This window comes from Acidobacteriota bacterium, assembly GCA_035471785.1.
In the GTDB taxonomy this organism is placed as follows: Bacteria; Acidobacteriota; UBA6911; order RPQK01; family DATIPO01; genus JANQFM01.
This window is the reverse complement of sequence record DATIPQ010000077.1, coordinates 1-92,127: the sequence shown is the minus strand read 5'-3', so window position 1 is coordinate 92,127 and position 92,127 is coordinate 1. Positions and strand designations below refer to the sequence as shown.

The following is a 92,127-nucleotide window of genomic DNA, read 5'->3' as shown; positions in this document are numbered from 1 at the left end:
GGTTCGGCTGTTCGCCGATTAAAGCGGTACGTGAGCTGGGTTTAGAACGTCGTGAGACAGTTCGGTCCCTATCTGCTGTGGGCGTAGGAGATTTGAGGGAGGCTGACCTTAGTACGAGAGGACCGGGTTGGACGCACCTCTAATGTACCAGTTGTTCCGCCAGGAGCACCGCTGGGTAGTTACGTGCGGAAGAGATAAGCGCTGAATGCATCTAAGCGCGAAGCTTGTCCCAAGATAAGATCTCCCCCTGGACTCGTTCCAGCTGAAGGCCCCTCGTAGACCACGAGGTTGATAGGCAGGGTGTGGAAGTGCGGCAACGTACGAAGCTAACCTGTACTAATCGGCCGTGAGGCTTGACCTGGAATTTTTTGCAGATCAAAAAGATTCCCGCGCCAACACCGCTGGGATCTGTGGCCCTGCTCCACTCCAAAGACTTTGAAAATTTGATTTTCCGGTGACTCCAGCGGAGGGGTTCCACCTGTTCCCATTCCGAACACAGAAGTTAAGCTCTCCAGCGCCGATGATACTGCACGGGAGACCGTGTGGGAAAGTAGGTCGTTGCCGGATCTTTCAACTCGGCCCCGTCGCAAGGCGGGGCCTTTTTTTTGCCTCCGCTCCACTCCCGTAGCCTCTCCTCCGAAGGCCGGCCGCACGTTGCTCAAATAGCCGTTTTTCCGTATAATTTAGAGTTTCCGCCCTCGGCGCTCCGAGCCGCCTTAGGGATGATGGCCGGCTCATGGCGCGGGGTTCGCAATGGAGGCTGCACCAGCATGGATCCTGAACGACTGATCGCCAGCAGGCTTCAGAAAGAACTGCAGGACGCCCGCCGGGTGGGACTCGGCCAGGGCGTTCCCCAATCGCTCAAGCCGATGTTGCCCGAGAATGTGGAGGTGGTGGACCTCAACGGACTGGCCTCCGGCGGCGCCCTGGACGTGGTCGTCGTGGAAGCCCGGGAAGTCAGCCCCGAAGGTCACCTGAGCGCCGATCCGTCCCTCAACCTCGACCAGGTCGATGCCCGCCGCTGGATCGCCGCCATGCGCCAGAAGGATCAAAACGGTCAGGCCAAGATCGTGCGCCGCAACCGCCTGCCCGTCAGCCGCCCCTCCTGCATTCAGGAAATCGTCACCGAACTGGCTTTCATCGAGGTTCAACCGCTGGGATTCGTCCTGCGCGAAGTGGCTCCCGGCGTCTCTTCCGACGACGTGCGGCACGCCGTCGACGCCTCCCTTCACGTGGCCGACGACTTGCGAGTGATGGAATGGTGAACTGGAAAGAACGGCTCAAGAAGCACAGATGGTTGGGTTTGGGAGGCCTGGTTGTGGGGGGCGCCGTGGCCCTGTGGGCCAACCGCTCCCGCAAGAAGTCTCAGGAAGCGCCAACCCCCATTCCCGACGATGTGGGCGAGGTCGAAATCATAACCGAAGAACGCCGCATCAGCCACCGCGGCAAAGACTACCGCTCGCGGGCCGTCTACCACTGTACCCCCACCCGCTTCCGCGTCTGGAGCTTCCTGGCCTCGGGCAGTGGCGGGCCGGGAGGGGAAGAGAGCGGCTCAGGCAAGCCCCGCGGACTCCCCATCTACTACGTGTCGCCCCGCGTCTTCGTCCGCCCCCAAGAGGGCAAGGACGAGCCGCCTTCACAGGTCCTCTCAGAAGAAAAGTTCTACGCCACCATCCACGTATACGTCGAAGACCGGCGCGAGCCCCTGGCGGGATGCATCGCAAGGGGCCGCGTGGTTGAATTCCATAAATGCCACGTTGGGGGAAGCCTCAACGGGGTGGAGACCGGCGACCGCATTATTTCCATGGCGCCGGTGCACGAATTTCAATTCAGAAGCCAGCCGTCCGCCGGGCAGATGTGACGCAACGGTTGACCGCTTATGAGGACCGATCCGTGAAAAATCCGCCTCTCCTGCCTTCCTATCCGCTTCACGACTTGCGCGAACTCGTCTTCAAGGCGGCCCAGCGCAAGCCTGACAAGGCCGCCCTCAAGAGCAAGACCAAGGGAGTCTGGACGAGCACGACCTACGCCCAGCTTCGTGAGCAGGTCGAGCACATGGCCACCTTCTATTTCGAGTGCGGATTGAAGGCCGGAGAGCGCATCGGCATCCTCTCCGAGAACCGCACCGAATGGTGCATCGCCTACCTGGCCGCCGTGGCTTCGGGGATGACGGCCTTGCCCATCGACAAAGATCTCAAGCCCCGCGAAGTCCGCCACATCCTCAAGTTCGCCGAGGCCGCCCTCTTGGTCTGCGGAGGCGAGTTCGCCGCCGCTCTGGAGGATGTTCGAGGCGACATCGAAACCCTCGAGAAGGTGGTCTCCATGGAGGAGGAAAAGGGGGTCGCCGACCTCTCCTTTCCCGAGGCCCTGGAAATCGGCTACCAGGCGCTTGAAGAGGGCAGCCAAGCCTTTGCTCAGGCCCAGGTCAGCCCGGATGACGTGGCCGCCATCATCTTCACCTCGGGCACCACCGGCAATCCCAAGGGCGTCATGCTCACTCACGGCAATATCGCCGCCGACATCAAAGCCACGTCCGAGTACGTCTCCATCGCCGGCGAAGAAGACGTGCTGCTCTCGGTTCTGCCCCTCCACCATACCTATGAGTGCACAGGCGGCTTCCTGATGGTGCTTTATCAGGGATCGACGGTCTGCCACGCCGAGAATCTGCGCCGCATCGCCGAGAATATGGCCGAGACCAGGACCACTATCATGCTGGGCGTCCCGCTGCTCTTCGAGATGATCTACCGGCGTATCGAAGAGGGCTTGCGCAAAAAGGGCGAAGGCAAGATCCGCACCGCCAAGAAAGTGGCCTCCTTCACAGAGCGTTTCCTGGGATGGAACATTCGCCGGCGCCTCTTCAAGGAACTGCATCAGCGTTTCGGCGGAAAGCTGCGCCTGCTCATCTCGGGGGGCGCGGCCATCGATCCGGCGGTTTCCAAGGGCTTCCGCGAGTTGGGAATCGACTTCATCCAGGGCTACGGGATGACCGAGGCCGCTCCTATCGTGGCCGTCAACCGGGTCAACTGCTTCCGCGACGCGGCCGCCGGCATTCCGCTTCCCGGCGTCGAGGTCAAGATCGAGAAGGGCGAGATCTGTGTCCGCGGCGACATCGTCATGAAGGGCTACTACCGCAACCCGGAAGCCACGGCAGAAACCATCATCGACGGCTGGCTGCACACCGGAGATCTGGGATATTTGGAGGACGGGTTCGTCTACATCAACGGACGCAAGAAGTCGGTCATCGTCACCCCTAACGGCAAGAACGTCTACCCCGAGGAACTCGAGACGGCCCTCAACCAGAGTCCCTACATTCTGGAATCCCTGGTGTGGGGAGGACCCGAGGAGGATCCCTCTCAGGTCGAGGTGCAGGCCATCGTGGTTCCCGACAGCGAAGGCTTCGACCAGGAGTTCGGAGCTTCTTCCTACGACGACGACAAAGTCCAGCAAGTCATCTCGGCCGAGATTAAGCGCATTTGCATGGACATGGCCAACTACAAGAAAATCAAGAAGTTCACGCTGCGCCAGGAAGAGTTTGAAAAGACCACGACCAAGAAGATCAAGCGCTTCCTCTACACCGGGCGTCCCCAGGCCGTAGCGACGGAAGGCGCGAAGCGTTGAGCTTCCCCTGTCCCCCTCTCCCGAGAAAGACCGAAGATGGCTAAGCTGGAGACCTTCGACAACCCTTATCCGCAGCGCGACTACGAAATCGACATCCGTTGCCCGGAGTTCACCTGCCTTTGTCCCCGCACTGGACAACCCGACTTCGCCACCCTGCACATCCGCTACGTCCCCGATCGGCTCTGTCTGGAGTTAAAGGCCCTCAAGCTCTATCTCTTCTCCTACCGCGATGAAGGAGGATTCCACGAGCAGGTGACCAATCGAATCCTGGATGACCTGGTGCAGGCTTGCGCTCCCCGGCGCATGCTGGTGGAGGGTGATTTCAACGTGCGGGGCGGAATCAAGACCGTGGTGCGGGCGCGCCATCCTCAGGATGTTCCGCCGGTACAGGACTGAAACATGGGAAGGCTCAAGCAGGATCCGGTTGCGCTGACCCGCCAACTCGTCGACATCCCCTCCCTCACAGGCAAGGAAAAAGAACTTGCAGAATGGCTCATGGAGGGGCTGAAGGAAGAGGGCTGGAACTGCTCGCGCCAGATGCTCGACTCTCAGCGCTTCAATCTGCTGGCGCTCGGCGACGATCCAGACGTCCTTTTCTCCACTCACATGGACACCGTGCCGCCCTTTATCGCCTCCGACGAGGACGACGAGGACGTCAAGGGGCGGGGAAGCTGCGATGCCAAGGGGCAGATCGCGGCCATGATCTGCGCTGCTCGCCGCCTCGTGGCGGAGGGGCACCGCGACGTCGGCCTGCTCTTTCTGGTGGGCGAAGAAACCGACAGCGCCGGCGCCCGTCTGGCTGCTCAAAGCGGGCTCTCCTGCTCCTGGATCATCAACGGCGAACCGACTGACAACCACCTGGTCTCAGCCCACAAAGGCGCACTGGGCTTACGCTTGACGGCACGGGGAAAGACGGCCCACTCGGGATATCCGGAACGGGGAATATCGGCCGTTGAAACGCTGCTCGACGTCCTGCAGCGTCTGCGCCAGGCCGAATGGCCCACTCATCCCCTGCTGGGACCCTCTCACCTTAATATCGGAGTTCTCAGGGGAGGAATGGCCCCCAACGTCATCCCCGACCAGGCCCAGGCCGAGGTGTTCTTCCGTTGCGTCGTGCCTTGCCGCCGCTATCTGAGCCGGATTGACCGTTTGACCTCTCCCCTGGAGGTGGAGGTCTTCACCCAAAGCGACCCGCAGCACATGCACCTGGAGGAAGGATTTCCCGTCAAGAGCGTGGGATTTGGAACCGATATCCCATACCTGAAAAAGATCGCCGCCCCCTTGCTCTATGGACCAGGATCGATCTTCGACGCCCACACCGCGCAAGAGAAGCTGAACAAGAAAGAGCTGCTGCGCGGAGTCGACGGACTGGTCGCTTTGGTGCAAGCTTTGAAACGGCGTTCCCAGCCTATAGACTGATGCCGCCGAGACCTGAAATATGCTGCGAAACCTGATGCTCAGAATCGCCGATTCCCCCGCCTTGGTCGGATTCTTGTCACGACAGGGCATGAAGACCGGCTTCGCCCGGCGCTTCGTAGCCGGAGAATCCCTGCAGGAGGCCATACCCGTGGTGGAAGGTCTCAACAGCAAAGGAATCAAGTGCTCGCTCGACCTGTTGGGCGAAGGCGTGGAGGACGAAGAAACGGCCCGAACGGCCACCCAGTCCTACGTCAATCTGCTGCATGTGATCCAAGAGCGGGGAGTGGACTGCAACATCTCCATCAAGCTGACTCAACTGGGACTCGACATCGGACGCCAGGTGGCCGCCCGCAACCTGAAGAAGATCCTCGACGCCGCCCGCGAGTGCGGCAACTTCGTGCGCATCGACATGGAGGGGTCGGACTACACCGCCGATACCGTCGAACTGTTCGTCGAGCACCTCGAGATCTACGGACCCGCCACCGTGGGCATCGTCATTCAGTCCTATTTGCGGCGCAGCGAAGAGGACGTGCGGCGCCTGGCCTCGCTGGGCTGCAACATCCGGCTCTGCAAGGGGGCCTACAAGGAGCCGCCGGAGCTGGCCTTCCCCAAGAAGTCGCAAGTCGACGACAACTTCGTCAAGCTGATGGAGATCATGCTGGCCTCGCCCTGCTATTCGGCCATCGCCACCCACGACGAAAAGATGATCAACCGGGCCCAGGAGCTGATCGAGCGCGATGGCGTGGATTCCTCCCGATACGAATTCCAGATGCTTTACGGCACGCGTTCCGAGTACCAGGAAGAAATCAAGAATCAGGGCTACCGGATGCGCGTTTACGTTCCTTTCGGAACGCAGTGGGCTCCCTATTTCATTCGCCGCCTGGCCGAACGGCCGGCCAATGTCCTTTTCGTGCTGCGCAACCTCTTCAAGAAATAATCCCGCCGGCCGCAGCGTCCAGGGGCGAATAATCGACTTCAAACCAGTGACTCCCCTTCCTGTCGCCGGGAAATAGCATTAGTCCTATACTGGATGCATGCGCCTCATCCTCTTCGACATCGACGGTACTCTGATGACCACGGACGGGGCTGGAACGAGGGCCTTGAACCGGGCTTTGCAGGAGGTATTCGGCCTGACCGAAGCCATGAGGGACATCCGCCCGGACGGCAAGACCGACTCCCAAATCGTACGAGAAGCGCTCAGCCGCAACGGTGGACTGGACATGCCGCAGGCGGAAGCCCTGCGGTCCTTTTTCAGGGTCTATCTCCGCCACTTCGATGACGAACTTGTCGGCCACTGCGGATTGACGGTCTTCTGGCAAGCCTACCACCTCATTCTGCGCCTTCGCGACGGGGGCAGGGTCAGGACCGGAATCGCCACCGGCAACATTCGCCCTTGCGCCGAGTTGAAGCTGCGCAGCGCGGGGCTGCATTCCTTTTTTCCCTTCGGGGGATTCGGGTGCGATGCCGAGGACCGCCATCAGATGGTCAGGGCGGCCGTGCGGCGAGGCGAAGAACTGTACGGGATTCGGGCTCAATCGGTGATCGTCATCGGAGATACTCCCAACGACATCGAGCACGGCCGCAAGGCCGGAGCCCGCACGATCGCCGTGGCCACAGGGAATTACTCGCGAGTCGAGTTGCAGGAGACGGGGGCCGACTTGGCGGTCGACTCGCTGCAACCTACGCCGGACCTGTTATCCTTCATCGAAGCAGCCTGAGCCAAAAGCGCCGGGGAGGGGATCCCGCTTGGGCCTGCGCCTCAAAACCAGACGCTGACCATGTTTGAGGGCTCGCTCTTGCCGGCGTCGTTAAAGGCCCTCACCTTGAACTGAAAGGCGCCCGAGACGTACTTGCCGACCTTGTTTTCGTAACGGGTCGTATTGGCTCCCACCAATCCCACTACCTTGTAGTTCTTGCCGGCGTCGTCGGAACGCAGGATCTCGAATCCCAGTTCGTTGTCGGCGCGGTCGCGCCACCGCAGGACCGCCACAGCCGTACCGCCCTCGTAGCGGGTGCTGGCCTGCAGATCGTAGGGCGCCGCGGGGACGCCATTCTGCTGGGCCGCCCATGCGGCTGAAACCAGGAGTAGGGAGATGACGATAAGACAAGAGGCGATAGTGAACTTCATTTCACCCTTCAAAGATACCGGCGGGGCGGGTTCGTTTCAAAAAATCAAAGCGGGCAGGATTCCTGGGAACGTCCGCGGCGAGCGTAAAGAGCTTCCACCTGGCCTCTGCAGGCCGCCAGTTCATCTTCCGGAACATGGCTTTGCATGAGTTGGAAAAGCTCTCGCTCTTCGCTGCGGATGTGATCCCGCAGCAGTCCAGCCCATTGCTTGAGCGCTGGTCCAAGTCCGCTGGTCTGCTCTTTCATCTCCTCCAGGCCGCGCCGCAGTTGCCGATGCTCTTGTTCGAGGCGGCCCACCAGTTCGGATTCGGCAGCAAGGTGGCGGCGGGCCAGCGGGAAGACGATCTCCTCCTCGGCTGCAAAGTGATGCCTGAGATGGTCACGGTAGAAGTCGAGGACGCGGTCTCGTTGCTCTTGCGGTCGAGAGGGCCAACTCACCTGCGGAGACTTGGAGGCGCCCTGCAGCAGACGCTGCGCGATGACGAGTCCGTCATGGTGATCGTGAGAGAGTGGAATCAGTCCGGCATGGCGCTTCATGGCCATTCTATTGTGACAGGTATTCCCTCGCCAGCTCAACTCTCTTCCCGGCTGGAGAGCCTCTGGCACCGACCCCCTGCGGACGCTGCGCTGCGCCTGACACGGCCGGACGGGTTCTTGCCAGTGCGAGGCCGGGGCGCTAAAGTCGCCCATTGATGGACTACCAGCTCCTAGCGATTCTGCTCTACGTCGCCACCCTGCTCTTCATCGGCGTGCTGGCCTCGCGCCGTACGCGCTCCATGGCCGACTATTTCGCCGGAGGCCGGCGCCAAGGCTTCTGGGCCGCCTCCTTCTCGGCCCGCGCCACCGGCGAGTCCGCCTGGCTCTTGCTGGGTCTGACCGGTCTGGGAGCCGCCGAGGGCATCAAGGGATTCTGGGTTGTGCTGGGCGAAGTGCTGGGAGTGGCCGTCGCCTGGCTGCTGCTCAGCGACCGCTTCAAGAGCCTCACCCTGCGCTTCGATTCCCTCACCGTCCCCGATTACCTGGAATCCCGTTTCGGCGACGATGCCGGCCACACTCTCAGGGCGCTTTCGGCGGGAACCTTGCTCTTTTTCGTTCCCATCTATGTCAGCGCCCAAATCCACTCCACCGGAGAGGCCTTCAATTTCTTCCTCGACTGGAACTATTATGCCGGCGCCCTCTTCGGCTTCGCCGTGGTCCTGCTCTACATCACCAGGGGCGGATTCATCGCCGTGGTGTGGTCGGACGTCTTCCAAGGACTGCTGATGGTCTGCGGACTGGTATTGCTGCCCCTGGTCGGCGTCTGGTACCTGGGAGGCGTGGGCCAGGTCATCGACGCGTTGGGCCAGGCCTATCCCAACCATCTCGATTTTCTCGGGGGAGGAGGCTGGACGCTCATCAACGTGGCTTCCATCATCGGCTTGCTGGGCATCGGTCTGGGGTTCATGGGCTCCCCTCAGGTCTTCGTCCGCTTCATCGCCCTTCGTTCCCGCCGCGACATCCCCAAGGGGGCCTTCGTAGCCATCGTCTGGACCTTGCTGGCCGACTCCGGGGCCGTCCTGGTGGGAGTGGTGGGACGAGCTGTGCTGAGCGGCGACCTGGGGGCCGGAGGCCAGGAGGTGTTGCCGGAACTGGTGGAGTTCTTGATGCACCCCTTTGTGGCCGGAATCTACATCGCCATCGTTCTCTCGGCCATCATGTCCACTATCGACTCCCTGTTGGTGGTGGCTTCCAGCGCCGCCGTGCGCGATTACTACCAGAAGATCTTCAATCCCTCTCTTCCCGACAACAAGCTGGTGGGAATGAGCCGCAACCTCACGGTCGTTCTGGCCTTTGCAGCTCTTGCGGTAGCACTCGCCATCGCTCTCTTGACGGGACGCCAGCCCATATTCTGGTTTGTCATCTTCGGCTGGTCGGGCATCGCGGCCACTTTTTGTCCCACCATCATCCTCTCCCTTTTCTGGAGCGGCCTGACCGCCAGAGGTGCAGCGGCGGCCATGGTGGCGGGATTTCTCTCCATTCCCTTTTTCAAGTTCGTGGCTCCCTTGCTGCCCGTTGTCGGACCCTATTTCAACTTGGCCGAAGAGATGGCGCCCTCCTTCGCGGTTGGCTTTGCGGTGGCCTTCGTCGTGAGCAAGGCGGACCCCGAAGGGCAGGCCAAATTAAAGGGAATATTGTCCGCCAACCTGGCCGACGAACCGTAGCGAGCAGCCTCATGGCGCCGAGAGCAATTGGGCCTTCAGCGCGGTCGCTGAAATTTGATTCGTGTGTGAACTTGTTGGCCACCTAGTGGCCCTGGCAAAGCAAGCGGTTATACTGGCAAGGTGACGTCAAGGCGGTGCCGTTTTCTTCGCCATTTTTCGCTTTGCTGCTGGATGCTGCTGGGCGGACTCCCGGCGGGCAGCGGATTGCAGGTCCATGACCCTGCCGATGCCCGAGGGGCTGTCGAGCGGATGCGTCGTCTGCACCAGCAAGTGCAGAGACTGCATTTTCGCGTCGAGAACGAGTTCAATACGGCTCAGCGGGTCGAGTTGACGCGCCAACTGATCGCTCTGCGCTCTGCCTACGAGTCCGCCCGCCGGCAGGCCGAATTTCTCACCGATCCTTTTGTGCGGCGCAGCAGGCAGATCGTTGAAGAACTCCTCCGCGAGGCCTTCCCCGAACTGTCCGGTAAGCGCTTCGTCATTCATCCGATCACCTCCGAAAACACCTACTTCAGCAGCTTCTTCTCCTTCAAGGAGCCTCTGCTCCGGCGCAACCGCATCTATCGGCTGGGAATCAACTTGCAGGTCTTCCGTCAGGAAACCTTGCCGCCCTGGGAGGGGGTGCGCGGCATTCTCTGCCACGAGCTGGCTCACAGCCTCGACTACCGGCGCCGCAACTTCTTCCAGATTTGGGGGGTCTTGGCCATCTTCCTCAAGCCCACCGCCCACCGGCGCTTTGAGCGTTGGGCTGATCTTCAAGCCATTTCCCGAGGTTGCGGCCCGGGGCTGAAGGCCTACCGCCGATGGGTGTATCAGCAGGTGACGACGCAGGAAGAAGAGCGCCGACGTATGGTCTACTATCCGCCCGAACAGATTGAGAGCATCGAGGACATCCGGGGCCGCTGCCCCTCGGCCATGCCCCAGTGGCTGATTCAGCCGCCCCTCAACCCGGAGGAGATCCAGGCCTCGGAATGCGGCCCTTAAACGGCCTTTCCACTTTTGGCTTGACTTTTTCTACACCCTAGGGACACGATGATCAGCCCATGGACGAACTGCAAGCCCTTCGCCAACGCATCGACGAAGCCGACCGCGACCTGATCGAGGCTCTGGCCCGCCGCATGGAAGTGGTGGACCACATCCTGCGCCAGAAAGAGGCCCAGGGTCTGGAGCTTTTCGATCTGGAGCGGGAGAAATCCCTGCTCAACAAGATGGCCGACCACGGCGGACAGCGCCGTCTCGATCCCAAGTTGGTGGAACGCGTCCTGCGGGCCGTCATCAGCCATTCGCGCGAACTGCAGACCCGCCGCGTACAGGAACGCCACAACCCTGACTTGCGGCGGGTAGCCCGGGTGGCCTTTCAAGGGGCTCCGGGAGCCTATTCCTGGCAAGCGCTGCACAACCACTTCGGCAAAAAGGTGGAAGCCGTGGGCTTCACCGGCTTTCGGGAGACCCTGGAGGCGCTGGAAGAGGGACGCGTCGACCTGGCCCTGCTGCCCATCGAAAACACCCTTTTCGGAAGCATTCACGACGTCTACGAACTGCTGGCCGACAGCCGCTACAGCGTCATCGGCGAAGAGGTGTTGCGCATTGAACACTGTTTGCTGGGCTTGCGCGAGGTGCCGCTGGAAGAGATCGCTCGGGTGCTCTCGCACCCCGTGGCGCTGGAGCAATGCAAGACCTTTCTGCGCGGCCTGCCCAACGCCGCCAACGAGTCCTACATCGACACCGCCGAGGCGGTGCGCAAGGTCAGGGAGGACGAGGATCCTCGCCAAGCCGCCATCGCCAGCCGTCAGGCGGCGCGGCGCTACGGATTGCAGGTGTTGCGCGAGGGGATTTCTGATCATCCCGAGAACTACACGCGCTTTTGGGTCGTTTCGCGGCAGAGTGTCTCGGTGGACAAGCGCATTCCCGCCAAAACTTCCTTGGTGCTGGTCACCGATCACCGGGAAGGGGCTCTGGTGGCCTGTTTGACGGCCCTTCGCGACCACGGCCTCAACATGACCAAGCTGGAATCGCGTCCCCGCCAGGGATCGCCCTGGCAATATCAGTTTTACCTTGACGTGGAGGGCAATATCGACGACGAGGAGACCAGCCGGGCCCTCGACGAAGTGCGCAAGAGGGCCCGCCTGCTGCGCGTTCTGGGCTGTTATCCCAAGGTGGACGCACGCTCCGGCGTGCCTTATCTGTCGGAGTCGCGCGACGCCGATTCGCGCCGAAGGGCCCTGCGGCGAAGTTCCGGCCGGAAGTCGCCCCAGCCATCCTCCCCGCGCGAGGCCGCCGTGGTCGCGGTGGGCGCGGTCGAGATCGGGGGCGGATCCTTCGCTGTCCTGGCGGGGCCGCGCTCTTTCTCCTCCCCCGGGGAACTGCGTCCCGTCGCCGAAGCCGCCGAGGCCGCCGGAGCCCGCGTCCTGCTGGGAGGCGAATACCTGGCGGCCCAAGGCGACCACGGACTCGACCTGGTCACCCAGGGGGCGCAGATCCTTTCCCGCCTGGGACGCGAACTGCGCATGCCGGTGGGCTGCGAGGTCGAAGCGGCCGAGCAGGTCGAGGCTCTGGCCCATTGCTGCGACCTGCTCATCGTGGGCGGACGCAATATGCAGAATTATCCTCTGCTGCGCCTGTTGGGGCGCCTGGCCAAGCCTGTGCTGCTGGAGAGGGGCATCAACTCCACTTTGGACGAGCTGACCGCCTCGGCTCAGGAGATCCTGGCCGAGGGCAACCAGCACGTGCTGCTTTGCGAGCGGGGGATACGCACCTTTGAGGCCTCCAACCGGGAGACCCTCGATCTAGGGGCGGTGCTGGCTCTCAAAGAACGTACCCACCTGCCCGTGATCGTCAATCCCATGGGAGCCGTCTCGACCCCGCAGGACGTCCTGCCGCTGGCCCGCGCCGCCCGCGCCGTGGGAGCCGACGGTGTCGTCCTCAATCTGGGACCGGACTCCCAACAGCGCCCCGTCGTCGAACCCGCCGACTTGGCCGAATTCATCGCTCAAGAAGGCGTTCTCGGCTAAGATGATGGAGTCATGAAGCTGGACCGCTTCGCCAAGTACTGCTGGGGAGTGCTGGCCTACACCATTCTGGTTATTCTGTGGGGCGCCTTCGTGCGGGCTACCGGGTCGGGAGCCGGATGCGGCAGCCACTGGCCTACCTGCAACGGAGAGGTCATACCCCGGGCCCCGGCCCTGGAAACCCTCATCGAATACACCCATCGTCTCAGCAGCGGATTGCTGGGTTTTCTGGTCGTGGGCCTGCTGATCTGGGCCTTTCGGCGTTTTCCTTCCGCCCATCCGCTACGGAAAGGCGCCCTCTGGAGCCTGCTGTTCGTCATCGCCGAGGCCTTGATAGGCGCCGGCATCGTCAAGTTTGAATGGGTGGCGGACAACGATTCCATAGCCCGCGTCATCACCATGGCCTTCCATCTGGTCAACACCTTCTTCTTGCTGGCCGCCATGACGCTTACCGCCTGGTGGGCTTCCGGCGGCGGCCAGGTGCGCCTGCGCGGCCAGGGACGCGTGGGTTTGCTGCTGGCGGTCGCCATGGTCTCGGTGTTGCTGCTGGGAGCCAGCGGAGCCGTCACCGCGCTGGGCGACACGCTGGTGCTCAACTCCAATGTGGACCCGCAGGATTCTCCGGTGGTGGCCTCTCTGGTCCTGCTGCGTTTCGTCCACCCCATGCTGGCGCTGGCGCTGCTGCTGCTCATCATGGTCACGGCCCGAATCTGCGCCTCAACCTCCAGCGATCCTCAGACCCGCTTGTGGGGCCGGTCGATGATGGTCGTCTATCACTTTCAACTGCTGGTGGGAGTCGTAAACGTCTTCCTGCAGGCTCCGGTGTGGATCCAACTCGTCCACCTCCTGTTGGCCGACGTCCTATGGATTCTGCTGGTGCTGACGGCGGCTTCGACTTTGGCGGTTGCGGCCCCGGCCCGGGCCCGTCTCGGACAAGCCTACGCGACCGGATCATAGAGCTTGCTTTTGAGCAACTCCAGGTCCCCGTGGCGGGAGCGGATATCGGAGCGCTGCTTGCCCAAACGCAGGTCGCGCAGCTTTTCCAACATGTTGAGCAGCGCCGGCAAGGGCGGGCCGGAAGCGGTCAGGTCGTCCAACTCTTCTTTGTCCAGGCCCTCTGCGGGACGCTCGATGAACTTCTTGACCAGTTTGTTGTGATGAGCCGCTGCCGCGCGTCCGTGAGCTTGGCAGACTTTCAGAAAAGCCCGGGCGCCCTTTTGAAACCACTCGTCCTGGGACGACTCCAGCCCTGCCTCCAGAAACTCGTCCAGCAGGCTGCGCTGGATCATGCAGCGCCTCAGCGCTTCTTGCTCATGGGGCAGCACGAAAGGTGTTTTCTCCACCAGCAGATTGAGATAGAAGGGATCGTCTGCGCTGCACAGACCCAAGAGCAGGTCGATCTGGTTGATGCCGGCGAAATCTCCGGCGTTGACGCCCCGGTAGCTGCGGTTTCCGACGATCGAAGTCTTGTAGTAAGGCCGGATGCCGTAAAAGAAGGTGTCGACGTCGATGCTCTCATAGAGCTTGTCGTTGATCTCATGAGCCTTGCTCAGCGCCGCCTCGGCTTCGGCGAAAAACTCCAGTGCGATAGGATTGGAGATCCCCAGCGCGCAGATCTTCTCCAGGGCCTCCGAAGCCCGCTCGTATTCGAAGATCCCCTGCGTGTTGTAGTAGATGAAGGTGCGCTCGTCCTCATAGCGGGTAAAACTCTTGAACACGCCCCGGCGGGCCTTGTTATGGGTCGCATAGGGCGCCAGTATGAGCCGGGGTGCCACACCTAGCGAGGCGCCCAACTGCAATGCCAGGCGCGATTCTTCCACCAGCGGGGACTGTCCTTGGGCGGGCTCGTTGAGGCCGTGACGGGTGCAGGAGGCGATCAGCATCCCCACGTTGCCCAGCACCTCCAGGCGCTCTTCAAAAGAAGCCAGCAAGGGCGTCTCGTTGAGGACGTCCAGCACGTGGCGCCGGCCGTCCTTGCGGATGCGCCGGCGGACACGGTCGATGCCTTGCTGATCGGGGGCATCTCCCGGCGGATTGCCGGCTTCCCGGCGCCGCTTCTCCCCTTCCTCGATTTCCGTGTTGAGGGCCGAGAAGGTGGTTCGTATCCAATTGTCGAAGTGTCGGTGGGCAGGCTTATTCACCACCTCAGGATAGCTCATCGACGCCATCCTCAAAAGCCCTCTGCCGGGCTAGTCCTCCACCAGGGGTGTCATCGGCCGCTGCTACCAGACCCTCGACTGCGCTTGAGGCTCTGAAGCGCCGGCCACGCTTGGCCCGGGTGCTTCAGGCGGTCGCCTTCAGCCGCTCGTATTCCTGCTTGATGATGTCGTAGTGTTCCTGCTCTTCGTCCGCGAACTTGACGAAGATGTCCCGTCCCCGGGTATCGTTGAAGCGCTCGGCGTACTGCTTGAAGAAGTTGTGGGCCTCCATCTCCATGTCCATGGCGATCTTCAGCGCCTCTTGGGAGGTCATTTCGCGGTCCAGTTTCTTCTTGGCGTTGTGGCGGGAAGGGAAGATGTCGTCGAGGGCGTCAAAGTCGAAATGGAGAAAGACGGGAGCCTGCAAGACGTCCTTGTGTTGGCGGACCAGCTTGTCCCACTCTTTTTCCAGCCCCCTCAGATGGCTCTTTTCCTCTTCCAGCATCTCCAAAAAAGCGCTGCGTGTGGCCTCATCGCTCACAACCTCGGCGGCCGTGCTGTAAAAGTTGATTCCGCGCTCCTCGGTGGCCATGGCGATGCGCAGGGCGTCGCGGGCGAACACCAAGTCCGAATCATAGACCTGCGGCTTGACCCCTTCCTCTTCCTGGCAGCGCTTGCACACCCCGAAGATCTGCAGCTTGTGGCGTGTCGGCTTGAACTCGTACTGAGAGATGATCTTTTCTTGCAGGCGCTCGAACTCGGGACTGGAGAACTCGATGGCGGTCTGACACTTTTCGCAGATCAGGTGGTGGTGATGGGGCTGTTTGTAATCGTGTTCAAAGCGCGCCCGCCCATCGCCCAAGTCGATCTCCCGGGCCAGCCCGCAATCGGTCAGAGTCTTCAGGGTGCGGAAAACGGTGGCCAAGCCGATCTTGGAGTCCACCTTGCGCACGATGGTGAAGAGCTCGTCGGCGCTGAGATGCCCCTCCTCCTTGAGGAACGCGGTGACGACCACCTCTCTTTGCCGAGTCATCTTGAGCCCGCGGTCCCGCAAGTAGGTGGAAAAGACCCCCAATTGCTCTGAAATGGCTTTTCTGTCGGTCATTTCCTTTGTGGCTGCCCGATAACGGAGAAAAGGCTCGGCGTTCGGCCAAACCATTTCTAAGATCACCTCCTGATTCTAACAAAAACCTCTGCGGCGGTCCTTCCTGGGTAAGTGAAGACAAAAAAAGGGGGCGGCCCTTGCAGCCGCCCCCTCCGACTCGAGCCCGCCTTTTCTAGGCAGCGGGCTGGTTGGAACTGAAGATTCGCTTCCTCAGTTCTGAGGCAAGATGACCGAGTCGATGACGTGGATGACGCCATTGGAAGCCATGATGTCAGTTTTGACGACCTTGGCCTTGTCGACCATGACGGAGCCGTTGGAAACCTGGATGTCGATTTCCCCTCCATTGACGGTCTTGGCGTTGCTCAAGGTAACCACCTGGGAGGCCGTCACCTTTCCGGGCACCACGTGATAGGTGAGGATGGAGATCAGCTTCTCCTTGTTCTCGGGCTTGAGCAGCATTTCCACAGTGCCTTGGGGCAACTTTTCGAAAGCCGCGTTGGTGGGGGCGAAGACCGTGAAAGGACCGTCGCCTTTGAGCGTATCGACCAGTCCGGCGGCCTTGACGGCTGCCACCAGGGTGCTGAAGTCGGAGTTGGAAGCGGCGATATCAACCACGTCCTGCTTGGGGTGGTCGGAAGCCGACACGGCCACGCTCAGGCCCAGGGTCAAAATAGCCATGGAAAGAAGTGTGATCAGTTTCTTGCTAGTCATCTTGTCTCCTCAAAGGGTCAAACCAAAATATCGAGAGCTGAAGGCCTTGGATGCCGGGATGAATGTCGCGCCCGGCGAGAGGGGCGTGGGACCGGCCCTCAGGTTGGGAACTAGCCCGCATCAGACCGACGGTTGTCAGCCTGACACGGGCTAGGGTCCTCAGAGCAAGCGGGCTCGGCATGGATGAGACCCTCTCTTTTCTCATCCAGCCCCACTCGCGAAACCGCTTCCGAGTGGCTTGTGAAAAGCCCGCTGTACCGAACAGTAGGGAGTATAGCGGATCGGATCGGCTGTTGTCAAGTTTTTGTCTAAAAAATGTCTAAATAAAAATCACCGGCTTGGCTTTTCCTTGGCCAGTCCCGCGATATCCTCTGTGCGAGCCGGTGCGCACCATGGCGCCGAGCGCAATCCGCTCTGTGTCTAACAAAATGTTGACGTAAGTTATACACTTGGGCTATTCTCCCCCGATGAAGGGTCAGGCCCACTATCCGATGAAAGTCGTCTCACGCCGCACAGGTCTTACGCCCCACGTCATCCGTGTCTGGGAGCGGCGCTATCAAGCGGTGGTGCCTGAGCGGACGGAATCGAACCGCCGCCTCTACAGCGATCAGGACATCCAGCGTCTGCAGCTTCTCCATCGCGCCACCAGGGCCGGGCACAGCATCGGTCAGATTGCCAACCTCCCCACCTCCCGCCTGATTTCCCTGGTCGAGGCTGAGGCGCGCAGCGGGCCGCCCGTGGTGGCCTCCCTGGCGGCAGACGGCAGCATCGGTCCCGAGGAGTGTCTGGAAACTTGCATCGAGGCGGTCAACGCCATTGACGCCCGCAAGCTGGAGACGGCCTTGCAGCGGGCGGCGGTGGCTCTCAGCCAACCGGTGCTGGTCGACGAGGTGGTGCTCCCGCTCTTGCGCGAGGTGGGACGGCTGTGGCAGGACGGCAGCATCAAGATCGCCCACGAGCACCCGGCCTCGGCCGTGATGCGGACTTTCCTGGGCGGTGTGCTGTCCGAGTTCGATCCTCCTGAGGAGGCCCCGGTAATGGTGGCCTCGACCCCTCAGGGACAGGGTCACGAATTGGGGGCGCTGGTGGCTTCGTTGACAGCCGCTTCACAAGGATGGAAGGTGGTCTACCTGGGTCCTGATTTGCCCGCCGAGGAGATCGCCGCGGCGGCTCAGCGCACGGGAGCCCGCTTGGTGGCTTTGAGCCTGGTCTATCCTCCCGACTCGCCCAAGGTACGCCAGCAACTGAAGAAGTTGCGGCGCAGCCTGCCGGCCTCGGTGCAGATTACCGTCGGAGGGCGGGGTGCCGCCGCCTACGCCCAAGTGCTTGACGCCATCGGAGCCATTACCCTGCAAGACATCCCCTCCTTGCGCATCAAGCTGGAAGAGCTGCGCAACTCCTCCTGAGGCAGCCGATTTTCGGGGCATGGGGCTTCTCAAGCCGCCAAGCGGCTGAGGGGAAAACTGCCGGACAGGCGTTCGGGGTGGATGCCCGCTTCCTTGCTGACCAGGTTTCTGAGCATCTCCCAGGCTTCGCCTTCGCTGAGGCTGGGCCGGCTGCGCGCCAGAATGCGGAAGTTGAGGCGCAGGGCCGTTTGCCCCAGCGAACTCAAAGTCCTGCAGTCCTCCGGCAAATGCAGCGCCAGCGGTCTGGTCAGCCAGTAACCCACGCTCAGAACCAAGGAGAAACCGATGGCCATTCCCAGGGCTCTGCCGGGAGGCAAGACTCCCAGCAGCCAGGCACCCAGGGCGGCCACAACGAGCACAGCGAAGGAACGCAACATACCTCCCAGCCATTGAGGCCGGGTGAGGTTGGGCAAGTGGCCTCCCAGGCGTCGTCCCAGGCGGCTCCAAAGGCGCCGCCGCCCCTCATCCGGGAGCAGCCGTTCCAGGGATGAGGAGGCTTGCAGGTGTCTCCTGGGAATCCCCGCCAGTTCCATCAATCCCTGGCGCAGCCGAAAAAAACAGTGCAGGCGCACGCTTTGAGAAGCCCGGAAGACCACCTGGTGCAGATCGCCCAGGGTGACGGCCTGCCGGGCTTCCGTCTCATCCAGCCAGATTTGAAAAGATTCCTCAATGCTCGCGTGCAAGTCCCGCCAGTCGAATGACATCCTGAATGATTGGATGCAGCCAGGTCAGGGAAGTTCCAATTTTTGAATTGCATTGCAAATGACCCGTCTTGCTAACGAGTATTTTAATTCAATGGGAATCGCGGTTCTTGTGTTCGTTTTCCAACTGAAATAGGCGGGACAGGGAAGCTACTCTACCTGCGCAGACAGGTTTCCTTCCTAAACTCTTTCCCTCAACCTATGAGTGTTAGCAAGCCTGTCTGCACTTCCTTTTGTGGACCCCGAACGCCCTTTCGTGGTCTTCTGGAGGCCATGAAGATTCTCTTGCTCGGTTTGGGGCGGGTAGCCCGCCGCATGCTCGAGATGCTGGCTGAAGGGAGGGCTGACCGGGAGAGCCTGCTCGCACCTCGAGTAGAGATCGCCGGCATCTTCACGGCCAACCATGGATATCGGCTTCCTCAGCATCCGGAGCCCGTCGAGGAGGTGCTGGCCGCCCTGTCACAGGGCCGCCTGCTCGATTCCGGCCGGCGGCAGGACCCATTCCAGGCAATCGCTCATGCCGACTATCAGGTGCTGGTGGAGTTGACCACGCTTTGCATCGAGGAGGAGGGGCGTCCCGCGGCCGATTATGTGCGGGCAGCTCTGTCGGCGGGCCGCCATGCGGTTACCGCCAACAAGGGGCCCATGGCTTTTCAGGGAGCGGACTTGCTGCGCCTGGCCCGGCGTCGGGGACGCTTTTTGCGCTTCGAATCTACGGTCATGGACGGAGCGCCGGTCTTCAGTCTGGCCCGCTGCGGCTTGCGCGGCTGCCGAATCGAAGGTGTGAGCGGAATCCTCAACTCCACCACCAATTTCATTCTCTGCGCCATGGAAGAAGGCGCCTCGCTGGAGGAGGCGCTTGGGGAGGCTCGTCGCTCGGGCTTCGCAGAGGCAGACGCCTCTCACGATCTGCAGGGCTGGGACGCGGCCTGCAAGATGGCCGTGCTGGCCAATGCCTTGATGGGTGTCGACCTGCATCCGCGCTCGGTGAGGCGCGAGGTGTTAGACGCGTCCATGGGCCAGAGGGCGAGGGAAATCCGCCGCCGGGGAGAGCGGCTGCGCCTGGTTTCGCGGCTGCGGCGCCGTCGCGACCGAGTGGCGGGCGAGGTGAGGCTGCGGCGGCTTGAGGCCGACGATCCCATGGCGCGGGTTCCGGGACCGGGCGGACTCCTGCGTCTTGAAACCGACTGCATGGGCCCCATCCTCATCACCCAGCAGGCGCCCACCTTGGACGATACCGCCTACGGCGTCATCAACGACCTGCTGGAAATCGCCGGGGCCCGTTAGGTTGGAGCCCCGGCGGCGTCCCCATCAAGCGTCAGCGCGAGGAAGAATCCGAAGCGGGTTGCTCAGCCACGGCGATCACGTGCTTGAGGGTGCGGAAGACCATGATTCCGTCGGAGACGGCCGGAGTCGACATCAGCGTTCCGCCCACGTCGTTGACGGCCAGTTCCCGGTACTTGCGTCCCGCACGGGCCACCGTCACGGTCCCATCTTCGGCGGAGAAGTAGAGACGGCCGTCGGCGGCGATGGGAGAGGCGCTGAAGCTGCCGCCCACGCTCACCCTGGCCCGGTAAATGCGTTCGCCGCTTTGGGCGTCGTAGCAGGTCAGGCGTCCGTTGTTGGCGGTCAGGTAGAGCAGTCCCCGGTAGTAGAGAGGGGTCGGCATGTAGGTTCCGCCGCGGTCGTAACTCCAGGCCACATCCTTGCTTGAATCGGCGTCCTCGGGCAGCGTCAGGTCGCCCTCGGCGCCGGCCCGTACGGCGTAGATCGGACGCACCGGCGGATAGCCGGCCGTGACATAGACCATCTCCTGGCCAACGACCGGAGTCCCTACGATGATCTCGGAGTTGGGTCCCAGGCTCCACAACAGTTCGCCGTTGTCGGGGTTGTAGGCGCGGATGGTGGTGCCGTTGGTGATCAGTTCGTCGCGCTCGCCCAGGGTGGAGATGGTGGGAGTGCTCCAGGTAGGGATCTCGTCGCGATCGGTGCGCCAAAGCTGCTTGCCGTCGGAGAGTCTGTAGGCGGCCACATAGCTCTGGTCGTGGACGTCCACCTGCACGATGACCCGGTCTTTGTAGATGATCGGCGAGGAGGCGAAGCCCCACTGATAGCTGCGGTCATAGAACCAGCCGCTGTCCATTAGCCCCAGGTCTTTCTTCCACAGCAGTTGACCCTCCATATCGTAGACGTAGAGTCCCTCGGAGGGGAAGACGGCGGCCACGTGCTTGCCATCGGTGGCGGGGCTGGGATTGGCCTGAGAAGACTTGAGGTGGCGCTTGCCTTTGGGAGGCCCCTCAGCGGCGACCCGTTCCCATATCTTGTCGCCCGTCTTGAGATCGAGACAAAGGACTTTCCAGGTGTGAACGGAGAGGTCATCGACCGATTCCACGTCGCCGTAGAGTCCGGTTCGAAAAGTCGCATCGCCCGAGGTGCTGACTGCCGTGGTGACGAAGACCCGGTCGCCCCAGATGACGGGGCTGGAGTTGGCGATTCCATCCACCGGTGTCTTCCAGAGAATGTTCCGGTCGTCTTTAACGCTCCACTGCAAGGGAACTCCCTGGCCGTCGGCGACGCCCGACGCTCCCGGCCCGCGAAAGGAAGGCCAGGGACGCGCCTCGTCGCGGACGACCGGCTGCTGGCCGGAATCATCGTCCTCCATGGGGGCGTCATCCGTTTCTTCCTCTGCCGGGGAACTTTCGGCCGTGTCCTCCTCGGCCAGGTCGCTGCGGCGCAAGGTCATCCGGTTGGAGCCTTGAAGGACATTGACTCCTTCCACCATGCCGGCCCGACCGAAGAAGGTCGCCTCGATCCCTGTCATCTCCACGCCCTGGAAGCGGTCTTCCGCCACCGGACGCAGCGTCAGCGGAGGCTGTCCCGGAGGCCGGGCGATGAGGACGCCGTCGCCGGCCGACACTTCTATCGTGGTGCCGCCGGCTTCCGCCGTGTAGCTTCCCGCGTAGCTGTGCAGCTTTTCGGCGTCGACGGGATAGGATTCCAGCGGGGGCAGTTCTTCGGCCGCGGCGCGCAGCAACTCGATGATTTCGTCGTTCTTTCCTCGTTCGGCGGCGGCCATCCCCCCGCGGATCTCAGAGGGTTTCAGCTTGCCGCTTTTCAAGGCCGCCTCGACCAGCGCCTTGTTGCTGCCGCGAATGCCGAAGGTGAGCGCCATGGCCACGTTCTCGGCTTTGCTGTCGATCAGCAAAAGCGCGACCTCCCGGTGCCCCTTGCTGAGCGCCCAGGTCAGCGGCGTGGTGCTGTAGAAGCTGTCGGTGACGTTGGGATCGGCGCCTCTTTCCAGCAGCAGGCGGACGGCCTCCAAGTGCCCTTTGTCGGCCGCGAAATGCAGAGCCGTCGAGTTGTAGCGCGTGGTGGAGTTCACATCGACGCCCTTGTCCAGGAGGCGGCTGAGTGTTTCGGTATCTCCTTGTCGGGCGGCTTCAAACCATTCCTCAAGGGACGATGTTGCAGGTTGCTGGGCCGACAGGACGGCCGTCCAGAGCAGCACGATGAGCAGGGCGAGTCGTTTCTTCAATGTTCTTCCTCCAAAAGGCTCTTACCAGGTTGCCGAAAAGTCTACCCAAAGATCTCGTATTGTGCCTCGCCGGCGGGGCTGACGGCCAATCAAGTTTCTTGTCATCCGCACCGTTTGCTCGAAGGTGCTGACGGGTGAAGAAACTGTTGCCAAGTCAACATGCCTTTACAATTCGATTGACCGCCTAGTGGTTGTCATATTATGCTTTAGGGTGAGAGCAAAAGCTGCCTGGCCGAATACTCCTTCCCTAAATCCCGTCAGTGCGGGACTTCTCGGTCGGGCAGCTTTGATTTAGACACCTTCAAGGCCTGCTTTCTTCCCGCCCTCGCGGCCGTTATTGACCGTGAGACCCCCCAAAGCTACCATTCTTGAGAATGAATCGGCGGCTGGGACCGTAGAAAGAAGCGCTGTGGCGATTTTACCTCGGGGAATTTCATCGACCGCCTCCCGGGTCTGGGCGGTTTTGCTGTTGGGAGCGCCCTTGGCTTTAGCGGGCGGTATCTGGCTGCAGTATCGAATTGCCGAGGCTCAAGACTTCACCTTCACCGTCGATTACGGAGAATCGATTCGGCTGGCTCAAACGCTGGCGGCCGGGAAAGGACTCGATACCTCCGAATGGACCACCTTCTCAGCGGCGACGGGCGATCAGGATCTGCATCACTACTATCGCCTGGATGACGCCCCTTGGCGGACCGAGTTGCGCCGGATTGCGCCGGAGGCTCGCATCCGGGTGCTGCAACACCGACCCGAGGAAGACGGAGCCGTCGGGATATTCGAGTCCTACTGGAGTCCACGGGGAAATCCCTTGGGCTTTCTTGTGCGGGACGCCAATTCTGCTTCCCCGTCCGATTCCTCTCCGCAAGCCGACCTGCAAGCCGCTCGACAGGCTCTTCAAGAGCGCCAACTGGGGGCGCTGGTGGGTGACTGGGGAGAACCCGAGACGTCGACCGTCCGCCGCGGGGCCCGCAGCCATCGCCGCTATGTGTGGAAGGCATCCCCTCAACCCGCTCCTGAGTTCATCCTGGAAGTGGACATTGAAGTGTGGGAGGGGGAAGTCGTCGGCGACGTGGTGGAGGGGTCGCTGAAGGAAGAGTTCGTGGAGGCCAACCTGCAGGCCTACAGGTGGCATTCGGCCGTCTCTTGGGGACTCTTTTGGATCATGGTCGTCATCATGGCCTTCTACGCCGCCGTCCGCTATGCGCGCAGGGCTCAGCAGAAGGAGCTGTCGCATGCCAGGGCCTTGACGATCGCCGCCATCCTTGCCGTCTGCTATGTGGCCATCGTGCTGCTCAACATCTTCGACACCATCGGCATGGCTGTGGTGGAAGCGCCCTGGTGGCTGATGTGGATCATTGTGCCCGGCACCGTCCTTTCCTATGGCTTGTTCGGTCTGCTGGTGGGTGGCGCCTGGGCGGCGGGCGAAGGAGATGTGCGGGAGCGACACGCCGGCAAATTGACTTCTTGGGACGCTTTGGTGACAGGACGTTTCTTCTCCCGCAACGTGGCGCTGGCCTATCTCTGGGGCTTCGCCTGCGGGGCCTGGCTGCTGCTAGGAGCGACTTTGCTTCAGAGCGCCTTCTGGGGCGCCCCCCAACTGGGCGAATCGATCGAGCACATGGTGACGCTCTTTTTCTCTCGCATGCCCTGGCTCTTCACCTTCGTCTCGCCCTGGGTTTCAACCTTGCCTCTTATGGTCACCACCTTGCTGCTGCCCATTTCCATCAGCTCAAAGTTTCGCTCCGAGCGGCTGCGGCGCATCGCCTTCGGCCTCATGGCCGTAACTGGATCGCTTCTGATGGGATTGCTGGTCCATCCGGTTCCCGCCGGCTGGTTGACGACTCTGCTCTTGGCCGCTGTGCTGGTCTTTTTGTGGCACACCACCGATTTGCTGACGGCGGCCGTAGCCGCAGCGACCTATTCCTTCCTGCGCTCCTTGATCATCGTTGGCAGCGGGACTGACTTCACTTCCGGGATCACCACCGTGTCGGCTGTCCTGATTGCTCTGACACTGCTGATTGAGGGCTATTTCGCTTTTCGGGGGCGCGTCCTCAGCCAGGATGAGGTCCGTCCTCTCTACGCCCGCCACGCCGAACAGAGACAGGCCATGCAGGCAGAAAAGGAAGCCGCCCGCGAAGCCCAGTTGGCCCTGGCCCCCCGCCAGACGCCCTCTTTGCCGGGCGTGGGTGTGGCCGCCGCCTGCCAGCCGGCCAGGACGGTGGGAGGCGACTTCTACGATTTCTTCTTGCGGGCCGGCAACCGCCTGGGCATCCTGTTGGCCGAAGGGGGCGGACGCGGGCTCTCATCAGCTCTTTCCATCGCTTATGCCAAGGGGCTGTTGCTGCCTCTCCGCGACGAGTCGCTCTCTGCCTCCGAAGTGCTGCGGCGGGTGCTTCCCGGACTGCACCCCTATCTGGAAGGTGGCGAGATGGGCATCCTCTACGCCGTGGTCGACTCCAGCGCGGGACGCTTTGATTTCGCCCGCTACGGGGACTATCCGCGCCTCCTGCGCTGCCGCTCCGCCTCCAGCCTCGAGGTTCCCGAAACGGCATCGCGGCTGCGCTTGCCGGGAGAGCACTCGCCGCTCACCATCCGCCATGGGACCTTCGACCTGCGCCCGGGCGAGAAGATCTGCTGCTTCACCGACGGCATCGCGGAAGTCCTTGAGGCTTCTCAAAGCGGGATGGCCGAAGAATGGATTCGCAGCTTTCTCGTCTCGCGCGGCGATGACAGCGCCGAGGAGATTCAGGAGGCCCTGCTGGGCGCTCTCAAGGTCAAGGCCCGAAAGGCCAAGATGAACGGCGTCGAGGACGACCTGTCGTCGGTCATTCTTCACTTCGAGCGACGGGAGCAGGGCAGCGTTCAGCCCTACGCCGAAGAGGAGGTGGCATGAAGCGTCTGGGCTGGATCACGCTGGCGGCGCTGGCCGGAGTCGCCCTTTATGGGCTGCTTTTTGCCCGCTATGAGTCGGCGCTGCAGTGGCAGGTTTCCATCGACCGCCGTCAGGCCATCCAGCGGGCTTACGAGACGGCGGCCCAACTGGGCATCGAGGCCGGTTCCTGGACGGCGTCATCGTCGGTCTTCGACAGCGAGTCGGGCCGGCTCTTCCAGCGCCGCCACGGCAACCACGAGCTGGCCCGCTACATCCATCCCCTGCAGTACGAGGTACGTCTGGACGATCCCGACTCCCAAGACTTCTTTGAGATGAACCTGGCCCCCAACGGTGAGTTGCGCCTCTTCAGGCTGACCCGCCCCACTCCAGAAAAGAGCGACGAAGGCGGTTCCATCGGCATCAGCGCCGATTCGGGTGGCGGCGTCGACGTCGAAGTCGACGGATCCGAAGAATCCCGGCAGGAGGACGAGGAGCCTCCCGCGGTGTCGCCCGAGGTTCGCAGCCTAGCCCGCCAGACCTTGGAGTATCTTCTGGCGGGGCTCAGCAGCGCCGATCTTGAGCTTGAAGAACCTCCCGCCTCGCGCCGCGGGGGTTTTCGCTTCCGCTGGACGGCCCCCGAGCAGGAAGGTGAGCCGGGGCGTCTCGAGGTGGAGGTCACGGTCGGCGCCGAGGAAGCCTTGGAAGGAGGCGTCGGAATCGATTTCTCGGAGGACTTCGAGAGTTTGCGGGATGACTTTGACTCGGGGGTGGAACTTTACACCGCTGCCGTGGGGCTGCTGGCCACCGTGCTCTTCCTGGCGGGGGCGGTCTTTCTTCTTCTCGGGTGCCTCAACCGCGAGATCCACTACCGAACCATCCTCAGCGCCCTTTTGCTTGTCGGCGTCATCCACCTGATTGCCTACTATCCCTCTGGAGCCTTGGACGCCCAATATGTGGATGGAGAGGCCTTGTGGGAAATCGTATTGCAGCAGGGACTGGGCATCATTTTCGTGGCGGGCGGATTTCTCTTCTGCGTGTGGGGACCCACCTACATGTTGGGCATCCGAAAACGGCCCTTGCCCTTGGTGTCGGCCGATCTGTTTCTGCGCGGACGCTGGCTGGCACGACCGCTGGGAGAGGCCCTTTTCGCCGGAGTGGTCCTGGGCCCCGCCTTGGCCGCTTTGCCCTACCTCGCCAAGGCCCTGATGCCCTCGGCGATGCTGACTCCCCCGAATGTCGAAGGCTGGGCCGGGCCCATGCTGTGGACGGGCGCTTTTGACCTGATGGAGGTGCGCGGGCTGGGTTGGGTGGCCTTCCTTTACGGGCTCTGGTATTCGCTGATGGAGGCCTTTGTCAAACATCCCCTCATCAGACGCTCCGCACAGGTTGTGATGGCCATCGCCTGCCTGGCCTCCATGCCCGTCAATGCGCCTCTGACGGCGGCCTTGCTGGCCGGGGGGCTGATCGCAGTGGCGGCTGACCTGATCTATCACCGCCTGGGATTGCTTTCCGTTGTGGCGGTCTTTCTCTCGGCTTACGCTGTGCGCCAGGGAACGGCCTTGCTGGGACAGCCCTCCGCCCATCTGCAAGAGCAGGGAATGTGGACCCTTTCCGCCCTGGGGGCTTTGGCCCTGAGCGGTTTGCTGGTGGCCCGTCTGGGCCGTCCCGTCGACCTCTCCAGCGAAGCCCGCAGGCGTCTGGCGGACTCTCAACGCCTGCAGCGCCAGAGGCGGGCCGAACGCGACAAGCTTTTGGCCGAGTTCTCGGTGGCTCAGCGGGCCCAGCAGATGATGCTTCCCGAGAACCCGCCTCATATCAAGGGCTATCAGTTGGCGGGAATTTGTCAGCCGGCGCGCGAGGTGGGAGGCGACCTCTATGATTTCTTGCCCTTGTCCGGAGGCCGTTGGGTCGTGACGGTGGCCGATGTCGCCGGCAAAGGCGTCGGCGCGGCCCTCTACATGACGCTGACCAAGGGATTGCTGACCTCGGTCAGCGAGCAGAGCAGCGAACCGTTCGAAATCGTCAGGCGCGTCAATCAGCATTATTTCGCAAGCGTCCAGCGCAACCGGTTTGTCACCTTGGCGCTGGCGGCCCTCGACCCGCAAAGCGGCCGCGCCCGCTGCGCCCGGGCCGGGCACAACCCCGTCATCTGGAGGAGGGCCCGCCGCGACGAAACAGTCACTTTGAACACTTCCGGACTGGGGCTGGGACTGGTCGACAGCCACTACTTTGACCGCAGCCTGGCGGTCGAGGAAATCGAGTTGGAACCGGGCGACGCACTCTTCTTCTACTCCGACGGAATTCCTGAGGCCATGAACCGGCGGCGCCAGGAGTACGGCGATGAACGGCTGCGCCAACGCATCGCCGACACCGACGGCATGAGCGCCTCGGCATCCATGCACCACATCCTGGAAGACGTGAAGCGCTTCGTCTCAAGCCATCCGGCCAGCGACGACGTCACTTTGGTGGTGTTGCGCCGTGAGGAGCGCAGGACCGGTTCCGCCCAGGTCGCTTCGCAGGCGGAAATCCTTTACACTGAAGAGCTTTCGGAACAAGCCGGTTAGGGAGCAAGAATGGCCGATTCATTTCACGTCGAGAAAAGCAGCGAGGGAGAAATCGCGGTCCTGCAAGTTGAAGGCTACCTGGATGCCCACACCGCCCCCGACTTCGAGAAAGCCCTGGAGGACGAGATCGCCAAAGGCAAATACAAGATCATCGTCGACTGCCGCAAGCTCGACTACATTTCCTCGGCCGGGCTCGGCGTCTTCATGGGATTCGTGGAGGAGGTCAGGGATCAATCGGGGGACATCAAGATCTGCGGCCTGATTCCGAAGGTCCGCCAAGTCTTCGAACTGCTGGGCTTTCAACAGCTTTACCATATCGAGGACGACCGCCAAGCGGCCTTGAAGAAATTCCAGGAATCGCCAACGTGGGAGGGCTGAAGATGGCCGCGATCCAAAAGAAGTTTCTGCTCCAGTTCCCATCCTCCACCGAGAACCTGGCCATGGTCAGAGCCTTTTTGGAGAACATCGGCAAGCAGGCCGGGATGGCCGAGGATGAGGTGGCCAAGATTCAGTTGGCTGTGGATGAGGCCTGCAGCAATGTGATCGAACATGCCTATGGTCACGACAAAAGCAAAGAGGTTCTGATCGAGGTTTCCTACGACGACGCCCAGTTGAAGATCTCCATCGTAGACCGGGGACGCGGCTTCGATCCCGACAGCGTGGAACCCCAGCAACTGAAGGAGTTGGCGGCCCGCAGACAAACCGGGGGATTGGGCCTGACCCTGATCCGCACCTTGATGGACGAAGTCCACTACGACATCGTGCCCGGTGAGAAGAACCAGATCCGGCTGATCAAGCATTTCGTCAAATAGCTCAACCCAGGACCCGGGCCCATGAAGGCTTCTCTCAGCGCATCCCTACTGGAATCCCTGCTGGAATCGGCGCAGTTGCTGCACGCCTCCCTGGAGCTGGAGCATCTGCTCAAGCATCTGCTGCGAACCATCATGGGGCGCCGGCTGATCAGCAAAGGACTGATAGCCGTCTCTCAGGGCCGCACGCTGCGCTTGGCGCTGGTCCGCGGCGCCGCTTCGCTGCAGAGCGGCGATCCGTTTGATGAAGGAGCGGCCCGAGAAGCCGGAATCGACGAGTTTCATGAAATCGAGGCCGACGGCGAGCAGGTCGGCGTGGTGGGGTTGGCCAGGGGATTGCGGCCTGTCGACGAGTCCGAGCAGGCTTTTCTCGACGCCCTGTTGGGCATCGCCGCTTCCGGCATCCGCAATGCCCGCTCCCATGCCGAGACCCGCCGTCTCAATAAGGACCTGGAGCGCAGAGTGCAGGACTTGCGCACCCTGCTGGAAATGGTGCAGAGCCTGACCTCGACACTCGATCCCGAGCACGTCGCCCGGCTTCTGGCCCTGACCTTAGCCGGACGCTGGGGCGTCAGCCGCTACTTTGTCATGGCCCATAAACAAGGCCACCCTCCCATCCTGCGCAGGCGGGGCATGGACCCTCCTCCCTTCGAACTGCTTGAGGAGGGGTTGCAGGATGTTTCTCGCGCGGTTCGGGCCTCCGATGTGCCCTCCCCGAAGCTGCGCAAAGTTCTCGCCGACCTGCAAGCTGAAGCGGTGTTTCCTTTGCGCACCTCGGAGGAACTGCTGGGAGCCGTGGTGCTGGGGCCGCGTCTGGGGAACCTTCCCTATGACCAGGCCGACCTGGAGTTCGGGTCGGGATTGGTGGGCCAGTCGGTGGTGGCTTTCGAGAACGGATGGCACTTCACCGAGACGGTGGAAAAGCGCAAGATGGAGCAGGAGCTGGGAGTGGCGGCCGGCATTCAGCAAGACCTCTTTCCCCAGTCGTTGCCCGAGTTGAAGGGATTCGAGACGGCCGCCTACAGCCGTCCTGCCCGCCAGGTGGGTGGAGACTACTACGATGCCCTGCCTCTGGGAGACCCCGATCCCGAGTCGCCCTATCTCTTTTGCGTGGCCGACATATCCGGCAAAGGCGTGCCCGCCTCGCTGCTCATGGCCAACATCCAGGCCACCTTGAGGGCCCTGCTCTCAACCGAGTTGGAGCTGGTGGAACTGGTCACCCGCACCAGCGCACTGCTCTATGCCACCACTCCCGGCAACAAGTACGCCACCGCCATTCTGGTGCAGATCGACCCCGCCGATTCTCGCGTCCGCTGCGTCAACGCGGGACACAACGACGGCATCCTTCTCAAGGCTGACGGGTCTTGCGAGCACTGGAAGTCGACGGGTCCGCCGGTGGGGCTGATTCCCAACATCCCCTTTAGCTCCGCCTCCTTCGAGATGGCTCCGGGGGATCTGCTGGCCCTCTACTCGGACGGAGTCGTGGAGGCCCACAACAGCCAGGAGGAGGAATTCGGTGAGGAGCGCTTCGAAGAGGTCCTGCGCGAGCAGGCCCGATCGCCCTGCGAAAGCATTCTTGAACGCGTCTATCAGGCGCTGGACGCCTTCGCCGGCGATCAGCCTCAGCACGACGACATTACCTTGATGCTGATCCGGCGCACCTGAGCGACCCGCGGTCGAACTCCCAACCGCCGGTCTCCAACTCACGAGTACCACGACCCCACCTACACTTGGGATGCGGTTGTCGCTTGGTGCAAACGGCGGTCCCATGCTCGAGCCTGTTAAGATCATGAGTGTGAGGAGCCTTATGAATCTCTCTCTATTGTTGTTGGCCGCCCTTACCTTTGGGTCCTGCGGCGGACCCGCCTTGCAGACCGATTCGATCAGCGAAGGCGAACAAGAGAGGCGGCGCCAGGCCATGGTCGAAGAGCAGTTGGCATCGCGCGACATCACCTCGCGGCCGGTGCTGCGGGCCATGAGCCGCGTGCCGCGCCATCTTTTCCTGCCCGAGCCCTTGCGCGGACAGGCCTATCGCGACGGACCCCTGCCCATTGGGCACGGGCAAACCATCTCTCAGCCCTACATCGTAGCCCTGATGACTCAGCACCTGCAGATCAAGAAGGGACAGAAGGTCCTTGAAATCGGCACGGGCAGCGGTTACCAGGCCGCCGTGCTGGCCGAGATGGGAGCCGAGGTGTTTACCATCGAGATCATCCCCGAACTGGCCCGTCAGGCTGAGCAAATTCTGAGCAGGCTGGAGTACGGAAACGTCCACGTGCGGGCCGGAGACGGCTACGCCGGCTGGCCGCAGGAAGCTCCCTTCGACGCCATCATCGTCACCGCCGCCCCCGAAGAACTGCCCCAGCCCCTGGCCGGGCAACTGGCCGAGGGCGGACGTCTGATCATTCCCGTAGGACCCACCTATGGAGTCCAGTCGCTGCTTCTTTACCGCAAGAAGGAGGGGAAGTTGGTCAAGACCGATCTCGGGGCGGTTCGGTTCGTGCCCTTTACTCGCAAGGACGATTCCCCGCCGCCCTAGTGCCGCCGGTCATACATTCTGAGCCGGGACCCTCCGTTCTTGTCCCTGACAGGGACAGATTCGCTAGCCCAGGGTCAGCCCCGGCCAGCGTAGCGAGACGGCGGCGCCACCCTGGGTTTAAGACGGCAGGGGTCCGAATGCTGAAAGCGTGGAATAACGCGACAGGGTGGCTCAAAACTTCTGACGCACTGCACTAGCCCTGCGCTGTGGCCTGGGGCTGAGCCTGGGGGCGCGGCTGGGTCACGGCATCCCATAGGCGCCGTGCCATTTCTTCTTTGCTCATCAGCTCCCAGCGGGTCAGCGAGCCGTCGGCGCCCAGCAGCAGGGCCCGGTTGTCTGGGGAAGCGAAGCCCGCGTCCTGGGAGAGGATGTCGTTGGCCACGATCCAGTCCAGGTTCTTCTCGCGCAGCTTGCGCCGGGCCTCCTCTTCCAGGTCCTCGGACTCGGCGGCGAAACCCACCATCACCTGGCCCGGTCTCTTGGCGTCGGCCAGGGAAGCCAATATGTCGCTGGTCCGCTTCAGTTGCAGGCTGCTCTGATCTGGCTGCGAGGACTTCTTGATTTTCTGGCGGCTGGGCTGGGCGGGAGTGAAATCGGCCACGGCGGCGGCCATCACCACAAAGTCGCTTTGGCCCGAATGAGCAGCCATGGCATGGGCCATGTCACGGGCCGAACGGACTTCGATACGCTCCACCCCCTCGGGTTGGGGCAAGGAGGTGGGACCTGAAACCAGCGTCACAATAGCCGAGCGGCGGGCGGCCTCGCCAGCCACGGCATAGCCCATGCGTCCCGAAGACCTGTTGGAGATGAAACGCACGGGGTCGATGTCTTCCACCGTAGGGCCGGCGCTGACCAGCACTTTCTTACCCCTCAGCGAGCCGTCGCCGCCCAGGCGCTTCAGCGCCGCTTGCACGATTTCCTCAGGTTCGGCCAGCCGCCCTTCTCCCACTTCGCCGCAGGCCAGATAGCCTGATCCCGGCTCGATGATCTCCACGCCCCGCTCCCGCAGGACGCTCAGGTTGTGCCGGGTGGCCGGGTGCCTCCACATCTCCACGTTCATGGCAGGCGCCAGAATCACAGGCGTCTGGGTCGAAAGGTAGAGGGTGGAAAGAAAGTCGTCGGCGATGCCGTGGGCGAACTTGCCCAGGCTGTTGGCGGTGGCCGGAGCCACCAGCAGCAGGTCGCTGCGGCGGGCCAGGGCGATGTGCTCGATGTGGGCCGAAGAATCGTCCCACAAGCTGCCCGCCACCCGGTGCCCGGAAAGCTTCTCCAGCGTCAGCGGGCCCAGGAACTTCTGGGCAGAGCGGGTCATCACCGGAAAGATCTCCGCGCCCTCTTTCTGCAGAAGGCGCAGGATCAGGGCCGACTTGTAGGCCCCGATGCAGCCGGTGACGCCCAGGATGATCTTCATTCTTTTTCGCCGCTCTCCTCGGCGGCCTCCTCAGCGGCCTCTTCCACCACCGCCTCTTCGACCGCGGCTTCCTCATCGTCCTCCAGAATTTCGAACTCGATCAATTCCTGGGCCACTTCCTTGATGGCGATGGTATGCGGTTTGTGTCCGCGCGACTGGGCGGGCTCCAGTTTGCTGGGGGCGCCGTTGAGCAATTGCTTGGCCCGGGCGGCGGCCACCAATATGAAGCGGAACTTGCTGTCGAAACTTTCGGGCATCCGAATCTGTTGCATGATTCTCCTCAGGGTCTTAACGTGCGGCCGTCTTTTCTTCAAAAGTGCGGCAGATGCGGCCGGCGGCTTCGCGCCGACGCGCCGATCCGCAGCGGACCGCCAAAACTATAGATCTTAACTCATCCTGCGATTTTTCCAAATCGTCGTTGATGATGAGGTACTGGTAGCGGTCGTGATGAACGATCTCCTGGGCCGCAAGGGAAAGGCGGCGTTCGATTTCGTTGCTCCCGTCCAGCCCGCGTCTGCGCAAGCGCTCGCGCAGGACCTCAAAGGAGGGCGGGAAGACGAAAATCAAGACTGCTTCAGGAATTTGCCGCTTGACTTGGAGCGCGCCCTGCACGTCGATGTCGAGCAGGACGTCGCGTCCCCGCTCCAGCTTGGCAAGCACGAACTGGCGGCTGGTGCCGTAGTAGTGGTTCCCGTAGACGCGGGCGAACTCCAGGAAGGCTTGCTCAGCGATCATCCTCTCGAATTCGTCCAGCGAGACGAAAAAGTAGTCAACGCCGTGCTCTTCGCCCTGGCGGGGCTCCCGGGTGGTATGGCTGACCGAGAACTCCAGCCCCGCCACCGAGCCGAGCAATCCTGTGGCCAGAGAGGTCTTGCCGGCGCCCGAAGGCGCCGAGATGACAAAAAGGGTGCCGCGCTGGCTCTCACTCGACATTCTGGACCTGCTCCCTGATGCGCTCCACTTCCGTCTTGGCCTCGAGCGCCAGCTCCGACAGATTGGCTGCCTGCGACTTTGAAAGAATCGTATTGCTTTCCCGGTTCAGCTCCTGGCACAAAAAGTCCAGACTCTTGCCGATGCTGGCGTCTTCCACCTCGATTTGCTCAGCGAAGCGTTCGAGATGGCGGCGCAGGCGGGTGATCTCCTCCGAGATATCCGCCTTCTCACAATAGTATAGGATCTCCTGGGCCAGGCGTGTGGGATCGACGGGCTGGTCCTGGGCCATGCGCTCCACCCTTTCCGTCAGTTTTTGCCGATAGTGCTCCCGTACGGCCTCGCTTTCCTTCTCGATGTCGTCGACCCATCGGCTCATGCGCCGGAGCCTTTCCTGCAGGTCTCGCTTGAGGGTCTCCCCTTCGCTTTGCCTCTCGGCCACCACTTGCTGCAAAGCCTCCTGCACGGCCTCGACGATGCGCTCCTCCTGCTCCCGCTCCTCCAGGTCTTGTTCCCTGGAGATGAGCACGCCGGGCATGCCCAGCAGCGTGCTCAGTTGCAGAGTCCCTTCCACCCCCTGGGCCCCGGCCCGGCGGGCGATGGCCAGGTAGTTCTCTACCAGCGGCTCGTTCAATTGATACTGGTCGAGAGCCTTGGAGGTGACGTTGAGAAAAATCTCCACGCGTCCTCTGCGCAGGTCGGGTTGAACGCTTTTTTTGATGGCGTTTTCCAGACCGGCCAGTTCTTTGGGAAGTCGTGGCGCGATGTCCAGGAAACGTCCGTTGACGGTCTTGATGTCGACCACGATTTCCAGGTCGCCCCCGCTGCGGACGGCGTGTCCATATCCGGTCATGCTGCGCATGCTTGCTTCCTCGCTTCCTAGGTTTCAAACTGCAGTTCGTAAAGACGGCGATAGGCGCCGCTTTCCTGCATGAGCTTGTCGTGAGCGCCCCGCTCCAGGATGCGGCCCCGCTCCATCACGATGATCTCGTCAGCGCTGCGCACGGTTGAGAGGCGGTGGGCGATCACCACCGCCGTGGAAGTGCGCATGAGACGCTCCAGGGCTTTCTGTATCAGCAGTTCCGACTCGCTGTCCAGCGAAGAGGTGGCTTCATCGAGTATCAATATGGGAGCTTTCTTCAAGACCGCACGGGCGATGGCCAAACGCTGACGCTGCCCTCCTGAAAGGCGCTGCCCCTGCTCCCCGATGACCGTGTCGTAGCCTTGGGGGAGCTCTTCGATGAAATCGTGAATGTAGGCGGCGCGGGCCGCTTCCATCACCTCCTGAAGTGGACGCTCGGGGTGTCCGTAAGCGATGTTGCTGCGGATGCTGTCGTTGAAGAGAAAGGTGTCCTGAGTCACCATGGCCACTTGGGTGCGCAGCGATTCCAAGGTGACCTGCCGCAGGTCCTGCCCGTCGATCAGCACCGCTCCCGAGGTGGGATCGTAAAAGCGCCCGATCAGCCCCGCCAAAGAGGTCTTGCCGGCCCCGCTGCTGCCCACCAAGGCCACGCTTCGGCCTTTGGGGATCTCCAGGTCGATGCCGTCCAAAGCCGGACGCTCCGTCTGGCTGTAGCGAAGTGAGACCTGGCGGAAGACGATGGAGCGCTCGATGGGGGGCAGCCGCCGGGCTCCCTCGGACTCCTTGACGTCGATGGGGGTGTCGAGCAGGGCGAAGACGCGCGAAGAAGAGGCGAAAGCCTGTTGGAAGTGGAGGTGCATGCGGGAGAGCTTGCGGATGGGGTCGTAGAGGCGGAAAAGGGCCACGATGAAAGCGGCCAAGGAGCCGATGGTCAGTCCGTCGCGGGCCGAAACGGCGTAGCCCGCATAGAGCAGCAGCGGAGCGAAGGCCAGATAACCGATCAGCTCCATCAGCGGCGAACTGAGAGCGCTGATCTTGGCTACGCCCATGTTGTTGCGGACCAGCTTGCGCAACATGCCGTCGAAGCGCCGCTGCTCATAGTCTTCCATGGCGAACGCTTTGACGATGCGTTGTCCGGCGATGGTCTCCTGAAGAGCTTGGGAAATGTCGGAGAGGTTTTGCTGGCTGCGCTGGGCCACTCCCCGCAGGCGCCGGCCCATCAGCAGCGTGATCCACAGCACCGGCGGAGCCAGAATGAACATGGCCAGCGTCAACACCCAATCGATATAAAGAAGAATGCCCAAAAAGACCAGCAGAAGCATGCTCTGACGGGCGAAGTCGGTCAGGGTGCGGCTGACCGTTTCCTGAATCCGCTCGGTGTCGGTGATGACCCGGGCCATGATCTGTCCGCTGGCCTGACGGACGTAAAAGGCCATCGACTGGCGCAGCAGACGCTGGTGCAGGCGGCTGCGCAGAGTGGCTACGATCTTTTGTCCCACGTAGCTCATCGAGACTTCGGAGGCATAAAGGAAGACACCCTTGAAAAGGGCAAAGAGGATCAAGAGGAGCGGAATGCGGGTGAAGGCGTTGTCCTCGATGCCCAGCCAGCGGTTGATGGACGAGAAGGAACCCTGCGCCATTCCCTGCGGCGCTCCCTGCCAGTAGTTGAAGATGGGCTCCAGCATGGCCACGATCAACCCTTCCAGCAAGGCGCTGATGACCAGCAGCAGAAGCGACAGCAAGAGCAGAGGCAGATAAGGACGAATATAAGGAAAAAGCCTCCGCAGATCCCGCATGGGCCTACAGTCTAACCGCTTTGGCCCGGGAAGGCGACGGCCCGGCAGGAAAGATGAGCCGCCGGCCGGACTTTCCAAGGAGCCGACCCAGTCTATAATGACGGCTGAGTGCGAGACGAACTGCTCATTCTGCCCTTTCTGCTGACGGCGGCGGTACTCACCTACCTGGGACGCGATCTTTGGGTCGGGTCGGCAGTGGCCGGACAAGCTCTCACCTTCGCCGCAGTAACCGGGGGAGCGCTGCTGGTGCTGTTGCTGGCCAGGGTGCGCCGCGATCTGCGCGATTCCCGCCTGCAACTAGCCCGCAAGGAAGCCGAATTGAACTTCGCCCGCGAGGTGCAGAAGGCGCTCTTCCCCAAGACCTATCCCCAGGGGCGGGGACTGGCCTTTCACGGCGTATGCATTCCCGCCCAGTTCATCAGCGGGGACTATTTCGACGTGCTCGAATTGCCCGACGGAAGGCAAGTCTTCGCCTTGGCCGACATCAGCGGCAAGGGAGTATCAGCCGCCATCCTGATGGCCAACCTGCAAGCCCTGCTGCGCCGGGAGGCGCGTAACGGCGAACGGCCCGACGAACTTTGCTGGCGCCTCAACAACCACTTTTGGGAAGTGTCTCCACCGGCCAGTTTCGCCACCTTCTTCTACGCCGAGTGGGATCCGGTCGGGCGCCGTCTCCATTACGTCAACGCCGGACACAACCGCCCCATGCTCTTCAGCGGAGATAAAGTCAAGCGATTGTGTGAGGGAGGGTTGCCGCTGGGGATCTTTCCTGAGAGCCGCTACAACACCGGCAGCGTGGAGCTGCAGCGCGGAGACCTGCTGCTGGTTTACTCCGACGGGGTCAGCGAGGCCGGCTTCAGCCGGGAGGAGTTCGGGACTGCACGCATCCGTCAGGCGGTAGGTCAGGCCGGCTCAAGGGATCCGGTCCAGGTCATTGAGCGGATATTGAGCGAGGTGCGGCGCTTCGCGGAGGACGATCAGCACGACGACATGACTTTGCTGGCGGTTTCGGCCGTGGCGGTCTCACCCACGGAAGAAGAGACGGGTCAGTCCAGGGGGGAGAGGGTGCTTCATGAGAATCAACGCTAAGACTTTCACCCAACACGTGCGCCTGGCCGGCCCCTACCTGGGCATCCTCACCCTGGTCTGGCTGTTGCGCATGCTCGCCTATGCCGCCGGACTGCCCTTGAACTGGGTCGAAGTCATCAGTCTCTCGGTGGCGGTGGAAGTCTGCACCGTGCTGGCGGTGGTTCAGATTCACGTGAGCGAGTGGGGATCCTACAGCAACATCGTAGTCGTGGCTTTTCTGCTCAACGCCTGGTCCCAGCTTCAGATCGCCCTGGCCATAATCTTTACCATGGTAACCGGCGTGGGAACCGTCTACACCCATCCCAGCTACACGATTCCGCCCGGCGGCGGGGAGCATTGGACCCATCTTTACGGCCAGCTCACCTTCGTACTGGGCTTCGGCACGATCTTCGCTTTGGCTTCCGGATGCCTGCTGCTTTTCCTGCTCAGGCTGTTGCTGCCCAACGCTCCTGCCGAGGATTGATTCAGCGCGGAGGAGAGGGACGCGGCGGGCGGGGCGGCAAGTTGCGCACCGGGCGGGTCGGCGGCGCCTGAGATGTAAGAAGCGGAGCCAGAGTCCTCCAGCCCAGCACGATGATGTTGCCGATATCGATGTCGGCAGGGCCGGGGCCGTTTCCGACCATTTCATTGATGAGTGCCTCGGGCAGTCCGTCCCCGTCCATGTCGCCGGCGGCAGCGCTGTAGCAGAGAGTGTCTCCCCGGTCTCCCGCAGCACTTCCGGAGGCGCCCAGGACCTCGGTTACGCGCAGGCCTTCGAGCTGGGCCAGTCCCTCGGGACTGGTGTCGATGAAGGACGGCCAGGCGCCCGCCTGTCCGTAGAAGATGTGGACCTTGCCGGCCGAGTTGCGCTCCTCTCCGTCGATGTGCACCGAGGCGGTGGGAGCCCCGATCAGCAGGTCTTGCCAGCCGTCTCCGTCGAAGTCGCCCAAGGCTGCCGTGTCGGATCCCAGGGCGCCTCCTTCAGGACCGATGATGCGGCTCAAGCGGATGTCCGGGGGCATTGCGTTGAGGGCGATTTGGCGTCCTTTCAGGGAGGCGGCATCAAAGAAGACCCAGCCCTCCCCCGTGAAGCCGATCGCCGCCAGATCGCCCACGTACAGGTCGGGCGCGCCGTCTCCGTCCAGGTCGGCGCCTGCCAGCAGCTCCTCTCCGAAGCTGACGCCGACCCCCTCGCCGTTGAGAACGGAGACAGGTCCAGGAGCCTCCTCCAGGGCGAAAGAATAGTCGTCGGGCCACAAGCCGGCAGGGAAGGACTCGTCCCACACGATGTAGCTAGCACCCCCCAGGACTCCGCCCTGCCCCAGACCGGCCCCGCTCAGGGAGGCTCCAGCCCGGTTGAGGGTGGCCGCCGCCAGCACTTCGGCGCGGCCGTTGCCGTCCAGATCGCCGCTCTGGCAAGTGGCCCCGAAATGGGCTCCGGCGGGCAGTCCGTCGACATGGATGCGGGCCACATGGCCCTGGAGACGCTGGGGAGGCGGAAAGATGTCGAGAACGCCCCCCGAAGACAGGTGGCTCCCCCCCCGCAGCACGTAGACGGCGCCCCGCCGGTCATCTTCCCGGTCGGCGCCCGCAACAAGGTCGTCGATGCCGTCTCCGTCCACGTCTCCATTGCGCATCCAGATCCCCAGCCGGGCTGCCGCTTGGGCGCCCTCGATACGTAACACTTCCACTCCCCCTGGCGGGGCGGCCAGGTCCAGCGTCTGCTGCTCGACGGCCATCTGGCGCAAGAGGGGAGTGCCATGCACAAGTACCAGGGCGCCGGCCTGCTGGCGCTGCCCGGAAGGCGAAAAGTCCTGGCAGCCGATGACCAATTCGCCCCTGGAGTCGCCGTTGAAATCCCCCATCCAGATGGAGTCCCCGCAGTGAGCCATTTGCTGGAGTCCGGCGATCCGGAGGATCCGAGGCGAGGGCATCGCCACCATGTCCTGACCCAGCGATCCGCTGCCGAAGATCAGGTAGACTTCACCGGCTCCGAAACGCTGCAGGGGGCCCGCCGTCATGTAAGCGAGGGCGAGGTCGTTGTGGCCGTCGCCGTCCAGGTCCTCTCCGCCCGCCACCGGGACGCCGAAGATGCCGACTCGGGAGTTTCCTGCCACGCCCGAGATGCGGGTCAGCAAGCCGATCTCGGTGGGGAGCCGGGCCAAGTCGAGTTGATGGACCGGGTTCTGTCCCACCAGCGCAGCCAGGGAGCAGAGGAGAAGCATTAAGGGAAAAAGGAGCCGCCCCCGGGTGAGAATGCGATAGGTCATGGTTAGGTCCTCAAGCCTCGTCTTGCCAGGTTCTGATGGCAGGAATTGTAACCCAGGGCGGCCCTTGCCTGGGGGGGACGGCACGGCTCAGGTTGTCAATATTAAAATTTTTTCCACTCAGCGTTGGTTTTGTGATACCATCCGCACCAGCGGACGGGGATAATCCGTCTGCTGGGCACGAGATCTATGACAATCAGGAATCCAGAAAGCCACTTAATTGCGGCTAATGCATATCGTGTTTGCGGTTGCATTCGCTGGGCGCCTGATGTACAATGGATCTCATGGGCGAGCCGGGAACTCTCCCATGCCAACCTCCCGGCACGTACCTGACAATTTGGGCACACGTTTCGCGAATGATCACCCTCCATGCCGGATCGGAGCGAAGCGCAAAGTTGATTGTAGGCAGAAGATGAACTCTGTGGACTTCTGTTGACATGCTTTGTGCGCTTCACATGGCATGCCTCAGCATTTTCCCCAGTTGGCTTCTCCCTACTTGACGGGCACCGAACTCAGACTCACAGAGTCCGCCAGGACCAGATCTTGATTCCTGGCGGTCGACCCGGAATCTGAGTCGCGTTGCGGTGCAAGGAAAACTGGCACTTCTTCGAAAATTGGAAATTTGGCGGCTATTGCTGACGGTCGTGCTTTGCCAAGAGACCGGTCGTCCCGGCACTCGGCTGATGCTGGGTTGACCGGGAGATAGGCAAGCGACGGCACATCCAAAAACGGCGAGGAGGCGTCAACCGTTGATTGCAGGATTTTGTTGGGCAACAAACTTCACTATGAGGGAGGAAAAACAATGATTAAGAGTACTTTTAGTCACAAGGCCGCCCTGATCGTGTGCGTCGTGGTCGGATTCTATCTGCTGCTCGGCTGAGCGCAGATGAGGATCGGCGGACGCTCGAAAAGCAACGCACGAAGCATTTAAGAAGCGGGACGGGAGACAGGGTGTCGGGACGGCATCTCCTCCACCCCAATGAGGAGGTTCGATTCGTTATGAAGATTAACTGGTTCACCAAAGCATCGATTGCATTTGTCGTTGTGGGGTTCTTTCTGTTCGTACCCCTGCTGGCCTTTCAGGCTTCTGCGGAGCCGCAGAACGCAGGCTCCGACAGCAAGGTTTCACCCCACGTATTCCATCAACTTGACCGCCTCCGCCTTCGCAGCGGCCGTGAGGCCAGCGTGGACGTTATCGTCATGAACAGGCCGGGCATCCGCCTGCGCAGCCTGCCCGCTCGAGCCCGCGCACTCTCCATCATCAACGGCTATCAGGCGCGCCTCACGGAGGGCCAGTTACGGGAGTTGGAACGCTCGGACGATGTCCACTTCGTGGCCTTGAATGCGGAAGTCCGCTCCACCCGCTCGGCCCGAGGCGACGTTCGCGACGAGAACCGCTCCTTCCTCAACCATATGGTTGAAACGGTGGGCGCGGATCGTACGGGACTGACCGGCCGCGGCGTCACGGTGGCCGTCTTCGACTCCGGCATTGCGCGTCATCAGGATCTCGCCGGTCGCATCATCGGCGGCGTCGACTTTACCTCGGGACGAGCCCGCGTCGGGTTGGACGGCTTTGATCCGTACGGCCACGGCACTCACGTTGCCGGCATCGTGGCCGGAAACGGCATGCTATCGGGCGGCTTTTATCGCGGCGTAGCGCCTGAGGCGAATCTGCTCGACGTCCGTATCTTGGATGAAGAAGGGATTGGCCGAATCGACGACCTAGTGGCCGCAATGCAGTGGGTGATCGACCACAAGGACGAGTTCAACGTCCGCGTCGCCAACCTGTCGCTCGGCGCCCCGCCCCTGCAGCCGGCCGATCAAGATCCCCTTTGCCTGGCTGTCAGAGCCATGGTGCGTGCCGGCATCGTGACTGTGGCTTCAGCCGGCAACTACGGCTCCTTTCCTGATTTTCCAGTCGTCTACGGTGCCATCACCAGCCCCGGGCTGGAGCCTTCGGCGATCACCGTCGGCGCCTCGGATACCAACGGCACCCTGACTCATCTCGACGACCGTGCCACCGTGTTCAGTTCCCGTGGGCCGTCTCGGGACGGACTGCTCAAGCCTGATCTGATCGCGCCGGGCCGCCGGGTCGTCTCGACCTTGGCCCCCGGCAGCCACCTGGAGCGAATTCTGCCGGAACGAATTCAGGAGGATGGATACTTGCGCCTGAGCGGATCCAGCATGGCTGTGCCCTTCGTGGCCGGCAGCATTGCTCAGGTGCTGGAAGCCAATCCCCGCCTGAACCCGATTGCCGTCAAAGCGCTTCTCCTTGTGACCGCCGTCAAGATGGACGGGGAAGCCTTCAATCTGCTGGAGATGGGCAATGGCGCTCTTAACACCATGATCGCTGTCCGGGCCGCCCAATCACTGGACCTGCCCGAGGGCGTTTTCCGACAGCCTGTGGCTCCTTTTTGGTACCTCTCCAACGGAGAGCGTGTTTGGGCCGGAGGGGCATTCATTCGGGGTAACCGACTCATGCTGTCCAGCTTGGTCGGGGACCTTTCCCCGCAGCGGCAGTGGGTCGACAGGTTGAGCTGGGATAGCTCCTCTGGCTGGCTTGAGTTCTGGCAGTCCCCTGCAATTGGACCTGACGGTGCCCTCTGGGGTGACGGTGCTCTGTGGGGTGACGGTGCCTTGTGGGGCGACGGCGCTCTGTGGGGCGACGGTGCCTTGTGGGGCGACGGCGCCCTGTGGGGTGACGGTGCCTTGTGGGGCGACGGCGCTCTGTGGGGTGACGGCGCCTTGTGGGGTGACGGCGCCTTGTGGGGTGACGGTGCCCTGTGGGGTGACGGTGCCTTGTGGGGTGACGGTGCCTTGTGGGGCGACGGCGCTCTGTGGGGTGACGGCGCTCTGTGGGGTGACGGCGTCTTGTGGAGTGAGGGTGCCCTGTGGGGTGACGGTGCTCTGTGGGGTGACGGTGCCCTGTGGGGTGACGGTGCCTTGTGGGGTGACGGCGCCCTGTGGGGTGACGGCGCTCTGTGGGCGGATTAATCTTGGGCAGCTTCGGGTGTCAGAAGTCCTGCCGGACTTGACGTCGCCCCAAACCGACTGACAACGCTGCAAAGAATCGAACCTGGCGGCGCAGCCAAGTCTTGGCTGCGCCGCTTCTTTGTTTTTACAGACTCGGGTTAACGTCCAATCAGCCGAATCGACATGGTATCCTAGAAAAGTTCGCAATCTGAGGAAAACGCCTTCCTTTCGAGGCATTATGAGCAGTCCAGGGGTCACCACATCGAGAGCCGGGCGGGTCTATCTCTACCTTCTGATTATGCCAGGACTGGTGGTGATCGCCCTTTCTTTCTACCAGGTGGTGGTCGAGACCGCTTTCGGCCACGGGGATTTGAGCTGGCTTTTGCTAGTCGCCCTGACAGGCTTGGGTGCAGCATTCCCAATAAGTTTCCCCTCCCCCTCGCGTCATCAAGGGATCATCCTCACTTTTGGCGACCTCTTCCTCTACACAGGCATGCTCCTTTATGGGCCGGCCGTGGCTACCATCATCGCCTTCACGGAAGGGACGGTCGGCAACTTAAGGTCTTTGAAGAGGATCAAAGGCTATGAAAAGATTGTCTTTAACATTTGTCAACTCAGCATAGCCACCTACATAGCAGCCCAGGTCCTCTATCTGGTGGCGGGAACAGACTGGCCTTTTGATCCCGACGTCGCCTGGTCTCGACCGGGAGTCTTCGTTATCGCCCTGGTTTCGGCGGCGGCTCTCCACTTCACGCTCAACTTGGGCTCCATAGCGATCGCTATGACCCTCTATTCGGGCCAGCCCTTCTATGTGGCGCTGAAGCGAGGCCTGCTGTGGACTTCCCTGAGCGCCGGCTTGGGCGCCATTGTGGGAGCGTTGGTCTTGCTCAAGTTGAAAGACGCGACTCTGCTGGTTATCCTGCTCGTCCTTCTTATCGGATTCATAAACTACAATATTATTCGATTCTACCAGCAGAGCATCGAGAAGCTGACACGATCGCGCCTGTTTCTTCAAGCGATTGTCGATTCCATTTCCTCCTACATTGCGATCTTGGACCGCAGTTGCAAGATCATGGCCGTCAACCGTGAGTGGAAGGAATTCGCCGAGCAGCACTCTTTGCTTGGACCGTGTGGTCAGGAAGGGGACCGCCTCACCGACTTTCTCGAGGCTCGGGCGGGGACGGCCCATGAAGTGGAGACGAGCCGAACCATTTGTGAAGGTATTGATAAGGTCGCCCGCTTGGAGCTGGACGACTTTGAGCTCGAGTTCTCCTCCGGGAGAGGGCACGAGAAACGTTGGCTGATCTTGCGCATTCATTCCTTCGAAGATAGCGGCGAGTTACGGATCTTGGTTGAGTTCGGAGATCAGACCACCCGCAAAGGACTGGAGGAACAACTCCGCCACGCTCAAAAGATGGAAGCCATCGGACGGCTGGCGGGCGGCGTGGCCCACGACTTCAACAACATCCTGACCATCATTTCGGGATATGGGGCCTTCCTGCTGGAGTCGGTGGACGGAGACCCCAAGATACGCCTGCAGGTGGAGACCATTCTGGACGCCGCCGACCGCGCCAGTGCCGTGACACGTCAACTATTGGCTTTCAGCCGCAAGCAGGTCATGGAACCGCGCATCGTTCCCTTGAACGACTTGGTCGGCGAATCGGAAAAACTGTTGCGCCGCTTGATCGGCGAGGATATCGAGCTGATCTCAACCCTGAGTCCAGATGCCGGTTCGGTCCGGGTCGATCCCGACCAGTTTACCCAGGTTCTGATGAATCTGGTCGTCAATGCCCGCGACGCCATGCCCGACGGCGGAACGGTACGCCTGGAAACATGGTCGGCCTATGTGAACCGTGACAGCGTCCCAGACGCCGAGAAGGAGTTCTCCAGCGGAGAATACGCTTGCCTGCGGGTTAAGGACACAGGCGAAGGCATGGACCGTGAAACCCTGGACCATATTTTCGAGCCCTTCTTCTCCACCAAGGAAAGCGGCAAGGGGACGGGACTGGGCCTTTCAACGGTCTATGGCATCATCAAGCAGAGTGGCGGGCATATCACCGTCAACAGCGAGAAGGGCCGGGGCACGTCCTTTGAAGTCTATCTGCCTCTGATGGTGTCCGGTCAGGTGGAACGCCTGCCCGAGGAACAGGGCATTACCGAAGGTCCCCGCTCCCAGGTCTCAATGCCGCAGAGCGACAGCCCCCGCTGACCCGCACCGAAGCGGCCCCCGCGCTCATCAACGCTGACCGTCCAACACTCCGTTCCAGGGAGCGACGACGATCGTGACGTCTCCCTGGCACTTGGCTTGGCAGGAGAGGCGGATGAGAGGCTGCTGATGGTCTTTGCCGTCGCGGGGAAGGTATCCGAAATAGCGCATGCGGCGCTGCTCGAAGGCCGAGGCCGGGCTGAGATTGTCTTGGCCGTGCAGCACCCCCACCCAGCAATAGCCGCAGGCGGCGCTGCGGCATTGGGCGGGAATGGGTCCCTCGATACGGCGCGGGTCGATGGAGGTGTAGTCGCCTTCAACCTGGGCGGCGGCCCAGGAGATATCCTGCCCCTGCAAGACCTGGAAACTGGCCCCCTCGGCCCGGCTCTCGTCCCATACGACCCGGTAATTGCGGGCGGCTCCTTTGAGGAAGTCGAAGAACCCCCCGCTGGCGCGCTTGCGAGCCGTGAGGACCTGCTGGGGCGAGCGCTTCCCGGTTGCCCCCTGAGCGGCACTTGAACGCTTCTCGTACAGGGCTGCGAATCCAACCTGGCGCAGCATCATCAGTGCCGCCAGGCTGAGTCCGAGGAGCAGCGCGGGGCCGGCCTGGCAGCTCTGAGAAGCCTGCCCGGCCACCTGGCGGGCGTGCTCGGCCAATCCGCTCTGAGAGGCAGAGGCCGATTCGGCCCTGGCAAGGACGGCTTCTTTGATGCGGGGCCAATAGCGGGCCGCATAAAAGAAGGCGATGCTGCTGTCGATCTGCTCTTCCAGCTTCCAGTTCCCGTCCAACTCCAGTTCCTTGGCGGTCTGGTCGGGATCCGGGCTCTTTTCCAGAGCCTCGCACAGGCTCAGAGGCCAGAAGCGAAACCAGATGCGCAGGGCGGACTGATCAACCGGATGCGTCTGTTGGGCAATCTCTTCCACCGCGCCGTTCCAGGTTTCCTGGTCGCACCGGGTCAGTTCCTGAACGAATTCCTCTGCTGGTCGTGAAGCCATCTCTTCTCCCCTTGCCGGTCTATCAAGACGCGTCCAAAGCCGCACATCATACCTGAAAGTCAGGACTGGAAACAACGTGGTTTCCTTGAGGCTTCTTGAGAGGACTTCTTGACTGCGGGCCCCGCCCAAGAGCAAGATGGCCTGCGCCCTTGCCCGCAAGGAGGAGGACGTTTGGTGGCTTTCGGCAAAGAGGAGCGTCGGCGCCTGCTGCGTCTGCTCAGCCAACTCTATCCCACGCAGACCGCTCGGCGGACGCTCTCCCAGCTTCTCTCCCTGGTCGAGCGCTTCCGCGCCCCCGGCGGACTGCCCCCCTGCTGGGAGGAAAAGGACGTGGTGCTGATCAGCTACGGCGGCGGCCTTGCCGACGGCGGCCGCCCAGGTTTGCAGGTATTAGATGACTTTGTGGCCGGCGAGGGGCTCCACGAGCTCTTCTCGACCCTCCACATCCTGCCCTTTTTCCCCTCGTCCTCCGACGACGGCTTTTCAGTTATCGACTACCGGAGCGTGGCCTCCGACTTGGGAGATTGGGATGACATCGCCAGGATTCGCAGTCGACTCCACCTGATGTTCGATTTGGTGCTCAACCACTGCTCGCGCCGCAGTCCCTGGTTTGAACAGTACCTGGAAGGGCGCCTTCCGGGCTTGGACTATTTTATCGAGGCCGATCCCGGGGCGGATTGGTCGCAGGTGGTCCGTCCCCGCAGCAGTCCTCTGCTGACCCCTTTCCAAACCAGCCGGGGACTGCGCCGCCTGTGGACCACTTTCAGCGAAGATCAAGTCGATCTGAATTTCGCTCAGCCGGCCGTGCTGCTTGAAATGCTCTCCGTGCTGCTCGCCTATATCGAGCGCGGAGCCCGCATCATCCGACTGGACGCGGTGGCTTTCCTCTGGAAGCAGGCGGGTACCTCTTGCCTCAACCTTCCTCAAACCCACGCCGTCGTCCAGCTCATGCGCAGGCTGGTGGAGAGGCTGGCTCCGGGCGTACTTCTCATCACCGAAACCAACCTGCCCCACCAGCAGAACATCAGCTATTTCGGTGAGGGAGATGAGGCTCATCTGGTCTATCAGTTCAGTCTGCCTCCTTTGCTTCTGGACGCCTTCCTCAATCAGGACGCCGGTCCTCTGATCGAGTGGACGCGCCACCTGTCGAAGCCGCCTGAAGGAAGCTGCTACCTCAACTTCACCGCCTCTCATGACGGAATCGGGTTGCGCCCGCTGGAGGGATTGGTCAGCCGGCGACGCCTGGACCGGCTGGTGCGGGCGGCGCGGGAGAAGGGCGGACTGGTTAGCCAGGGTCGGCGACCGGACGGCTCGCAGGCTCCCTACGAACTCAACATCACCTATCGGGACGCCCTCTTCGGGGATGGTCTGGAGGAAGCGCTTGAGGTGAGGCGCTTCCTCAGCTCCCAAGCCCTCATGCTGGCCTTCCGGGGCATACCGGCCGTCTATTTCCACAGCCTGGTGGGGACGCCCAATGACCTGCAGGGCTACCGCAGCTCCGGCATCAAGCGCCGCATCAACCGCCACATCTACGGCCTCGAGCGTTTGCGCCGGGTCCTGCTGCGGGCCGGGGCTCAGCGCAGCATCTATCAAGGCTATCGCCGCCTGCTCGAGGTTCGCCGCAGCCAGTCCGCCTTTCATCCCCAGGGAGGGCAGGAATTGTGGCCCGCCTCCAGAGGTCCTCTTTTCGGTCTGCTGCGCAGCGCCCCCGATCACTCGCAACGACTGCTCGTCATCGTCAACTGCTCGGCCCGGCCCCAGACCCTGACCAGGGGCCGCCTGGGGGGCGATTACCGCTGCGACCTTCTCTCGGGGCGCTGCCTGGAAGAGGAAGTACGCTTGGAGCCCTTTCAGGCTCTCTGGCTGGCTGAGCAGGGATGAGGAGGGCGGCCAACCCGTTGACGCTGGTGCATGAGCTATCATGGGAGGATCTTGAAGGAAGAGAAAAAGAAGATCGACTATTCGGCGGCTTGGAAAGAGGCCCGCCGGATTGTCTGGGAGCGACGCCGGCGCATGTTGCTGGGCCTGCTTCTTCTGCTGGTCAACCGTTTGGCCGGATTCGTCCTGCCAAGCTCCTCCAAGTACCTCATTGACGATGTGCTGGGGAAGGGCAACGCCGAGTTGTTGGGGTGGCTGGCCATCGCCGTCATCGTGGCCACGCTTGTGCAGGGAGCGACCACCTTCGGCCTGGCCCAGATTCTCAGTGTTGCCGCCCAGTACACGATCGCCCAGTTTCGCAAGGTCGTCGAGCGCCACGTCGTGCGCCTGCCCGTCAGTTACTTCGATTCCACCAAGAGCGGTGTGCTTATCTCGCGGGTGATGAGCGATGCCGAGGGCATCCGCAATTTGGTGGGAACGGGCATCGTGCAACTGATTGGAGGCATCTTCACCGCCATTCTGGCCTTGGGCGTCCTCTTCTGGCTCAACTGGGCCATGACGGTCGTCCTCATGGTGGTGCTGGCCGGCTTCGGAGCAGGCGTGGGAGTGGTGCTCAAGCGCGTGCGTCCCATCTTCCGCGAGCGCGCCAGGATTCAGGCTGATGTGACGGGACGGTTGGGCGAGACGCTGGGAGCCATCCGCACCGTCAAGGCCTTTCGGTCGGAGAAGCATGAGGACCGCGTTTTCGCCCAGGGGGTACACCGCCTCTTCCGCAACATCGCCAGCACCATAACCGCACTCTCGGGAACCTTGGCCATCAGCAACGTCATCCTGGGAGCCGCCGGGGTCACTATCATGTGGTGGGGCGGACGGGCCGTGCTGGCCGGCCAGATGTCGCTGGGCGACCTCGTCATGTACATCTTCTTCACCGCCATGGTGGCCGGACCGGTGGTCCAGATCGCCTCCATCGGAACCCAGATCAGCGAGGCCCTGGCAGGCTTGGACCGCATCCACGAGGTGCGCAGCATGACCACCGAAGTGGAACGCGACCGCGAACGCCGGCCGTTGCGGAGGATTCGCGGCGATGTGGAGTTCGAGGACGTTTGGTTTGAGTACGATGAAGGCGTGCCGGTGCTCAGAGGCGTCTCGTTGCAGGCTTCAGCCGGGACGACGACCGCCCTGGTAGGTTCCAGCGGATCGGGAAAGAGCACCCTCATCAGTCTTATTCTGGCCTTCAACCGTCCCCTCAAGGGGCGTGTCCTGGTCGACGGCGTCGATCTCAAGACCGTTCGCCTGCGGGACTACCGTTCCTTCCTCGGGGTGGTGCTGCAAGATAATGTCCTCTTCGACGGCACCATCGCCGAGAACATCGGCTACGCCAATCCCCGTGCCCGGCGCCAGGAAATCATCGAAGCGGCCCGCATCGCTCACGTAGATGAATTCGCCGAGAGCTTCGAGAAGGGATATGACACCATTGTGGGTGAGCGGGGCGTCAAGCTTTCCGGAGGCCAGCGTCAACGGGTGGCCATTGCCCGCGCCATCATCGCCGACCCGGTCATTCTCGTTCTTGACGAAGCCACTTCCAACCTCGACAGCGAGAGCGAAGCCCGCATCCAGGAGGGCCTCAGACGGCTGCGCCGGGGCCGCACCACCTTCGTCATCGCCCACCGGCTCTCGACCATCCGCAGCGCCGACCAGATTCTGGTCATCGAGGAGGGCCAGGTGGTGGAGCGCGGGAACCATGCTCAACTCATGGCCCAGCAGGGACGCTACAAAGAACTTCATGACAAGCAGTACCGCCTGGAGTCTGATCTCTTCATCAATCCGGGGGAAGATTTCTCGCCCCAAGACGAGCGTCCCGCGGTCGAGAGAGCACCCCGAGGCGGACATGGACATTGACGGCGCACGAGCGCGGGACGGCAAATGACCAGACGCAAGAAGTCTCGGGAAAACTTTGAGGTAGAGCCGGCGGGGGCCGGCCGCTCGGAGCAAGCCTTGGATGATCTGCCTGCCGAAGAGGAGCTTCTCCACCGCCTTGACCAGCAGGCGGCCGTGGCCGATCTGGGACTGCGGGCCTTGGAAGGTGGAGATCTGCAGGACCTGATGGAGGCCGCCGCACAATCGGTAAGCGAGGCCCTGCGGGTCGAGTTCAGCAAGATACTGCAATTGCGCTCCGACCGTAAGACCCTCTTGCTGCAAGCGGGAGTGGGATGGAAGGACGGGCAGGTGGGTCAGGCCCTGGTCAGTGCCGAGGCCGATTCCCAGGCTGGTTACACTCTCTTGTCGGCATCGCCGGTAATCGTGGAAGATTCCGGCAGCGAGGAGCGCTTCAAGCCCGCCCGCCTGCTGCAAGAGCACGGCGTCCTCAGCGGCGTCAGCGTGCTCATTCGCTGCCGCGAGGATCCCTGGGGCGTGCTGGGGGCTCACAGTCCCGGTCTGCGGCGATTCACCAAGGCCGACGTCCGTTTTCTGCAGTCGGTGGCCAATATCCTCTCTTCGGCTATCGAGCGCCTTGAGGCCGAGAAGTTTCTGGAGGCCAGCGAAGAGCGCAACCGGGCCATCGTCGAGAACGTCATCGACGGCATCATCACCATCGACTCGCAGGGGATCATTCAAGCCGTCAACAACTCGGTGTTGCGCATTTTCGACTACCGCCGCCGAGAACTGCTGGGCCAAAACGTGGCAAAGCTCATGCCTGAAGAGGACGCCGAGCGCCACGACAGTTACATACGTGACTACCTGGAGACCGGAGAGGCCCACATCATCGGCGTTGGACGGGAGGTCGTCGGCCGGCGCAAAGGCGGCGGCGAGTTTCCAATGCACCTGGGAGTCAGCGAACTGGTCCTGCAACAAGACCGCATCTTCGTCGGGGTCATTCGCGACCTGACCCAGGAAAAGGCACTGCAGGAAGAACTCATGCAGGCTCAGAATCTGGCCTCGCTGGGCGAAATGGCGGCCTCGGTGGCTCACGAAATCAAGAATCCGCTGGCGGCCGTGTCGGGGGTCATTCAGATCCTCAAGGACAACAATGCGGTAGCGCCTCCCTACGACGAGATCTTCGGCGAACTTGCCGACCGCATCGGTCTGCTCGACAACACCGTCAAGCGATTGCTCATGTTCGCCAAGCCCTGGCAGCCTCAGCCCCAGCAAATCGACCTGCGGGAATTGCTCGAGCACGTCGTCGAATCGGCCTCCGGGCAAGAGGCCTTCAGCGGCGTCAAGATCGGCCTTAAGGCGCCCCGGCCCGTTCCCGCCTCTGTCGACATCGTGCTTTTCGAGGACGTGCTGTGGAATCTTCTTTACAATGCTTGCGAGGCCATGCCCGAGGGCGGGACCGTCACCGTCGAAGCTGAAGCCGACCCGGAAGGCGGCGCATGGGTGCGGGTCATCGACCGCGGGACGGGCATCCCCAAAGAGCTGTTGGGCAAGCTTTTCAGGCCTTTTTTCACCACCAAGGCCAACGGAACCGGGCTGGGCCTGGCCATTTGCCGCAAGATCATGCGCCTGCATAAAGGGACGATCAGCGCCGCCAGCGAAGAGGGTAAAGGGACCACCTTGCAACTGTTTCTACCCGCCAACTGAGGAGAGCCGATGATGTCAATCGATGTTTTCAGCGACGCTTGGGCCGAGCAATGGAAGGTTCGGATCAATCGAAGCGAGGCCTATGCCAAGGCTGCCCAGGACTGGGTGGGCGCATTGGTCATGGTGCAGGACGGCGGGGAGGGAAGCCAGTCGCCTGCCGTCTATGCCGATTTGCGTCAAGGCCGGTGCATCGAGGCCCGAGCCGCCCGCCCCAGTGACTTGGAGGAGGCCGACTTCGTCATCGCCGCCTCTCAAGAGACTTGGAAAAGCCTCTTCGGCGGCGCCCTTGATCCCATGTTCGCAGTTCTGCAGGGACGGCTGCAACTGCGCAAAGGAAAGACCGCCGAGCTTTTGCCCTACGCCAAGGCAGCTAGGGAAATGGTAATGGCGGCCCGCGATATCGACACCCGTTGAGCTTCTTAGGAGGAGTGCATGGAGGCAGCTACCCGCAGCTACCAGATCGGCCGCGCGACTGGACTCGACCACGACTGTTTTCCCATCCGCTTGTGGCATAAGGCCAAGCGCCTGGGCGTGTGGAATCCTCAGGAAATCGACTTTGAGCGCGATCGGCGCGACTGGACGCAGCTCAACGCAGACGAGCAGGACGTGTTGCTGCGCCTCTCCTCCCTCTTCCTGGCGGGAGAGGAGTCGGTCACGCTCGACCTGCTGCCCCTTCTCCTCACCCTGGCGCGGGAGGGTCGCCTGGAGGAAGAGATCTACCTGACCTCCTTCCTTTTCGAGGAGGCCAAGCACGTCGAGGTCTTCCAGCGCTTTATGGAAGAAGTAGCCCGGCCACGGCAGGATCTTTCAGGCTTCCAGGGAGAGAGCTATCGAGAGCTCTTCCAGCAACGCCTCCCCCAGGCACTCAACCGCCTGCTGGAGGATCCGTCGCCTCAGGCCCAGGCCCGCGCTTCGGTGACCTACAACCTGGTGGTGGAAGGCGTGGTGGCTGAGACGGGATATCATGCCTATCACTCGGCCCTTTCCCGCAGAGGCGTCCTGCCCGCGATGCAGCAAGCCATCCGCTTGGTCAAACGAGACGAGTCGCGTCATCTGGCCTATGGCGTTTTCCTCCTCTCCCGTTTGGTGGCCGAGCACGGCGATCCGGTGTGGGAGATCATCCAAGATGAGATGAGCGAACTGCTCCCTTTCGCGCTGGGCATCGTGGAGGAAGTTTTCGCCGCCTACCGGGAGCCGCCCTTCCAACTGGATCTGGACGAGTTTCTCGACTATGCTTCAGGACAGTTCCAAGCCCGCATCCACCGCATAGACCAGGCCCGCGGGCTCCCTCCGGAGGAAGTCTTCCGGCAAGGCGCAGAGGATTGAGGAGAAGGCCAAGAAAGGTGTTGAGAAGATGTCGAGATCGAAATCCAAATCGAGGTTGCTGCTCCTTGGCCTTGGCCTGGGAGCCCTGGGCGCGCTCGTGTGGGCGGCGGTGCTGACGGCACAGCCGGAGAGTGAAGTCAATACCCTCAGCGAGGAAGAGAGGGCTCAAGGCTGGCGGCTGCTTTTCGATGGCCGCACCTTTGACGGATGGAGAGGGTATGGCGGCGAAAAGGTGCCCGAGGCCTGGGAGATCCAGGACGGCGCCATGGCCTACGTACCCGGAAAGCAGGACCGCGGCGACATCATGACCGAGGACGAATTCAAGAACTTCGAGCTGCGCCTGCAGTGGAAGATCTCGCCGGGGGGCAATTCAGGCATCTTCTTCCATGTCGACGGCGGGCAGGATTGGTCTTGGCAGACGGGCCCGGAAATGCAGGTTCTGGACAATGAAGGCCATGCCGACGGACGCAGTCCCCTCACCTCGGCCGGATCGAACTACGCCCTTCACGCTCCCTCTTCCGACGTCACGCGCCCGGTGGGGGAGTGGAATCAGGTGCGCATCCTGGTCGAGGGTCCTCACGTCGAGCATTGGCTCAACGGCGTGAAGATCGTCGAGTACGAGCTGTGGAGCGAGGACTGGGAGCAACGGGTCGAGGCCAGCAAGTTTAAGGACATGGACGGCTACGGGCGAGCCGGCAGGGGACACATCGTCCTGCAGGATCACGGCAACAAGGTATGGTTCCGCGACATTAAGATCCGTCCCATCCAGTAACCCGGCGGGTCAGGGGATCTTTTCAACCAGGCTCAATATCTTGCGGTCTTGCCGCAGGAAGTACTGGATGTGGATCTTGCTCCCCGCCGGAAGAAACTCCTGCAGCTTCCCTTCCTCCCATTGACCCTCGTTGTCGCGCAAAAGGTCGTCCACCGGGAAGCCGTTGTCGTCGTGGAAGCTGCTGTCTTCGGTCAGGGCGAAAACCTCCTCTTCGCCCCTCCTGTCGAGCACGGTCAGCTCCTCGCCGTTGATCTCCACCACTTCGGCATCGCGCAGAGCCAACGTAATGCGTGCAGATCCTTGCCTGGACTGTCTTTGGGCAGGAGGTGCCTGGCTCCCCGACTCCATCTCCTCGGCTCTTTGCTGAATCGCCTCCACCAGTTCGGCTTGGTGCTCCTGCATGATTTCCTGCACGGCGCGTGAACTGCGGCGGTAGATCTGGGGCAGGATGGTGATGGACTTGCGGCCCGTCGGCGTCTGGTAAAAGGCGATCAGATCTTCAAGCTCCTGCCGGGTGAAGGCCTCGGCGTAGGCTTGGGTCATGGGTTGCTGCAGTTCTTCCCAAGTCAGATGCTTATGGAAGAATTCTTGCAGGATGTCTTCAAAGGCCCTGATCTCTGGAGAGGCGGCCAACTGGTCCTGCAGTTCCATGTCGATCCACTCCTGCATGCTCTCGCCCATTTGGGTGACTTCCATCAGCCTCTCGGCTGCTTTCAGCCTTTGGGCGGATTCGTCGGGGGTGTCCTGAGCCTGGAACGGGCCAGCAAGCAGGAAAAGGGCCACGAGAAGGGAGGGCCAAGGCGACATGGGAAACTCCTTGAAGAACAGGACTGATTGCAGTCGGCATTGTATCCCGTGGCCGGAAGGGAGATCAATTCGATGAATTCCACCCTCGACCGTCAGGGCCGGCCTTCAGCCGCGGGAGCGGGAGGGGCTGCGCTGCCGCCTCACATCCGTTTTCTCGATCTCAGCCATGACGTTCGGGACGGGCTCTCCAACGGTCCAGGACTGCCTCCTGTGCGGGTCGGCGACTACACTTCCCACCGGGAGTCGCATCTCTTCCTCAGCGAAGACACCATGCTGCATCGCGGCCGCATCGACATGGTCACCCGGGGAGCCACCGCCATCGACGTGCCTTTCTGCCGTTTCAAGTACGGGGACGACCTCTCCGAAGTGCCCCTGCAAAAGTTGGCCGACCTTCCCGGAGAGCTGATCGACTGGTCTCAAGCCCCGGGCCAAACCCGCCTCAAGAAGATCGTGGAAGCGCGCGATCTGGAGGGCAAAGCCGTCCTCATCCGCAGCGGCTGGAGCCGCAATTGGGGGAGGCCTGAGTACTTCTACTGTCATCCCTACCTGAATCCCATGGTGGTGGAGGCCTTGCGCAATCAGGGGGCGGCCTTGGTGGGCATCGACTGGCCCGATGTGGACGACGACCGCCATCAGCGGCGTCCCGCCCTGACGGTGCTGATGGGCGCCGGGATTCCGGTGGTGAAGAACTTGAAGGGACTTTCTCAACTGCCCCGGTCAGGGTTCCGCTTTTTCTCGCCGCCCGTCAAGGTCTTCGACCAGGGCTCTTTCCCGGTGCGGGCTTTCGCCATCCGCGACCGGCTCTATTGAGAATCCCCCGAATATCCGTTCAACCTCGGTATCCGATCTGGTCTTCCAGGCGCTTGTAGGCATTCTTGCGGGCCCATTGAGCGTAGTTGTTGTCGTAGCTCTGACGCTGCTGCAGGCGCTTGATTCGGTCCACAATCCGGGCCAGATGGGAAGGGGTCTTGAGGCACTTGCCGGAAAGCTCGTCGGCGATCTTGTCGGCCCTCTGTCCGGCCTTGCCGGCGGCAGACTCCAGCAGTTTGCGGTAGTCGTCTTCGCTCCAAGCCAGGAAATCGTCCATGACATGGTCGGCTACCTGGCGTCCATGAACCAGCGAGGCCCTGATGTTGCCGCGTCCTGTGACGGCGTTGCCCAGGGCGAAGACGTTGTCAAAGCCTTCCAGCTTGCCGGTTTCTTCGTCTTCCACCTGCAGCAGGTTCCACTTCATGGGCAGGCCGGGGATGGGCTCCGGAAGGCTGCCGATAGAAGAGATGACCAACGGCGAGGAAACATCGTACTCGGTGCCTTCGATGGGCCTGGCTTTGCCGTTCTCATCCACCTGGGTGCGCTGAAAGCGCAGGCCCGCCAGGCGGTCTCCCCGCCTCAGCAGGCCAACGGGGACGTGGCAAGGCTCGAAGTCGAAGAGGTACTTGCTCTGGAAGTTGTTCATCAACTTCTCGCGCACCAGCTTCATTCTTTCCTGGCGGTCGGGGGGCAGGTCGGTGGAGATCTCGTTGAGCGGCATGTCGAGGGTGCGGCGCCGGTAATAGAGGGTGGAGCCTTTCAGACCCAACTCGCCCCAGGAAACCCCCAAACTCTCCAGAACCTTGGGGATGCCTTTCTTTTCGAGATCGAAGAGATTGGTCTCCAGTCCCCGTTCCTTCATGGCCCTCAAGGTGGTCTCCAGCATGAGGATCTTGATGACGTCCAGCGAGGCCAGTCCGCCTCCTACCACGATGGCGCCGTCCTCGACTTGCATCTGAGGGCCTTGGTAGTCTGGAGAGTGGTACTGGTTGAACCAGCCCACGAAGGCATTCTGGTAGTAGAAGCCTTTGTTTTCATAGTGGTCCACGCCTTCTACCGGCAGGGGCCGGTCCCGCCAGGCGCCTGTGGCCAGCAAGATGGCCGTAAATCCCATGTCTTGGACGGTCTGGAAATCGATATCGGTGCCCAGCTTGCAGCGGGGCACATAGAAGACGTGTGGGTCGTCGATCTTCTCGTCGATCTGACTTTCTTCCTTGTCGCGCAGCTTGATGTGCCACTTGGGCAGTCCGTGCTCGATTTTGCCGTAGGGCAGAGCATCCTGATCGAACACCGCTGAATAGATGCCCCGCTGGGCCAATCGGTGGGCGGCTTCCGAACCGGCTACGGCTCCGCCGAAAATGCATACGAAGTGTCCGGGATGAAGGTCGTTCATGAAATCGGCTTCCGCTGTCTGAGAGGGTCGTTGCTCGGGCCGCGCCCCAGGATTCATGTCGCTCGGTCGATCATTCGGCGTACAGTGTGAGGGACCCCCGGAGGGAAGTCAAGCAGGCCGGCAACGGCTTTGCGCCGTTTGAGTTGGCGTGAGGCGATTGTGTAAGCTAGGCCGCGCTCAGTGAAGAGGACCATGCTATGACGACCGCTTTGCGGCAGGATCAAATCATCCAACGGGTTCGCCAGGCCCTGGAGGAGCTGTCCATTCCGGCTCCTGCCAACATACCCCTCAACAAGATCCCTTTTTCGGGCATGTGGGGGTTCGCCGCCCCCTGCTTTCCACTGGCCGCAGCCGAGAAAAAGGCCGGCCGCGACGTTCAGGTGGGAGCACGGGCCCAGGAAATCGCCGAGGCCTTGGCCCAAAGCCTTGAATCGAGCGGCGAGTTCGCCAAAGTCGAGGCCGTCAAGGGATACGTGAACATCTTCTTCGATGTGGGCCAGGTAGCGGATCAACTGGTGGATTCGGTGCTGCAAGAGGAAGAGGCCTACGGGCGCGGGGAGGCCAAGGGCGAGAGGGTCATGATCGAATACTCCCAGCCCAACACCCACAAGGCCTTCCACGTGGGTCATCTGCGCAACGTGTGTCTGGGCGATTCGCTGGCCGCCATCCTCGACTTTGCCGGATTCGACACCATCAAGGCCAACTACCTGGGAGACATCGGCCTGCATGTCATCAAGTGCCTGTGGTGCTATTTGCGCTTTCACCAGGGGAATGAGCCGGATAAAGAAAGAGGTCGTTGGCTGGGCGATGTCTACGCCCAGGCCGACACGCTGCTAGGAGACGCCAATGCCTACCGCGACCAGGTCTTGGCCTTCCTGGGACGCGTGTTGCAGGAAGAGCCGGCAGGCGCCGAGGTGCGCCGACAGTTGGCCGGACGCTTTTTCGACCGCCTGGAAGAGGCCTTGGCTCAGGCCGATGCCGCGGCCCGTCACGACCTCATGACGCTGCTGAGGCACTTCTTTCTGCGTCAGAAGATAGAGTTCAACGAGATCGCCCACCGTCCGCTGGCCGACTGGATATGGCGGATTCACCAGGAGTGCGGAGAATGGCTGCAAGAACTGCTGGAGCAGTCCTCGCCTGAGAACGACGAAGCCCGCCACCTCGCTCTCGAGGCCCTGGTCAGGGAGTGGCGCGAGATCGGTCTCGACCGGGAAGCCTGGGGCTATGCCCGCGAGTTGCGCCAGCTCTTTCATCGCTGGGAGCAACGCGACCCGGAGCTGGTGGCGTTATGGAAGAAGACCCGCCAATGGAGCCTGGACGATTTCGAACGCATCTACGGCCAACTGGACGTCCACTTCGAGGAATGGTTCTACGAGAGCGATGTGGAAGAGTCGGGCAAGGAAATCGTGGATGAGATCGTGGCTCGCGGAATCGCCACCGATCAGCGCCCCAACGGACCCGTCCTGGTCGAGATCGACAAGCAACTGGGACTGGATAAGCCGACCTACCGCACGCTGGTCATCCTGCGCTCCGACAACACCTCGCTCTACTCCACCAAGGACCTGGCGCTGGCCAAGCTGAAGTTCGAAAAGCACAAGGTCGACCGCTCGGTCTACGTGGTGGACGTAGGCCAGTCGCTCTACTTCCAGCAGATCTTCAAAGTCCTGGAATTGTGGGGATTCGAGCAGGCCCGGCAGTGCTTTCATCTGGCCTACGAGATCGTGCGTCTGCCCTCGGGCAAAATGTCGAGCCGGGCGGGCGAGGTGGTTTTCTACGACGACTTCTTTCAGGAGGCCTATCTGAAGGCCCGTGAAAATGTCGACAAAAAGCGCAGCGAGGAGCAGTTCGCCGAACTGCCCGACCTAGACCGGCGTCAGCGGGATGAAGTCGCCCTGGCAGTGGCCCTGGGAGCCATGAAATACGGCATGCTCTCGGTCGACAACAACAAGCAGATCAACTTCGACTTCGAATCGGCGCTCAGCTTCGAGGGCCAGACGGCGCCCTACCTGCAATACGCCCATGCGCGTTGCTGCCGCATTTTGGAGAAGGCCGGGTCCGGCCAAATTCCCCGTCCCCGCTATGGCGAAACCTCGGTGGAGGAATCGGAGGTCAACCTGCTGGAGGCCATCTCCAACCTCTCCAGCGAGGTGGAACGGGCGGCCCGCGAGTACAAGCCGCTCTACGTCGCCACCTATCTCTATAAGCTGGCCAAGAGCTTCAACGACTTCTATCGCGACTGTCCCGTGCTCAAAGCCGAGGAGGCCCGCCGCGACTCGCGCCTGGCCCTGGTGGCGGCCACCCGCCAAACCCTCTCCAACGGCCTCAAGCTGCTGGGCATCCCCGCCCCCGACTACATGTAGGTCCAAGTGGCCGACGCCGTGCAGGGAGCCGTCCGCTCGCGAGCGTGGTAAGGTGAGGGCATGTCCAGCGGCCAGGATTTGCCTCTCAGCGGCGTGCGGGTGCTCGATCTGAGCAGGGTCCTGGCGGGTCCCTATTGCACCATGATGCTGGCCGATATGGGCGCCGACGTGATCAAGGTGGAGACTCCCCGCGGGGGAGATGAAACGCGCAGTTGGGGACCGCCCTATGCGGGCCCTCCCGAGGACGGCATGAGCGCCTACTTCCTGGCCGTCAACCGCAACAAGCGCAGCCTGCGCCTCGACTTGAAGAGCCCTGGCGGACTGGAGCATGCCATGCGGCTGGCCCGCCAAAGCGCCGTGGTGGTGGAAAACTTCCGTCCCGGCAAGGCCGCCGAACTGGGCTTGGACTACCAGCGCCTCAGCCGCGACAATCCGGCCCTGGTCTATTGCAGCATCAGCGGATTCGGACAAAGCGGACCCTACCGCGACCGCACGGGATACGACTATGTGATCCAAGCCATGAGCGGGCTGATGTCGATCACGGGACCGGCTGAAGGTCCGCCCTGCAAAGTCGGAGTCGCCATCTCTGACGTGCTGGCGGGATTGCATGCCTGCTCGGCCATTGTGGCCGCCCTCTACCAGGCCAGCCAAAGCGGGCAGGGACGCCATATCGACGTTTCGCTGCTCGACTGCCAGATCGCCTCGCTGGTCAACGTGGCCTCCAACTACCTGATTTCGGGCCAGCCACCCCGCCGTTACGGACGGCAGCATCCCAACATCGTGCCCTATCAGACGTTCCAGGCCCGCCACGGGGCGCTGGTAGTGGCGGTGGGCAACGACCGTCAGTTCGAGAAGCTTTGCCGCCTGCTTGGACAGCCCCAATTGGCGCGGGATGAGCGCTTTGCCGATAACCCGTCCCGCTCCCGCAACCGGGACGCGCTGGTACCGCTCCTGCAGCAATGCCTGGCCGGCAAAGATCGGGACCATTGGCTGCAGGCGCTGGCGGCGGAGGGCATTCCGGCCGGCCCCATCAACGAGTTGAGTGAGGTCTTCGCTGATCCCCAGGTCAGGGAACGCCAATTGGTGGATGAGTCCGGAGAGTTCCCCCTCTTGCGTTCCCCCCTGTGTTTTCAGGGGCGCCGGCTGCCGACAGGGCGCCCTCCGCCCCGCCTGGGGGAACACGACTCCGACTTTGCGTCTGAGCCTTGTGAAGGAGAGGACGGAAAGGGATAGACTGATGCTTATGCACAACCATGTCCGAGCAGCCGGCCCCTGGGCGAGCCGGGCCCTGCTGTCGGCGGGAACGCTGGTGCTGCTGTTGATTCAAACGGGTCTGGCAGCGGCACAGGAGAGACAAGATACGACTTGGCGGATGGTCTTTCCCTCCGACCCTCAGCGCCAGCATGTGCTGGGGACGGTGGTGCAGCGGGACGGTCGCTGGGAGGCCTACACGGTGGCCTTGAGGCTGGACGATTCCAGCCGTCCCATGCGGCGCGGACTCTACCACTTCACCAGCGGAGCCTTCAGCCATCGAGAATGGGTCAGGGTCGGTCAGGAAGTCCGCTTTCGGCCCTACAACGAAGTGTTGGAAATGAGTCTCAAGCTGCTCAACGTCGACCAGGGGCAGGTGGAGGCCGAAGTCACAGTTCCTTTCGACATGCCCGGCCAGTGGCGACTGTTGACGGCGGCCCCTCCTCACCTCCCGCCAGACGTGATCGACTTTAACCAGGCTGGCGGCCAAGACCATTTGCAGGGTCCCCGAGCCTTGAGGAGCCGCATGCCCACCTACCCCAAAGCGGCTCGCGAGGCATCCGTCAACGGCAAGGTGGTGCTGGGCTTCGTGCTGGACGAAAAGGGCCAAGTCTCACCCGACAGCATCAGGGTCGTCCGGGGACTCGGCTACGGCCTGGAGGAAGCCGCCATCGAGACGCTGCTCAACGAGTGGAAACTGGCTCCGGGCCGTCGCGACGGCCAGCCCGTCTCCATGTGGATCAACGTAGAATTCGACTTCAGCATTCACTAAGGTTTCTACGAGATTGGTGGGGTTCAGGGACGGCTCCCGCGGAGGAATTCGGTTGTGCGGGAGCCGTCCCTGCGAGACCTGAGCCGGTAAGTCCAGGACCTACCAGCGCAGGTCCGAAAGTTGTCTCGTCAGGCGCTCGATGGTGTTCTCCAATTGGGCCCGGCCGGAAGCGTCCATTCTTTGCAGCGGCTGCGCCAAGGCGCCTGTGAGCAGCGCTCGGACGGTGTCGGGCGAAGCCTTGAAGGTGAAGCGTCCCTCCTCTTCGTGGAGGCTTCCTTCCTGGAGCAGATCGCTCACAAGGTCGTCCAAGCGCCGTTGCAACTCGTCTGCGTCCCAGCCCAAGCTGTGAGCGCTCAAACCCTGGCGCAGGGTGGACTCGATCTTGCTCCGGCCTTCATCGACCACCATCCTCAAGTGGTCCATTTCACGGTGCAGGCGGTCCATGGACTCCCGCAGAGTCTCCATGTGGCTCTGCATCGTTCCCTGCAGTTGTTCCTGCAACTGACCCTGGACGGCTTCCAGGTGCCTGAGCGAGGTTTCGTGTTCCTCGAGGGCATCGCGAAGCTGGCCGTCCAAATGCTCGCTGAGAGAGTCCAAGCTCTCCATCAACTGGCGATGCTGGTCCGCGAAGTCTCCACCATGCAGTGTGGCCCTTTCCAGGCTCTCGTGAGCCGCGGCCAGTTTCTCGGGCAAATCCCTGCTCAAGTCCTCCAGCCGCTCCTGCAGTCGCGCCAACTGGCCCTGGTGCTGCTCCAGGTCGAGGTTTTCATGAACCCGGCGCATTTGTGCTTCTACGTCTTCCATGACCCGGGCGATGTCTTGGCTGCGGACTTGGTAAGCCGACCGCAGAGACTCGTGCACCCGCTCCAGCCGTTCCTGCATCTCTTCCACTCGCAGTCCGGCTTCCTCCACCCGCTGTGAAGCCATGCGGGTGCTGCCGTCGACTCGGCGAATGCGCTCCAGGCCCCGGCGCAGCAGATCCTCCTCGGCCTCGGCGTCCTCGATGGTTTCTCCGTCCACTTCATAGGTTCGGCGCAAGCCGCCCGAACCGTCAGGCTTGATCGTCAGCATCTGGCTGCGTCCCTGGTGGCGGGCTCGAATGATCAGGAAGCCGCCGGCTTTGATTTCCTTGATGCCGTAGTCTTCTTCCAGCACCAGCCCCTCCATTGAGATCGTCCAGCGGCTGCCGTCTGCTTCCGAGAGGCTGATGTTGCCGGAACGGTCGCCCGGAGAGGCGCTTTGCTGAGTCCGCGAGGATGCGGATGCAGGAGTAGAGACCACGGCGGTCGTCTCCTTGGCTCCTGCGCTCACGGAGGCGGCGGCCCCCGATTGCGCCTGAACGGCCGCAGAAGTTGCGCTTCCGGAGGTGACCGCGGTTTGACTGCTGCTTTGCGCCGACTGGGAAACCGGCTCGGACGCTTCGGCCTCTTGAGGCACAGGTTTGAGCGCGGCCAGAGGAGCCGCCGCGGCCAGCGTCAGTCCCACCAGCAGCAGCAACACCCTGGGAGGGGCGCTGCCGCGGTTCTTTCGGCCGTTGAGGATGGAAAGGAGGCGGCCCTCCAATTCGCTGGGACGCGACATGGCCAGAGAGGCCACCGTCACCAGACGGGCTCCCTTCATACGCTGGGCCAGCGAGAGCAACTGCCGGGCGTAGGTGGAGGCGCGGGTGCCGCAGCGCAGCACCAGGTCGTCGCAAGCCTGTTCCCGTTCCCTCCTGAGGGCTCGGGCGGCCATCCACACCAAGGGGTTGAACCAGTAAACCGCGCAGGCCAAGTGGGCCAGCAACTGGACCAGCAGGTCGTTGCGTTTGATGTGGGCCAGTTCGTGCAGGAGAACGGTGCGGCGCTCGTCCTCATTCCAGGCGTCGGCCTGGGCCGGCAACAAGACCACTGGACGCAGCAGTCCCCACACCAGCGGCATCTGATGCGGCTGTCCCAGACGCAGGCGGACCGGACGCTTCAAGTCGAGCCGGTGACGCGCCTGCTCGAGCAAGGCGCCCCAGGTCTCCCGAGCGGGCGGCGAGGCTTGAGCGAGTTGGCGCCTGAGCAAGGCGCAGGCCAGCAGCAGACGGCCCAGGGTCAACAAGGCTCCCAGCGCCCATATCGCCAGCAGCAGGCGAGACGCATCCAGGGAGAGGGAAGCCGGAAGCTGTCCCGGCAGCAGCGGCATGACAGGCTGCAGCGTCGTGCCCTCTCGGCCCTCGGAAGAACCGGCGGACTCTCCGACAGGCTGGGATGACAGGCTTGTGGTGGTGGCTTGCTGAACCGAGCCGGTGGGGCCCAGGGGCGCCATGGCGAATTGCTGAGAAGCGCTGGAGGGAAGCACCGCCAAAGGCCAGGAGGGCACGGTCAGCGAAAGTAGCGGCAGCAGCAACAGCATCCCCAGCAGCAACGTCCAGGCCAGGTGGCGCAAGGCGGCCGAATTGCGGCGCAAACAGTAAGCTGCGCCGAAGCCCAACGCCAAGAGCAGGGAAGCCTTGAGGGCGAGCAGCAGCAACTGCTGGTCGATGGAAGCCAGGGAATTCCAAAAGTGCATCAGCTCTTGCATGTCAGCGTCCCTCCTCGCGGGCCTCTTCAACCAGGCGCGATATGCGCTCCAGCGCTTCAGGCGTCATTTGTTCGTCTTCGTCGAGCAAGGCCGCCACCAGCTTCTCGGCCGACCCCTCGAAGAAGGTGTTGACCAGATGATGCAGCGCGCCGCGCCGGGCCTGACCGCGTTCCAGCGTGGGCCGGTAGCTGTACGCGTGCCCCGGCTGGCCCTGGTGAGAGACGTGGCCCTTTTCCTCCAACACCCGCAGGGTGGCCCTTACGGCTGAATAGGAAGGAGGATCGGGCAAAGCCTTGTGGATGTCCGATGCGCTAGCGCGGCCGCGACGGTAGAGGATGTCCATCACCTGGCGTTCGCGCCGGCTGAGTTGGTTGAGGGAACTCTTCTTCATCAGCGTCTCCTGTTACCTCCCCGGCCAAAGGGTGCTGGAAAATCAGCATGCTGGAAATTTAGCACCTTCTCCCGCCGCTTGTCAACAGCCCGCTGTTCCCTGAGACGCAGGAGAGGCCGCTACGGTTGGCCATCTTTACCCTATACTGTTGAATTCATGGAGGTTTTCAGCGGCATGAAGCGGGTCCGATGGTTTTTCTTGGCCCTTGGTCTTCTGGCAAGCGCGATTGTCGGCCAGGAGGCAAAGCAGGAAGAGAACGCCGCCTCTCGACCCCAGGCCAACCGCCTCATCGACGAGGGCAGTCCCTATCTTCGCCAGCACGCTTACAATCCGGTGGATTGGTACCCCTGGGGAGATGAAGCCTTCGAGACGGCGCGGCGGGAAGGCAAGCCGGTTTTTCTCTCGGTGGGATACTCGACCTGTCACTGGTGTCACGTTATGCGCCGGGAGAGCTTTTCCAACCCTTCCATAGCCGCTCTCCTCAACCGTCACTTCGTCGCCGTCAAGGTCGACCGCGAGGAGCGTCCTGACGTGGACCGGGTCTACATGACTTTTCTGCAGTCGGCCACAGGCGGCGGCGGCTGGCCCATGTCGGTGTTCTTGACTCCCGAGGCCAAGCCCTTTTTCGGAGGCACCTACTATCCTCCTCAGGACCGGGGCGGCTTGCCGGGATTTGCCCGTGTCTTGGAGAGAGTTGTCGAGGAGTGGCAAAGCAACCGCGACAAGATCCTCAAGTCGGCCGACGCCATCACCCGGAGCCTGCGCCAGGCCACCCGCTTGCAGGCCGATCCCGAGTGGACGCTGCAGGCGGGATTGCTGGACACGGCCTACCAACACTACCGCGCTTCATTCGATGAGCAGCACGGGGGATTCGCCGGACCTCCCAAGTTCCCCCGTCCTTCCGACTTCGGATTCCTGCTGCGCCGTCACCTGGCCGGCTCCGACCAGCAGGAGGCGCTCAACATGGCCCTGACCACCCTTCGCTCCATGGCGCGGGGAGGCATTTACGATCACCTGGGAGGCGGATTCCACCGCTACTCGACCGATGCCCGCTGGTTCCTGCCTCATTTCGAGAAGATGCTCTACGATCAGGCCCAACTGGCACAGGCCTACCTGGATGCCTATCAGGTGAGCAGAGATCCGCTCATGGCCGAGACAGCTCGGGGAACACTTGACTACGTGCTCTCCCGCATGCGCTCGCCGCAAGGGGCTTTCTACTCGGCTGAGGACGCCGACAGTCCTGTGCCCGGGAATCCGGATGAGGAATCTGAAGGGGCCTTCTACCTTTGGAAGCTGTCGGAGATCGAAGAAGTCGTAGGCGAGGAGGGCGCGGCCCTCTTCGCCGCCGCCTACGGCGTCCAGGCGGACGGCAACGTGGAGTCGGATCCCTCGGGCGAATTCGGGAACAGAAATGTCCTTTACCGTGCTCTGGACGACTCGGCCCTGGCCGGCCGCTTCTCGATTTCGCCCGGCCAGGCGGAGCAGCGTTTGGCCCGCTATCGCGCCCGCTTGCTGGGGCGCCGCGCCGAGCGTCCCCGCCCTCATCGCGACGAAAAGATCCTCACCGCCTGGAACGGCCTCATGATCAGCGCCCTCTGCAGGGCTCATCAGGTGCTGGGAGAGGAGCGCTATCTTGAAGCGGCCCGCCGGGCTGCCGACTTCATCGAGCGCGAACTCTATGACTCCTCCTCCAGGAATCTCAAGCGGCGTCATCTGGAAGGCGATTCGGCCATCCCAGGCATGCTGGACGACTACGCCTATCTGGCCCAGGGACTGATCGACCTCTACGAGACCGAGCTCGACGACGGGCGGCTGCTTTGGGCCCTGGAGCTGACGGAAGCGCAGATGGCGCGCTTTCAGGATCCTCAGCAAGGAGGGTTCTTCAACGCTCCCCAAAGCGGCCAACGACTGCTTTTTCGCCTCAAGGAAGAGTATGACGGCGCCGTTCCCTCAGGCAACTCGGTGGCGGCTTCCAATCTGCTGCGCCTGGCCGAGATGAGCGGACGCGAGGACCTGCGCCAGGCAGCCCTGAGCACCATGCGCACCTTCCACCGCATACTCTCGCGCGCTCCCCAGGCCATGCCTCGCATGCTGGCCTCCATCGGCTTTCATCTTCGCCCCGTGCGCCAGGTGATTATCGCCGGCCGGCGTGAGGACCCCAAAGTCAAGGCCATGCTGCGGGCCGTGCATGAGGACTTCCATCCCGACCAGATTCTCTTCCTGGCCGACGGAGGCCGGGCACACCAGGTCTTCTCCAAGACCCAGGAGGGACTTGAGGGTAAGAAGCCGCGCCAGGGACAAGCCACCGCCTACGTCTGCCGCAACTTCGTCTGCAAGTTGCCCACCGACGATATCGAGCAGTTGAAGAAGCTGCTCGAGGAGGACCAGCCGGCGTCCGACGAGGACGACGGTTCCGCCCCTGGAGGGGAGCGCTGAGATGGTGGCGGAGAGAGGCGAGGCAGGGTCCCGAGACCTGACCATCCCGGCAGCGGACGGCTATCCCCTGGCTGCCACGCTCTTTCTCAACGGCCGGCAATGGCTGATCATCAACTCGGCTACCGGCGTCAAGCGCGGCTTCTACAGCAAATTCGCCTCCTACCTGGCTGAGCAGGGCTATTCGGTGGTGACCTACGACTATCGGGGCATCGGAGGGTCGGCGCCGCCTTCGCTCAGGGGCTCGTCGGCTCGAATGAGCGAGTGGGGAGAGCTCGACTTTGCCGGAGTGATGGACTGGGTTGAGAGGCGCAAGCCCTCGCACATGCTGGGCCTCGGTCATAGCGTGGGGGGCCAGATCCTGGGGATGCTTCCGCGAGCCGGACGACTGCATTGCTTCATCGGCGTCGCCTGCCAGAGCGGTTGGTGGGGACACTGGCCGCTGCCCTGGCGATACTTGCTGCCGTTGGGCTGGAAAGTGGCGCTCCCGCTTCTGGTGAGGACTTTCGGCTTTCTGCCTTCCTCCCTGCTTGGATTGGGCGAAGACCTGCCCCCCGGCGTGGCCCGCCAGTGGGCAAATTGGTGCCTTCATCGTCACTACTATCACGGCTCCATAGCTGAACTGCCGGGATTTCGAGACTTCGCCGGCCCGCTGCTGGCCTACAGTTTTTCCGACGACCGCTTCGGTCCCCGGCCCGCGGTTGAAGCCTGGCTGCGCTGGTTTGCGCAGGCCGAAACCCAGCACCGTCATATCAGGCCGGGAGACCTGGGATTGAAGCGGCTGGGGCACTTTGAGTTCTTCCGCCAAGATTCAGTGGATATCTTCTGGGAGCCCTGCCGTCGTTGGCTGGCCGAGCGATGCGGGCGCCCCTCAGAATGAAACGGCTCCCCTTGCCAAGGATGGATTGCATATTGCCCGCCATCGAATGATTGGGGTAGGCTGAGCGCAACTTTGGAGGACGGATGAAGAAGGCGACTGCAAGGATGATGTTGGCGGGAGTCTTGATGCTGATGGCCACTCCCGTGGCGGGACAGGACCAGGGATTGACCGCCGACTACCGCGAGACGGCCGACGCGATTATCGAAGCGGCGCTGAGCGATACGGAGGGATGGGCCAGGCTGAGTCATCTGACCGACCGCATCGGCCATCGTCTGAGCGGGTCGAAGGCCCTGGAAGAGGCGGTGCTGTGGTCCTTCCGGCAAATGCAGCAGGACGGCCTTTCCAACGTGCGCCTGCAGCCGCTGGCGGTGCCTCACTGGGTGAGGGGACGCGAGTGGTTGAAAATCGAGTCCCCGGTCAAGCGCGAGCTGGCCATGCTGGGATTGGGCGGCAGCATCGGGACACCGCCGCAAGGGCTTTCGGCCGAGGTGGTGATGGCCGCTTCCTTCGATCAATTCGAGGCCATGGACCCGGCCCAGGTGGAAGGCAAGATCGTGCTCTGGAACGTGGAATGGAACGGCTATGGACGCACCGTCCGCTACCGCACGCGGGGTGCCGTCGAGGCGGCCCGCAAGGGTGCCGTGGCCTCGCTGGTGCGTTCGGTGGGCCCGGTCAGCTTGCAGACTCCCCACACCGGTGCCATGCGCTACGACGACGAGGTCGAGAAGATCCCGTCAGCAGCGGTCACCATCGAGGGAGCCGAGCTCATTCAGCGTCTGATCAAAGCGGGCGAAAAAGTGCGCCTCCGCCTCTATATGGAGGCTGAGACGCTGCCCGATGCCCTTTCGGCCAACGTAATGGGCGAGATTCCGGGCCGGGAGTTTCCCGACGAGATCGTCGTTCTGGGCGGTCACATCGATTCATGGGACGTGGGTCAAGGGGCTCAGGACGACGGTTCGGGCTGCATCGCCTCGCTGCAGGCGGTGGCCTTGCTCAAGAAGCTGGGCCTGCGGGCCCGGCGCACCATTCGGGTGGTGTTTTGGACCAACGAAGAAAACGGCCTGGCCGGAGCTCGGGCCTACCGCGCCGCCCTGGGCGAGGACGTCGACTCTCACGTCGCCGCCATCGAAATGGACGGCGGCTCAGAGCATCCCGTCGGATTCGGGTTGGCTTCGCTGGCGGTGGCCGGCGTGGCCGGGGGCAGTGAGCGGGTGGTGGCCAAGATGCGCCAAATCGGGGCCTTGATGGATCCTATCGAGGCGGGACGCATCACCTGGGGAGGAGGAGGTGCCGACATCTCGCCCCTCATCCGCGAGGGAGTGCCCGGATTCGGCCTGCGCACCCGGGGCGAGAAATACTTCCACTGGCACCACACCGAGGCCGACACGCTGGACAAGATCGACCCCGAGCACTTCCGCAAGAACGTGGCCGCGCTGGCCATCTTGTCCTATGTCCTGGCCGACATGCCCCAGCGATTTCCCGACTTCCTGCAAGCCGGGGACTAGGGGCCGAAGCCACTCAGTTGTCCGGCTGACCCTCGATGGCGGAAAGAAAGCGTCCTGAGAAGTCTCCGAAGAGGGCGAAGGTAAACACGGGCGACGAAGACTGCACTTCGATGTGTCCGGTGACCAGTTCGAAGCTGGGTCCGAAATAGATGTCCTCGTTGAGCAGGCCCAGGATCCTGCTGCGGCCCTCCAGAGCGAAGATTCTCTCAGCGGCGATTACGCCCTGGGCGTCGTAAGCCCGCACGGTCACGGTGGCCGGCTGGGAATCGGAACTGGCGGTGTTGAGAATGGCCAATCCGGTGAAGATGCCCAGTTCCGCGGATTGGGCCACCTGGAAGAAGCGCGTCAGTTCGTTGCCGAAGGCCTGCATGGGCAGAAGCGAACGCGTCCGCTCTTGGGCCGTACGGAATTCCACCGATCCGATCACCTGTCCCAGGGGACCGAAAAAGCCCACGAAGTCGGCGGGTTGAAGCGAGAATCTGAGGTAGCCGGTGCGCAGTCCCGAGGGGCCGGCGTCGATACTGAAGAGCTCGGTGATTTCGGATACGAACATCTCGCCGGGTGCGACCTCGAAGTCGCGGAGCTCCAATGCCAGTCCATTCTCGTCGAAGATCGTTGCGCGCACTTGCAGAGGACCCTGGGAGGCGTTGAAGAGGCGCACCAGCGTGTCGCCCCCCTGGTTGTCGATCAGGTAGTGAGGCGCCAGCAGTTGGAAAGCCGGCTCGGGCTCCTGGGCCGCGGCCGCGATCATGGAATCGGTCGAGGCCACGAAGGTGAATCCCTTCATGGGGAGCGGCGAATGGAGGGTGATGTAGCCATCTTTAACTTGCTCGAAATCGAAGAGTTCGGAGACCGGCGCCAGCAGCGAACCGCTGTTGGGAAACTCCATTTCTTGCTGGTCCAAGAGCTCTCCGGAAGCATTGAAGAGCTTGAGGTCGATGCCGGGGATCCGGCCGGCGCTATCGTTGAAGAGAAAGAGCTGGGTGCTGTGGCGAAGGTCGTCCTGGACCACGGGGAAGATCAGGTCGCGGCTTCTCGGCAGTTGCCTTCCGATGCCGTCCAGGCGTTGCAGGGAGAGGTCGCCGGCCATGAAGAAGCCTTCCAGATCATCCTGTCCGCGGGCCGCGATGGCCCGTGTCTCAGCCGTCAGCGGCCCGGCTTGTTCGGTGGTCAGGGCCGACTGTCCGCGGGGCTCCAGCAGAGCGGCGGGATCGGTGACGAAGAGCGAGTCGCCGGCGCCGTCCAGACCCTGCAGGATGAGGTTCTGTTGTTGCGAGGTGATGTTGACGACGGCCATTCCCACGAAGGTATTGTCGAAAAGGGTGGGCAGCGGGTGCTGCAAGCGGGCGGGGAACACCAGGAAGGGCCTCACCGATGAGGCCAGACTGATGCTGAGGTTTTCCTGACCGGCCGGTGCCTGATCCCAGTCCAGCGAAGCCGTAAGGTCGATTTCTCCTCCTGTGCGGGGGACGCTCTCCGCCACCGCCTGCACTTCCTGGCCGGGCTCAAGCTGGTTCCAGGTGCAGGTGAAGAGTTGCCCGTCGAGGGCATCGGGGGCGCATTGGCCGCTGGGCGAAGTGAGTTCGACCGGCAATCCCGTTTCCGAAACGACGACTTGCAGGATCACGTTGCTGACGGGCAGGCCGGTGGTATTGGCCACGACCGCCGCCAGCAGAAGCGGTTCGCGGGCCGTGGTGGTCCTTTCGTTCAAGCGGGCCAGCGTCAGTTGCAGGTCGCCCTCCAGCATCGGATTCAGCCATTGGGCCGAAAAGACCGCCTCGTTTCGCTGTTGAGTCCCGAAGGCCGCCGACTTGATCCAGATCGTCTCGCCGGGCTGAACCGTGGCGGTCAGCCGGCCGTTGAAACCGGCGCCGCTGAGGACGTCGCATTGCAGCGGCAGGAAGGCCGAGCACACTCCCCGGTAGGTCTGCAGGACGCTGTTGGCATCGCCTCCTTCGGCAGAGAGCAGGACCTGCGCGGGAAGGGAAGTGTCGTTGCTGAGGCGGTACCATACGCTGGCGGACTGCTCTGCCGGATCCTCCGATCCGCAAGTGGTATCCGGTTCGTTGGGCTCATTGCCGGCATTCAGGGTCGTAACCTGGTCCTGAAAGGGAAGCTGGCTGACCGTGACGGGGACGGCCTGCACGCAGTCATCGTTGGGGGGAGGTCCGGGGGCGGGCTCCAGCGTGAGCTGCAGGTTGCCGGCCGAGCCGCTGAAGGCGGCTATCTTGATGAAGTACCGCACCCCGGGGATAGCGGTAAAACTGACCATCGAGGTCAGGCCCGGTCCGTCGTCGTCGTCGCAGACTTCGTCGGAGACCATGAGCGAGTCGCAGGACCCCTCGTAGACCTGAATGACGGTGTCGTAGTCGCTGCCCGCGGTGGAAAGCAACAGTTGCCTCCGACCGGGCTGATCATGCAGGTAGCTGTACCAGACGGTGCTGTCGCCGGCGCCGAAGATGCAGTCAATGTTGGGCTCCGAGGTCTCGGTGAGGGCGCCTGAGACGTCCCGGCTGTCAAAGAAGGGCAGGGAATCGATGACGACGGCCTGTGGGCAGGCGTCGTTGGCGGGCGGGGGCGCCAACTCCACCTCCCGCACCGAGAAGACCAGGTCGCCGCCCGTCCCCACGAAACTGTCGGCGACCCTCAGCAGGCGGGAAGTCCCTGGCGCGACGGTAAACCGGACCAGGGAGCCGGCTATGGAGAACCCCCCGAAACCGCAAGCCTCAAGATCGATTTGGGGGTTTGAGCAACTGCCGTCGAAAACCTGCAGCACGGTAAAGAAATCGCTCAGGGCCGTATCAGCGTCCACCAAGAGATCGTCGGCGGTGTCGTTTTCCAAACGGTACCAGACGCTTCTCGTATCGGCGTCGAAGCCACATTCAGCATTCTCCTCTCCCATTTCCAGAGTAGCGGCGCGAGTCTTGCGGACGTCCCGGAAAGGAAGCTGAGAGAGCGGCACCGGGACGGCCTGGGAGCAATCGTCGTTGGCCGGAACGGTGAACTCGTTGAGCCGAATATCGGCCTCGGCCGCCTGGGCCGGACCGCCGGCTTGAACGTCGATCAGAAAGGGTGCGGCCTGCGGATCATCGGGCGGAGAAGCCACGTCTTCGTCGGGCCCGCTGTAGAACTCTTCGGGGCCGTTGGAACGTTCGGAGGAGTCGAATGCGAAGTCGGGCGCCCGCAGCACCTGGGTGGAAAAGCCGCCCGCCCGCGTGTCGCGCAGTTCCAGGCTGTAGCGCCCGCCCGGAGTGAGCATGTTGAGGGTATAGGTCCCCGCGAAGGGGGTGACGGGCCCGATCACCTGCACGAAGTCTCCGCTGATGGCCGAGACGGCGTCCACCAGCGGATCGCCGTCCTGATTGCGGGCGATCACCTGGTAGCCGGTGCGGGGCGTACCCAGGCCTGACAAAACCCGGCCGCTGATGGTGGCGGCCTGCTCGATGGAAGCCCCCGGCTGGGGATAGAGTGTGGAGAGGATGGCGATGTCGTCCAGGCTGGGCTGGGCCTGAAAGACTCCCGTTCCGCCCGGGAAGGGCGCCAGAAAGGGATACATGGTCTCCACATGCTCGACGCCCGCGCCCAGCGGCGTTCCGTCGGGATAAAGCGATTCCGTCCCCCCGAAGAACACGGCTTGGCCGTTGACGACCGAGTGGGCCAAATTGAGCAGGTGCCCCAGCTCATGCACCAGGACTCCCCTGAAGTGAGAGCCGTCGCTGTCGGAGTCGAACATGGTAGGCCCGTTGATGAGCACCAGCCCCTCCCGGATGACGCCCTCGGACAGGTATTCGGGTGATGCTACGCCCAGCACGCCGGTAAAGCCGAGGGCATCGAAAATGTCTCCGCTGCCGTTGCCGTTGACGTCTTCGTTGTCGATGACCAGCGGAGTCAGTCCGCCGTTGTTGACTCCCATCACCGAGAGGATATTGTCGATGGCGAAGTCTCCCGCACCCTCGGGACCGAAGATCGACTCGGCCACGCCGCCGTCCACGATCGTCATGGAGGAAGAGGGGATGTCGGTCCAGGCTTGGGCCGCGGCCTGCTGGTGCGCCAGCGACTCGGCTGCCGTGAGGTGTCCCAGGGCGCCGGTATCGAAACGGATGACCACGGTGGGCGGACTGCCGCCCCACAGCAGCGGCTGGCCGGGCTGCTGCAAGATGAGCGGTCCGCCGGCGTGCAGGCCCGAACTCAAGGCGGGCAACGCCAGCAAGGCGGCCGCGGTCAACAGTGCCAGAAGAAGGCGTGAGTCCGGGTATTTCATTGGCGGCCTCCCCGACGCAGCGCCCGCGCCATCTCGCTGATCGGCATCCGTTGGCCCGAAGACAGGCGCAGCACCACCTGACGCAGGGAGGAGTAGGTCACCGGACCTTGGCTGACCGTCCGGGCCTGCGAGCGGCGTTCCTGAAGCCGTTGTTGGGGGGTCTGGGAGGTGTCCAGAGTCAGATTGAGGTTGCCTACGCCGTTAACGGCGATCTGGCTCTCGCCTTTGCCCAATACCCGAAAAGCGCCCTGCAGCAGGCCCACCGGAGAGGCGAATCCCCAGCGGCTGTCCTCGGGCAGGAAGAGGAGGTAGCTCTGGCCCGGCTGGTAATGGGGCATGGCCGCGATGCGGATCTGGTTGCGTCCGGCTTGGACCGGGGCCTGACCGCTCAGTCCGAACTGGCGGATGGTGATTGTGGGCCCATCGACTTGGCCCGCCAGAACCTCCTCCACGCGGAAGGTGTAAGCCGTGTAAGGCAGTCCGCGCTGGTCAACCCCTTGCACCTGGGAAAGGCAGTTTCCGCGGAACACTCGCGAGGAATGGTCGACGAGGTCCTGCAGGTTGAGGGGCCGCAGAGTAGTGGCGGGAGAGAGGTTGACAAGGCAGCAGAAAATGGCGAATGCCAGAATCCATACCCTGGGGGAGGTTAGAGACAAAGGCACGGTAGATCTCCTGGTTTTGGTAGTCACGTCACGAACATCCAAAAAGGTTTTACCACACTCGGCTTTGAATTCGTGACGAATAGAGAGAAGGGTAAGGGAAAAAGGTTCAGGGCCCAAATAGTAAGGGGAGCGGCGACCGTCGCCGCTCCCCTTTCGCCAGGGAGGTTCTTTAGGTAGGTTCGCAGTCTTATACGGCGCTTGCGGGCCAATTGTTCACAGAGAGTCGAAAAAAGACGAGAATAAGAAGTCGGCTTTCTCCGTAGCAAGAGCGCAACCGTCAAGGAGGAAGCCCGTGATAGAGGTCCAGAGACTTACGAAGACGTTCCAGCTTTCCCGCCGCCAGCGGCGGGAGCTGGGGAAGGACCAATCCACCAAGACCCTGACGGCGGTGGACGACGTCAGCTTTGAGTGCCGCCCCGGCCGCATCTTCACCTTGTTGGGTCCTAACGGCGCCGGAAAGACCACGGCCCTGCGCATCATGGCCACGCTCATGAAACCCTCTTCAGGAACCGTGACCGTCAACGGGAACGACGTCCGCAAGTCCCCGAGCCAGGTGCGGGCTTCGATGGGATTCCTGACCGGCAGCACGGGCCTTTACGCTCGTTTGACGCCGCTCGAGATCCTCAAGTATTACGCTGACCTGTACGAACTCCCCTCGGCCGAATTCGAAAAGCGGCGCGATGAGTTGATCGACCGTCTGGGCATCGAATCCTTCACTCATCAGCGCATCGGCAAGCTCTCCACCGGGCAAAAGCAGCGGGTCTCCATCGCCCGCACCATGATTCACGATCCCGAGGTGGTAGTCTTCGATGAACCCACGGCAGGACTCGACGTCATCTCGGCGCGCAACATCGTACAGTTGATCAAAGACTGCCGGGGACGGGGCAAGACCGTCATTTTCTCCACCCACATCATGGGAGAAGTAAGCCTTCTGGCCGACGACCTGGCCATCATCCACAAGGGCCGCCTGCTCTTCAACGGTCCCTTCAAGTCCTTCCGCGAGCGCATGGAATCGCGCTCCTTGGAAGACGAATTCATCCGCATCGTGGAGGCAGCCTGAGCCATGAATCTATCCACCGTTTGGACGATCTTCAAGAAGGAATGCCTCGACACCATCCGTGACCGGCGCACCATCATCGGAATGGTGATACTACCCCTCATCATGTTTCCTCTCATTTTCATGGTGATGGACCGCGTGATCTCTTCGACCGATCAGCAAGCCCGCGAGGCCCTGCTGAAGGTTGCCGTCTTCGACCGGGGGAACGCTTCCGAGTTCGAGTCCTACCTGGCAAAGCAGGAAAGGATCGAGCTGGTTGAGGAGGCTGACCGTGACCAGGTGGAAGCGCTTATTCGCGGCGAGGAACTGGATGGGGCCTACGTGTTCGCGTCCGACTTCGACAGCGCCGTGGCCGACCGGCGTTCGGGCAGGGTGACGGTCTATTTCAAAGCCACCGACACCAAGATCGGCCGCAATCGCATGCTGGAGCCGATCAGGCAGTACAGCAGCGATCTGCTGCGAGCCCGTCTCGAGGAGTTGCAGGTCAGTGAGGAGTTCGTGACGGCCGTGGATATCGAGGAGCGAAACGTTGCCAGCCAAAAAGAGCGCCTAGCCCAGATGGTGGGCGGATTCCTGCCCTACATGTTCATCCTCTTCTGCTTCACCGGCGCCATGTATCCTGCCATCGACTTGGGCGCCGGAGAAAAAGAGCGGGGCACTTTGGAAACCCTGCTGGTCTCGCCCGCCGGACGGCTGGAAATCCTGCTGGGAAAATTCGGGGTAGTGGTCCTGACGGGAGTCTTTGCGGCCTGCATGTCGATCGTCGGGCTCTATATCGGAAGCTCGCAGATCAGGATGGGGGAAGAGCGGATGGGAGACGTCATGGCCCTTCTGGAGGGCCGTTCCATCGTGCTGGTGCTGTCGCTGTTGATTCCGCTGACGGTATTCTTTGCCGGGATCATGCTCTCTTTCAGCGTCTTCGCCAAGAGTTTCAAGGAGGCTCAAAGCATCATCTCTCCCATGATCATCCTGGTGATTTTGCCCGCCGCCATCGGCATGGCCCCGGGGGTGGAATTGAATTCGCTGACAGCTCTGGCGCCCATCCTCAACGTGTCTTTGGCCACCAAAGCCATCATTGCCGAGTCGATCACGACCCTGGAATTGATGCTGACCTACCTGTCGCTGCTTGTCTTCGCCGTCCTGAGCCTGGCTTTTTCCACTCTCTGGTTCGGGCGGGAGGGCGTAATCTTCCGCTGATCACTCGAGGATGGAGCCTTTGGCGGCGCGGGAGAGACGGTCGCGGAGGGCGGCGGACGAAGGTCCTGGAGAAGCCTCGTCCGCCAGGATGAAGGCGGGCTTGAGCGCGTCCAGGGCCCGCAGGTCGGCGTAGAGATGGCGGGCCCGTTCAGCGAGCGTGGGCCGATCGGGGAGAGTCAGGGCTTGGGCGTGAAAACGCAGCAAAGAACGTTCTCCCAGGTATCCGAAGCGGGGAGCCGTTTCTTCTTCATCGCTGTCGACCGCACGGGCTCGGGCGGCCTTTTGCAGGCGCCGGCTCAGAGCCTCCTTGAGCGAGGCGTCGTCAAGGCCGCTGGGGATCAAGTAGAGTGGAGAAAGGGGACGGTAGTGGCCATGGCGGGTCCCCGGAGAACGCCGGGCCTGGCCCTCGCTTTCCACGCGTTCGCCCACCACGCGGGCGATCTGCGGGGCGCTGACTGCGCCCGGGCGCAAGAGAATCACCGTTTCGCCGCTGATGTCCAGCACGGTGGACTCCAGTCCCACCCGGCAAGGTCCGGCGTCGAGGATGAGGGGGATGCGTCCGCCCAGGTCGTGAGCCACGTGGGCCGCGGTGGTGGGGGAGGGGCGTCCCGAGAGGTTGGCGCTGGGCGCCGCCAGAGGACGTCCGGCGCGGGCGATCAGGGCGCGGGCCACCGGGTGATCGGGCAGGCGCACGGCCACGGTGTCGAGTCCCCGGCAGCAGGAGCGCCGGATCTCGGGTCCGGCCGGAACGACCAGCGTCAGAGGACCGGGCCAGAGAGAGTCCGCCAACCGGCGGGCCCGGCTCAGAGCCCGCTCGGCCCCTTCCTCCACCAGTTCCCCGAGCTGCTCCGCCTCGGCGATGTGCACGATGAGCGGATTGTCGGCGGGACGCTGCTTGGCCCGGTAGATCTTCTCCACCGCCGAACGCGAAGTGGCATCGGCTGCCAGTCCGTAGACCGTTTCGGTGGGAAAGGCCACCACTTGGCCGCCGCGCAGCAATTCGGCCGCGCGCCCCACCGCTTCGTCCTCCATGGGGGCGGGACCGACCTTGAGAATGGATGTCTGCATGGCTCGGCTACCATTCGCGGAGGTGGCGCCGCTGGGCGATCTCGTCTTTCACCATGTCGACGAATTCCGCCACCTTGAAGGTCTTCTGCCGGCGGATTCCGTAGCGCCGCACCGTCACCGTCCCGTCGACCTGTTCCTTCTCGCCTACCACCAGCAGGATGGGGATCTTGGAGGTGGCGCCCAGGCGGATCTTCTTGCCCAGCTTTTCGTCCGAGGAGTCGACTTCGCTGCGCACCAGATCTTCCCGCAGCCGCTCGTTCAGCTTCTCGGCGTATTCCAGGAAGTGCTCGCTGACCGGCAGGACGCGCACCTGTACGGGGGCCAGCCAGGTGGGGAAGGCGCCGCCATAGTGCTCGATGAGAAAGGCCACGAAGCGCTCGTGGGTTCCCAAGGGCGCCCGGTGGATGCACAGGGGCGTGTGCTCCTGTCCGTCCGACCCCACGTAGGAGAGTCCGAAGCGGGGCGGTATGGCGAAATCGAGCTGGTTGGTAGACACCGTGAACTCGCGTTCCGACACGGTGCTGAACTGAATGTCGACCTTGGGTCCGTAGAAGGCGGCTTCGCCGAGTCCGACCTGGTAGTCCACTTCCAGTTCTTCCATGGCCTCCCGCACCATTTTCTCGGTGTAGTCCCAGGCCTCGGGATCGTCGACGTACTTGTCGCGCGGATCCTCGGGCGCGCGCAGGCTGAGCCGCATGTAGTAGTCGGAGAACTCGAAGAGCGCGTAGAGCTTCTGGTGCAGCCGCATGACGCGCTTGAATTCGTCTTTCACCTGCTGGCGCGTGCAGTAGATGTGGGCGTCGTTCATGTGCATCCCGCGCACCCGCGTCAGCCCCTGCAACTGTCCCGACTTCTCGTAGCGGTAGACCATGCCGTATTCGGCCAAACGCAGCGGAAGGTCGCGATAAGAGCGAGGACGGGCGGCGAAGACCTTGTGGTGATGGGGACAGTTCATGGGCTTGAGGTAGTAATCCTGGTCCACCTCCTCGCCCTCTTCGCCGGCCTCCTGCAAGGTCATGGGCGGGTACATGCCCACCTTGTAATGGGTCAGGTGGCCCGAGGTCTGGTAGAGGCCGCCCTTGGTGATATGGGGCGTGAGGACGCGCTGGTATCCGTCCTTGAACTCCATCTCCATGGCCAGCTTCTCCAGTTCGTGGCACAGTACGGCGCCGTTGGGAAGCCAGAGAGGAAGTCCCTTGCCGATCTCGTCGTCGATGACGTAGATGTCGAGTTGGGCGCCCAGCTTGCGGTGATCGCGCTGCAGGGCCAGTTCGCGCTGGGCAATGTAGGCTTTGAGCTCTTTTTTGGAGGGAAAGGCCCAGCCGTAAATGCGCGTCATCATGGTATTGCGCTCATCGCCACGCCAGTAGGCTCCGGCCACGCTGGCCAGTTTGAAGGCGTCGGGCGGAATCTGGCCGGTGTGCTCTAGGTGAGGCCCTTCGCACATGTCCACGAAAGGGCCGTTGGTGTAGAAGCTGAGCCGGTCGAATCCCTTTTGCTCCAGCAGCTCTTTGGCGTATTCCACCTTGTGGGGCTCGCCCATGTCTTGCAGGCGCTGCACGGCTTCTTCACCCGGCAACTCCTGGCGCTGAAACTCTTGTTTTTCCTGGATGATGCGGCGCATCTCTTTTTCCAGGGTCTGGAAATCTTCTTCGCTGATGGGCTCGGGCAGGATGAAGTCGTAGTAGAAGCCGTTGTCGACGGGAGGGCCGAAACCCAGCTTGGCGCCGGGACGGATCTTCTGCACCGCCTGGGCCAGCACGTGGGCCAGCGAATGACGCATCTTGTAGAGAGGCGTCTGCTTATGCTCTTCAAGTTGATGCTGCATCGTTCCAATACCTCGTCGCAATCCGTGGGAACTTAGCTACGGATCAATCTCGATATCTTCCAAGCTTGACTGAATGACGAAAGATGGAGAGGCTTGACCACGGGCCTTCCGTCGGCGCTTCAACGCACCGAGCCGGTAGTTCGAGAAGTCGTCCAGGCGTGTCGTCTTGATTCGAGCATGGCCAACAGGGATTATATGGAATTGAGGGCGATATGGCAACGAGAGCGGGGCGCGGACCTTCCTGGGATGGGGAGCGGGCGCGGTCCAGCCGGGAAGAAACGGAGACTTCATGCCTGAACTGATGCGAGCTGTGCGAAAGCTCGGTCCCCGCGCGGGACTGGAGATGACCGAGATGCCGGTTCCCCGGGTCGGTCCCGAGGAGGTGCTTGTGGAAGTGCAAGCCGCCAGCATTTGCGGCACCGACCGTCACATCTACGAGTGGACTCCCTGGGCCCGCCACCGCTGCGGCGACAAGATTCCCTTTACCCAGGGCCACGAACTGTGCGGAAAGGTGGTGGAGACGGGAGAGCGGGTCCAGCAGCGCCGAGTAGGCCAATTCGTCAGCGCTGAAAGTCATATCGTCGACTACCAGGGCGAGTACTTCCGCAGAGGACTGGCTCACGTGGCGCCGGAAACCCGCATCATCGGGGTGGACCGGGACGGAGCCTTCGCCCAATACATCGTGCTGCCCTGGCAGAATGTCCGTCCCAATCCTCCCGACATGCCGCTCAAGGTGGCCGTCCTCAAGGAGAACTTCGGCAATGCCATTCATGTGGGGTATGCCGTGGAACTGGTGGGGCGGGACGTGCTCATCACCGGGGCCGGTCCGGTGGGCTTGATGACGCTGCTCATCGTAAGAGCCCTGGGAGCGCGCACCATCTTGGTATCCGACATCAGCCGCTACCGCCTCGACTTCGCCCTCAAGCTGGGAGCCGACGACGTCATCAATCCCAAGCAGGAGAAGCTGGTCGAGAAGGTGCGCGATCTGAGTCCGCACGGGGGAGTGGACGTGCTGCTGGAAATGTCGGGCGCTCCCCAGGCCATTGTGGGCGGCCTGGAGTTGCTTCACGCGGGCGGGCACGCCGTGGCCTTCGGATTGCCCGACGACCCCCTCACCCTTGAACTCAGCGATCTGGTCATCTTCAAGGGCCTCACCCTGCACGGAATCGTGGGACGCCGCCTGTGGGACACCTGGGAGAAGATGGAGTCGCTGCTCGACGGCGGATTGGTCGACCTTTCCCAGATCGTCACCCACCAGTTTCCTCTGGCCGAGTTCGACCAGGCTTTCAAGACCATGGAGGCGGGACGTTGCGGTAAAGTCATGATGCGGCCCTGACGATGAGATGTTGGACGTCACAGAAAGGTGAAATCGATGTCCAACCCGTCAACTCCGGCCGCTCAGGAACGCTCCGCGGCAACCCATTTCGAGGCCTTGCTCAAGCAGGCCATCACAGCCGAGGCCTCGGACATTCACCTGCGCGCCGGCAATCCTCCCCGCATCCGCCGCCACGGCGCCATCAAGCCGTTGCCCGGATGGGCCGCCCTGAACGCTTCCGATACGGCATCCATCGCCGCCCGCATCCTCTACCAGGCCCGCGTCCGCGACAAGGAAGAGGTGCTCAAGCGGGTCCGCGACCTGCTCGACGAGGACTGCTCCTACGCCTTCTCAGGAGGACGCTTCCGCGTCAATCTGTGCCGCCAGCGCGGCACCCTTGACGTGGTCATGCGGGTGGTTCCCGAAACGCCTCCGTGCCTGGACGAGCTTCAGCTCCCCGAAGTTCTGGCCGACATCGCCATGGAAGAACGCGGGCTGGTGCTGGTCACCGGCGTCACCGGGTCGGGCAAGTCGACCTCGCTGGCCGCCATGATCGACCACATCAACCATCATGCCGAAAAGAAGATCATCACCATCGAAGACCCCATCGAGTATCAGCATCGCGACATGCGTTCGGCCATCACCCAGCGCGAGGTGGGCGCCGATACCGAGAGCTTCAAGAAGGCGCTGAGGGCGGCCTTGCGCCAGGATCCCGACGTCATCATGGTGGGCGAGATGCGCGACCGCGAAACCATCGACATCGCCATGAAGGCGGCCGAGACGGGTCATCTGGTCTTCAGCACCCTGCACACCTCGGACGTGGAGAAGACCGTCACCCGCATCGTCAGCATGTTCGAGCGGGACGAGCAGTCGGTGGCCCGCCTGCGACTGGCCGATTCGCTCAGAGCCGCCATCTCCCAGCGCCTGCTGCCTCGCAAGGACGCCAGAGGACGGGTAGCCGCCATGGAGATCATGCGCGTCACTCTCTCCGTCAAGTCCTGCATCGAAGACCCCTCCAAGGGAGGCATGCTGGAGTGGGTGGCCAAGGGCGCTCAGTGGGGAATGCAGACCTTCGACCAGCACCTGACCCAGCTCTATCAAGAAGGCCTCATCCGCCTGGAAACCGCCAAAGCCGCCGCCACATCGCCCAACGACTTCGAGCGCAACCTGTCCTTTACCTAGGACTGCTCAGCGGGGAATCCACCAGAAGACCACAAGCAGCGCCGAGAGGATGGCGGCCAGCGCGATCCAGAGCAGAGGGAGGCGTCCGGCGCGGGCCCGGAAGCGGCTGGCGGGAGAAGTCCACTGCAGCTCGGACTTCTGGTAGTGGCGGCGGTAGTTGTCGCGGATGCCCAGCAGGACGCTCACGCCCATGGCGTAGAAGATCCCGAAAAGCAGCGTGAAGAGAGCCAGTTGAAAAAGACGGTCCGTCCACAGCCAACGCAAGTCCACGCTTCACCTCAGGCTTCGTCGCCCAGCGGAATCATGCGGAAGCGCCCTTGTCCGTCCTCCTCTTCGCAATCCACCTGGCAGCGGGCGATGTAGGGCAGGTTGCGGTAGCAGCCCCGGTAATCGAGTCCGTAGCCGATCAGGAACTCCTCCGACACCTCGAAGCCGGTATAGCGTACGGGGATGCGGGCCAGCCGCAGTTCGGGACGCGCCAGCAGCACCGCCACCTGCAAGGAGGCCGGATCGCGCTGGGCCAGTTGGGAACAGACGAAGTGCAGATTCAGTCCGGTGTCGATGATGTTGTCGGCCAGCAATACATGGCGTCCGCAGATGTCGTCGTCCAGGTCTTTGAGGAAGCTGGCCTCTCCGCCGGGACTGCCGTCGAAGCGGCTGACGGCCAGGAAGTCGAGGCGCACCGTCAGGTCGATGGCCCGCACCAGGTCGCAGACAAAGGGGACGGCTCCGTTGAGAAGTCCGATGACGGTCAAGTCGGCCCCCGCGTAGTCGCGCGAGATCCGGGAGGCCATTTCCTCCACCCGGCTCCGCAGGTCGGCCGCGTCGAAGACGATTTCATGTCCCAATGAAGGACTCGGCACTTGGGGAGAGGCGGCGCTCATTCTTGGGCTTCGAATTTCAGGCGCAGCTTGCGGAAGTCGCGCCGGTAGAGGATTTTCAGATTGAACTCGGGATAAAGGTTGCGGAAGCGGCGCACCTTGCCGTTCTTCTTGGTCACCAGTCGCTGCTTCATGGTGGTCAATTCGATGAAGAGGTCGAATTGAGGCAAGTAGAAATCGGGGGTGAAACTCTCGGCGATGTTGCCGGAATCATCGCGCTCCAGGGGAAAGCAAGCCGGCTCGTAACGCCACTCGATGCCATAGAAGTCGAGAAGGCGGGCGAAGTCTTCTTCGCTTTCATGGGCGAACTCGTTTTCCAGAGAAACAACATCCACGACTCCCATCTCGCCGTCATCTTCGCACAGCCCTCTGACTTGAAGTGCGCGGTGGAGGGCGGGGCGCCCGAGGCGCGCGCGGTCCTGTCCGCTAGCGGGCAAGGGCGTCCCGCCAGCGGACGCTGAAGGCCGCCTCCGGCCCCGCCGCGACTGCATTTGCAGATTGGCACTACTCTTGCTTTATGCTAGTGGTAAGACTGCGTGTCTTCTCGACCACGATATCGAGGACGGTGCGAATCGCCGCCCGACCGGCGTGGCTTCCGTCCGCTTGTTAGGAGGCCCTGATGTCTCGACGTGAACGCCTGCGCGAATTTGTAGAAGCGCCGCCTTCCGCTGACTATCTCGAGGAGAAGGAAGGAGAGGGATGGAAACTGGTGGCGCTGGAATTCGAGCGCCCTGCTCAAGGTCCGCCGCGCGAGGAGCAGGAACCGCTTTATCAAGAAGTCCCCTACGGACTGCGGGTGGCCGAAGATTGCCTTCACCTGGAAGAGAATGAAGAGGAACGGCGCGCCCTGGTCCTGATGCTGGAGCAGTTGATCGCCGACAAGAAGCTCTCCGAAGTAGCCTCGGCCCTCAACCAGGAAGGCCTGCGCACCCGCTCGGGCGACCGCTGGAATTCGCTTGACATCTTCAACCTTTTTCCGCGCCTGATCGAGGTGGCGCCGGTCATTTACCCGTCGGCCGATTGGGAGGCGGTGCGCCGCCGCGGACTGATCCGCGCCGCCGGCTAGACTTGTGGCAGCCCTTATCCCCAGCGGACGGGAACCGGCACGAAGGTGAGGATGAAAATCAGCAGGGCCACCAGCGCCCAAGCTGCCCGTCCTTTCCCCGGCCTGAGGCCCTGCTCGTCGAGGGGAGGCGGATGGCGGAAGCCGAACTTGCGCACCAGCAGCGCGAAGAGCAGGTAGGAGGGGAAGGGCCAGGACCAGATGCTGAGGGCCACCAGCGCCCAGAAGGTCAAGTGGGACACCATGCGGTGGACGCGGCGTCCGAAGAGGGCGTAGACGATGTGTCCGCCGTCGAGCTGGCCGATGGGCAGCAGATTGATGGAGGTGGCCAGGCCTCCGAACAGCGCCGCCCAGCCGATGGGGTGGATGATCCACAAATGGCCCTCGGGCAGAGGGCTCAGCCACTGCCCCACCCATTCGAAGAGCAGGGGAACCGCAAATACCAGTCCCCGGGCTTCGCTGTCCTGGGGAATCTCCACGCTTGACGACCAGAGCAGGGACAGCATCAGCACCGGAATCAGCACCACGAATCCGGCGATGGGCCCGCCGATGCCCACGTCGAAAAGCTCCTTGCGGTTGCGGAAGGGCTCGCGTATGCGGATGACGGCGCCCATCGTCCCGAAGATAAAGGGCACCGGGATCACGTACGGCAGGGTGGCACTGATGCGGTAGTAGCGGCAATAGAGATAGTGCCCCATCTCGTGGGCCAGCAAGATGGCCAGGATGCAGAAGCTGAAGGCCGCAGCCCGCATCCAATCGATGGAGCGCGCCACTCCCGCGATGGTAAAAGAATCGAACAGGGGGGCTCCCCACAAGCGGACTTTATCGATGAAGTAGCCGGAATCGTAAGTGACCGCGTGTTCCAGCCCGGCCATGACGGTGGTGAAGATGGTCAGCACCAGCATCAGGACGTTGATCCAGACGCGCGGGGAGGGGGGCTGCTCGGCCTCGGAGCCGGGCTCTTCCATCAGAAGGGGTTCAGGAATCGAGTCCCGCAGAGGCGGAAAAGACGGTTGGCTCAATGGTGGTCAGTGTTCGTTGGAGGTGGACTGCATATCGTTGAAGCGGATCTCTTTGCCCGGTTTGAAGCGGACTGTCTTGCCCGGCGGTATGGGAACCTCGTCTCCAGTACGGGGATTGCGTCCAATTCCGCTCTTGCGCGGCTTGACCATGAAGACGCCGAATCCGCGAAGCTCGATGCGCTCTCCTTCTTTCATGGCCGTCTTGAGGGCCTCGAAAACCGCATCTACGGCCGACTCCGCCTTGACTTTGGTGACCTCCATCCGATCCGCAACACGCCGTACAATGTCTTGTTTGATCACGGTACCCTGTAGCCTCCTGGGAATCGACAGCCCGTCGTTAAACTGTTCATAAGACTATACTTGTCTAAGCCTTTCGAGTCAACCTGCAGGAGCCTTTGGGAAAGCCCCGGCCCTTGGCCGCTTCACGGGGCGGGCCAGGGTAAGCTAAACTGCCCGCCATGGGCCTCAAGGCTGACCACTGGATCGAGCGCATGGCGCGCGAAAAAGCCATGATCGATCCTTTCCAAAGCTCTCAGGTGGGCGCGTCCGTCATTTCTTACGGCGTTTCTTCCTACGGCTACGATTTCCGCCTCTCGCGCTTCTTTAAGCGTCCGCCCCGGGGCGACGAGCCGCTGGACCCCAAGGCCGTGGCGGCCGACGATTTTATCCAGGAAGAGGGCGATTCCTGTCTTATCGAGCCGGCATCGTTCCTGCTGGCGCGTTCGCTGGAATACTTCCGCATCCCGCGCGACGTGTTGACGCTGTGCACCGGAAAATCGACCTACGCCCGCTGCGGGGTGGTGGTCAACGTGACGCCCTTCGAACCGGAATGGGAAGGTTACGCCACCCTATCCATTTCAAACACCGGCCGTCGTCCAGTGCGCATCTACGCCGGGGAGGGCATCGGCCAGTTGGTGTTCCTGAGCGCTCGGGAGCCCTGCCGCGTTTCCTACGCCGACCGCAAGGGCAAGTACCAGGCTCAGCAGGACATCACCACGGCCCGCGTGGAGGACGACTCATGAAGACCGGTCGGATCAGACATTTCGGGCCGGTTGTGCTGGCCTTGCTGATGACCGCCGCTTCCTGCGGATACAAGACGGCGGCTTCCCAGCGTCTCGACTACGGCATCAAGACGGTGGCCGTCATGCCGCTGGAGAACACCAGCGCCACCGCCGCCGTGGAGCAGTTGCTGACGCGCCAGCTGATTCGCGAACTGGTGGAGCGTTCGGGCTACCGGGTCATCGATGATCCCTCCCGGGCCGACGCCGTTCTCTCGGGCACGGTGGTGTCGGTACGCGCCAACTCGGTACTGTTTGGCCGCACCACCACCCTGGGCAGCACTTTTCTGGTGGAAATGCGGGCCCAGGTGGAATTTCAAAACCGCGTCACCGGCCAGGTGCTCTATCGCAACAACGACTACATTTTCCGTGAGCAATACCAGATCAACGCCGACGTCGACCATTTCTTCTCCGAGCAGAATCCCGCCCTGGGCCGCATCGCCGAAGACTTTGCGGGGTCGGTAATCAGCAGCATTCTGGAAGGTTTCTAACGCTTCACCATGGATCTCAAGGCTTTTCAAGGGTCGCTCTCCGATCCCCGTCCGGTTTATTTTCTCAAATCGGGCCAGGACTATCTGCGCAAGAAGGTCTTCGCCCTTTGCGAGGCCCAGGTCGAGGAGGGGGCGCGCAGCTTTGACTGGAAGGTTTTCGATTTGGCCTCGGATGAGACTTCGCAGGTCGTGAGCGCGGCCCGCACTCTTCCCTGGATGGGGCCGCGGCGCTGGATCTGGGTTCGCAACGCCGAGCAGGGCTCTGAAGAGCTGGGACGATACCTGAAGGATCCGGCCGCCCGCACGGTGATGATCGTGGAGGCCTCGCGCAAGGGCAAGGGCTGGCCCGCCAAACTCCCCAGCCTCGATTCGGAAAGCGATCTGCCGCCCCAGCAGTGGGTTCGCCGCAGGGCCCGCGACGAGGGCTTCGAGATGGAGCAAGCCGCCGCCCGCAGGCTGGTGGAATTGTCGGGCGAGGACTTGCAGCGTCTCGACAACGAACTGGAGAAGCTTTTTCTCTACACTCTGAAAGACCGCAAGATCACCTTGCAGGCGGTGTCCGACATGACGCTGCAGGCCCGCGACTACGACGTCTTCGCCCTAATCGGCGCGGTGGCTGAAAACGACTCCAAGAAGGCGCTTTCCATCCTGGGACGCCTTTTCGAAGCCGGCAATACGCCTCAGGCGGTGCTGGCCATGCTCTACTGGAACTTCCGCCGCCTGCTGGTGGCCAAGGAACTGCTGGAAGAACGGCGGATGCGCTTCTGGGACGTGCTCAAGAAACTCAAGATCTGGAGCTATAAGGGCAAGGAGCAGCAGGTGCGCCGCTATTCCCGCGCCCACCTGCAACGCCTGCTGGTGCGCTTGCGGGAAACCGACCGCCTGCTCAAAAGCACCTCCAGCAACGAGAAAGCGGCCTTGGAGCGCTTCATCCTGGAGGCATGCCATGCCGGCTCCTGAGGGCGGCGATGCAGCGAACTGCCTCTCGGCACCGTCGGCCTATTGACAGCAAGGGTACGGGAGCACTACAATCAAGGGCTTTGCTAGGGGGCGAGTTGCGTTCGGCTCACCCCCGGAGAAGATCGACATTTGAAGGAGAGACGAATCTCATGCCCAATATCAAGTCTGCCGCCAAAAGGATGAGGCAGAGCCGGGTCCGGCGCATGCGCAACCGCATTCGCCGCCAACAGATGCGGACCGCCATCAAGCGCTTCCGCCAGATGCTTGATGACAAGCAGGCGGCTGAAGCGCGGGAATTCTTGCCTAAGGTCTACTCGGAGATCGACAAAAAAGCCCGCAAAGGCGTCATTCACAAAAATGCCGCCGCCCGCTACAAGGCCCGCCTGACCAAGAGGCTGCACCAACTAGAGGCCGAAGGCACGGCGTCCTGAGCTGAGCGGGGGAGGAGCAGTCCCCGCCCGTCCTGACCGCTCCCCGCCCTCCCTCCCACAAGGCCCCCTTGAGAAACATCGACCTACCCGCACGCGGTGCGGAACTTCTTTTCGACGTCCAAGGCGAGACACTGCGCTTTCTGGAAGACGCCTTCGGCTGCAATATCCACGCCCGTGGCAACCGGGTCTCGGTGGAATCCGAGAGCGAAGAAAAAGAGCGCCGCCTGGCCCGCCTGCTGCGCGAGTTCTCCGACCTGGTGGAGAGCGGAGAGGAGTTCACCAACGGCGATCTGCAGCATGCCTTCGAGATGGTCTCCGAAGGCGCGGCGGCGACGCTGGGAGATTTCTTCCGCGACGTTCCCGTCATCCGCACCCCCATCCGCGAAGTCGTCCCGCGGGGCGCCAACCAGACCCGCTACGTGCGCATGATCGACAGTCACGACCTGGTGTTCGGCATCGGTCCGGCCGGCACCGGCAAGACGTATCTGGCGGTGGCGGTAGGAGTGCAGCGCCTCCTCAACAAGACCATCCAGCGCATCATCCTGGCTCGTCCGGCCGTGGAGGCCGGCGAGAAGCTGGGATTCTTGCCCGGCGACCTGCAGGAAAAGGTCAATCCCTATTTGCGTCCCCTCTACGATGCGCTCCACCACATGCTTTCCGGCGAGAAGGTCAACAAGCTGATGGAACGGGGCGTGATCGAGATCGCGCCCCTGGCCTTCATGCGGGGGCGAACCCTCAGCGATTCCTTCATCATCCTCGACGAGGCCCAAAACTGCACCTCCGAGCAGATGAAGATGTTCCTGACCCGTATCGGCATGAATTCGCAAGCCGTGGTCACCGGAGACATCACCCAGATCGACCTGCCTCGGGGACAGCGCTCCGGACTGATCGAGTGCATGGACCTCCTCTCCAGGGTGTCGGGCATCGCCTTTTGCACCTTCACCCAGAAAGACGTGGTGCGTCACCGCCTGGTCAAGGCCATTATCGAAGCCTACGATTCCCGCCGCTCTCCCGGGAAAGATCGATGAACGCGGAAGGGAAATCCAGGGCTGAAGTCCATTTCCGGCTGTTTATCCTGCACTTGAGGTACACAAAGCAGGGCGATCCAAATCCTTGAATAGGAACGGCGGAATCTGATACATTTAGCTGCGACAATGCGCCAAGCCTTAACACGCCACTTTTTTAAGCCCACAAACACAAAACAGAGAGGAGGGGTCGTCAATAATGGATGAGACGAAGCTCAGAGAGTATCTGGCCCAGAATGATGAGGAATTCCGGCAGCTCAGTCAGCAGCATCGCGAATTCGATCAGCAACTGGAAGCACTGATTCAGAAGCCCTATCCCAGCGAAGACGACCAACTTCGAGAAACGATCCTGAAAAAAAAGAAACTGGCGCTGAAAGACCAGATGCAGATGCGCATCAATCAATACGTGGCGCAGCAGGCCTCTGGTTAAGCGGCATGCGTTTCATTTGAGGAAAGGAACCCGGCGCCGCCGGGGCAGACGCTCGCTCAAGCGAGGCGTTCGTTCAACACCCGCGGAGTGCACTCCGCGGGTTTTTTTGTTCGCTCGGGCGGCTGCCGGAGTTTGCTATCCTTTGGAGGCTCATGGTCAAGGACGGCTTTTACTTCAATATTCCCGTGCTGGCTCTGATTGCCGTTTGTCTGGCGTTGGGGCTTTGGGCTTGGGCTGTGCCGTTGATTCTCCTGGGAGGCTTCGTCCTCTATTTCTTCCGCAACCCTGAGCGCGAGATCCCGGCCGATCCGGGCGCCTTGGTCTCGCCCGCCGACGGCAAGGTGGTGCAGGTTGAAGAGGACAGCAGCGGACTGCTGCGCGTCAGCATCTTCCTCTCGGTGTTCGACGTGCACGTCAACAGGGCCCCCATCGGCGGACGCATCGTGCGCCAGGACTACCATCCGGGACGCTTTCTGCTGGCCTTTGACGAACGGGCCTCGGTCGAAAACGAGCGTTTGGTGTTGACCATCGAGGATGAAGCGGGCCGCCAGCTCACCTTTGCTCTCATCACCGGGTTGATCGCCCGCCGCATCGTGCCCTGGAAAGTGGCCGGAGAAGAGGTCGCCAAAGGTGATAGAATAGGGCTAATCCGCTTTGGAAGCCGAGTCGACGTTTTTTTGCCCCGGCAGTGTCATCCTGAGGTGAGGAAAGGTGATCGGGTGATGGGCGGATCGAGCGTCATCGCCCGATGGAGCTAAGCGTGCTGTTCAATTCCAAAGAGTTGGAATCAGAAGCCCGCGGCCTCTTCTCGCCGCGGCGAAAGTTGCGCCGCAGCGTCTATCTGCTGCCCACTCTGTTCACCGTGGGCAATATTTTTTTCGGATTCTACGCCTTGATTTCGACGCTGGTCGGCGATTACGACATGGCCGCCATGGCTATCGGAATCGCCGTCGTGCTGGACGGACTGGACGGCCGGGTGGCCCGCATGGCCAACGCCACCAGCGATTTCGGCCTGCAGCTCGATTCACTGGCCGACGTTGTCAGCTTCGGAGTGGCCCCCGCCGTATTGCTCTATACCTGGGGAATGCAGGACTTGGGCAGGCTGGCCCAGTGCTCGGCCTTCATTTTTCTTATCTGCGGGGCCATGCGGCTGGCCCGCTTCAACGTTCAGACCAGCGACTTGAAGAGTTTCGCCGGACTGCCCATCCCCGCTGGAGCAGGCTTCGTAGCCGCCACCGTGCATTTCTTGAAGGCCCCACCTCCATGGCCCCACTTCGACCTGATGCTGGTGGTGGCCACCTACGTCGTTTCCTTCCTGATGATCTCCACCCTGCGCTATCCGTCCATGAAGAAACTCAACCTGGCGCGGGGCAAGAGCCACTTGCTGGTGGTCCTGGTGGCCTTGGCAGTGGCGGGAATGATCTGGTATTCGCAGGTGGCCCTCTTGCTGGTGGCCTATACCTACGCCGCCAGCGGCCCCTTCATCCGGCTCCTCTCGGCCCTTCGCAGACAGAGCAAGTGACAACCCTCCCCGGCCCAACTCACAAGCGGGAGGTTTGGAGGTTTCTTGCGAGTTGGGCCTTGGGAGTTGGACTTGGTCTCAAAGGCGGCGTTTTCCGCCCTTGGGGGGCGAGGGTTCTTCGATCTCGATGGTGAAGGACATGGCGCGTCCGCGGCGGTAGACGCGCAGGTCGTTGTTCTGGCCGGCCTTGAGCCTCAGGGAGAGGCGATGGGGCTGACCCACCTCGTCGCCGTTGAGCTCCACGATGACGTCGCCGGCTTGCAGTCCGGCGCGGGCGGCGGGGCTGTCGGCGACCACCTCGGTGACGAGAAGGCCCTGCGAGTCGGGGACTTCCAGGAAGTCGGCCAATTGCTCGGTGAGAGTGATCACTGAGACCCCCAGCCGCGGCCGCGAACTCATCACGAAGATGTGCGACCGGCCCTCGCCCGGTTCGACGCGGAAGCGTTCCAGATTGTCCCAGTCGAAGTCGAAGTGCAGATCGTCGAGGTCGCGGGGGCGGATGACCGAGCTCTGGCGTTTCCCCACCTGCACCATTATCTGCTGCTGCCGTCCGCCGCGGTTGACGGACAGATCGATCTCGCGTCCGGGAGGGGTCTCCGAAACCAGGCGCTGCAAGTGGCGGACACTCAGCACGGTCACGCCAGCGTACTCCAGGATGGCGTCTCCGGGCTGCAGTCCGGCCTCTTCCGCCGGGGTCCCCGGCTCCACACGCTCGATGACCACGCCGGCCACCCGTTGCAGGCTCAGGGAAGCCGCGTCATCTGCGTCCACGTTGCGCAGCTCTACCCCCAGGTAGCCTCCGTCCCTCTGCAAGAAACGGATCTCCTGAGCCAACAGGGGACCGGCCGCCAGCAAAGATACGCACAATAGAATCAAAAGGGATTTCAACCTCATTGTCCTGTAACTCCTTTCTAGATCGTCTACACGCCGGAAGACGTGTTCGGTTCCTAAAATACTACACTTGTAAGATTAGACGCGGACGGTTTGCCTTTGGTCGAAAAAAGAAGCCGTCCGACGATCGTGCTGCACGCATCTGCCCTTCGGCGCTGTGTTATGCTGACCGTCTTTGAACAAGCCCGTCGCTTTCCGCGGCGTTTTGGAGGATGATATGAGATTTTTGATGTCCCTTTCCCTTTCTGCGCTCCTGATGCTGGCGGCCGTTTTCCCTCTTCTGGCCCAGGAACAGGGCCAGGAATCGACCTCGCCTGAAGCTGACCCGGAAGAGGTGGTGGCGGAGATGGATGGCTACCGGCTGACCCAATCCGAGGTGGACCAACTGGTGGCGTCGCTGGGTCCAAGAGCCCGCCAGCAGTTGCAGGGTGAGAAGCAGCGCAGGCAGTTCATCCGCAAATGGATGGAGGTGAAGGCGATCGCCCGCGAGGCCGAGGAATCCGGACTCGACGAGGATGAGACCTTCCAGCGTCAGATGGAACTCCGCCGGACTCAGGCTCTGGCCGACTATTACCGCGCCAAAGTTTCCCAAGCGGCCAGCGTCAGCGAAGAGGACATGCAGGCCTATTACGAGCAGAACAAGGAGTACTTCCGCCATCCCCGCATGGTCAGGCTGAACAGCATCATGGTGGGCAGTGAAGAAGAAGCCAGGAGCATCGTCGAGCAGCTCAGGAACGGGGGGGACTTCGAAAAGATCGCTCAAGTGCGCTCCAAGGACATACGCACCCGAGACCGGGGCGGGTTCATGGGATGGATTCAGCCCGGACAGCTGGAAGCCGCCATGGAGCAGGTGGCCTTCGGCCTGGAGGAAGGCGAGATATCGGAGCCTCTGCGCACGGTACAGGGCTGGCATATCCTGATGGTCGACGGCACGCGGGAGCCCGGCTACTTGACGATCGACGACATTCGCGACAACCTTGCACAGCAGTTGCTGCAGTTGAAGCAGAAAGAGGAGGCCGATGAGCTGGCCCGCCGGGCCTCCGAGAAATACAATGTGAAACTGCATTTCGAACTCGAAAAGGAGGAAGAGGAAAGCCCTCCCGGAGAGCAGCAATAGAGTCGCCAGGCAAACGTTTCCAGGAATTTGCAACTTTTCAAACAGGACCCAATCAAAAGTAGTTGAGCGTAGATGGAAAAGGGCGAAAGCCCCGTAAGAAGCAGAATCTCGGCATCTCCCCCGAAGAGTTGGAGAAGCTGGTCGAGCGCGCCAAGAACGGCGACGTCGAAGCGTTCCATGGGATCTACGAGATCTTCGGAGAGCGCATTCTGAACTACATCTACCGATTGACAAGTTCAAGAGAAGACGCTGAGGATTTGGCCCAGGACACGTTCATCCTGGCCTTCCGCAAACTGGGGACGCTGAAAGACAACCGCAAGATTCAGAGCTGGCTGTACCGCATCGCCCAGAACAACGTCTTCCAAAAATATCGAGGGAAGAAGCATTACTTCGAATCGATTGACGAGGATGACGCCGTAGAGCTACCCGAGACGCAACAACACGGCGTTCCCTCCAAGTCGCCCGAGGAGGCTGTCTTGTCCGGAGAACTGGGTGAACTGGTTGAAAAGGTGATTGCCGACCTGCCGCCCAAGTACCGCGAAGTCTTCGTCCTCTCGGCCGTACAGAAAATGAGCTATCAGGATATCAGCGAAGTGGTCGGCCGGTCGCTTGCCTCGGTCAAATCCGACATTCATCGGGCTCGAGTGCAAGTCCGCGACAGGATCAAGGAGTATCTTGGTGAAAACTACGGAATGTCACA

At 62.3% G+C, this 92,127-nt stretch carries 79 protein-coding genes and 2 rRNA genes; 53 read left to right on the top strand and 28 right to left on the bottom strand.

All coding sequences use genetic code 11. From position 1 onward, the window contains the following. The 9 genes from VLU25_11040 to VLU25_11000 all read left to right on the top strand — a co-directional run. A 23S ribosomal RNA gene (locus VLU25_11040) occupies positions 1-361 on the top strand; the annotation flags it as partial. An 89-nt stretch (positions 362-450) separates the two neighbouring features. Then, positions 451-567: ribosomal RNA gene (gene rrf, locus VLU25_11035) — 5S ribosomal RNA — on the top strand. 203 nt (positions 568-770) lie between these two features. Then, positions 771-1,265, top strand: a complete 495-nt coding sequence (locus tag VLU25_11030) for a hypothetical protein (GenBank protein ID HSR68467.1) — start codon at positions 771-773, stop codon at positions 1,263-1,265. After that, positions 1,259-1,861 carry a hypothetical protein gene (locus tag VLU25_11025; GenBank protein HSR68466.1) on the top strand — a complete coding sequence of 201 codons (603 nt, stop codon included), beginning with the start codon at positions 1,259-1,261 and terminating at the stop codon, positions 1,859-1,861. Before VLU25_11030 ends, VLU25_11025 begins: the two co-directional genes overlap by 7 nt. A gap of 32 nt (positions 1,862-1,893) precedes the next feature. Continuing rightward, entirely contained in the window at positions 1,894-3,618 is a 1,725-nt protein-coding gene (locus VLU25_11020; protein ID HSR68465.1) for an AMP-binding protein, read from the top strand. A 36-nt stretch (positions 3,619-3,654) separates the two neighbouring features. Then, the gene (gene queF, locus VLU25_11015) at positions 3,655-4,014 is read left to right on the top strand and encodes a preQ(1) synthase (protein HSR68464.1); all 360 of its coding nucleotides are present in this window, start codon (positions 3,655-3,657) and stop codon (positions 4,012-4,014) included. A 3-nt stretch (positions 4,015-4,017) separates the two neighbouring features. After that, entirely contained in the window at positions 4,018-5,037 is a 1,020-nt protein-coding gene (locus VLU25_11010; protein ID HSR68463.1) for a M20/M25/M40 family metallo-hydrolase, read from the top strand. Positions 5,038-5,056: 19 nt separating this feature from the next. Next, entirely contained in the window at positions 5,057-5,974 is a 918-nt protein-coding gene (locus VLU25_11005) for a proline dehydrogenase family protein (GenBank protein HSR68462.1), read from the top strand. A gap of 97 nt (positions 5,975-6,071) precedes the next feature. Further along, positions 6,072-6,755 carry an HAD family hydrolase gene (locus tag VLU25_11000; protein HSR68461.1) on the top strand — a complete coding sequence of 228 codons (684 nt, stop codon included), beginning with the start codon at positions 6,072-6,074 and terminating at the stop codon, positions 6,753-6,755. Between the two features lie 41 nt (positions 6,756-6,796). On the opposite strand, the gene VLU25_10995 is transcribed toward VLU25_11000, so the two are convergent. After that, positions 6,797-7,165, bottom strand: coding sequence for a fibronectin type III domain-containing protein (locus VLU25_10995; GenBank protein ID HSR68460.1), 369 nt, complete (start codon positions 7,163-7,165; stop codon positions 6,797-6,799). 44 nt (positions 7,166-7,209) lie between these two features. Beyond that, positions 7,210-7,701, bottom strand: coding sequence for a hemerythrin domain-containing protein (locus tag VLU25_10990; GenBank protein ID HSR68459.1), 492 nt, complete (start codon positions 7,699-7,701; stop codon positions 7,210-7,212). A gap of 155 nt (positions 7,702-7,856) precedes the next feature. Here VLU25_10990 and VLU25_10985 point away from each other — a divergent pair, with 155 nt between their 5' ends. From VLU25_10985 to VLU25_10970, 4 genes are all read left to right on the top strand, one after another. Continuing rightward, positions 7,857-9,365 carry a sodium/proline symporter gene (locus tag VLU25_10985; protein ID HSR68458.1) on the top strand — a complete coding sequence of 503 codons (1,509 nt, stop codon included), beginning with the start codon at positions 7,857-7,859 and terminating at the stop codon, positions 9,363-9,365. A 120-nt stretch (positions 9,366-9,485) separates the two neighbouring features. Continuing rightward, positions 9,486-10,349, top strand: coding sequence for a hypothetical protein (locus VLU25_10980; GenBank protein HSR68457.1), 864 nt, complete (start codon positions 9,486-9,488; stop codon positions 10,347-10,349). 59 nt (positions 10,350-10,408) lie between these two features. Next, complete coding sequence (locus tag VLU25_10975; protein ID HSR68456.1) at positions 10,409-12,376, top strand: prephenate dehydratase domain-containing protein; 1,968 nt, start codon at positions 10,409-10,411, stop codon at positions 12,374-12,376. Between the two features lie 12 nt (positions 12,377-12,388). Then, complete coding sequence (locus tag VLU25_10970; protein ID HSR68455.1) at positions 12,389-13,330, top strand: COX15/CtaA family protein; 942 nt, start codon at positions 12,389-12,391, stop codon at positions 13,328-13,330. On the opposite strand, the gene VLU25_10965 is transcribed toward VLU25_10970, so the two are convergent. The 3 genes from VLU25_10965 to VLU25_10955 form a co-directional block, all read right to left on the bottom strand. Then, positions 13,312-14,532 (bottom strand): monodechloroaminopyrrolnitrin synthase PrnB family protein, encoded by a 1,221-nt coding sequence (locus VLU25_10965; GenBank protein ID HSR68454.1) that lies wholly within the window; start codon positions 14,530-14,532, stop codon positions 13,312-13,314. The two genes, VLU25_10970 and VLU25_10965, sit on opposite strands and share 19 nt — an antisense overlap. A gap of 124 nt (positions 14,533-14,656) precedes the next feature. Beyond that, positions 14,657-15,616, bottom strand: coding sequence for a transcriptional repressor (locus tag VLU25_10960; protein HSR68453.1), 960 nt, complete (start codon positions 15,614-15,616; stop codon positions 14,657-14,659). A 210-nt stretch (positions 15,617-15,826) separates the two neighbouring features. Beyond that, positions 15,827-16,294 carry a fasciclin domain-containing protein gene (locus VLU25_10955; GenBank protein ID HSR68452.1) on the bottom strand — a complete coding sequence of 156 codons (468 nt, stop codon included), beginning with the start codon at positions 16,292-16,294 and terminating at the stop codon, positions 15,827-15,829. 524 nt (positions 16,295-16,818) lie between these two features. Between VLU25_10955 and VLU25_10950 the strand changes: the two genes are divergently transcribed. Next, on the top strand, positions 16,819-17,733 hold the full coding sequence (locus tag VLU25_10950; protein ID HSR68451.1) for a MerR family transcriptional regulator: 915 nt from the start codon (positions 16,819-16,821) through the stop codon (positions 17,731-17,733). A gap of 29 nt (positions 17,734-17,762) precedes the next feature. Here the strand turns inward: VLU25_10950 and VLU25_10945 are convergent, their stop codons facing one another. Further along, positions 17,763-18,416, bottom strand: a complete 654-nt coding sequence (locus tag VLU25_10945) for a hypothetical protein (protein ID HSR68450.1) — start codon at positions 18,414-18,416, stop codon at positions 17,763-17,765. Positions 18,417-18,707: 291 nt separating this feature from the next. Between VLU25_10945 and VLU25_10940 the strand changes: the two genes are divergently transcribed. Next, a complete protein-coding gene (locus VLU25_10940; protein ID HSR68449.1) occupies positions 18,708-19,721 on the top strand; it encodes a homoserine dehydrogenase in 1,014 nt (337 codons plus the stop codon). A 31-nt stretch (positions 19,722-19,752) separates the two neighbouring features. Here the strand turns inward: VLU25_10940 and VLU25_10935 are convergent, their stop codons facing one another. After that, the gene (locus VLU25_10935; protein HSR68448.1) at positions 19,753-21,969 is read right to left on the bottom strand and encodes a PQQ-binding-like beta-propeller repeat protein; all 2,217 of its coding nucleotides are present in this window, start codon (positions 21,967-21,969) and stop codon (positions 19,753-19,755) included. Between the two features lie 409 nt (positions 21,970-22,378). On the opposite strand from VLU25_10935, the gene VLU25_10930 reads away from it, so the two are divergent. From VLU25_10930 to VLU25_10905, 6 genes are all read left to right on the top strand, one after another. Next, positions 22,379-24,859: a SpoIIE family protein phosphatase gene (locus VLU25_10930; protein ID HSR68447.1), complete on the top strand. Its 2,481-nt coding sequence runs from the start codon at positions 22,379-22,381 to the stop codon at positions 24,857-24,859. Further along, positions 24,856-27,402: a PP2C family protein-serine/threonine phosphatase gene (locus tag VLU25_10925; GenBank protein HSR68446.1), complete on the top strand. Its 2,547-nt coding sequence runs from the start codon at positions 24,856-24,858 to the stop codon at positions 27,400-27,402. The genes VLU25_10930 and VLU25_10925 overlap by 4 nt, the downstream gene beginning before the upstream one ends. 9 nt (positions 27,403-27,411) lie before the next feature. Next, on the top strand, positions 27,412-27,780 hold the full coding sequence (locus tag VLU25_10920; GenBank protein ID HSR68445.1) for an STAS domain-containing protein: 369 nt from the start codon (positions 27,412-27,414) through the stop codon (positions 27,778-27,780). 2 nt (positions 27,781-27,782) lie between these two features. Further along, positions 27,783-28,214 carry an ATP-binding protein gene (locus VLU25_10915; protein ID HSR68444.1) on the top strand — a complete coding sequence of 144 codons (432 nt, stop codon included), beginning with the start codon at positions 27,783-27,785 and terminating at the stop codon, positions 28,212-28,214. A gap of 21 nt (positions 28,215-28,235) precedes the next feature. After that, a complete protein-coding gene (locus VLU25_10910) occupies positions 28,236-29,876 on the top strand; it encodes a PP2C family protein-serine/threonine phosphatase (protein ID HSR68443.1) in 1,641 nt (546 codons plus the stop codon). A gap of 142 nt (positions 29,877-30,018) precedes the next feature. Next, on the top strand, positions 30,019-30,750 hold the full coding sequence (locus tag VLU25_10905) for a protein-L-isoaspartate(D-aspartate) O-methyltransferase (protein HSR68442.1): 732 nt from the start codon (positions 30,019-30,021) through the stop codon (positions 30,748-30,750). 193 nt (positions 30,751-30,943) lie between these two features. On the opposite strand, the gene coaBC is transcribed toward VLU25_10905, so the two are convergent. From coaBC to VLU25_10880, 5 genes are read right to left on the bottom strand one after another with little or no spacing between them, the layout of a single operon-like run. Continuing rightward, positions 30,944-32,161 carry a bifunctional phosphopantothenoylcysteine decarboxylase/phosphopantothenate--cysteine ligase CoaBC gene (coaBC, locus tag VLU25_10900; GenBank protein ID HSR68441.1) on the bottom strand — a complete coding sequence of 406 codons (1,218 nt, stop codon included), beginning with the start codon at positions 32,159-32,161 and terminating at the stop codon, positions 30,944-30,946. Beyond that, positions 32,158-32,433 (bottom strand): DNA-directed RNA polymerase subunit omega, encoded by a 276-nt coding sequence (rpoZ, locus tag VLU25_10895; GenBank protein HSR68440.1) that lies wholly within the window; start codon positions 32,431-32,433, stop codon positions 32,158-32,160. Before rpoZ ends, coaBC begins: the two co-directional genes overlap by 4 nt. A 16-nt stretch (positions 32,434-32,449) precedes the next feature. Next, complete coding sequence (gmk, locus tag VLU25_10890; GenBank protein HSR68439.1) at positions 32,450-33,094, bottom strand: guanylate kinase; 645 nt, start codon at positions 33,092-33,094, stop codon at positions 32,450-32,452. Next, positions 33,084-33,953, bottom strand: a complete 870-nt coding sequence (locus VLU25_10885; protein HSR68438.1) for a YicC/YloC family endoribonuclease — start codon at positions 33,951-33,953, stop codon at positions 33,084-33,086. Before VLU25_10885 ends, gmk begins: the two co-directional genes overlap by 11 nt. 17 nt (positions 33,954-33,970) lie before the next feature. Further along, positions 33,971-35,749: an ABC transporter transmembrane domain-containing protein gene (locus VLU25_10880; protein HSR68437.1), complete on the bottom strand. Its 1,779-nt coding sequence runs from the start codon at positions 35,747-35,749 to the stop codon at positions 33,971-33,973. Between the two features lie 108 nt (positions 35,750-35,857). On the opposite strand from VLU25_10880, the gene VLU25_10875 reads away from it, so the two are divergent. Next, positions 35,858-36,838, top strand: coding sequence for a PP2C family protein-serine/threonine phosphatase (locus tag VLU25_10875; protein HSR68436.1), 981 nt, complete (start codon positions 35,858-35,860; stop codon positions 36,836-36,838). Then, positions 36,822-37,301, top strand: coding sequence for a hypothetical protein (locus VLU25_10870; GenBank protein ID HSR68435.1), 480 nt, complete (start codon positions 36,822-36,824; stop codon positions 37,299-37,301). The genes VLU25_10875 and VLU25_10870 overlap by 17 nt, the downstream gene beginning before the upstream one ends. Before the next feature lies 1 nt (position 37,302). On the opposite strand, the gene VLU25_10865 is transcribed toward VLU25_10870, so the two are convergent. Continuing rightward, positions 37,303-39,087 carry a VCBS repeat-containing protein gene (locus VLU25_10865; GenBank protein HSR68434.1) on the bottom strand — a complete coding sequence of 595 codons (1,785 nt, stop codon included), beginning with the start codon at positions 39,085-39,087 and terminating at the stop codon, positions 37,303-37,305. A 996-nt stretch (positions 39,088-40,083) separates the two neighbouring features. Here VLU25_10865 and VLU25_10860 point away from each other — a divergent pair. Both VLU25_10860 and VLU25_10855 read left to right on the top strand, forming a co-directional pair. Beyond that, entirely contained in the window at positions 40,084-42,078 is a 1,995-nt protein-coding gene (locus VLU25_10860) for a S8 family serine peptidase (protein HSR68433.1), read from the top strand. A 217-nt stretch (positions 42,079-42,295) separates the two neighbouring features. After that, entirely contained in the window at positions 42,296-44,266 is a 1,971-nt protein-coding gene (locus VLU25_10855) for an ATP-binding protein (GenBank protein HSR68432.1), read from the top strand. A 27-nt stretch (positions 44,267-44,293) separates the two neighbouring features. Here VLU25_10855 and VLU25_10850 read toward each other — a convergent pair whose 3' ends face one another. After that, a complete protein-coding gene (locus VLU25_10850; GenBank protein HSR68431.1) occupies positions 44,294-45,259 on the bottom strand; it encodes a hypothetical protein in 966 nt (321 codons plus the stop codon). Between the two features lie 174 nt (positions 45,260-45,433). On the opposite strand from VLU25_10850, the gene VLU25_10845 reads away from it, so the two are divergent. From VLU25_10845 to VLU25_10820, 6 genes are read left to right on the top strand one after another with little or no spacing between them, the layout of a single operon-like run. Further along, positions 45,434-47,140, top strand: coding sequence for a sugar phosphorylase (locus tag VLU25_10845; GenBank protein HSR68430.1), 1,707 nt, complete (start codon positions 45,434-45,436; stop codon positions 47,138-47,140). A gap of 51 nt (positions 47,141-47,191) precedes the next feature. Next, the gene (locus tag VLU25_10840) at positions 47,192-49,036 is read left to right on the top strand and encodes an ABC transporter ATP-binding protein (protein HSR68429.1); all 1,845 of its coding nucleotides are present in this window, start codon (positions 47,192-47,194) and stop codon (positions 49,034-49,036) included. Between the two features lie 24 nt (positions 49,037-49,060). Next, a complete protein-coding gene (locus tag VLU25_10835; protein HSR68428.1) occupies positions 49,061-50,719 on the top strand; it encodes a PAS domain S-box protein in 1,659 nt (552 codons plus the stop codon). Positions 50,720-50,728: 9 nt separating this feature from the next. Further along, a complete protein-coding gene (locus VLU25_10830; GenBank protein ID HSR68427.1) occupies positions 50,729-51,133 on the top strand; it encodes an SCP2 sterol-binding domain-containing protein in 405 nt (134 codons plus the stop codon). An 18-nt stretch (positions 51,134-51,151) separates the two neighbouring features. Then, positions 51,152-52,045, top strand: coding sequence for a R2-like ligand-binding oxidase (locus VLU25_10825; GenBank protein ID HSR68426.1), 894 nt, complete (start codon positions 51,152-51,154; stop codon positions 52,043-52,045). Positions 52,046-52,073: 28 nt separating this feature from the next. Beyond that, a complete protein-coding gene (locus tag VLU25_10820; protein ID HSR68425.1) occupies positions 52,074-52,817 on the top strand; it encodes a DUF1080 domain-containing protein in 744 nt (247 codons plus the stop codon). Positions 52,818-52,826: 9 nt separating this feature from the next. On the opposite strand, the gene VLU25_10815 is transcribed toward VLU25_10820, so the two are convergent. Further along, positions 52,827-53,624 carry a DUF2059 domain-containing protein gene (locus VLU25_10815; GenBank protein HSR68424.1) on the bottom strand — a complete coding sequence of 266 codons (798 nt, stop codon included), beginning with the start codon at positions 53,622-53,624 and terminating at the stop codon, positions 52,827-52,829. A gap of 72 nt (positions 53,625-53,696) precedes the next feature. Here VLU25_10815 and VLU25_10810 point away from each other — a divergent pair, with 72 nt between their 5' ends. Continuing rightward, the gene (locus VLU25_10810; GenBank protein HSR68423.1) at positions 53,697-54,434 is read left to right on the top strand and encodes a cyclase family protein; all 738 of its coding nucleotides are present in this window, start codon (positions 53,697-53,699) and stop codon (positions 54,432-54,434) included. Between the two features lie 19 nt (positions 54,435-54,453). Here the strand turns inward: VLU25_10810 and VLU25_10805 are convergent, their stop codons facing one another. Continuing rightward, entirely contained in the window at positions 54,454-55,827 is a 1,374-nt protein-coding gene (locus tag VLU25_10805) for an FAD-dependent oxidoreductase (protein ID HSR68422.1), read from the bottom strand. Positions 55,828-56,024: 197 nt separating this feature from the next. Between VLU25_10805 and argS the strand changes: the two genes are divergently transcribed. Genes argS through VLU25_10790 form a run of 3 tightly spaced genes read left to right on the top strand, consistent with a single transcriptional unit; the run spans position 56,025 to position 60,210 of the window. After that, on the top strand, positions 56,025-58,187 hold the full coding sequence (argS, locus tag VLU25_10800; protein ID HSR68421.1) for an arginine--tRNA ligase: 2,163 nt from the start codon (positions 56,025-56,027) through the stop codon (positions 58,185-58,187). 60 nt (positions 58,188-58,247) lie between these two features. Then, positions 58,248-59,420 carry a CoA transferase gene (locus VLU25_10795; GenBank protein ID HSR68420.1) on the top strand — a complete coding sequence of 391 codons (1,173 nt, stop codon included), beginning with the start codon at positions 58,248-58,250 and terminating at the stop codon, positions 59,418-59,420. Between the two features lie 10 nt (positions 59,421-59,430). After that, the gene (locus tag VLU25_10790; protein ID HSR68419.1) at positions 59,431-60,210 is read left to right on the top strand and encodes an energy transducer TonB; all 780 of its coding nucleotides are present in this window, start codon (positions 59,431-59,433) and stop codon (positions 60,208-60,210) included. A 99-nt stretch (positions 60,211-60,309) separates the two neighbouring features. Here VLU25_10790 and VLU25_10785 read toward each other — a convergent pair whose 3' ends face one another. Both VLU25_10785 and VLU25_10780 read right to left on the bottom strand, forming a co-directional pair. Next, positions 60,310-62,757, bottom strand: a complete 2,448-nt coding sequence (locus VLU25_10785; protein ID HSR68418.1) for a M56 family metallopeptidase — start codon at positions 62,755-62,757, stop codon at positions 60,310-60,312. Position 62,758: 1 nt separating this feature from the next. Next, positions 62,759-63,148 carry a BlaI/MecI/CopY family transcriptional regulator gene (locus VLU25_10780; protein HSR68417.1) on the bottom strand — a complete coding sequence of 130 codons (390 nt, stop codon included), beginning with the start codon at positions 63,146-63,148 and terminating at the stop codon, positions 62,759-62,761. A 174-nt stretch (positions 63,149-63,322) separates the two neighbouring features. On the opposite strand from VLU25_10780, the gene VLU25_10775 reads away from it, so the two are divergent. From VLU25_10775 to VLU25_10765, 3 genes are all read left to right on the top strand, one after another. Beyond that, positions 63,323-65,584 carry a thioredoxin domain-containing protein gene (locus VLU25_10775; GenBank protein ID HSR68416.1) on the top strand — a complete coding sequence of 754 codons (2,262 nt, stop codon included), beginning with the start codon at positions 63,323-63,325 and terminating at the stop codon, positions 65,582-65,584. A 1-nt stretch (position 65,585) separates the two neighbouring features. After that, entirely contained in the window at positions 65,586-66,461 is an 876-nt protein-coding gene (locus tag VLU25_10770; protein HSR68415.1) for an alpha/beta fold hydrolase, read from the top strand. A gap of 83 nt (positions 66,462-66,544) precedes the next feature. After that, entirely contained in the window at positions 66,545-67,966 is a 1,422-nt protein-coding gene (locus VLU25_10765) for a M20/M25/M40 family metallo-hydrolase (GenBank protein ID HSR68414.1), read from the top strand. Between the two features lie 13 nt (positions 67,967-67,979). Here the strand turns inward: VLU25_10765 and VLU25_10760 are convergent, their stop codons facing one another. Both VLU25_10760 and VLU25_10755 read right to left on the bottom strand, forming a co-directional pair. Further along, positions 67,980-72,227 carry a hypothetical protein gene (locus tag VLU25_10760; GenBank protein HSR68413.1) on the bottom strand — a complete coding sequence of 1,416 codons (4,248 nt, stop codon included), beginning with the start codon at positions 72,225-72,227 and terminating at the stop codon, positions 67,980-67,982. After that, entirely contained in the window at positions 72,224-72,889 is a 666-nt protein-coding gene (locus VLU25_10755) for a hypothetical protein (GenBank protein HSR68412.1), read from the bottom strand. The genes VLU25_10760 and VLU25_10755 overlap by 4 nt, the downstream gene beginning before the upstream one ends. A gap of 292 nt (positions 72,890-73,181) precedes the next feature. On the opposite strand from VLU25_10755, the gene VLU25_10750 reads away from it, so the two are divergent. Both VLU25_10750 and VLU25_10745 read left to right on the top strand, forming a co-directional pair. Next, positions 73,182-73,949, top strand: coding sequence for an ATP-binding cassette domain-containing protein (locus tag VLU25_10750; GenBank protein ID HSR68411.1), 768 nt, complete (start codon positions 73,182-73,184; stop codon positions 73,947-73,949). A gap of 3 nt (positions 73,950-73,952) precedes the next feature. After that, a complete protein-coding gene (locus tag VLU25_10745) occupies positions 73,953-75,143 on the top strand; it encodes an ABC transporter permease (GenBank protein ID HSR68410.1) in 1,191 nt (396 codons plus the stop codon). On the opposite strand, the gene VLU25_10740 is transcribed toward VLU25_10745, so the two are convergent. Together VLU25_10740 and thrS are read right to left on the bottom strand one after the other, a co-directional pair. Continuing rightward, positions 75,144-76,211, bottom strand: coding sequence for an L-threonylcarbamoyladenylate synthase (locus VLU25_10740; GenBank protein HSR68409.1), 1,068 nt, complete (start codon positions 76,209-76,211; stop codon positions 75,144-75,146). A 7-nt stretch (positions 76,212-76,218) separates the two neighbouring features. Further along, the gene (gene thrS, locus VLU25_10735) at positions 76,219-78,039 is read right to left on the bottom strand and encodes a threonine--tRNA ligase (protein HSR68408.1); all 1,821 of its coding nucleotides are present in this window, start codon (positions 78,037-78,039) and stop codon (positions 76,219-76,221) included. 289 nt (positions 78,040-78,328) lie between these two features. Between thrS and tdh the strand changes: the two genes are divergently transcribed. After that, the gene (gene tdh / locus VLU25_10730; GenBank protein ID HSR68407.1) at positions 78,329-79,375 is read left to right on the top strand and encodes an L-threonine 3-dehydrogenase; all 1,047 of its coding nucleotides are present in this window, start codon (positions 78,329-78,331) and stop codon (positions 79,373-79,375) included. 36 nt (positions 79,376-79,411) lie between these two features. Then, positions 79,412-80,536 (top strand): PilT/PilU family type 4a pilus ATPase, encoded by a 1,125-nt coding sequence (locus tag VLU25_10725; protein ID HSR68406.1) that lies wholly within the window; start codon positions 79,412-79,414, stop codon positions 80,534-80,536. A 6-nt stretch (positions 80,537-80,542) separates the two neighbouring features. Here the strand turns inward: VLU25_10725 and VLU25_10720 are convergent, their stop codons facing one another. The 3 genes from VLU25_10720 to VLU25_10710 are packed head-to-tail and all read right to left on the bottom strand — an operon-like array spanning position 80,543 to position 81,761. Beyond that, complete coding sequence (locus VLU25_10720) at positions 80,543-80,806, bottom strand: hypothetical protein (GenBank protein ID HSR68405.1); 264 nt, start codon at positions 80,804-80,806, stop codon at positions 80,543-80,545. 8 nt (positions 80,807-80,814) lie between these two features. Then, a complete protein-coding gene (hpt, locus tag VLU25_10715) occupies positions 80,815-81,420 on the bottom strand; it encodes a hypoxanthine phosphoribosyltransferase (protein HSR68404.1) in 606 nt (201 codons plus the stop codon). Continuing rightward, a complete protein-coding gene (locus VLU25_10710) occupies positions 81,417-81,761 on the bottom strand; it encodes a hypothetical protein (protein HSR68403.1) in 345 nt (114 codons plus the stop codon). The genes hpt and VLU25_10710 overlap by 4 nt, the downstream gene beginning before the upstream one ends. A 275-nt stretch (positions 81,762-82,036) precedes the next feature. Between VLU25_10710 and VLU25_10705 the strand changes: the two genes are divergently transcribed. Next, the gene (locus VLU25_10705; GenBank protein ID HSR68402.1) at positions 82,037-82,483 is read left to right on the top strand and encodes a hypothetical protein; all 447 of its coding nucleotides are present in this window, start codon (positions 82,037-82,039) and stop codon (positions 82,481-82,483) included. Between the two features lie 14 nt (positions 82,484-82,497). Here VLU25_10705 and VLU25_10700 read toward each other — a convergent pair whose 3' ends face one another. Both VLU25_10700 and VLU25_10695 read right to left on the bottom strand, forming a co-directional pair. After that, the gene (locus VLU25_10700; GenBank protein ID HSR68401.1) at positions 82,498-83,502 is read right to left on the bottom strand and encodes a site-2 protease family protein; all 1,005 of its coding nucleotides are present in this window, start codon (positions 83,500-83,502) and stop codon (positions 82,498-82,500) included. A 6-nt stretch (positions 83,503-83,508) separates the two neighbouring features. Further along, the gene (locus VLU25_10695) at positions 83,509-83,802 is read right to left on the bottom strand and encodes an HU family DNA-binding protein (protein ID HSR68400.1); all 294 of its coding nucleotides are present in this window, start codon (positions 83,800-83,802) and stop codon (positions 83,509-83,511) included. Between the two features lie 158 nt (positions 83,803-83,960). Here VLU25_10695 and dcd point away from each other — a divergent pair, with 158 nt between their 5' ends. The 8 genes from dcd (at position 83,961) to pssA (ending at position 89,419) form a co-directional block, all read left to right on the top strand. Next, a complete protein-coding gene (dcd, locus tag VLU25_10690; protein HSR68399.1) occupies positions 83,961-84,524 on the top strand; it encodes a dCTP deaminase in 564 nt (187 codons plus the stop codon). Then, the gene (locus VLU25_10685) at positions 84,521-85,051 is read left to right on the top strand and encodes an LptE family protein (protein ID HSR68398.1); all 531 of its coding nucleotides are present in this window, start codon (positions 84,521-84,523) and stop codon (positions 85,049-85,051) included. Before dcd ends, VLU25_10685 begins: the two co-directional genes overlap by 4 nt. Before the next feature lie 9 nt (positions 85,052-85,060). Next, the gene (holA, locus tag VLU25_10680) at positions 85,061-86,011 is read left to right on the top strand and encodes a DNA polymerase III subunit delta (protein ID HSR68397.1); all 951 of its coding nucleotides are present in this window, start codon (positions 85,061-85,063) and stop codon (positions 86,009-86,011) included. Positions 86,012-86,160: 149 nt separating this feature from the next. Next, on the top strand, positions 86,161-86,442 hold the full coding sequence (gene rpsT, locus VLU25_10675; GenBank protein HSR68396.1) for a 30S ribosomal protein S20: 282 nt from the start codon (positions 86,161-86,163) through the stop codon (positions 86,440-86,442). A 68-nt stretch (positions 86,443-86,510) separates the two neighbouring features. Beyond that, a complete protein-coding gene (locus tag VLU25_10670; GenBank protein HSR68395.1) occupies positions 86,511-87,470 on the top strand; it encodes a PhoH family protein in 960 nt (319 codons plus the stop codon). A gap of 196 nt (positions 87,471-87,666) precedes the next feature. Beyond that, positions 87,667-87,897 carry a DUF465 domain-containing protein gene (locus VLU25_10665; protein ID HSR68394.1) on the top strand — a complete coding sequence of 77 codons (231 nt, stop codon included), beginning with the start codon at positions 87,667-87,669 and terminating at the stop codon, positions 87,895-87,897. Between the two features lie 152 nt (positions 87,898-88,049). Continuing rightward, on the top strand, positions 88,050-88,655 hold the full coding sequence (locus tag VLU25_10660; GenBank protein HSR68393.1) for a phosphatidylserine decarboxylase family protein: 606 nt from the start codon (positions 88,050-88,052) through the stop codon (positions 88,653-88,655). A 2-nt stretch (positions 88,656-88,657) separates the two neighbouring features. Beyond that, positions 88,658-89,419 carry a CDP-diacylglycerol--serine O-phosphatidyltransferase gene (pssA, locus tag VLU25_10655; protein ID HSR68392.1) on the top strand — a complete coding sequence of 254 codons (762 nt, stop codon included), beginning with the start codon at positions 88,658-88,660 and terminating at the stop codon, positions 89,417-89,419. 78 nt (positions 89,420-89,497) lie between these two features. Here pssA and VLU25_10650 read toward each other — a convergent pair whose 3' ends face one another. Beyond that, a complete protein-coding gene (locus tag VLU25_10650; protein ID HSR68391.1) occupies positions 89,498-90,313 on the bottom strand; it encodes a PDZ domain-containing protein in 816 nt (271 codons plus the stop codon). Positions 90,314-90,527: 214 nt separating this feature from the next. On the opposite strand from VLU25_10650, the gene VLU25_10645 reads away from it, so the two are divergent. Then, the gene (locus VLU25_10645; protein HSR68390.1) at positions 90,528-91,427 is read left to right on the top strand and encodes a peptidylprolyl isomerase; all 900 of its coding nucleotides are present in this window, start codon (positions 90,528-90,530) and stop codon (positions 91,425-91,427) included. 62 nt (positions 91,428-91,489) lie between these two features. Then, on the top strand, positions 91,490-92,127 hold a 638-nt coding region (locus VLU25_10640; protein HSR68389.1), incomplete at its 3' end, for an RNA polymerase sigma factor.

Coding starts and splice junctions, on each gene's coding strand:
- VLU25_11030 (HSR68467.1), top strand. CDS start 771: ATGGATCCTGAACGACTGATCGCCAGCAGGCTTCAGAAAGAACTGCAG.
- VLU25_11025 (HSR68466.1), top strand. CDS start 1,259: ATGGTGAACTGGAAAGAACGGCTCAAGAAGCACAGATGGTTGGGTTTG.
- queF (HSR68464.1), top strand. CDS start 3,655: ATGGCTAAGCTGGAGACCTTCGACAACCCTTATCCGCAGCGCGACTAC.
- VLU25_11010 (HSR68463.1), top strand. CDS start 4,018: ATGGGAAGGCTCAAGCAGGATCCGGTTGCGCTGACCCGCCAACTCGTC.
- VLU25_11005 (HSR68462.1), top strand. CDS start 5,057: ATGCTGCGAAACCTGATGCTCAGAATCGCCGATTCCCCCGCCTTGGTC.
- VLU25_11000 (HSR68461.1), top strand. CDS start 6,072: ATGCGCCTCATCCTCTTCGACATCGACGGTACTCTGATGACCACGGAC.
- VLU25_10995 (HSR68460.1), bottom strand. CDS start 7,165: ATGAAGTTCACTATCGCCTCTTGTCTTATCGTCATCTCCCTACTCCTG.
- VLU25_10990 (HSR68459.1), bottom strand. CDS start 7,701: ATGAAGCGCCATGCCGGACTGATTCCACTCTCTCACGATCACCATGAC.
- VLU25_10985 (HSR68458.1), top strand. CDS start 7,857: ATGGACTACCAGCTCCTAGCGATTCTGCTCTACGTCGCCACCCTGCTC.
- VLU25_10975 (HSR68456.1), top strand. CDS start 10,409: ATGGACGAACTGCAAGCCCTTCGCCAACGCATCGACGAAGCCGACCGC.
- VLU25_10970 (HSR68455.1), top strand. CDS start 12,389: ATGAAGCTGGACCGCTTCGCCAAGTACTGCTGGGGAGTGCTGGCCTAC.
- VLU25_10965 (HSR68454.1), bottom strand. CDS start 14,532: ATGAGCTATCCTGAGGTGGTGAATAAGCCTGCCCACCGACACTTCGAC.
- VLU25_10960 (HSR68453.1), bottom strand. CDS start 15,616: ATGACCGACAGAAAAGCCATTTCAGAGCAATTGGGGGTCTTTTCCACC.
- VLU25_10955 (HSR68452.1), bottom strand. CDS start 16,294: ATGGCTATTTTGACCCTGGGCCTGAGCGTGGCCGTGTCGGCTTCCGAC.
- VLU25_10950 (HSR68451.1), top strand. CDS start 16,819: ATGAAAGTCGTCTCACGCCGCACAGGTCTTACGCCCCACGTCATCCGT.
- VLU25_10940 (HSR68449.1), top strand. CDS start 18,708: ATGAAGATTCTCTTGCTCGGTTTGGGGCGGGTAGCCCGCCGCATGCTC.
- VLU25_10925 (HSR68446.1), top strand. CDS start 24,856: ATGAAGCGTCTGGGCTGGATCACGCTGGCGGCGCTGGCCGGAGTCGCC.
- VLU25_10920 (HSR68445.1), top strand. CDS start 27,412: ATGGCCGATTCATTTCACGTCGAGAAAAGCAGCGAGGGAGAAATCGCG.
- VLU25_10915 (HSR68444.1), top strand. CDS start 27,783: ATGGCCGCGATCCAAAAGAAGTTTCTGCTCCAGTTCCCATCCTCCACC.
- VLU25_10910 (HSR68443.1), top strand. CDS start 28,236: ATGAAGGCTTCTCTCAGCGCATCCCTACTGGAATCCCTGCTGGAATCG.
- VLU25_10905 (HSR68442.1), top strand. CDS start 30,019: ATGAATCTCTCTCTATTGTTGTTGGCCGCCCTTACCTTTGGGTCCTGC.
- coaBC (HSR68441.1), bottom strand. CDS start 32,161: ATGAAGATCATCCTGGGCGTCACCGGCTGCATCGGGGCCTACAAGTCG.
- rpoZ (HSR68440.1), bottom strand. CDS start 32,433: ATGCAACAGATTCGGATGCCCGAAAGTTTCGACAGCAAGTTCCGCTTC.
- gmk (HSR68439.1), bottom strand. CDS start 33,094: ATGTCGAGTGAGAGCCAGCGCGGCACCCTTTTTGTCATCTCGGCGCCT.
- VLU25_10885 (HSR68438.1), bottom strand. CDS start 33,953: ATGCGCAGCATGACCGGATATGGACACGCCGTCCGCAGCGGGGGCGAC.
- VLU25_10880 (HSR68437.1), bottom strand. CDS start 35,749: ATGCGGGATCTGCGGAGGCTTTTTCCTTATATTCGTCCTTATCTGCCT.
- VLU25_10870 (HSR68435.1), top strand. CDS start 36,822: ATGAGAATCAACGCTAAGACTTTCACCCAACACGTGCGCCTGGCCGGC.
- VLU25_10865 (HSR68434.1), bottom strand. CDS start 39,087: ATGACCTATCGCATTCTCACCCGGGGGCGGCTCCTTTTTCCCTTAATG.
- VLU25_10860 (HSR68433.1), top strand. CDS start 40,084: ATGAAGATTAACTGGTTCACCAAAGCATCGATTGCATTTGTCGTTGTG.
- VLU25_10855 (HSR68432.1), top strand. CDS start 42,296: ATGAGCAGTCCAGGGGTCACCACATCGAGAGCCGGGCGGGTCTATCTC.
- VLU25_10850 (HSR68431.1), bottom strand. CDS start 45,259: ATGGCTTCACGACCAGCAGAGGAATTCGTTCAGGAACTGACCCGGTGC.
- VLU25_10835 (HSR68428.1), top strand. CDS start 49,061: ATGACCAGACGCAAGAAGTCTCGGGAAAACTTTGAGGTAGAGCCGGCG.
- VLU25_10830 (HSR68427.1), top strand. CDS start 50,729: ATGATGTCAATCGATGTTTTCAGCGACGCTTGGGCCGAGCAATGGAAG.
- VLU25_10825 (HSR68426.1), top strand. CDS start 51,152: ATGGAGGCAGCTACCCGCAGCTACCAGATCGGCCGCGCGACTGGACTC.
- VLU25_10820 (HSR68425.1), top strand. CDS start 52,074: ATGTCGAGATCGAAATCCAAATCGAGGTTGCTGCTCCTTGGCCTTGGC.
- VLU25_10815 (HSR68424.1), bottom strand. CDS start 53,624: ATGTCGCCTTGGCCCTCCCTTCTCGTGGCCCTTTTCCTGCTTGCTGGC.
- VLU25_10810 (HSR68423.1), top strand. CDS start 53,697: ATGAATTCCACCCTCGACCGTCAGGGCCGGCCTTCAGCCGCGGGAGCG.
- VLU25_10805 (HSR68422.1), bottom strand. CDS start 55,827: ATGAACGACCTTCATCCCGGACACTTCGTATGCATTTTCGGCGGAGCC.
- argS (HSR68421.1), top strand. CDS start 56,025: ATGACGACCGCTTTGCGGCAGGATCAAATCATCCAACGGGTTCGCCAG.
- VLU25_10795 (HSR68420.1), top strand. CDS start 58,248: ATGTCCAGCGGCCAGGATTTGCCTCTCAGCGGCGTGCGGGTGCTCGAT.
- VLU25_10790 (HSR68419.1), top strand. CDS start 59,431: ATGCACAACCATGTCCGAGCAGCCGGCCCCTGGGCGAGCCGGGCCCTG.
- VLU25_10785 (HSR68418.1), bottom strand. CDS start 62,757: ATGCAAGAGCTGATGCACTTTTGGAATTCCCTGGCTTCCATCGACCAG.
- VLU25_10780 (HSR68417.1), bottom strand. CDS start 63,148: ATGAAGAAGAGTTCCCTCAACCAACTCAGCCGGCGCGAACGCCAGGTG.
- VLU25_10775 (HSR68416.1), top strand. CDS start 63,323: ATGAAGCGGGTCCGATGGTTTTTCTTGGCCCTTGGTCTTCTGGCAAGC.
- VLU25_10770 (HSR68415.1), top strand. CDS start 65,586: ATGGTGGCGGAGAGAGGCGAGGCAGGGTCCCGAGACCTGACCATCCCG.
- VLU25_10765 (HSR68414.1), top strand. CDS start 66,545: ATGAAGAAGGCGACTGCAAGGATGATGTTGGCGGGAGTCTTGATGCTG.
- VLU25_10760 (HSR68413.1), bottom strand. CDS start 72,227: ATGAAATACCCGGACTCACGCCTTCTTCTGGCACTGTTGACCGCGGCC.
- VLU25_10745 (HSR68410.1), top strand. CDS start 73,953: ATGAATCTATCCACCGTTTGGACGATCTTCAAGAAGGAATGCCTCGAC.
- VLU25_10740 (HSR68409.1), bottom strand. CDS start 76,211: ATGCAGACATCCATTCTCAAGGTCGGTCCCGCCCCCATGGAGGACGAA.
- thrS (HSR68408.1), bottom strand. CDS start 78,039: ATGCAGCATCAACTTGAAGAGCATAAGCAGACGCCTCTCTACAAGATG.
- tdh (HSR68407.1), top strand. CDS start 78,329: ATGCCTGAACTGATGCGAGCTGTGCGAAAGCTCGGTCCCCGCGCGGGA.
- VLU25_10725 (HSR68406.1), top strand. CDS start 79,412: ATGTCCAACCCGTCAACTCCGGCCGCTCAGGAACGCTCCGCGGCAACC.
- hpt (HSR68404.1), bottom strand. CDS start 81,420: ATGAGCGCCGCCTCTCCCCAAGTGCCGAGTCCTTCATTGGGACATGAA.
- VLU25_10710 (HSR68403.1), bottom strand. CDS start 81,761: ATGGGAGTCGTGGATGTTGTTTCTCTGGAAAACGAGTTCGCCCATGAA.
- VLU25_10705 (HSR68402.1), top strand. CDS start 82,037: ATGTCTCGACGTGAACGCCTGCGCGAATTTGTAGAAGCGCCGCCTTCC.
- dcd (HSR68399.1), top strand. CDS start 83,961: ATGGGCCTCAAGGCTGACCACTGGATCGAGCGCATGGCGCGCGAAAAA.
- VLU25_10685 (HSR68398.1), top strand. CDS start 84,521: ATGAAGACCGGTCGGATCAGACATTTCGGGCCGGTTGTGCTGGCCTTG.
- holA (HSR68397.1), top strand. CDS start 85,061: ATGGATCTCAAGGCTTTTCAAGGGTCGCTCTCCGATCCCCGTCCGGTT.
- rpsT (HSR68396.1), top strand. CDS start 86,161: ATGCCCAATATCAAGTCTGCCGCCAAAAGGATGAGGCAGAGCCGGGTC.
- VLU25_10665 (HSR68394.1), top strand. CDS start 87,667: ATGGATGAGACGAAGCTCAGAGAGTATCTGGCCCAGAATGATGAGGAA.
- VLU25_10660 (HSR68393.1), top strand. CDS start 88,050: ATGGTCAAGGACGGCTTTTACTTCAATATTCCCGTGCTGGCTCTGATT.
- VLU25_10650 (HSR68391.1), bottom strand. CDS start 90,313: ATGAGGTTGAAATCCCTTTTGATTCTATTGTGCGTATCTTTGCTGGCG.
- VLU25_10645 (HSR68390.1), top strand. CDS start 90,528: ATGAGATTTTTGATGTCCCTTTCCCTTTCTGCGCTCCTGATGCTGGCG.